This window comes from Gordonia namibiensis NBRC 108229 (assembly GCF_000298235.1).
GTDB classification, from domain to species: Bacteria; Actinomycetota; Actinomycetes; order Mycobacteriales; family Mycobacteriaceae; genus Gordonia; species Gordonia namibiensis.
The window spans coordinates 1-86,888 of the sequence record NZ_BAHE01000012.1 but is presented as its reverse complement, the minus strand read 5'-3'; the positions used below and the strand labels follow the sequence as shown (position 1 = coordinate 86,888).

At 67.6% G+C, this 86,888-nt stretch carries 82 protein-coding genes and 1 riboswitch; of the genes, 60 read left to right on the top strand and 22 right to left on the bottom strand.

The features are described from left to right. The 6 genes from mltG to aroB all read left to right on the top strand — a co-directional run. Window positions 1–1,436, top strand: a 1,436-nt coding sequence (mltG, locus tag GONAM_RS08495; RefSeq protein WP_006866347.1) for an endolytic transglycosylase MltG, incomplete at its 5' end; no start/stop codon positions are given. After that, complete coding sequence (locus GONAM_RS08490; RefSeq protein ID WP_006866346.1) at window positions 1,433–2,287, top strand: shikimate dehydrogenase; 855 nt, start codon at window positions 1,433–1,435, stop codon at window positions 2,285–2,287. The genes mltG and GONAM_RS08490, both read left to right, overlap by 4 nt. A 52-nt stretch (window positions 2,288–2,339) precedes the next feature. Further along, window positions 2,340–2,735: an A24 family peptidase gene (locus GONAM_RS08485; RefSeq protein ID WP_040535821.1), complete on the top strand. Its 396-nt coding sequence runs from the start codon at window positions 2,340–2,342 to the stop codon at window positions 2,733–2,735. Window positions 2,736–2,776: 41 nt separating this feature from the next. Next, complete coding sequence (gene aroC, locus GONAM_RS08480; protein ID WP_006866344.1) at window positions 2,777–3,985, top strand: chorismate synthase; 1,209 nt, start codon at window positions 2,777–2,779, stop codon at window positions 3,983–3,985. Next, window positions 3,982–4,545 (top strand): shikimate kinase, encoded by a 564-nt coding sequence (locus tag GONAM_RS08475; protein WP_006866343.1) that lies wholly within the window; start codon window positions 3,982–3,984, stop codon window positions 4,543–4,545. The genes aroC and GONAM_RS08475 overlap by 4 nt, the downstream gene beginning before the upstream one ends. After that, window positions 4,542–5,654 (top strand): 3-dehydroquinate synthase, encoded by a 1,113-nt coding sequence (gene aroB, locus GONAM_RS08470; RefSeq protein WP_006866342.1) that lies wholly within the window; start codon window positions 4,542–4,544, stop codon window positions 5,652–5,654. Before GONAM_RS08475 ends, aroB begins: the two co-directional genes overlap by 4 nt. Window positions 5,655–5,723: 69 nt before the next feature. Here the strand turns inward: aroB and GONAM_RS08465 are convergent, their stop codons facing one another. Beyond that, window positions 5,724–6,215 (bottom strand): B-4DMT family transporter, encoded by a 492-nt coding sequence (locus tag GONAM_RS08465; protein WP_006866341.1) that lies wholly within the window; start codon window positions 6,213–6,215, stop codon window positions 5,724–5,726. Between the two features lie 109 nt (window positions 6,216–6,324). On the opposite strand from GONAM_RS08465, the gene GONAM_RS08460 reads away from it, so the two are divergent. The 18 genes from GONAM_RS08460 (at window position 6,325) to GONAM_RS08375 (ending at window position 26,312) form a co-directional block, all read left to right on the top strand. Then, entirely contained in the window at window positions 6,325–7,440 is a 1,116-nt protein-coding gene (locus GONAM_RS08460; protein WP_006866339.1) for a M24 family metallopeptidase, read from the top strand. Window positions 7,441–7,461: 21 nt separating this feature from the next. Continuing rightward, the gene (efp, locus tag GONAM_RS08455) at window positions 7,462–8,025 is read left to right on the top strand and encodes an elongation factor P (protein WP_006357194.1); all 564 of its coding nucleotides are present in this window, start codon (window positions 7,462–7,464) and stop codon (window positions 8,023–8,025) included. 3 nt (window positions 8,026–8,028) lie between these two features. Further along, window positions 8,029–8,502 (top strand): transcription antitermination factor NusB, encoded by a 474-nt coding sequence (gene nusB, locus GONAM_RS08450; protein WP_006357195.1) that lies wholly within the window; start codon window positions 8,029–8,031, stop codon window positions 8,500–8,502. A 162-nt stretch (window positions 8,503–8,664) separates the two neighbouring features. Continuing rightward, complete coding sequence (gene pyrR / locus GONAM_RS08445; protein ID WP_005197120.1) at window positions 8,665–9,249, top strand: bifunctional pyr operon transcriptional regulator/uracil phosphoribosyltransferase PyrR; 585 nt, start codon at window positions 8,665–8,667, stop codon at window positions 9,247–9,249. Further along, window positions 9,249–10,199, top strand: a complete 951-nt coding sequence (locus GONAM_RS08440) for an aspartate carbamoyltransferase catalytic subunit (protein ID WP_006866336.1) — start codon at window positions 9,249–9,251, stop codon at window positions 10,197–10,199. Before pyrR ends, GONAM_RS08440 begins: the two co-directional genes overlap by 1 nt. A gap of 40 nt (window positions 10,200–10,239) precedes the next feature. Then, complete coding sequence (locus GONAM_RS08435) at window positions 10,240–11,550, top strand: dihydroorotase (RefSeq protein WP_006866335.1); 1,311 nt, start codon at window positions 10,240–10,242, stop codon at window positions 11,548–11,550. After that, a complete protein-coding gene (locus tag GONAM_RS08430; protein ID WP_006866334.1) occupies window positions 11,547–12,167 on the top strand; it encodes a PH-like domain-containing protein in 621 nt (206 codons plus the stop codon). Before GONAM_RS08435 ends, GONAM_RS08430 begins: the two co-directional genes overlap by 4 nt. Continuing rightward, window positions 12,164–13,333 carry a glutamine-hydrolyzing carbamoyl-phosphate synthase small subunit gene (gene carA / locus GONAM_RS08425; RefSeq protein WP_006866333.1) on the top strand — a complete coding sequence of 390 codons (1,170 nt, stop codon included), beginning with the start codon at window positions 12,164–12,166 and terminating at the stop codon, window positions 13,331–13,333. Before GONAM_RS08430 ends, carA begins: the two co-directional genes overlap by 4 nt. Then, on the top strand, window positions 13,333–16,668 hold the full coding sequence (gene carB, locus GONAM_RS08420) for a carbamoyl-phosphate synthase large subunit (protein WP_006866332.1): 3,336 nt from the start codon (window positions 13,333–13,335) through the stop codon (window positions 16,666–16,668). The genes carA and carB overlap by 1 nt, the downstream gene beginning before the upstream one ends. Then, entirely contained in the window at window positions 16,665–17,510 is an 846-nt protein-coding gene (pyrF, locus tag GONAM_RS08415) for an orotidine-5'-phosphate decarboxylase (protein WP_006866331.1), read from the top strand. Before carB ends, pyrF begins: the two co-directional genes overlap by 4 nt. 471 nt (window positions 17,511–17,981) lie before the next feature. Beyond that, window positions 17,982–18,296, top strand: coding sequence for an integration host factor, actinobacterial type (mihF, locus tag GONAM_RS08410; RefSeq protein ID WP_004021989.1), 315 nt, complete (start codon window positions 17,982–17,984; stop codon window positions 18,294–18,296). 40 nt (window positions 18,297–18,336) lie between these two features. Beyond that, window positions 18,337–18,966: a guanylate kinase gene (gene gmk, locus GONAM_RS08405; protein ID WP_006866330.1), complete on the top strand. Its 630-nt coding sequence runs from the start codon at window positions 18,337–18,339 to the stop codon at window positions 18,964–18,966. A gap of 41 nt (window positions 18,967–19,007) precedes the next feature. After that, window positions 19,008–19,307 (top strand): DNA-directed RNA polymerase subunit omega, encoded by a 300-nt coding sequence (gene rpoZ / locus GONAM_RS08400; protein WP_006357204.1) that lies wholly within the window; start codon window positions 19,008–19,010, stop codon window positions 19,305–19,307. 13 nt (window positions 19,308–19,320) lie between these two features. Beyond that, window positions 19,321–20,580: a bifunctional phosphopantothenoylcysteine decarboxylase/phosphopantothenate--cysteine ligase CoaBC gene (gene coaBC / locus GONAM_RS08395; protein ID WP_006866329.1), complete on the top strand. Its 1,260-nt coding sequence runs from the start codon at window positions 19,321–19,323 to the stop codon at window positions 20,578–20,580. Between the two features lie 123 nt (window positions 20,581–20,703). Next, the gene (metK, locus tag GONAM_RS08390; RefSeq protein ID WP_006866328.1) at window positions 20,704–21,912 is read left to right on the top strand and encodes a methionine adenosyltransferase; all 1,209 of its coding nucleotides are present in this window, start codon (window positions 20,704–20,706) and stop codon (window positions 21,910–21,912) included. A gap of 69 nt (window positions 21,913–21,981) precedes the next feature. Beyond that, a complete protein-coding gene (locus GONAM_RS08385; RefSeq protein ID WP_006866327.1) occupies window positions 21,982–23,940 on the top strand; it encodes a primosomal protein N' in 1,959 nt (652 codons plus the stop codon). Then, the gene (gene fmt, locus GONAM_RS08380) at window positions 23,941–24,900 is read left to right on the top strand and encodes a methionyl-tRNA formyltransferase (protein WP_006866326.1); all 960 of its coding nucleotides are present in this window, start codon (window positions 23,941–23,943) and stop codon (window positions 24,898–24,900) included. Further along, window positions 24,897–26,312: an RsmB/NOP family class I SAM-dependent RNA methyltransferase gene (locus tag GONAM_RS08375; protein ID WP_006866325.1), complete on the top strand. Its 1,416-nt coding sequence runs from the start codon at window positions 24,897–24,899 to the stop codon at window positions 26,310–26,312. Before fmt ends, GONAM_RS08375 begins: the two co-directional genes overlap by 4 nt. Before the next feature lie 4 nt (window positions 26,313–26,316). On the opposite strand, the gene GONAM_RS08370 is transcribed toward GONAM_RS08375, so the two are convergent. Genes GONAM_RS08370 through GONAM_RS08360 form a run of 3 tightly spaced genes read right to left on the bottom strand, consistent with a single transcriptional unit; the run spans window position 26,317 to window position 27,769 of the window. Then, entirely contained in the window at window positions 26,317–26,961 is a 645-nt protein-coding gene (locus tag GONAM_RS08370; RefSeq protein ID WP_006866324.1) for a dihydrofolate reductase family protein, read from the bottom strand. Beyond that, window positions 26,958–27,437: an SRPBCC domain-containing protein gene (locus tag GONAM_RS08365; protein ID WP_006866323.1), complete on the bottom strand. Its 480-nt coding sequence runs from the start codon at window positions 27,435–27,437 to the stop codon at window positions 26,958–26,960. Before GONAM_RS08365 ends, GONAM_RS08370 begins: the two co-directional genes overlap by 4 nt. Further along, the gene (locus tag GONAM_RS08360; RefSeq protein ID WP_006866322.1) at window positions 27,434–27,769 is read right to left on the bottom strand and encodes an ArsR/SmtB family transcription factor; all 336 of its coding nucleotides are present in this window, start codon (window positions 27,767–27,769) and stop codon (window positions 27,434–27,436) included. Before GONAM_RS08360 ends, GONAM_RS08365 begins: the two co-directional genes overlap by 4 nt. 112 nt (window positions 27,770–27,881) lie before the next feature. On the opposite strand from GONAM_RS08360, the gene GONAM_RS08355 reads away from it, so the two are divergent. From GONAM_RS08355 to ppc, 19 genes are all read left to right on the top strand, one after another. After that, window positions 27,882–29,219, top strand: a complete 1,338-nt coding sequence (locus tag GONAM_RS08355) for a 13E12 repeat family protein (protein WP_006866321.1) — start codon at window positions 27,882–27,884, stop codon at window positions 29,217–29,219. Between the two features lie 32 nt (window positions 29,220–29,251). Then, the gene (locus tag GONAM_RS08350) at window positions 29,252–29,845 is read left to right on the top strand and encodes a GNAT family N-acetyltransferase (RefSeq protein WP_006866320.1); all 594 of its coding nucleotides are present in this window, start codon (window positions 29,252–29,254) and stop codon (window positions 29,843–29,845) included. A 97-nt stretch (window positions 29,846–29,942) separates the two neighbouring features. Continuing rightward, window positions 29,943–30,248 carry a hypothetical protein gene (locus GONAM_RS08345; RefSeq protein ID WP_040535798.1) on the top strand — a complete coding sequence of 102 codons (306 nt, stop codon included), beginning with the start codon at window positions 29,943–29,945 and terminating at the stop codon, window positions 30,246–30,248. Next, a complete protein-coding gene (locus GONAM_RS08340; protein ID WP_006866318.1) occupies window positions 30,248–32,755 on the top strand; it encodes a TPR repeat domain-containing protein in 2,508 nt (835 codons plus the stop codon). The genes GONAM_RS08345 and GONAM_RS08340 overlap by 1 nt, the downstream gene beginning before the upstream one ends. Before the next feature lie 849 nt (window positions 32,756–33,604). After that, the gene (gene rpe, locus GONAM_RS08335) at window positions 33,605–34,309 is read left to right on the top strand and encodes a ribulose-phosphate 3-epimerase (protein WP_040535795.1); all 705 of its coding nucleotides are present in this window, start codon (window positions 33,605–33,607) and stop codon (window positions 34,307–34,309) included. Between the two features lie 8 nt (window positions 34,310–34,317). Next, window positions 34,318–35,343 (top strand): bifunctional diaminohydroxyphosphoribosylaminopyrimidine deaminase/5-amino-6-(5-phosphoribosylamino)uracil reductase RibD, encoded by a 1,026-nt coding sequence (gene ribD, locus GONAM_RS08330; RefSeq protein WP_006866315.1) that lies wholly within the window; start codon window positions 34,318–34,320, stop codon window positions 35,341–35,343. 94 nt (window positions 35,344–35,437) lie between these two features. After that, window positions 35,438–35,594: riboswitch (FMN riboswitch) on the top strand. 44 nt (window positions 35,595–35,638) lie between these two features. After that, complete coding sequence (locus GONAM_RS08325) at window positions 35,639–36,280, top strand: riboflavin synthase (protein ID WP_006866314.1); 642 nt, start codon at window positions 35,639–35,641, stop codon at window positions 36,278–36,280. Window positions 36,281–36,318: 38 nt separating this feature from the next. Continuing rightward, on the top strand, window positions 36,319–37,632 hold the full coding sequence (locus tag GONAM_RS08320) for a bifunctional 3,4-dihydroxy-2-butanone-4-phosphate synthase/GTP cyclohydrolase II (protein ID WP_006866313.1): 1,314 nt from the start codon (window positions 36,319–36,321) through the stop codon (window positions 37,630–37,632). Then, window positions 37,629–38,141, top strand: a complete 513-nt coding sequence (gene ribH, locus GONAM_RS08315) for a 6,7-dimethyl-8-ribityllumazine synthase (protein WP_006866312.1) — start codon at window positions 37,629–37,631, stop codon at window positions 38,139–38,141. The genes GONAM_RS08320 and ribH overlap by 4 nt, the downstream gene beginning before the upstream one ends. Further along, complete coding sequence (locus GONAM_RS08310; protein WP_006866311.1) at window positions 38,138–38,602, top strand: PH domain-containing protein; 465 nt, start codon at window positions 38,138–38,140, stop codon at window positions 38,600–38,602. Before ribH ends, GONAM_RS08310 begins: the two co-directional genes overlap by 4 nt. Window positions 38,603–38,612: 10 nt before the next feature. Next, window positions 38,613–40,703 carry an excinuclease ABC subunit UvrC gene (gene uvrC / locus GONAM_RS08305; RefSeq protein WP_006866310.1) on the top strand — a complete coding sequence of 697 codons (2,091 nt, stop codon included), beginning with the start codon at window positions 38,613–38,615 and terminating at the stop codon, window positions 40,701–40,703. Beyond that, complete coding sequence (gene rapZ, locus GONAM_RS08300) at window positions 40,696–41,646, top strand: RNase adapter RapZ (RefSeq protein ID WP_006866309.1); 951 nt, start codon at window positions 40,696–40,698, stop codon at window positions 41,644–41,646. The genes uvrC and rapZ overlap by 8 nt, the downstream gene beginning before the upstream one ends. Beyond that, a complete protein-coding gene (locus tag GONAM_RS08295) occupies window positions 41,643–42,662 on the top strand; it encodes a gluconeogenesis factor YvcK family protein (protein ID WP_006866308.1) in 1,020 nt (339 codons plus the stop codon). Before rapZ ends, GONAM_RS08295 begins: the two co-directional genes overlap by 4 nt. Before the next feature lie 70 nt (window positions 42,663–42,732). Next, the gene (gene whiA, locus GONAM_RS08290) at window positions 42,733–43,710 is read left to right on the top strand and encodes a DNA-binding protein WhiA (RefSeq protein ID WP_174310871.1); all 978 of its coding nucleotides are present in this window, start codon (window positions 42,733–42,735) and stop codon (window positions 43,708–43,710) included. A 180-nt stretch (window positions 43,711–43,890) separates the two neighbouring features. Beyond that, a complete protein-coding gene (gene gap, locus GONAM_RS08285; RefSeq protein ID WP_006866307.1) occupies window positions 43,891–44,910 on the top strand; it encodes a type I glyceraldehyde-3-phosphate dehydrogenase in 1,020 nt (339 codons plus the stop codon). A gap of 37 nt (window positions 44,911–44,947) precedes the next feature. Then, on the top strand, window positions 44,948–46,159 hold the full coding sequence (locus tag GONAM_RS08280) for a phosphoglycerate kinase (protein ID WP_006866306.1): 1,212 nt from the start codon (window positions 44,948–44,950) through the stop codon (window positions 46,157–46,159). 3 nt (window positions 46,160–46,162) lie between these two features. After that, a complete protein-coding gene (tpiA, locus tag GONAM_RS08275; RefSeq protein ID WP_006866305.1) occupies window positions 46,163–46,951 on the top strand; it encodes a triose-phosphate isomerase in 789 nt (262 codons plus the stop codon). A 110-nt stretch (window positions 46,952–47,061) separates the two neighbouring features. Beyond that, window positions 47,062–47,295 (top strand): preprotein translocase subunit SecG, encoded by a 234-nt coding sequence (gene secG / locus GONAM_RS08270; protein ID WP_006357231.1) that lies wholly within the window; start codon window positions 47,062–47,064, stop codon window positions 47,293–47,295. 98 nt (window positions 47,296–47,393) lie between these two features. Further along, window positions 47,394–50,234, top strand: coding sequence for a phosphoenolpyruvate carboxylase (ppc, locus tag GONAM_RS08265; RefSeq protein ID WP_006866304.1), 2,841 nt, complete (start codon window positions 47,394–47,396; stop codon window positions 50,232–50,234). Here the strand turns inward: ppc and GONAM_RS08260 are convergent. From GONAM_RS08260 to GONAM_RS08250, 3 genes are all read right to left on the bottom strand, one after another. After that, a complete protein-coding gene (locus GONAM_RS08260) occupies window positions 50,231–50,944 on the bottom strand; it encodes an NAD(P)H-dependent oxidoreductase (protein ID WP_006866303.1) in 714 nt (237 codons plus the stop codon). The two genes, ppc and GONAM_RS08260, sit on opposite strands and share 4 nt — an antisense overlap. Window positions 50,945–50,979: 35 nt before the next feature. Further along, complete coding sequence (ppnP, locus tag GONAM_RS08255) at window positions 50,980–51,306, bottom strand: pyrimidine/purine nucleoside phosphorylase (protein ID WP_006866302.1); 327 nt, start codon at window positions 51,304–51,306, stop codon at window positions 50,980–50,982. Window positions 51,307–51,413: 107 nt separating this feature from the next. Further along, entirely contained in the window at window positions 51,414–52,568 is a 1,155-nt protein-coding gene (locus GONAM_RS08250; RefSeq protein ID WP_280985354.1) for a substrate-binding domain-containing protein, read from the bottom strand. A 45-nt stretch (window positions 52,569–52,613) separates the two neighbouring features. Here GONAM_RS08250 and GONAM_RS08240 point away from each other — a divergent pair, with 45 nt between their 5' ends. From GONAM_RS08240 to GONAM_RS22630, 5 genes are all read left to right on the top strand, one after another. Then, window positions 52,614–52,988 (top strand): MarR family winged helix-turn-helix transcriptional regulator, encoded by a 375-nt coding sequence (locus tag GONAM_RS08240; protein WP_006866300.1) that lies wholly within the window; start codon window positions 52,614–52,616, stop codon window positions 52,986–52,988. A 181-nt stretch (window positions 52,989–53,169) separates the two neighbouring features. Further along, a complete protein-coding gene (locus GONAM_RS23085) occupies window positions 53,170–53,481 on the top strand; it encodes a zinc ribbon domain-containing protein (RefSeq protein WP_083876390.1) in 312 nt (103 codons plus the stop codon). A gap of 43 nt (window positions 53,482–53,524) precedes the next feature. Next, window positions 53,525–54,769, top strand: a complete 1,245-nt coding sequence (gene fmdA, locus GONAM_RS08235) for a formamidase (RefSeq protein WP_006866298.1) — start codon at window positions 53,525–53,527, stop codon at window positions 54,767–54,769. A gap of 49 nt (window positions 54,770–54,818) precedes the next feature. Further along, complete coding sequence (locus tag GONAM_RS08230) at window positions 54,819–55,868, top strand: alpha/beta fold hydrolase (protein ID WP_006866297.1); 1,050 nt, start codon at window positions 54,819–54,821, stop codon at window positions 55,866–55,868. Further along, window positions 55,783–56,088: a DUF1097 family protein gene (locus tag GONAM_RS22630; RefSeq protein ID WP_245548591.1), complete on the top strand. Its 306-nt coding sequence runs from the start codon at window positions 55,783–55,785 to the stop codon at window positions 56,086–56,088. The genes GONAM_RS08230 and GONAM_RS22630 overlap by 86 nt, the downstream gene beginning before the upstream one ends. Before the next feature lie 12 nt (window positions 56,089–56,100). Here GONAM_RS22630 and pgl read toward each other — a convergent pair whose 3' ends face one another. Genes pgl through tkt form a run of 5 tightly spaced genes read right to left on the bottom strand, consistent with a single transcriptional unit; the run spans window position 56,101 to window position 62,619 of the window. Next, window positions 56,101–56,835 carry a 6-phosphogluconolactonase gene (pgl, locus tag GONAM_RS08225; RefSeq protein ID WP_040535806.1) on the bottom strand — a complete coding sequence of 245 codons (735 nt, stop codon included), beginning with the start codon at window positions 56,833–56,835 and terminating at the stop codon, window positions 56,101–56,103. Window positions 56,836–56,840: 5 nt separating this feature from the next. After that, window positions 56,841–57,842, bottom strand: a complete 1,002-nt coding sequence (locus tag GONAM_RS08220) for a glucose-6-phosphate dehydrogenase assembly protein OpcA (RefSeq protein ID WP_006866295.1) — start codon at window positions 57,840–57,842, stop codon at window positions 56,841–56,843. After that, entirely contained in the window at window positions 57,839–59,392 is a 1,554-nt protein-coding gene (gene zwf / locus GONAM_RS08215) for a glucose-6-phosphate dehydrogenase (RefSeq protein ID WP_006866294.1), read from the bottom strand. The genes GONAM_RS08220 and zwf overlap by 4 nt, the downstream gene beginning before the upstream one ends. A gap of 6 nt (window positions 59,393–59,398) precedes the next feature. Continuing rightward, the gene (gene tal, locus GONAM_RS08210) at window positions 59,399–60,520 is read right to left on the bottom strand and encodes a transaldolase (RefSeq protein WP_006866293.1); all 1,122 of its coding nucleotides are present in this window, start codon (window positions 60,518–60,520) and stop codon (window positions 59,399–59,401) included. 20 nt (window positions 60,521–60,540) lie between these two features. Beyond that, entirely contained in the window at window positions 60,541–62,619 is a 2,079-nt protein-coding gene (tkt, locus tag GONAM_RS08205) for a transketolase (RefSeq protein WP_006866292.1), read from the bottom strand. A 240-nt stretch (window positions 62,620–62,859) separates the two neighbouring features. On the opposite strand from tkt, the gene GONAM_RS08200 reads away from it, so the two are divergent. Further along, complete coding sequence (locus GONAM_RS08200; protein WP_006866291.1) at window positions 62,860–63,852, top strand: heme o synthase; 993 nt, start codon at window positions 62,860–62,862, stop codon at window positions 63,850–63,852. Between the two features lie 16 nt (window positions 63,853–63,868). On the opposite strand, the gene GONAM_RS08195 is transcribed toward GONAM_RS08200, so the two are convergent. Next, the gene (locus GONAM_RS08195; RefSeq protein WP_006866290.1) at window positions 63,869–64,843 is read right to left on the bottom strand and encodes a quinone oxidoreductase family protein; all 975 of its coding nucleotides are present in this window, start codon (window positions 64,841–64,843) and stop codon (window positions 63,869–63,871) included. 75 nt (window positions 64,844–64,918) lie between these two features. On the opposite strand from GONAM_RS08195, the gene GONAM_RS08190 reads away from it, so the two are divergent. Beyond that, window positions 64,919–65,302 carry a hypothetical protein gene (locus GONAM_RS08190; RefSeq protein WP_040535790.1) on the top strand — a complete coding sequence of 128 codons (384 nt, stop codon included), beginning with the start codon at window positions 64,919–64,921 and terminating at the stop codon, window positions 65,300–65,302. Between the two features lie 77 nt (window positions 65,303–65,379). Here the strand turns inward: GONAM_RS08190 and GONAM_RS08185 are convergent, their stop codons facing one another. The 4 genes from GONAM_RS08185 to mptB form a co-directional block, all read right to left on the bottom strand. Beyond that, complete coding sequence (locus GONAM_RS08185; protein WP_006866288.1) at window positions 65,380–66,411, bottom strand: COX15/CtaA family protein; 1,032 nt, start codon at window positions 66,409–66,411, stop codon at window positions 65,380–65,382. Continuing rightward, window positions 66,408–67,211: an ABC transporter permease gene (locus tag GONAM_RS08180; RefSeq protein WP_006866287.1), complete on the bottom strand. Its 804-nt coding sequence runs from the start codon at window positions 67,209–67,211 to the stop codon at window positions 66,408–66,410. Before GONAM_RS08180 ends, GONAM_RS08185 begins: the two co-directional genes overlap by 4 nt. 11 nt (window positions 67,212–67,222) lie before the next feature. Continuing rightward, the gene (locus tag GONAM_RS08175; protein ID WP_006866286.1) at window positions 67,223–68,173 is read right to left on the bottom strand and encodes an ABC transporter ATP-binding protein; all 951 of its coding nucleotides are present in this window, start codon (window positions 68,171–68,173) and stop codon (window positions 67,223–67,225) included. Window positions 68,174–68,282: 109 nt separating this feature from the next. Continuing rightward, on the bottom strand, window positions 68,283–70,115 hold the full coding sequence (gene mptB / locus GONAM_RS08170) for a polyprenol phosphomannose-dependent alpha 1,6 mannosyltransferase MptB (protein ID WP_006866285.1): 1,833 nt from the start codon (window positions 70,113–70,115) through the stop codon (window positions 68,283–68,285). A 175-nt stretch (window positions 70,116–70,290) separates the two neighbouring features. On the opposite strand from mptB, the gene GONAM_RS08165 reads away from it, so the two are divergent. The 8 genes from GONAM_RS08165 to GONAM_RS08130 are packed head-to-tail and all read left to right on the top strand — an operon-like array spanning window position 70,291 to window position 77,173. Next, on the top strand, window positions 70,291–71,094 hold the full coding sequence (locus tag GONAM_RS08165; protein WP_006866284.1) for a helix-turn-helix transcriptional regulator: 804 nt from the start codon (window positions 70,291–70,293) through the stop codon (window positions 71,092–71,094). After that, window positions 71,091–72,545, top strand: a complete 1,455-nt coding sequence (gene sufB / locus GONAM_RS08160) for a Fe-S cluster assembly protein SufB (RefSeq protein ID WP_006866283.1) — start codon at window positions 71,091–71,093, stop codon at window positions 72,543–72,545. Before GONAM_RS08165 ends, sufB begins: the two co-directional genes overlap by 4 nt. Further along, window positions 72,545–73,732 (top strand): Fe-S cluster assembly protein SufD, encoded by a 1,188-nt coding sequence (gene sufD / locus GONAM_RS08155; protein WP_006866282.1) that lies wholly within the window; start codon window positions 72,545–72,547, stop codon window positions 73,730–73,732. The genes sufB and sufD overlap by 1 nt, the downstream gene beginning before the upstream one ends. 57 nt (window positions 73,733–73,789) lie before the next feature. Continuing rightward, window positions 73,790–74,563, top strand: coding sequence for a Fe-S cluster assembly ATPase SufC (gene sufC / locus GONAM_RS08150; RefSeq protein ID WP_006866281.1), 774 nt, complete (start codon window positions 73,790–73,792; stop codon window positions 74,561–74,563). Window positions 74,564–74,588: 25 nt separating this feature from the next. Further along, window positions 74,589–75,875, top strand: coding sequence for a cysteine desulfurase (locus GONAM_RS08145; RefSeq protein WP_006866280.1), 1,287 nt, complete (start codon window positions 74,589–74,591; stop codon window positions 75,873–75,875). A 2-nt stretch (window positions 75,876–75,877) separates the two neighbouring features. Beyond that, on the top strand, window positions 75,878–76,360 hold the full coding sequence (sufU, locus tag GONAM_RS08140) for a Fe-S cluster assembly sulfur transfer protein SufU (RefSeq protein ID WP_040535786.1): 483 nt from the start codon (window positions 75,878–75,880) through the stop codon (window positions 76,358–76,360). Further along, window positions 76,357–76,758 carry a metal-sulfur cluster assembly factor gene (locus GONAM_RS08135; protein ID WP_006866278.1) on the top strand — a complete coding sequence of 134 codons (402 nt, stop codon included), beginning with the start codon at window positions 76,357–76,359 and terminating at the stop codon, window positions 76,756–76,758. Before sufU ends, GONAM_RS08135 begins: the two co-directional genes overlap by 4 nt. Window positions 76,759–76,777: 19 nt before the next feature. Continuing rightward, window positions 76,778–77,173: a DnaJ family domain-containing protein gene (locus tag GONAM_RS08130; protein WP_006866277.1), complete on the top strand. Its 396-nt coding sequence runs from the start codon at window positions 76,778–76,780 to the stop codon at window positions 77,171–77,173. A gap of 3 nt (window positions 77,174–77,176) precedes the next feature. Here the strand turns inward: GONAM_RS08130 and GONAM_RS08125 are convergent, their stop codons facing one another. Further along, window positions 77,177–78,313, bottom strand: a complete 1,137-nt coding sequence (locus GONAM_RS08125) for a lycopene cyclase family protein (protein WP_006866276.1) — start codon at window positions 78,311–78,313, stop codon at window positions 77,177–77,179. A 41-nt stretch (window positions 78,314–78,354) separates the two neighbouring features. After that, entirely contained in the window at window positions 78,355–79,170 is an 816-nt protein-coding gene (locus tag GONAM_RS08120; RefSeq protein WP_006866275.1) for an SDR family oxidoreductase, read from the bottom strand. Window positions 79,171–79,269: 99 nt separating this feature from the next. Here GONAM_RS08120 and GONAM_RS08115 point away from each other — a divergent pair, with 99 nt between their 5' ends. Beyond that, window positions 79,270–80,898, top strand: a complete 1,629-nt coding sequence (locus GONAM_RS08115) for an ABC-F family ATP-binding cassette domain-containing protein (protein WP_006866274.1) — start codon at window positions 79,270–79,272, stop codon at window positions 80,896–80,898. Between the two features lie 18 nt (window positions 80,899–80,916). Here GONAM_RS08115 and GONAM_RS08110 read toward each other — a convergent pair whose 3' ends face one another. The 3 genes from GONAM_RS08110 to GONAM_RS08100 form a co-directional block, all read right to left on the bottom strand. Further along, window positions 80,917–82,461: an AMP-binding protein gene (locus tag GONAM_RS08110; RefSeq protein ID WP_006866273.1), complete on the bottom strand. Its 1,545-nt coding sequence runs from the start codon at window positions 82,459–82,461 to the stop codon at window positions 80,917–80,919. A 206-nt stretch (window positions 82,462–82,667) separates the two neighbouring features. Continuing rightward, complete coding sequence (locus GONAM_RS08105) at window positions 82,668–83,234, bottom strand: TetR/AcrR family transcriptional regulator (RefSeq protein WP_006866272.1); 567 nt, start codon at window positions 83,232–83,234, stop codon at window positions 82,668–82,670. A 15-nt stretch (window positions 83,235–83,249) separates the two neighbouring features. Then, entirely contained in the window at window positions 83,250–86,051 is a 2,802-nt protein-coding gene (locus tag GONAM_RS08100; RefSeq protein WP_006866271.1) for an aconitate hydratase, read from the bottom strand. A 301-nt stretch (window positions 86,052–86,352) separates the two neighbouring features. On the opposite strand from GONAM_RS08100, the gene GONAM_RS08095 reads away from it, so the two are divergent. Beyond that, the coding region (locus GONAM_RS08095; RefSeq protein WP_006866270.1) for an Rv1476 family membrane protein at window positions 86,353–86,888 on the top strand (536 nt) is incomplete at its 3' end.

Here is an 86,888-nt window from a genome sequence, read left to right as displayed (position 1 = left end):
CCCCGCGTCGGCCCGCGCCGCCGCCACCGCCGGTGGCCCCGCCTCAGGAAGCCGCCGAGCGCTTCGACGACGCGGAGTTCACCGACGTCGACGCCCAACCCGTCTACGACGAACAGACCTACGACGAACCGGCCTTCGACGAGGCTGCCTATGCCGAGCCCGCACACACCGAGCCCGTGACGACGACGCCGCGCGGCGTGCGTGGTCGCGACGAGGACGACTGGTGGCCGGGTGCCGACGAGGCGGAACCGACGGCGGCTCCGCGACGTCCGCGCCAGCGCAGCCGGGAGAACCAGAAGAAGCGCCGCGCGGTGCTGGCGCTGGCGATCGTGTTCATGCTCGCGCTCGTCGGCGGCGTCGGCTACTACGGTCTGCGCTCCATGGGAGTCCTGGAGTCGCGCAAGGACTACACCAACACCGCAGGCGCCAGCGACGTGATCGTCGACATCCCGGAGAACTCGACCCTGTCCGACTTCGGCCAGATCCTTCTCGACGCCGATGTCGTCGGCAGCATGCGTGCTTTCCTCGACGCCGCGGACGGCCAGCCCATGTCCGGCGGCCTCTACAAGATGCGGACCCAGATCCCGGCGTCGACCGCCGTGGAGATGCTCACCGACGACAGTGCCCAGCACCGCGTCGGACGCGTGGTGATCCCGCCGGGTCTGCAACTCGATTCCAAGACCGGTATCGACGACAAGGTCACGCCGGGCATCTTCCAGTTGATCGAGGACGCCACGACGACCGAGATCAACGGTCAGCCCGAGGGTGTCACGGTGGCGCAGCTCGAAGAGGCGGCCGCCACCTCGACCCCCGAGGCGCTCGGGGTGCCGGATTGGGCGAAGGAGAACGTCGCGTCGATGACCGGCGACCATCGCCGCATCGAGGGCCTGATCGCGCCCACCACCTGGGAACGCGTCGAACCCGATCACAGCGCGGTGCAGATCCTCAACGAGATGATCACCAAGAGCGCGGCGATGTTCGACCAGTGGGGTCTGGTGGACGACAACAAATCCGGACTCTCGCCCTACGAGACGCTGATCGCCGCGTCGATCGTCGAACGCGAGGTGCGCCACGTCGAGGATGCCCCGAAGGTCGCCCGCGTCATCCGCAACCGGCTCGACGAGGATCAGCGGCTCGAGATGGACTCGACGCAGAACTACACCGCCGCCGTCACCAACATCGACGTGCACGGTGAGGCCTACAAGGCCGACAACGAGTGGAACACGTACCGCTACAAGGGTCTTCCGCCGACCCCGATCGCGGCCGTGGGTGTCCCCGCACTCGAGGCGATGCTCGACCCGGCACCGGGTTCGTGGCTGTACTTCGTCACCGTCGACACCGCGGGTACCACGCTGTTCGCCGACACCTTCGAGGAGCACAAGCGCAACCGCAACGTCGCCTGCAAGAACAAGCTCGTGTCGACGGGATGCCAGTGACCCGTTCGCCCTACGGTGACCGTCGCCGGGCGGCGGTGCTCGGTTCGCCGATCGCACACTCCAAGTCGCCCGCCGTCCACCTGGCCGCCTACCGGGCGCTGGGTCTCGACGACTGGACCTACGACCGGATCGAGTGCACGGCCGACCGGTTGCCCGAGATCGTCTCCGACGCGGCACCGGAGTTCATCGGGTTCTCGGTGACCATGCCGAACAAGCTGGCCGCCCTGGACTTCGCGACCGAGCGGACCGAACGGGCGGAACTGGTCGGATCGGCGAACACCCTCGTCCGCATCGACGGCGGGTGGCGGGCCGACTGCACCGACATCGACGGCATGACCGGCGCGCTGGCCGAACTGGGCGTCGACGCCGACCTCGCCGCGGGGGCCGCGCCCGACGCGGTCGTGGTCGGTGCCGGCGGCACGGCGCTGCCGACCGTCATGGCGCTCGCCGAGGTGGGCGTCTCGACGCTCTCGGTTGTCGCGCGCGACGCCGGCCGGGCCGGGTCGGTCCTGGAGCTGTGCGAGCGCCTCGGCATCGCCGGTGAGGTCGTTCCCTTCGACGCCGGGACAGCGCTCGAAAATCGTTGCCGGGCAGCGTCTGTCGTGGTGTCGACGGTGCCCGCACCGGCGGCCGAGACGCTTGCGCCCGTAATCGCCCACGCACGCAAGGTCGTCGACGTGATCTACGATCCCTGGCCGACGCCGCTCGCCGCCACCGTCGAGGCGGCCGGTGGCGTGGTCGTCGGGGGACTGGTCATGTTGCTGAACCAGGCCTTCCGTCAGGTCGAGCTGTTCACCGGACTGCCGGCACCCCGCGAGGCCATGACGAAGGTGCTCATCCCCAACGCCTGAGGCTGTGGAGACCGTCGACGACGCTGTCGGCGATACGCGCGAGGCTCGGCACATGGTCGAACCCGCGATCCTGTTCTGGTTGCTCGCGATCGCGGTCACCGACGCACGCACCCGGCGCATCCCCAATGCGATGGTGTGGCCTGGACTCTGTGCGGTGGCCGCCGTCGCGATCGCCCAACCCGCCGTGGGGCTCGCTGCTGCGGTGGCCGCGGCGCCGTACCTCCTGACGTTCACGGTCGGATGGTGCGGCGGCGGTGACGTGAAGCTCGCCTTCGTCTGCGGCGGTCTCGCGCTGCGCTGGGACACCGCGGTGGCGATGGTGGCGTGTGCGTCGCTCGTGTCGCTGGTGATCGCCCTGATGGACGTCGGGCGACGGGCACCGCTACGGGGACATGCGCACGCCCCGGCGCTCGTCGGTGCGCTGATCGCCGTGTTCGATCTGGCCTGACGACGCCCGCCCACGACCGCTGTCGGGGAGTTGTGGGGCACATGGAACAATTGATCACTGTGCTGCGCTGGATAACTGCCGGAGAATCCCACGGACCCGCCTTGGTCGCCCTCGTCGAGGGCATGGTCGCCGGGGTCGAGGTCACCTCGTCGGACATCGCCGAACAGCTCGCCCGCCGTCGCCTCGGCTACGGTCGCGGCGCGCGGATGAAGTTCGAGGCCGACAAGGTCACCGTGATCGGTGGCGTACGCCACGGACGCACGATGGGCGGCCCGGTCGCCATCGAGATCGGCAACACCGAATGGCCCAAATGGGAGACCGTCATGGCTGCCGACCCGGTCGATCCCGCCGAACTCGAGGGCAGCGCCCGCAACGCGCCGCTGACCCGTCCGCGTCCCGGCCACGCCGACTACTCGGGCATGCTCAAGTACGGCTTCGACGACGCCCGTCCGGTCCTCGAACGCGCCAGCGCCCGCGAGACCGCGGCACGCGTCGCCGCCGGCACCGTCGCCCGCAACTTCCTGCGTCAGGTCTTCGGCATCGAGGTCGTCTCGCACGTCATCTCGATCGGCGCCAGTGATCCCTACGTCGGCCCGCCGCCCCGCTACAGCGACCTCGAGGCCATCGACGCCAGCCCGGTCCGCGCTTTCGACGCCGCCGCCGAGAAGTCGATGATCGACGAGATCGAAGCCGCCAAGAAGGACGGCGACACCCTCGGCGGCGTCGTGGAGATCGTCGCCACCGGTGTGCCCGTCGGCCTCGGCTCGCATGTCAGCGGTGAGACCCGCCTCGACGCACGTCTGGCTGCCGCACTCATGGGCATCCAGGCAATCAAGGGCGTCGAGGTCGGCGACGGCTTCACCACCGCCCGCCGCCGCGGCAGCGAGGCCCACGACGAGATGGTCCCCGGACCCGACGGCGTGCTGCGCTCCACCAACCGTGCAGGCGGCCTCGAAGGCGGCATGACCAACGGCGAGGATCTGCGCGTCCGCATCGCGATGAAGCCGATCTCGACGGTGCCGCGCGCCCTGTCGACGGTCGACATGGAGACGGGGGAGACCGCCAGCGCGATCCACCAGCGCTCCGACGTGTGCGCCGTGCCCGCGGCCGGCGTGGTCGCCGAGGCCATGGTGGCGCTCGTCGTCGCCCAGGCGGCACTGGACAAGTTCGGCGGCGATTCGGTCGCCGAGACCGCCACCAACCTCGGCGCCTACCTGACTGCCGTCCACGCGCGCCCGCCGCGCCCATGACCCAGGTGCCGACCCCCACACGGGCGACCACAGGGCGCCGACCCAGCGCCGTGCTGATCGGCTTCATGGGCGCCGGCAAGTCGACCGTCGGGCGACTGCTCGCCGACCGGCTCGGGGTCGACTTCGTCGACACCGACATCGAACTGGTCCGGCGTACGGGGCGCTCCATCCCGGAGATCTTCGAATCCGACGGGGTCGACGGCTTCCGCACGATCGAGGAGAACGTCGTCTGCGACGTCCTCGACAATCACGGCGGGGTGGTCTCGCTCGGCGGGGGCGCGGTCACCACGGCGGGTGTCCGCGACGCATTGGCCGACCAGCGGGTGGTCTACCTGCGCGTCAGCCCCGAACGCGGCTATGAGCGGGTGTCCGGCACCGACCGCCCGCTGCTCGCCACCGAGGACCCGGCCGCCCGCTACGCGGAACTGCTCGCCGAGCGAACCGACATCTACTCGTCGGTGTGCACCTTCGAGGTCGACGCCGACGCCGCCCCGGACGCCGTCGCCGACGCCATCGTCTCCGAACTCGCCCGCGAACTCGACGTGAGGACACCAGAATGACCGACACCGAACCCGTTGCGATCCGCGTCAACGCGGGTGCGCCCTACGACGTGACGATCGGCCGCGGGCTGCTCGGCGAGGTCGCCGAGGCCGCCGCCGGCGCCGACCGCATCGCGATCCTGTACCAGCCGCCGCTGAACAAGACCGCCGAGCAGATTCGGGAATTCTTGGCCGACAAGGGTTTCGACGCCCACCGCATCGAGATCCCGGACGCCGAGGCGGGTAAGGACCTCTCGGTCGCCGCCTTCTGCTGGGAGGTCTTCGGCCGGATCGGTCTCAAGCGCAACGACAAGGTCATCAGCCTCGGCGGCGGTGCCGCGACCGACGTCTCCGGATTCGTCGCCGCCACCTGGATGCGCGGCATCGGCGTCATCCACGTCCCGACCACGCTGCTCGCGATGGTCGACGCCGCGGTCGGCGGCAAGACCGGCATCAACACCGAGGCGGGCAAGAACCTCGTCGGCTCGTTCCACGAACCCGACGCGGTCCTGATCGACATCGGCACCCTGGAGACCGTGCCCCGCAACGAGATCGTCGCCGGGCTCGCCGAGGTCATCAAGACCGGTTTCATCGCCGATCCGACGATCCTCGACATCATCGAGGCCGACCCGGAGGCCGCGCTCGACCCCACCAGCCCGGTCCTCCCGGATCTGATCCGCCGCTCGGTGCAGGTGAAGGCCGACGTCGTCTCGGCCGATCTCAAGGAGTCCTCGCTGCGCGAGATCCTCAACTACGGCCACACCCTGGGCCACGCGATCGAGCGCCGCGAGCGGTACCGCTGGCGTCACGGCGCCGCGGTGTCGGTGGGCCTGGTGTTCGCCGCCGAGTTGGCCCGCCTCGCCGGACGTCTCGACGACGCGACCGCCGACCGCCACAAGTCGGTGCTGGAGCTCGTCGGCCTGCCGACGACCTACGATCCCGACGCCTTCCCCGACCTGCTCGAGGGGATGGCGGGGGACAAGAAGAACCGCTCCGGTGTGCTGCGGTTCGTCGTGCTCGACGGCCTGGCCAAGCCGGGCCGTCTCGAGGGACCCGATCCGGGACTCCTCGCCGCCGCATACTCGGCCGTCGCGGGCGGGGCGGGCAAGAGCACGTCGGTCCTGCTCTAGGCGCACGCGCCCAGAAACGAACGAACCCCACGACCTCGAGGCCGTGGGGTTCGTTGTTTGTCGGAGTGGCTACTGGGCGGTCGCGTCGGCGTGACGGTCCTCGTGGACCGACCAGTCGTCCTCGGGGGCGCCCTTGTTCTGGTCGCGGCGGATCAGCCAGCGGCCGATGGCCGCACCGACGAACGCCGGGACGAACACCAGCAGCGCGGTGAACGAGGCGCCGGCGATCAGCTCGACGAACAGGCCGGCCTGGCCGATGCCGGCGAGGACCGTGTTGCCGAGGATCCAGGAGATCAGTCCGGCGATCACACCGGCCATGACACCCGCCTTCAGCCAGCGGACGGTGAGGTCCTCGTAGTCGTCCGGATCGGGGTTGGCGCGGGCATCACGGATGCCGTCGAAACCGCCCCAGACCAGGGCGATGAGGACGACCGCCGCGATGGTGACGGTGCGCCACACGGTGGAGTTCAGCGGGGCCTCGACCACCGCGACACCGAGCAGGATCCGGGCGAGGACGTGAACGGCGGTCATCGTCAGACCGCGTACCAACCACGAAGACATGCGCGTCATACTACGCATCTGTGCCGTGATCGCCGACACACCCGGTCGATCCGGCCGGTCCAGCGTGCCGGGTTCGCACTGTGCGTCGTCCCGCCGTAGCGTTGCTCGGGTGCCGATCATCCACGACACAGCAGCCCGGCGAGACCGGCTGCGGAGCCAGTTACGTGAGCGTCCCGACGCCGAGCAGGTGTCGGCGTTCGTGGTCTCCGACCTCGTCAACGTCCGCTATCTGACCGGCTTCACGGGGTCCAACGCGGCGGTTCTCATCGACGTGTCCGATCCCGCGGGGGACCGGATCGCCACCGACGGCCGCTACCTCACCCAGGTCGCCGCGCAGGTGCCGGACGTCGAGTCCGTCATCGAACGGGCCTGCGTGCCGGCGCTGGTCGTCCACGCGCGGACCGCGGGTGCGTCGCGGATCGGCTTCGAGGCCGACGCCGAGACCGTCGCAGGCCACCGTGCCCTGACCGCATCGATCGAGGACTCCGGTGTCGGACTGGTCGGCCTCACCGGCGTCGTGCAGGCGCTGCGTTCGGTCAAGGACGCGGGGGAGATCGCGCTGCTGCGTGCCGCCTGCGCGATCGGAGACGCCGCACTCGCCCAGATCATCGCCGACGGCGTCCTGCGTGCCGGCACCACCGAACGCCAGGCCGCCCGTGCGCTGGAGTTCGAGATGTACCGCCTCGGCGCCGACGGCATCGCCTTCGAGACCATCGTGGCCGCTGGTGCGCATTCGGCGATCCCGCATCACCGGCCCACGCACACCGCACTGGCCGACGGCGATCTCGTGAAGATCGACTTCGGTGCAGTCGTCGGCGGGTACCACTCCGACATGACCCGCACCTTCGTGTTGCGTCGCGCTGCGGACTGGCAACGCGACATCTACGACCTCGTCGCCGCCGCGCAGGCCGCCGGACGGGCGGCTCTGCGCCCGGGTGCGGATCTACGGCAGGTGGACGCCGCCGCGCGCGACGTCATCGACGAGGCGGGGCACGGCGACCACTACGTGCACGGCCTCGGCCACGGCGTGGGCCTCGAGATCCACGAAGCGCCGGGAATCGGCAAACTCGCGGCGGGTACACTGCCATGCGGTGCTGCGGTCACCGTGGAGCCCGGTGTGTACCTACCCGGATGGGGTGGGGTCAGGATCGAGGACACCCTGGTCGTCACACAAGGCGACCCGGAACTGTTGACCACCACCGACAAGACATTCACCGTCATCTGACTGCAAGGGAAGAAACACCACATGGCGACCACCGCCGATTTCAAGAACGGCCTCGTGCTGCGCATGGACGACCAGCTCTGGCAGATCCAGGAGTTCCAGCACGTCAAGCCGGGCAAGGGCCCCGCGTTCGTGCGCACCAAGATCAAGAACGTGCTGAGCGGCAAGACCGTCGACAAGACCTTCAACGCCGGCGTCAAGGTCGAGACCGCCACCGTCGACCGTCGGGACATGACCTTCCTGTACAACGACGGCACCGACTACGTCTTCATGGACGCACAGGACTACGAGCAGTTCTCGCTGCCGCCGGCCGTCGTCGGCGACGGCGCACGCTTCCTGCTCGAGAACATGACCGTCCAGGTCTCGCTCAACGAGGGCAACCCGCTGTTCGTCGAACTCCCGGTCACCGTCGAGCTCGTCGTCGCCCAGACCGACCCGGGTCTGCAGGGTGACCGCTCCACCGGCGGCACCAAGCCCGCCACGCTGGAGACCGGTGCCGAGATCCAGGTGCCCCTGTTCATCAACACCGGTGACAAGCTCAAGGTCGACTCGCGTGACGGCAGCTACCTCGGCCGCGTCAACTCCTGACCTGTGAAACAACCCGGAACCCGACACAAGGCGCGGCGGCGCGCGGTCGACCTTCTCTTCGAGGCCGAGGCCAAGAAGGTCAGCCCCGCGCAGCTCGTCGCCGAACGCCGTGAGTACGTCCGCAGTGACGAGAGCGTCGGCTCGATCCACGACTACACCGCCACGGTGATCAACGGTCTCGCCGACGATCAGGACCAGATCGACGCGGTCATCTCCTCCCATCTGCGGGAGTGGACGCTGGAGCGTCTGCCCGCCGTCGACCGCGCCATCATGCGCCTGGCGACCTGGGAGCTGTTCAACTCGCTCGACGTCGACACCATCGTGGTGGTCGACGAGGCGGTGGAGCTCGCCAAGGAGCTGTCCACCGACGACTCGCCGGCCTTCGTCAACGGAGTGCTCGCCAAGATCGCCGAGCTCGCGCCGCAGGTCCGAGCCGCCGCGTCCGCCGAGCCGCGGCCGTCGGGTGACGCCGAGTAGTACGGAAGATCTCATGCCATCGGTCCCGGTCGTGTTCGCGACCGGGACCGATTGCTGTGGCGCAGGTCGCTGGAATTCGTCTGTCTCGCGACGCGGTGTAAAGTGTCGCAAGACAGACATCCTTTAACGATCCGTCCTGCGAGGCGGAGAAGGAGGTCGGCTTTGGCCAGCCCCGCCCCCAGGGTGCTGCTCGATGCCGCTGACGTGTCGCGCACGATTGCCCGTGTCGCACACCAGGTGATCGAGAAGACAGCTCTGGACTCGCCTGACGCCCCGCGCGTCGTTCTCATCGGAATCCCCACTCGCGGAACATCTCTCGCGACCCGATTGGGTTCCAAGATCGGCGAGTTCGCCAACGTCGAGGTGCCGGTCGGCTACCTCGACATCACTCTCTACCGCGACGATCTGCGCGGTAAGCCCCATCGCCCGCTCGAACGGACCATGGTCCCGGCCGGCGGCGTCGACGGCGCGATCGTGATCCTCGTCGACGACGTGCTCTACTCCGGACGCACGGTCCGCGCCGCGCTCGACGCTCTGCGTGACCTCGGCCGCCCCGCCGCGGTTCAGCTCGCGGTGCTGGTGGATCGCGGTCACCGCGAATTGCCGTTGCGCGCAGACTATGTCGGCAAGAACATTCCCACCGCTCGCGACGAGCAGGTGTCGGTACACCTTACCGAACACGACGGGATCGACCAGGTCGTCTTGAGTTCGGCCGCGAACACCGTTGCCGCCGAGGGTGATTCCTGATGCGGCATTTGCTTTCCACGCAGGATCTCACCCGCGAGGAGGCCACCGCGCTGCTCGACGACGCCGAGCGTTTCGAGCAGGCGCTGACCGGTCGCGAGGTCCGCAAGCTGCCGACGCTGCGCGGCCGCACCGTCATGACGGTGTTCTACGAGAACTCGACCCGCACCCGCGTCTCCTTCGAGGTCGCCGGAAAGTGGATGAGCGCCGACGTCATCAACGTCAGCGCCTCGAGTTCCTCTGTGGGTAAAGGCGAATCGCTGCGCGACACGGTCAAGACCCTGCACGCCGCAGGTGCCGACGCACTGATCGTCCGGCACCCCGCATCGGGCGCACCCGCCCAGATCGCCGACTGGACCACCGATTCCGACGGTGAGGGCCCGGCGATCATCAACGCCGGCGACGGCACACACGAGCACCCGACGCAGGCACTGCTCGACGCGCTCACCCTGCGCCAGCGGCTCGGTTCGCTGGACGGGCGTCGCATCGCGATCGTCGGCGACGTGGTGCACTCGCGGGTCGCCCGGTCCAACGCGCACCTGCTGTCGACCCTCGGTGCCGAGGTCGTCCTCGTCGCCCCGCCGACCCTGCTCCCGGCGGGAGTGGGCGAGTGGCCGGTCACCGTCTCGGGCAACCTCGACGCCGAACTGCCGGCGGTCGACGCGGTCATGATGCTGCGCGTGCAGGCCGAGCGTATGAACGGCGGGTTCTTCCCGAGCGCCCGCGAGTACTCGGTTCGCTTCGGTCTCAACGACCGTCGCCTCGCGATGCTCTCCGACGACGCGGTCGTGCTGCACCCCGGCCCGATGCTGCGTGGCATGGAGATCGGCTGGTCGGTCGCCGACTCGCCCAAGGCCACCGTCCTCGAACAGGTCCGCAACGGCGTGCACGTCCGCATGGCGGTGCTCTTCCGCCTTCTCGTCGGTTCCGATTCGGCGGGAGCCCAGCTGTGACGCTGAATACGCACACCCCCAGCACGTCAGGAGTTCGCAAGTGACCGCCCCGGCAACCGGAACCGTCCTGCTCGGTGATGTTCGCCCCTACGGCGAAGGCGAGCCGGTCGATGTTCTCGTCGTCGACGGTGTGATCACCGAGATCGGTGCAGGACTGTCTGCACCCGCGGGCGCCGAGCGCATCGAGGGCAAGGGCGGCGTCCTGCTGCCCGGTTTCGTCGACCTCCACACACATCTGCGCGAACCCGGCCGCGAGGACACCGAGACCATCCGGTCCGGCTCCGAGGCCGCCGCCCTGGGCGGCTACACCGCGGTCTTCGCGATGGCCAACACCAGCCCGGTCGCCGACAACTCGACCGTCACCGACAATGTGTGGCGCTCTGGCCGCGAGGTCGGCCTCGTCGACGTGTACCCGGTGGGTGCCGTCACCGTCGGTCTCGAGGGCAAGCAACTCGCCGAGATGGGCATGATGAACGCCGGAGCCGCGGGCGTCCGGATGTTCAGCGACGACGGCAAGTGCGTCTACGACCCGCTGGTCATGCGCCGCGCCCTGGAGTACGCGACCGGTCTGGGCGTGCTCATCGCCCAGCATGCCGAGGAGCCGCGCCTGACCGTAGGTGCCGTCGCCAACGAGGGCCCGACCGCATCCCGGCTGGGCCTGGCCGGCTGGCCGCGTGCCGCCGAGGAGTCGATCGTCATCCGCGACGCACTGCTCGCCCGGGATGCCGGCGCCCGCATCCACATCTGCCACGCCTCGACCGAGGGCACCGTCGAACTGCTGCGGTGGGCCAAGGACCAGGGGATCGCGATCACCGCCGAGGTGACCCCGCACCACCTGCTCCTCGACGACTCGCGTCTCGAAACATATGACCCGGTCAACAAGGTCAATCCACCGCTGCGCGAGGTCCGTGACAAGGAAGCCCTGCGGCAGGCCCTCGCGGATGGGATCGTCGACTGTGTGGCCACCGACCACGCACCGCACGCCGCGCAGGAGAAGTGCTGCGAGTTCGCCCAGGCCAAGCCGGGCATGCTCGGGCTGCAGACCGCGCTGCCGATTGTCGTCGAGACCCTGGTTAAGCCGGGACTCCTCGACTGGCGCGGCGTCGCACGGGTGATGAGCGAGCGGCCCGCACAGATCGTCGAACTGACCGATCAGGGCCGCCCGATCGAGGTCGGTGAGCCGGCCAACCTCACCGTCGTCGACCCGGACACCTCGTGGGTGGTCCGCGGCGACGAACTGGCCAGCCTGTCGCGCAACACTCCGTACGAGGAGATGACGATGCCGGCGACCATCACCGCCACGGTCCTGCGCGGCGTGATCACCACCCGCGAGGGCCGGGTGACCCGATGAGCCCCGAGTCCCGGCGCGGACTGGTCCCGGGCGTCATCCTCATCCTCGTGGCCGCGTCGCTCTTCACCACGTGGCTCGGCTACGGCAGGTTCGTGTTCAACGCGTGGTTCATCGGCGTGTGCGTGCTGATCGTGATCGGCCTGCTGTCGATGTTCTACCTGCTGATCACCGGCAACAAGAAGAAGCAGGCGGCACAAGCCGAGCTCATCGGCGAACTGCCGCCCACCCCGGCCGATCTCGGGGCGGAGCAGCGCGGCCCCGACACCGGCCTCTACCTCGGCAGTACCATGGCGCCGAGCTGGCAGAACCGCGTGGTCGTGGGAGACATCTCCGACCGCGCGTCGGCGACGATCACCGAGTTCGCGGAGGGAATCCTCATCTCCCGACAGGGTGCGAGCGACATCTGGATTCCCCGCGCGGCGATCACGGCGGTACGCACCGAACGCGGCATCGCGGGCAAGGTGATGAGCGCCGACGGTGTCCTGGTGATCCGATGGGTCCTGCCCAGCGGCACCGAGATCGACACGGGTATCCGCGCCGACGACAAATCGATCTATCCCGGCTGGGTGAACGCCTTTGCCGGGCAGCATGACAGTGGACAGGGGACACAGGAATGAACACAGCGGTCTTGGTGCTGGAGAACGGCCAGGTGTTCACCGGCCGGAGCTTCGGCGCAGTGGGCGAGACCCTCGGTGAAGCGGTGTTCTGCACCGCGATGACCGGCTACCAGGAGACCCTGACCGACCCGAGTTACCACCGGCAGATCGTCGTGGCCACCGCGCCGCAGATCGGCAACACCGGCTGGAACACCGAGGACGGCGAGAGCACCGGCAGCGCGGGCAGCACCGGGGTCGAGGGCGACTCCGGCAAGATCTGGGTGGCCGGATATGCGGTGCGAAATCCCACGCGTCGCGTCTCCAACTGGCGTGCCACCACCTCGCTCGAGGACGAACTCGTCAAGCAGGGGATCGTCGGCATCGGCGGGATCGACACCCGCACCGTGGTCCGCATCCTCCGTGACCACGGCTCGATGAAGGCCGGCATCTTCTCCGGGCCGGCACTGGCCGGCACCGACGAACTCGTCGGCCGCGTCCGCAACCAGCCGGACATGAAGGGCGCCAAGCTCGCCGACGAGGTCACCACCTCCGACGGGTACGTCGTGGAGCCGGTCGACCAGCACCGGTTCACCGTCGCGGCCATCGACCTCGGGATCAAGACCAACACCCCGCGGATGTTCGCCGAGCGCGGCGTCCGCACGCACGTGCTGCCGTCGAACATCGCGCTCGACGCGATCGCCGACATCAAACCCGACGGTGTGTTCCTGTCGAACGGCCCGGGTGACCCGGCGACCGCCGACGACGTCGTCGAGCTCACCCGCGGCGTCCTCGGTCAGGACCTGCCGCTGTTCGGTATCTGCTTCGGCAACCAGATCCTGGGCCGGGCCCTCGGCCGGTCCACCTACAAGATGAAGTTCGGGCACCGGGGCATCAACATCCCGGTTGTCGACCATGCCACCGGCAAGGTCTCGATCACCTCGCAGAACCACGGCTTCGCACTCGAGGGTGAGGCGGGGGAGGAGTTCGACTCCGACTTCGGCCGCGCGCGGGTCAGCCATGTCTGCGCCAACGACGGAACCGTGGAGGGCCTCGAGCTGCTCTCCGGCCGCGCCTTCTCCGTGCAGTACCACCCGGAGGCGGCCGCCGGGCCCCACGACGCCGCGTATCTGTTCGACAAATTCGTCACCCTGCTCGAGGGTGACCGTGCGCAAGGAGCGAGTGCCTGATGCCGCGCCGCGAAGACATCAACCACGTCCTGGTCATCGGCTCCGGCCCGATCGTCATCGGCCAGGCCTGTGAATTCGACTACTCGGGCACCCAGGCCTGCCGCGTGCTCAAGGCCGAGGGCCTGCGCGTCAGCCTGGTGAACTCCAACCCGGCGACGATCATGACCGACCCGGAGTTCGCCGATGCCACCTACATCGAGCCGATCACGGCCGAGTTCGTGGAGAAGGTGATCGAGGCCGAGCGCGACGCCGGTCATCCCATCGACGCCGTGCTCGCCACCCTCGGCGGGCAGACCGCGCTGAACACCGCGGTCGCACTGCACGATCGCGGCTCGCTGGAGAAGTACGGCATCGAGCTGATCGGTGCCGACTTCGACGCCATCCAGCGCGGCGAGGACCGTCAGATGTTCAAGGACATCGTGGAGAAGGTCGGCGGCGAGAGCGCCCGCTCCCGCGTCTGCCACACGATGGACGAGGTCCGCGAGACCGTCGCCGAACTCGGCTTCCCGGTCGTCGTGCGGCCGTCGTTCACCATGGGCGGTCTCGGCTCGGGCATGGCCTACGACGACGCCGACCTCGAGCGGATCGCCGGTGGCGGTCTCGCCGCCTCACCGACGGCCAACGTCCTCATCGAGGAGTCGATCCTCGGGTGGAAGGAATACGAGCTCGAGCTCATGCGCGACAACCGCGACAACGTGGTGGTCGTCTGCTCGATCGAGAACCTCGACCCGGTCGGCGTGCACACCGGCGACTCGGTGACCGTCGCCCCGGCGATGACCCTCACCGACCGCGAATACCAGATCATGCGTGATCTCTCGATCGACATCCTGCGCGAGGTCGGCGTCGACACCGGCGGCTGCAACATCCAGTTCGCCCAGGACCCGCGCGACGGCCGCCTCGTCGTCATCGAGATGAACCCGCGTGTGTCGCGGTCGTCGGCCCTGGCGTCGAAGGCCACCGGCTTTCCGATCGCCAAGATCGCCGCGAAGCTGGCCATCGGTTACAGCCTCGACGAGATCGTCAACGACATCACCAAGGAGACCCCGGCCTGCTTCGAGCCCACGCTCGACTACGTCGTGGTCAAGGCTCCGCGGTTCGCGTTCGAGAAGTTCCCCGGCGCCGACGACACCCTGACCACCACGATGAAGTCGGTGGGCGAGGCGATGAGCCTCGGCCGCAGCTTCGCCGAGGCGCTCGGCAAGGTCATGCGTTCGCTGGAGACCAAGGCCGGCGGTTTCTGGGTGGAGGCCAACCGGCCCGACCCGAAGACCGTCGACCTGCCCGCGTTGCTCGAGGAGATCAAGACGCCGAAGGACGGGCGTCTGTACAAGCTGATGCTGGCCTTCGACGCCGGCGCCACCATCGAGCAGCTCTACGAGGCCACCGCGATCGACCCGTGGTTCCTGGCCGAGATCGGCGGCATCGCCGCACTCGGTGCCGAGATCCGCGACGCCGACACCCTCGACGAGGCGCTGCTGCGCGAGGCGAAGTCGAACGGCTTCTCCGATCGTCAGATCGCCGCGCTCCGTTCGGAATTCGAGGACGAGGCCGCGGTGCGCGCGCATCGTCTGTCGCTCGGTGTGCGCCCGGTCTACAAGACCGTCGACACCTGTGCGGCCGAGTTCGAGGCGAAGACGCCGTATCACTACTCGACCTACGAGCTCGATCCCGCGGCGACCAGCGAGATCGCGCCGCAGCCGGATCGTCCGAAGGTGCTGATCCTCGGTTCGGGCCCCAACCGCATCGGTCAGGGCATCGAATTCGACTACTCGTGTGTCCACGCCGCGCTCACCCTCAGCGAGGCCGGGTACGAGACCGTGATGGTCAACTGCAACCCGGAGACGGTCTCGACCGACTACGACACCGCCGATCGTCTGTACTTCGAGCCGCTGACCTTCGAGGACGTGCTCGAGGTCTACTACGCCGAATCCCAGTCGGGCACCGTCGCCGGTGTCATCGTGCAGCTCGGCGGCCAGACCCCGCTGGGTCTCGCACGGCGGCTCGAGGAGGCGGGTGTCCCGATCGTCGGCACCAGCCCGGCCGCCATCGACCTCGCAGAGGATCGCGGCGAGTTCGGCAAGGTCCTCACCGAGGCCGGCCTGCCCGCCCCGGCGTTCGGCACCGCGACCAGCTTCGCCGAGGCGCGCGACACCGCCGCCCGCATCGGGTACCCGGTGCTGGTGCGTCCGTCGTACGTGCTCGGTGGGCGCGGCATGGAGATCGTGTACGACGAGAAGTCCCTGGAGGACTACATCTCTCGTGCCACCGAGCTCACCCCCGACCACCCGGTGCTCGTCGACCGTTTCCTCGAGGACGCGGTGGAGATCGACGTCGACGCCCTGTGCGACGGCGACGAGGTCTACATCGGCGGCGTCATGGAGCACATCGAGGAGGCCGGTATCCACTCCGGTGACTCCGCGTGTGCGCTGCCGCCGGTCACCCTCGGTCGCGCCGACCTCGAGATGGTCCGCACCTCCACCGAGGCGCTCGCCAAGGGCATCGGGGTGCAGGGTCTGCTCAACGTCCAGTACGCACTCAAGGACGACGTCCTCTACGTGCTCGAGGCGAATCCGCGTGCGAGCCGCACGGTTCCGTTCGTCTCCAAGGCGACCGCGGTGCCGCTGGCCAAGGCCTGTGCCCGCGTCATGCTCGGCGCGTCGATCGCCGACCTGCGCAAGCAGGGCATCCTGCCCGAGACCGGCGACGGCGGCGAGTCCCCCTCGACCGCGCCGATCTCGGTGAAGGAAGCGGTCCTGCCGTTCAACCGGTTCCGGCGCGAGGACGGCAGCGGTGTCGACAACCTGCTCAGCCCGGAGATGAAGTCCACCGGTGAGGTCATGGGCATCGACGCCGACTTCGGTCGCGCGTTCGCCAAGTCGCAGACCGCCGCCTACGGATCGCTGCCCACCAGCGGCAAGATCTTCGTCTCGGTCGCCAACAAGGACAAGCGGGCGCTGATCTTCCCGGTCAAGCACCTCGCCGACCTCGGCTTCGAGATCCTGGCCACCGAGGGCACCGCGGATGTGCTGCGCCGCAACGGAATCAAGTGCGAGACCGTGCTCAAGCACTTCGAGGCCGCCGAGGGACAGCGCACGGTCGTCGACATCATCCGCGCCGGTGAGGTCACCATGGTGATCAACACCCCGTACGGCAACTCGGGCCCGCGTGTCGACGGTTACGAGATTCGCAGCGCGGCGGTCTCGGTCAACATCCCGTGCATCACCACGGTGCAGGGCGCCAGTGCCGCGGTGCAGGGCATCGAGGCCGCCATCAACGGTGACGTCGCGGTGCGCTCGATCCAGCGACGCCACGCGGACATGGCCGGCCGGTCGTGACGGAAGCGTCCGGTTTCGGCGCCCGCTACCGGCAGGTGACGGCCGAACGCGGACGCCTGTGCGCAGGCATCGACCCGCACGCGGCGCTGCTGACCGACTGGGGCCTGGACGTGTCCGTCGACGGGTTGTCCCGTTTCGCCGACATCTGCGTCGAGGCGCTGGCCCCGTCGGCGGCGGTGATCAAGCCGCAGGTCGCCTTCTTCGAGCCGTTCGGTGCCGCGGGTTTCGCGGTACTCGAACGGGTCATCGCGGGTTGCCGCGAGGCCGGTGCCCTGGTGATCGCCGACGCCAAACGCGGTGACATCGGCTCGACCATGTCTGCCTACGCGCGGGCTTGGTTGGCCGATGCCTCACCGTTGTGCAGCGACTCGGTGACCGCCTCGCCCTACCTCGGATACGAATCGCTGCGTCCTGCGCTGGATCTGGCCCGTGAGGGCCGGCGTGGTGTGTTCGTGCTGGCCCGAACGTCGAACCCGGAGGGTGCCGACGTACAGAAGGCCCTGACCGAGAAGACCTCGGCGGGGGAGCGGACGGTCGCGCAGTCCATCGTCGACGCCGCGGCGGCCGAGAACGCCGACGGCACGGCCACGGTCGGTCTCGTCGTGGGTGCCACCCGCGAGCACGGACTCGACCTCGCCGACCTGAACGGTCCGATCCTGGCGCCGGGTCTGGGCGCCCAGGGCGCCACCGCGGAGGACCTGAAGGTGGTCTTCGACGGTGCGGACCCGGCCTGGGTGCTCCCGGCGAGTTCGCGTGGCGTGCTCCGCGCAGGTCCCGACGTCGCTTCGCTGCGGAACGCGTTCGTACAGGCGCGGGACGAGGTCGAGTACGCCCTCGGCTGACGCCGACGTGGCCGGGGGAGCCCGCGACACGCTCGAACCGCGATCGAATTCCGCGCGGATCTGGTCACATCACTCCAGTCACATCTGTCTCAGGGTGTGAACCGCGCGATCGCATGTATTTCGCATGGCTATCGACCTCCGTCGCCAGCGTCACTGCTGTGACCTGCAGGTTCGGTACAAAAGCCGTAGTCAGAGCGTTGCAACGATGAGTGAAGCGTCGATGTGGCGGAGCGAACCACCGCGGTGCACTACAACATGAGAAAACACCGCGAAAACGGGGGGTCGCGCTCGCAAATGCCTGATCACGTGGGTACGGTCGCATTCGCCGCCAACAATCGGTGATGCCGGACGGGTCCCCACCCGACCGCATCGTTGCGAAGACGACGCAGCGTCACCAGTGTGGCAACAGCCGTCGGACGCCCCCGGGCGGACGATGACAGTCCCAATCAAGAACGAAAGACGGAGGAACCCGTGGCCCTTCCCCAGTTGACTGACGAGCAGCGCGCCGCTGCGTTGGAGAAGGCAGCTGCCGCTCGTCGCGTCCGCGCGGAGCTCAAGGAGCGCCTCAAGCGCGGTGGCACCGATCTCCAGCAGGTGCTCAAGGATGCCGAGAACGACGAGATCCTGGGCAAGATGAAGGTCTCGGCACTGCTCGAGGCCCTGCCCAAGGTCGGCAAGGTCAAGGCTCAGGAGATCATGACCGAGCTGGAGATCGCCCCGACCCGCCGCCTGCGCGGTCTCGGCGACCGTCAGCGCAAGGCTCTGCTCGAGAAGTTCAGCTCCTGAGCGTGAGCATCGCAACCGAACACGGCAGCGTGACGAGCACGTGGGACCGGCGGTGACCAACCGGCCGGATACCGCGGGAGCCGCACGCACGAGGGGTCGACTGATTGTCTTGGTCGGCCCCTCGGCCGTCGGCAAGTCCACCGTGGTCGCCAAGGTGCGCGCCGCGTTGCCCGACCTGTACTTCAGCGTCTCGGCGACCACCCGTGCACCGCGTCCCGGTGAGGTCGACGGCCGCGACTACTACTTCGTGTCCGCCGAGGACTTCGACAAGATGATCGCCGGTGAAGAGCTCCTGGAGTGGGCGGAAATCCATGGTGGCCTGCAGCGATCGGGCACCCCGCTCGCGCCCGTCCTCGCGGCTCTGGAGGCCGGTAAACCCGTTCTGGTGGAGGTCGACCTGGTCGGGGCGCGCAATGTCGTCGCCCGGTTGCCCGAGGCGACCACCGTCTTCCTCGCGCCGCCGAGCTGGGACGAACTGGTGGCCCGGCTGACCGGTCGCGGCACCGAGAGCCCCGAGGCGATCGAGCGCCGGCTGGCCACCGCGAAGGTCGAGATGGCCGCCCGAGACGAGTTCGACCACGTCATCGTGAACAGCGAAGTCGACCGAGCGGCCTCCGACTTGGTATCCTTGCTGGTCGGACCTGAGCAGCCCACCGCGCCCGCGACCTGACCAGCCTCTCTGACATCCCAGACCTCGACGCAGGAGTTTGTGTGACCACCCCGACCAATTTCGACATCACCGAGATCGCCGACGCACCGGCATACGACACGCCGCTGGGTATCACCAATCCGCCGATCGACGATCTCCTCGAGCGCGCCTCGTCGAAGTACGCTCTCGTCATCTACGCGGCCAAGCGTGCCCGCCAGATCAACGACTACTACAACCAGCTCGGCGACGGCATCCTCGAGTACGTCGGCCCGCTGGTCGAGCCGGGCCTGCAGGAGAAGCCGCTGTCGATCGCGATGCGCGAGATCCACTCCGACCTGCTCGAGCACACCGAGGGCGAATAGTCTCGGCGTCGGGATGACCAAACCGACCAAGACACGACGCCGGATCCTCATCGGCGTCGGTGGAGGCATCGCCGCATACAAGGTGTGTTCGGTGATCCGCCACTTCACCGAGTCCGGGCACGAGGTCCGCGTGGTGCCGACCCCCGCCGCTCTCAAGTTCGTCGGCAAGGCGACCTTCGAGGCACTGAGCGGTAATCCGGTCAGCACCACCGTTTTCGACGACGTCGACGAGGTCGCGCATGTGCGTCTGGGCCAGGGCGCCGACCTCGTCATCATCGCGCCGGCGACCGCGGACCTCATGGCCCGCGCCGCTCAGGGACGCGCCGACGACCTGCTTACCGCTTCGCTGCTCACCGTGCGGTGCCCGGTGCTCTTCGTGCCGGCCATGCACACCGAGATGTGGGAGCACCCGGCCACCCAGGCCAACATCGCGACGCTGCGCGAACAGGGCTCGACGGTCATGACCCCGGCGTCCGGTCGGCTCACCGGCACGGATTCCGGCCGCGGCCGTCTCCCTGACCCGCAGGAGATCGCGCTCATCGGCGAGCTGCTCCTCGACCGCGCCGACGCCCTGCCGTACGACCTCGACGGTGTCCGCGTACTGATCAGCGCCGGCGGCACCCGCGAACCCCTCGATCCCGTGCGCTACCTGGGCAATCACAGCTCGGGCAAGCAGGGATTCGCGCTGGCCCGCGCGGCCGCACAGCGCGGCGCGAGCGTCACCGTCGTCGCCGGTTCGACCGCCGACCCCGGCGATCCCGCCGGTGTCCACATCGTGCGGATCTCCAACGCGCAGGAACTCGCCGAGGAGATGACCAAGCGGGCGGCCGACGCCGATGTCGTCATCATGGCCGCCGCCGTCGCCGACTTCCGGCCCATCGCGGTGGCCGACGCCAAGATCAAGAAGGGCGATCAGGGTCCGGCCCCGATCGAACTCACCACCAACCCCGACATCCTCCGCGGGCTGGTCGAGGCGCGGGACGACGGTCGGATTCCGTCCGAGACAGTGATCGTCGGCTTCGCGGCGGAGACCGGCGACGAGACCGGCGGGGTCCTCGAACACGGTCGGGCCAAACTCGCCCGCAAGGGATGCGACCTGCTCGTGGTGAACGCGGTCGGCGACGGCAAGGCGTTCGGCACCGAGGACAACACCGGTTGGCTGCTGTCGGCCAAGGGTGACGAGACCGCTCTGCCCTTCGGATCTAAAACACTCATGTCGAGTCGGATACTTGACGAAGTGCGTCAACTGGTGCCTGATGGTCGGGGGGCCTGAGCGGCGCCGCGACAGCAACTGCCTGCTGTGTAGTTTTGAAAGTGACTCCACCGGCCACAACGACGGCCGATACCTGCCAAACGGCGCCGGAACCATCCGCGCGCGAGATCTCGAGAGGATCTGATGACCACCTCGTCACGCCTGTTCACGAGCGAATCCGTCACCGAGGGACATCCCGACAAGATCTGTGACGCGATCAGCGACTCGATCCTCGACGCCATCCTCACCGACGACCCGAAGGCCCGGGTCGCGGTCGAGACCCTGGTGACCACCGGCCAGGTCCACGTCGCGGGCGAGGTCACCACCACGGCCTACGCCGACATCCCCGGCATCGTCCGCGCCAAGATCCTCGAGATCGGCTACGACTCCTCGACCAAGGGCTTCGACGGCGCGTCGTGCGGTGTCAACGTCGCCATCGGCGCGCAGTCCCCGGACATCGCGGGCGGCGTCTTCAACTCCCACGAGAGCCGCAGCGGGATCTCCGAGGACGAGATCGACAGCCAGGGCGCCGGCGACCAGGGCCTGATGTTCGGTTACGCCACCAACGAGACCCCCGAGCTGATGCCGGTGCCGATCGCACTCGCGCACCGTCTGTCGCGTCGTCTCACCGAGGTCCGCAAGGACGGCACGCTGCCGTACCTGCGTCCCGACGGCAAGACCCAGGTCACCATCGAATACGACGGTGACATCCCGGTCCGTCTCGACACCGTCGTCCTGTCGACCCAGCACGCCGCCGACATCGACCTCGACAACCTGCTGGCTCCCGACATCAAGAAGCAGGTCGTCGACGCCGTTCTCGCCGACATCGACCTGCCGAACCTCGACACCTCCGACTACCGCCTGCTGGTCAACCCGACCGGCAAGTTCGTCCTCGGCGGTCCGATGGGCGACGCCGGCCTGACCGGCCGCAAGATCATCGTCGACACCTACGGTGGCATGGCCCGCCACGGTGGCGGCGCCTTCTCCGGCAAGGACCCGTCGAAGGTCGACCGCAGCGCCGCCTACGCGATGCGCTGGGTCGCCAAGAACGCGGTCGCCGCGGGCCTGGCCAACCGCATCGAGGTCCAGGTCGCCTACGCCATCGGCAAGGCCGCTCCGGTCGGTCTGTTCGTCGAGACCTTCGGCACCGAGCACGTCGACCCGGCGGTCATCGAGCGCGTCATCAAGGAGAACTTCGACCTGCGTCCGCTCGCGATCATCCGCGACCTGGACCTGCTGCGTCCGATCTACGGTCCGACCGCCGCGTACGGCCACTTCGGTCGCACCGACGTCGATCTGCCGTGGGAGCGGACCGACCGCGCGGACAAGCTGCGCGCGGCCGCCGGACTCTGACCCCGAAGGGCGCAGTCCCTGCCCCCGAAAGGCGCACGGGTCCCGGCTGATTCGCTGCCGGTTGCCCGTGTGCTGCCCATACTCGGACTCGCACACCTCGACCGACCGTTCGACTACCTGATCGACTCCGATCAGGATGCGACGGCGGTTCCGGGGGTGCGGGTCCGCGTTCGGTTCGCCGGTCGTCTGATCGACGGATTCCTGCTCGATCGGATCGAGAAGAGCGATCACCCCGGCAAGCTGGGCTGGCTCGACCGTGTCGTCTCCGCCGAGCCTGTCCTGTCACCGGAACTGGCCTCGCTGTGCCGCGCCGTCGCCGACCGCTATGCGGGCACCATGGGAGATGTTGTCCGGCTGGCGATTCCGCCACGTCACGCACGCACCGAAAAGGAGATGACGCCGGAACCGACGACCGTCGTCGAGGCGCCCGACCCGGAGGCGTGGCGACGCTACCCGCTGGCAGAGTCGTTCTTCGAGGCGATTGCCGACGGTGGGCACCCGCGTGCGGCGTGGCAGGCGCTGCCGGGGGAGGACTGGCCCCGCAGACTCGCCGAACTCGCCGCGACGACCCTGGCGGCCGGGCGCGGCTGCATCATCATCGTGCCCGACCAGCGGGACCTCGACCGGGTGTGGGCGGAATGTGAACCGCTCATCGGCGATCGGGGAGTCGCGCTGGCCGCCGGTCTCGGTCCCACCGCGCGGTACCGCCGCTGGCTCGCCGCACGACGCGGTGCGGCGAAACTCGTGATCGGCACGCGCAGTGCGGTGTTCGCACCCGTCACCGACCTCGGTCTCGTCGTCGTCTGGGATGACGGCGACGACAGCATGGCCGATCCCCGCGCGCCGTACCCGCACCCGCGTGAAGTCGCGGTCCTGCGGTCGCATCAGGAACGGTGCGGACTGGTGCTCGGCGGCTTCGCCCGGACCGCGGAGGCGCAGGCGCTCGTCGCATCGGGGTGGGCACACGACCTCGTCGCCGACCGACCGCTCGTCCGCCACCGCAGTCCGCGTGTGCAGGCAATCTCCGACGACGACCGCCAGATCGCCCGGGATCCGATGGCGAGGTCCGCGCGGATCCCCGAGGTCGCCTTCGACGCGGCCCGCTCAGCGTTCGCCGCCGACCAGCCGGTTGTCTTCAGCGTCCCGCGCCGCGGCTACGTGCCGTCGCTGGCGTGTACGCGGTGTCGCGAGCACGCTCGATGCCGCGCGTGCAACGGACCCCTGCAGATGGATGGCAACCAGCGTCTGAGTTGCCGCTGGTGCGGCCGCCCGGAGCCGGTCTTCCGCTGTCCCGAGTGCGGCAACACGAAGGTGCGCGCGACGGTCACCGGCGCTCGACGCACCGCCGAGGAACTGGGACGTGCCTTCGCAGGTGTGCCGGTCCACACGAGCGGCGGCGACACCATCCTCGACGAGATCGAACCGGGCGCACGACTCGTCGTCGCGACGCCGGGCGCCGAACCGGTCGCACCAGACGGTTACGGCGCGGCGATCGTCGTCGACACCTGGGCACAACTCGACCGTGCCGATCTACGCGCGGAGGAACACGCCGTCCGACGCTGGATGGCGTTGGCCGGCATGGTCCGGCCGCATGGCGAGGGCGGCCGCGTGGTCATCGTCGCCGACTCGACCCTGGCCCCTGTCCAGGCGCTGATCCGTTGGGACCCTGTCGGATTCGCGTCGCTCCAACTGAACGAGCGCGTCGAACTGGGATTCCCGCCGGCGGTCACGATGGCCTCGGTCGACGGGCCCACGCAGGTCATCACCGACTTCGTCGAACACCTCGAACTGCCCGAGGGTGCGGACGTTCTCGGGCCGGTACCGCTCCCGCCCGGGGTGCGACCGCCGGCTGGGAGCGCTGAGTGGGAGGCCGCCGCGGACGACGAGATGGACCGCATCCTGGTGCGGCTGCCGCGCAAGCACGGACGGCTTCTGGCAGAGGCTCTCGCCGCCGGGCAGGCACGACGCAACACGCACCGGCAGACCGGGCCGATCCGGGTCCAGGTGGACCCGCCTACGATCGGATGAATGCGCATCGTTTTCGCCGGCACCCCCGAGGTGGCCGTGCCGTCGTTGCAGGCCCTTCTCGACTCGCCGTCGCATGAGGTCGTCGGTGTCATCACCCGGCCCGACGCGGTGTCGGGTCGCGGCCGCAAGGTCGTGCGGTCACCGATCGGCGTCCTCGCCGACGAGCACGGCCTGGAAGTGATCACCCCGCGTCGGATGTCCGAACCCGATGTCGCCGAGACGTTGCGACGCTGGGCGCCGGACTGCGCGGCAGTGGTCGCCTACGGTGGCCTCGTGCCCGAGGATCTGCTCGCGCTGCCGACCCACGGCTGGATCAACCTGCACTTCTCGGTGTTGCCCGCGTGGCGCGGAGCGGCGCCGGTGCAGGCCGCGATCGCCGCGGGTGACGAGGTGACCGGTGCCAGCACCTTCCGGCTGGAGAAGGGCCTGGACACCGGGCCGGTGTACGGCATCCTGACCGAGACCATCCGGCCGACCGACACCAGCGGCGACCTGCTCGCCCGTCTCGCCGACGCCGGGGCCGGCCTGCTCGTCAACACGCTCGACGGCATCGAGGCCGGGGGACTCATCCCCGAACCGCAACCCGCGGCCGGCGTCAGCCACGCGCCCAAGGTCGAGGTCGAGGATGCGCGTATCCGCTGGGATCTGCCCGCGCACATCATCGATCGCCTCATCCGCGCCTACACGCCGGCGCCCGGGGCGTGGACGAGTCTCGACGACGCCCGGATCAAGGTGGGCCCGGTGCGTCCCGTCGCGGAGGACGATGCGTCGCTACCGGAATCGGTTCGTGCCGAGCCGTTGCCCGCGGGTGCGATCGCGGTGACGAAGAAGGCGGTGTTCGTCGGAACCGGTTCGACACCGGTGAAACTCGGCACGGTACAACCGCCGGGTAAGAAGCCGATGCCGGCCGCCGACTGGGCGCGCGGCGCCCGACTGACCGATGGGACGGTACTGGGATGAGTGCGGATCGCCGACCGAGCCGGGGCAAGCGGGACAACAACTCCGCGAAGTTCCGGCAGAAGGACCTCGACCCGGCCCGCGTCGCGGCGCGGGACACGCTACGCGCGGTTCGTGAGCGGGACGCCTACGCGAACCTGGTCCTCCCGAAGATGCTGCGGGACCGCAAGATCGAGGGCCGGGACGCCGCGTTCGCGACCGAACTCGCCTACGGCACCGCACGTGCACAGGGCCTGCTGGATGCGGTGATCGCCGCGGCGGCCAAGCGGCCCGTCGAGGAGATCGACGGCCCGGTGCTCGACGTGCTGCGGCTGGGCGCCTATCAGCTGCTGCGGACGCGCGTGGGTTCCCATGCGGCGGTGTCGACGTCGGTGGATCTCGTACGTTCTGAGAACGGCATGGGCCCTTCGGGTTTCGCCAACGCCGTGCTGCGCAAGGTGTCGCAGAAGGACGAGGACATGTGGGTCGAGGAGCTCGCGCCGTCGCCCGCCGAGGACCTCGTCGGCTACCTGGCCTTCCAGTACGCGCATCCGCGCTGGATCGCGGAGGTGTTCCGCGACGCACTCGGCGGTTCGGCCGGCCAGTTGCAGGCGGCGCTCGCCGCCGACGACGAACGGCCGCCCGTGCACCTGGTCGCCCGGCCGGGCTACATCACCGCCGAGGAACTGGCGCTGACCAGCGGGGGAGAGGAAGGCAACTTCTCGCCGTACTGCGTGTACCTGCCCAGCGGTGATCCCGGTGACGTCGACGCTATCCGCGAAGGCTACGCCGGTGTCCAGGACGAGGGCAGCCAGCTGATCGCGCGTGCGGTCACGGTCGCCGAGGTCGCCGACGACTCCGGCCGCTGGCTCGACATGTGCGCCGGACCCGGCGGCAAGGCCGCGCTGATCGGTGCGCTCGCCGAGATCGATGCCGCCCGACTCGATGCCATCGAGGTGTCGAAGCATCGCGCCGAACTGATTCGCAAGGTGGTCAGCGACCTGCCGGTGACCATCCACGTTGCCGACGCCCGGTCGAGCGGCCTCGAACCCGGATACGACCGCATCCTGCTCGACGCGCCTTGTTCCGGTCTCGGCTCGCTGCGCCGCAGGCCCGAATCCCGTTGGCGCCGAACAGCTGGCGATGTCGATGAACTCGTCGTGCTGCAGAAGGAGTTGCTCACCGAGGCGCTTCGGCTGGTCAAACCCGGTGGCGTGGTGGTCTATTCGACGTGCTCGCCGCACCCGGCCGAGACCACGTCGGTGGTCGCCGATGTTCTGGCATCGGTGCAAGGTGCGCGTCAACTCGACGCCCGCCCGCTGGTGACCGTCGGCAAGCTCGGGCCGGAGCTTCTCGGCGATGGGCCGCACGTTCAGCTGTGGCCGCATATCCACGGCACGGATGCGATGTTCCTGGCGGCGCTGACCCGGGACTGATCGTTCACTTGCCGTGCGAGGCAGTGACCGCGGCGACGACGCCCTCGTGGTCTGCTACCGCCGCCTGGCCGGTCGGTTCGTATTCGAGGATCAGGAGTCCTGCGGGAGTCGCGGTGTGCTGCGTCAGCCGAAATCCCAGGCTGATTGCGTTGCGTCCGAACAGCTCTCTCCCGGCGCCGAGTGCGGTCGGGGCGACGACCAGCCGCAATGCGTCGACGAGACCGGCTTCGAGGAGCGACGCGGCGAGGGTGTTGCTGCCGTGGACCTGCAGTTCACCGCTAGGTCTCGAGCGCAGGGAAGACACCGCCTCGATCGCGGCGCCACCGAGGAGAGTCGCAGGCTGCCACGGGAGTTCGGTGAGCGTGCTGCTCACCACGTACTTGGGGAGGGCGTTCATCCGCTCGGTGAACGGGTCGCCGGGGTCGGTGATCTGCGGCCAGTCGCTGGCGAAGGCCTCGTAGGTTCGACGCCCCAGGAGCAGTCCGTCGGCGAGATCGAGCCACTGCGACGCCTGCTGAATGAAGGTCTCGTCCATGTGTGGGACCAACCAACCGCCGGCAGTGAAGCCGTCGGAGGTGTCCTCGTCGGCCGAACCGGGTCCCTGGGTGACGCCATCGAGGGTCATGAACTCGGTGACGGTGACTCTCATCGCGACACCTCGCTTTCGACGAGTCCGGCGAGCGCTGCGGTGACCGAGCCCCAGCCGTCGTAGAAGCCGAGATCGTGATGCTGTTCGCGATCGGATGGATTGCCGTGTCGCACGACGACGCTGTACTCGGTCCCGTCGGGATGCTCGCCGAGGGTGATCTCGGCGGTCATGGGGACGGGTGCGGGTTCCGCAGGCCGCCACGAGCTGTCGACGGCGTTGGTGAACACCAGGCGTTCGTGGTCGTCGACGACCAGGAACACGGCGTCCATGTGGGGCACGAAGGTCTCGCCGTCGTCGCTCATCTGCGTGACTAGTGCACCACCGGGACGCGGTTCGAGACGCTCGACCCGGGTGACGGTCGGGGAGGGCGTCCACCACTTCGCGAGCTGATCGGGTTTCGTCCAGGCGTCCCAGATCCGTTGCCGCGGTGCGCGGATGATGCGTTGTAGGGTCAGGTCGAGTTCGGGGTCGATCATGATGTCTCCTCGGTTTCGGTGACGAAGGCTTCGAGTCGGTCGGTGCGTTCGGTCCAGACGATGCGCTGGTGTTCGAGCCAGGTCTGTAGGCGTCGCAGGCGTCGACGGTCGAGCGTGCACATTCGGGTGCGCCCGGTCTTCTTGGTCATGACCAGGCCGCTCTCCTCGAGAACCCTCAGGTGCTTCATGAAGGACGGGAGGGACATGGGGAAGGGGTCGGCGAGTTCGCCGACGCTCGCAGACCCGCGCCCGAGACGTTCGACGACGGCGCGTCGAGTCGGGTCCGATAATGCACCGAATATCTCGTCGAGGGCGACCGAACTGTTTGCCATGTGGCTAAGTGTTGCACGGTGGGTCGATGAACTCAATGGCTAAGTGATTGGAGCTTCGTATGATTGTGGAAAACGACGTCGAAGCAGCGGGAAAGTAAGTATCATCGAATGTATGTACGAAACACGCGCAGGCGGAACCCCGGGCCTGTCGACGGAAGATCTTCGCGCTTTTCAACACCTCCTCGCCGGGATGGCTGCGGGCGTCGACGAGGTCGAGTCGGTGCATCGACTGACGCTGCTCGAGGAGGTGAAGTCCGCCTGTTCCGCGGCGCAGGTGCGTGAGACCGCGAACCTCGATCAGCTTCGTGCAGCCGATGAGGCCGCGAGGAATGTCCCGCCGCAGCGAAGGGGCCGGGGGCTTGCCGCCGAAATAGGGTTGGCGCGTAAGGCCTCACCGCAGAAGGGGAGCCAGTACCTCGGGTTCGCTCGTGCCCTGGCACATGAGATGCCGCATACGATGGCGGCTCTCGCGGACGGAGTCCTCACCGAGTGGCGTGCCACGATCCTCGTCCGCGAAACCGCTTATCTGACTCGCGAATCGCGGGAGGAGATCGACCGCCGAGTGTGCCGCGACCATCGGGCGCTGGTGGGTGCTTCCGATCGAGAGGTCGAAGCCCGGGCAAAGCGTCATGCCTACGAACTCGAACCGGCCGCGGTGGTTGCGCGAAAGGCCAAGGCCGAGAAGGATCGGCGGGTCAGCGTGCGGCCGGCGCCGGATCTGATGACCCAGCTTTCGGCGTTGTTGCCGATGACGCAGGGGATCTCCGTATATGCCTCGCTCAAGCAGCACGCCGACTCGGTGCTCGGCACCGACGATCGCACGCACGCGCAGATCATGGCCGACACGCTGGTCGAACGTGTCACCGGTCGATCCGCAGCGTCGCCGGTGCCGGTGGCAGTGAACATGATCATGTCCGACGAGTGTCTGCTCGGGTTGAACGATTCGGCGGCTGAAGTGCAGGGGTACGGACCGATCCCGGCAGCGGTGGCACGGGAACTCGTCGCCGCATCGGTGTCGCCCGATGGCGAGACCGCCTCGACGCTGCGTCGTATCTATGCACGTCCGTCGGATGGTGCACTGGTGTCGATGGAGTCGAGATCGCGAACCTTCCCGGCCGCACTCGCGCACTTCGTTCGACTCCGAGACCAGCGCTGTCGAACTCCGTACTGCGGCGCGCCGATCGCAGAGATCGACCACGCGAAACCGCATCGACACGACGGCCCGACCAGCGAAGCCAACGCCGACGGCATCTGTGTCACCCACAATCGGGCGAAAGAGGCTGACGGCTGGGGATATTCGGTTCGTATGGCCGGAGACATCCGGGTCATCGACGTCATCACCCCGACCGGCGACCGGCATCGGAGTGCCCCGCCGCCGGCGATCGGGCACCGAAGTCCTGACCGCAGCAAGATCGAGACGAAGCTGCTGCAGCTGCTCGCGGTCGCTTGAGTGCTGCGAGGCGCCGGGTAACCTCGCTTCGCGTGACGATCCGCCCTTCCATTCGACCGGCGACTCCGGAAGACGTCGACGCTGCCGCAGAAACGCTCGGCCAGGCCTTCGCCGACTACCCGTTCACCAGACACACGGTCGATGCGCGTGACCATGGCGCTCGCGTCGATTCCCTGCAGCGGTTGTATCTCGCCGAGATCGGCATGAGGTGCGGCCGCGTCTGGGTCTCGGACGACCTTGCTGCCGTGGCGGTGTGGATCACTCCGTCCTCGTCGGGTCTCGACGAGGCGTTCGGCGACATCGCATCCCGAGTCGTCGACCTGTACGGAGACCGAGCAAACGTCGCTGCGCGGGCCGACGAGGCAACCGCCGGTCTCCGGCCGGCCGAACCCGTCTGGAATCTGGCCACGGTCGGGGTCGCGCCACATTCGCAGGCACGAGGGCTCGGCAGAGCTGTGCTCGAGCCAGGGCTCGAGGCGGCCCGGACAGAGGGGTATGCCGCATACCTCGAGACCTCATCCCCGGAGAACGTCAGATTCTACGAACGACTCGGGTTCGAGGTGACCGGGAAGGTTTCTCTGCCCGACGACGGCCCGGACGTGTGGGCCATGGTCCGGGTTCCGTGATTGTGGATGTCGAATCCCCACTTCGTACTGTCTCGTACTAGGTTGTCTGAGTGGAGGGGTGTCAAGAGGTGTTGATGCCGGGGACGGGGGACTCACAGTGACTTATCGCCTGGAAGCCGAGAAGGGTGCAATAGAGGGCGTCGGCAAGACGCTGGCCGAGTGCTCGAATGCCACCCGGGCGCTCTGGTCGGGCAGTACCGGATTCGCTGACGCAGCTGCGGCGATGCCGGGTTCGGCATTCAATGGCGCCTGCGCCGGCAAAGATGACCTCGTTCGAACTCTTCTCGGTCGCGCAGCTGCTCGCATGGACGCGGTTTCGCAGACCTGCTACCAGGTTGCGACCGAGTTCGCAGACACCGATGAAGAGTTGGCGAGCGGTTTCCGAGCCATTTCCGTGTTCTGATGAACCGTCCGACACGGTCGACCGTCAACAGCTGGGACGTGATGGTCCTGCTCCAGGCTGCGGACTCTCTGGAGACGACAGCCGAACACCTGCGAACCCAGACCAAGACGATGGCCGATGCTCCCATGAACGTGGAGGGCTGGTCGGGCGAATCCAAGCGTGCGTGCGAAGACCGTACGACGTCCGACCGAGACGAGATCAACAGGCTCGGCACCGAACTCAGCGCGGCCGCGAGGGTGCTGCACGACACGGCCGCCGCGATCAGCCCCAACCGAAGCACTGCTCTGACGAAGGCGCTCGGCCTGGAACTCGACAAGTTCGGCGTCTCGGATGACTGGACCGTGCGCGACGCTCGGGACTACGCCTCGGAGTTGAACGGTGTGGAGGCCGGAAGCGCGGCCGAACAGTCGATTCGGAACGACCAGGCCAGGCGCGCCGAGGAGGCGAAGACAGCGACGCTGTCGCTGCAGTCGCTGGCAGACCAGATCGGGGAGGACGACCGTAACGGTGCCCGCGCACTGAACGTGGTCTTCGGCAACGCCGAGATCAACGCTCCGCTCAGCTCGAGCTTCTCCGCCGGGCAAGCAAGTCGCGACGTCCAGGCGATCATGAGCGGGACTGCGACACCGGAGCAGAAGGAACGCTTCTACCGAGCGACCAGTCTGACGCCCGAACAGCGCGCGGCGCTGACACGCGGTGAAGAAGCGGTCATCTCGAAAGAGCAGTTCGATTATCTGAAGGCCATCTACACGCCCAATTGGGGTCAGAGCTCAGAGGGTTCGGCGCCTTACTCGCTCGACGCTCTGAAGCGTTTCGGTGACGAATATTCCGGGGATGAGCGCGATGCCCTCAAACGAGGGCTCGCCGATGGCGTGTTCTTGCTTGGGAATCCACAGCTCAGGTCTGACCAGACGCAGTCGAACCCCTTCATGGAAATCTATGGGGGCGGCCAGCGGGTATTTGTAACAGGTGGTATCAGCCAGGTCCCGCCGCCGATCCGGGACGTCTTGACGAGTCCCGCTGCCACCAAAAGTCATATTGCAGCGCCCGATGGCGGAACCCACTCCGGCGGGCACAGGTCGGTGGCCGACCTGAAGACCTTCGACGGGCTCAAGACTGCTGTGGGCATCCTTGAGCATCGCTCGGTTGATCCGAACGGGAGCGTCTACGGGAGCGAGTCGGTACAGCTCGGTAGCGACGTCGACCGGGCCCTGGTCGCGCGAGCGGGAGAAATTGCGGCCGCAGGACGAGGCGAGTACGTCTCGAACCCTGGGTATTTCGACCATAACGACGTATCGAAGGCGGACGCAGAGGGTCTCCTGACCCGGATGCTGGACGTCGCCGGCGGTGACCATATCGCCGTGCATGATGCTGTGATGTCAGCTACCGGCGGCACATCGGCCGGTTCCATGCCGCCCGTTTACGACCTGGACGGCAACGAGCGCTCCTTCAAGGATGCTGAGATGTTGAAGCATCTGTTCACCTACGACTGGACAGACGGTGCGGGGAACGAAAATTCCGGGGTGAACAAGCTGTTCAACTGGATGCCCGGTTCCGCGTATGCCTCGGACGGGAGTTCGTTCGAGTTGCTGGCCGATAGTAAGCGTGCTGGAGAAATCGCTACTTCGCTCACGCAATATTTCGGCGACCATAAGGATGCTTTCATCGACATCGGGGACGATAAGCGTGCTCTCGGAGAGCTGAATGGCGAGTTGGCTCGAACGCTCGCTGCGGCGATAGGCCCGCACACTGCCGTGATGGGCGGAGCAGATCCACAACTGTTCAACTCGCATGGGGCCTCGGAAGTGGACCTAGTGGATCTGAAGGCGACCTTTCAGATATTGAACTCTGACGCTGATGCAGGGAAAATCGTCAATTCTCTAAGTGCGCTGCAAATCGACACTCTGCAGGAAGAGCTCGGTCGCAATCCACACAACTACGGCCTCGGCGAGATCACTGGTCGCTTGGAGGGGGCGATGGCGAGCGGTCTCGACTCTCACATTGAAGAGACCAAGATCGACGGTCGTCACTCGGCGGCACGCGAGGCTGCTGTCAGGGGCGCCTTGTTCGAGAGCGCGGCTGGTCTGCTTTCCGCAGTGCCGGGTTTGGATCCTGCTGTGAACCTTCTGCTCGCCGGCGCAGCTCCGCAGGCACAACTGCATTTCTCGGGACTGCCCACCGACCCGGACACAATAATCGCGGACCCTGAACTACAAGAGTTGCGAACAGAGATGTACACGTCGCAGATTGATCCCAACGCCAAATACACGCAGATTCTGGAAGGTTACTTCAGTTCGCATCCCGAAATAGCTGATGATCCAGAATTTCGGAAGCTGTTTTCGTCGAACGGCGACATCGATTTTGAGGAGATGAAACAAACCAAAACGATGCCTGCGGTGGCCGATGATAGTAGGGCAGCGTCCTATGCTCAGCGCTTGCTGAATTCCGACATGAACTCATTTGCGCTCCGACATAACGAGAACTTCGAACATGCTTACAAGAGGTGAACGCGTGCAGGCGAGAGTTTCAAGGAAAGCGCAAGTCGTCGGACGCTTACTCGTTGCGGCTATCGCCGTCGTAGTTGCCGGTTGTGGTGTGCCTCGAGACTCATCGACATTTTCAGACGTGTCGCGTGCTGCGACTCCGTCGGCAGACGCCGGCCTGCCGCCTAACCTGGATATCTCCTTTCGTTGGGCACCCGCAGAGTCCCTCGATCTCATGAGTGCGGAGGGAACGTTCGTTCGTGCTTACACCGAGTCCTTTGAACTCGCTTTCGAAGGGCAGTCCACTGAGTGGGGGTACCCCGGGTTCGTCGACGCATCCCCGGAGGGCATTGACGAACAGGTCACGAAAGTTATGAGCAACAGCGCCACTCGCAAGGTCGTCAATACCGTCTTCTATCGTCCGCTACGACGCGTAGACAATGGCGCCACGAGCCGCCTGATTCTATGTCGGAGTGAGAGCCAGTCGATCAATCAACGGTCTCCGTCCCGCGATTCTGTGTGGAAGAAAATCGGGGAGCCGTGGGGATATCCGGTCACGATCGAATTCACGCGGTCGGAGGGCGGAAGCCCGCCAGCGAAACAAGAAGGCACCAGGAGAGCTCCTTCGCATTCCGTGTTCGGAGATTGGCGGGTCATCTTCTACGACCGACTCGGCGTCGGACCCGAGAACCGGGCCGATATCGTGGCGTGCGATGCCCTCCCCCCGAATCCGGATCTACCCGTGGTGGGCGTCGAGGAGGGATCGCAGCCCTGGCCGACTCTGCCTCCATCCCCAGGGTGGCCGGCCAACGGAGTCTGAGACACCCGGACGCCTTCGTTCGCACCAACCCACTCGCCCTACACTTGTCCACCATGTGCACCGCTGGTAACGCGCCCATGATCGCTCCGTCCATTCTGTCCGCGGACTTCGCGAATCTCGCCGACGAGGCGGCTGCTGTTGCCAAGCCCGGTGCCACCCGTGCCGATTGGCTGCACGTCGACGTGATGGACAACCACTTCGTGCCGAACCTGACGCTGGGTCTGCCGATCGTCGAGAGCCTGCTGAAGGCCACCGACATCCCGCTCGACTGCCATCTGATGATCGAGAACCCGGAGCGCTGGGCGCCGCCGTATGCCGAGGCCGGCGCCTACAACGTCACCTTCCATGCGGAGGCCACCGAGAATCCGATCGGCGTCGCCCGTGACATCCGCGCCGCCGGTGCGAAGGCGGGTCTGTCGATCAAGCCGGGCACCGCGCTCGAGCCGTATCTGGAGATCCTCCGCGACTTCGACACCCTGCTCATCATGAGCGTCGAACCCGGTTTCGGTGGGCAGAAGTTCATCCCGGAGGTTCTCGAGAAGGCCCGCGCCATCCGGAAGTTCATCGATTCCGAGGATCTGAGGCTGCTCGTCGAGATCGACGGCGGCATCAACGCCGACACCATCGAAGAGGCGGCCGAGGCCGGAATCAACTGCTTCGTCGCCGGATCGGCGGTCTACGGTGCCGCCGACCCCGGCCAGGCCGTCGCCGCCCTCCGCGAGTCCGCCGCGACCGCACGCGCCCACAGCGACATCTGACCTGACACATGGACATCGCCGCCGCCATGGTCCGCGCAGTCGAGGCGTCGTATGCGGCCATGGGTGTCAGCTCACCCAATCCGCCTGTCGGAGCGGTGATCCTGGCCGCTGACGGCACTGTAGCCGGCGTCGGCGCGACCCAACCGCCGGGCGGCCCGCATGCCGAGGTCATGGCCTTGCGTGCGGCGGGTGACGCCGCACGGGGCGGCACCGCGATCGTCACGCTCGAACCCTGCAACCACACCGGACGCACCGGTCCGTGTTCGCAGGCACTCATCGAGGCCGGCGTCGCCGAGGTCCACTACGCGGTCAGCGATCCCAACCCCGTCGCCGCGGGTGGCGCCGACACCCTCCGGGCCGCCGGCATCCGCGTGACCGGGGGAGTCGCGGCCGACGTCGTGGAGAACGGTCCACTGCGTCCGTGGCTCACCCGACAGCGGCTCGGGCGGCCGATGGTCACCGCCAAGATCGCGGCCGGCATCGACGGCCGGATCGCTGCTCCCGACGGCACCAGCCAGTGGATCACCGGTCCCGCCGCCCGCGACCACGCCCACGAGCAGCGATCACGCCTCGACGCCATCGTCATCGGCACCGGCACGGCCCGTGCCGACAACCCGACTCTCACCGCCCGCACCGCCGACGGTGGGCTCTATCCGCACCAGCCGGCGCGCGTGGTGCTCGGACACCGCGACCTACCGGCCGACGCCAACCTCCGCGGGGACACCGGGGGACCGCTGGTCCAGGTCGACTCCCACGACCCGGCTGACGTCCTCGCCGCACTGCCCGACGCACTCTGGGTCCTGGTGGAGGGCGGGCCGCACATCCTCGGCGCCTTCTTCGCCGCCGACCTCGTCGACGAGGTGCACGCCTACGTGGCGCCGATGGTCCTGGGCGCGGGACGCAGTTCCGTCGAGATCCCGGGAGTCACCACTCTGGGCGACGCCAGACGGTTCGAGACCCGCGAGGTCACGACGCTCGGGAATGACGTGTTGGTCACACTGGCCCGCTCTGTGCGGCCATCGGCGCAGGTCTGAGCAGGGCGAGATGCGCGACACACCGGGGCCAGACTGTTTCGCTCAGCGAAATTCCAATGCGACTCCGTTCGTGCATCGTGCTAGCGTCGATATCACCAGTTCTCGGGGCGGGGTGAGATTCCCCACCGGCGGTGATGAGGGTGCTATGGATATGCACCTTCCAGCCCGCGAGCGCCTGTCGGAAGACAGGGACAGCAGATTCGGTGCGATTCCGAAGCCGACGGTCATAGTCCGGATGCGAGAGAACAGGCGACACAGTGCCGCCCTGTCTGCTCCGAGCGAGCAGGAGGAGTGCGTGTTCACCGGAATCGTGGAGGAACTCGGCGTCATCGCCGACCGCGAGGATCTCTCTGACGCAGCCCGCTTCACCGTGCGGGGACCCATCGTCACCGCCGATGCCGGCCACGGCGACTCCATCGCGGTCAACGGTGTGTGTCTGACCGTCGTCGACCTCCGACCGGGCGAGTTCACCGTCGACGTGATGGGCGAGACGCTTAGTCGCAGCTCGCTGTCCGACCTCGACGCGGGCAGCACCGTCAACCTCGAACGCGCCATGCCCGCCAACGGGCGTTTCGGCGGCCACATCGTGCAGGGCCACGTCGACGGGACCGGTCGCGTCCTGTCCGTGAGCCCCTCGGAGAACTGGACCGTCGTGCGCATCGGCGTGCCGGAGAAGCTCACCCGCTACCTCGTGGAGAAGGGCTCGATCACCGTCGACGGTGTGTCGCTGACCGTCTCGTCCGTCGGCGGATCGGGTGACGACTCGTGGTTCGAGATCTGCCTGATCCCCACCACCCTCAACGAGACCAACCTCGGTGCAACCAAGCCCGGCACCGTGGTCAACCTCGAGGTCGACGTGATCGCCAAGTACGTCGAACGTCTGCACCTCGGAAATACCCCAGCTGTCCCTGCGCTTGAAGTCACCGAGACGAAATGAGCACAGCGGCCGAAATGAGCACAACGAGTGAGGTTCTGATGAGCGAATCGCCGCGTGATGGTGAAGACGCGACCACCGACGAACGAGTCCAGCTCGACTCGATCGAACGGGCCATCGCCGACATCGCCGCCGGCAAGGCGGTCGTCGTGGTCGACGACGAGGACCGGGAGAACGAGGGCGACCTGATCTTCGCGGCCGAGAAGGCCACCCCGGAGCTCGTCGCCTTCATGGTCCGCTACACCTCGGGCTACCTGTGCGTGCCGCTCGACGGCGACGCCTGCGACCGTCTCGGTCTGCCCCCGATGTACTCGATGAACCAGGACAAGCACGGCACCGCCTACACCGTGACCGTCGACGCCCGTGAGGGCATCGGCACCGGCATCAGCGCCTCGGACCGCGCCACCACCATGCGTCTGCTCGCCGACCCGGAGGCCACCGCGGGTGACTTCACCCGTCCCGGCCACGTGGTCCCGCTACGCGCCAAGGAGGGCGGCGTGCTGCGTCGTCCCGGCCACACCGAGGCCGCCGTCGACCTGGCCCGCCTCGCCGACCTGGCACCGGCCGGTGTCATCTGCGAGATCGTCAGCCAGAAGGACGTGGGCTCGATGGCCCGCTCCGACGAGCTGCGCGTCTTCGCCGACGAGCACGACCTCGCCATGATCTCGATCGCCGACCTCATCGCATGGCGTCGTCGTCACGAGAAGCACGTCGTGCGCGTCGCCGACGCCCGGATCCCCACCCGTCACGGCGACTTCCGCGCCGTCGGCTACTCCAGCGTCTACGACGACGTCGAGCACGTCGCCCTGGTGAAGGGCGACATCTCCAGCGACGACGGACACGACGTCCTCGTCCGCGTGCACTCGGAGTGCCTGACCGGCGACGTCTTCGGCTCGTTGCGCTGCGACTGCGGTCCGCAGCTCGACGCCGCGATGGAGATGGTGGCCGAGGAAGGCCGCGGCATCATCCTGTACATGCGTGGCCACGAGGGCCGCGGCATCGGTCTGCTGCACAAGCTGCAGGCCTACCAGCTGCAGGACGCCGGCGCCGACACCGTCGACGCCAACCTGGAACTGGGTCTGCCCGCCGACTCCCGTGACTACGGTCTCGGCGCCCAGATCCTCGTCGATCTCGGTGTGTCGTCGATGCGTCTGCTCACCAACAACCCGGCCAAGCGCGTCGGCCTCGACGGCTACGGCCTGCACATCGTCGACCGTGTGCCGATGCCGGTGCGCGCCAACGCCGAGAACCTGCGCTACCTTCGCACCAAGCGCGACCGGATGGGACACGACCTCGTGGGCCTCGACGACCTTGCGCACACCGGTGACGATGCATCTGAAGGAGCCCCTGCATGAGCGGCCACGGAGAACCGACCCTCGAACTCGCCGACGCCGGCAAGCTCCGGCTGGCGATCGTGTCGTCGCAGTGGCACGAGAAGATCTGTGGCGCACTGCTCGACGGCGCGGTCCGCGCGGCCAACGAGAACGGTGTCACCGAGCCGACCATCGTGCAGGTGGCAGGTGCGATCGAGTTGCCGGTCATCGTGCAGGCGCTGGCCCGCACCCACGACGCCGTCGTCGCGCTCGGCGTCGTGATCAAGGGTGAGACACCGCATTTCGAGTACGTGTGCGACGCGGTGACCGCGGGTCTGACCCGCGTCTCGCTCGACGAGTCGACCCCGGTCGGCAACGGCGTGCTGACCACGCTCACCGAGGAGCAGGCCATCGCCCGCGCGGGCCTGCCCGGTTCGACCGAGGACAAGGGCGCCCAGGCGACCGTCGCCGCACTGGCGTCGGCACTGACCCTGCGTGCACTGGCACGCGGTGAGGCCCTGCCGAACGCGGTCGGAGGAGCATCGGCGTGACCTCCCCGCGATGGGACCTGGTCTATCGGCCGCGTAAGTTGCCCCGCTGGGCGATCATCGCGGCCGTGATCGTGATGGCCATCCACATCACCTTCGGGCTGCTGCTGACGGTCGAGGACGTCGGGGTCCGCAACCTCGGCGGCTCCGACCAGGTCGCGATCATCCTGATCGGCGTCCTCGTCTCCGGCGCCATCCTCCTGCTGACCCGTCCGCGGCTGCGCGTCGGGGCCGAGGGCGTCGAGGTGCGCAACCTCGTACCGGTCCGGCTGTTCGGTTGGGACCAGGTGCTCGGACTGACCTACCCGGAGAAGGGCTACGGCGCCTGGCTGCTGTTCCCGTCCGACGAACACATCACCGTCCTGGCCGTTCAGGGCAACGACGGCCCGCGGGCCGTCGAGGCGATGGCCCGGTTCCGCGAGCTCGAAGAGCGCTATCGCGGGACCGTCCGACCCGCCAACTAGCCTGGAACACGTGGCCGACCCGACTACCTACCGTCCTGCTCACGGAACCATCCCGACCGATCCCGGGGTGTACAAGTTCCGTGACGAACACGGTCGTGTCATCTACGTGGGCAAGGCCAAGAACCTCCGGTCGCGTCTGACCTCGTACTTCGCCGACATCGCCTCGCTGCACCCGCGCACCCGCCAGATGGTGACGACGGCGGCGTCGGTCGAGTGGACCGTCGTGGGCACCGAGGTCGAGGCGCTCCAGCTCGAATACAACTGGATCAAGGAGTTCGATCCGCGGTTCAACGTCCGCTACCGCGACGACAAGAGCTATCCGATGCTCGCCGTGACCCTCAACGAGGAATACCCGCGGCTGTTCGTCTACCGCGGGCCGCGCCGCCGCGGCGTGCGTTACTTCGGTCCGTACGCACATGCCTGGGCGATCCGCGAGACCGTCGACCTGCTGACGCGGGTGTTCCCGGCGCGCACCTGCTCGGCGGGCGTGTTCAAACGGCACCGCCAGATCGACCGCCCGTGCCTGCTCGGCTACATCGACAAGTGCTCCGCCCCCTGCATCGGCCGCGTCGACGCCGAGGAGCACCGTGAGATCGTCGAGGACTTCTGCGACTTCCTGGCCGGCCGCACCGACCTGCTGATCCGCAAGCTCGAACGCGACATGACCGCTGCGGCCGAAGATCTCGACTTCGAACGCGCAGCCCGTCTACGCGACGACATCGGTGCCCTCCGACGCGCCATGGAGAAGCAGGCCGTGGTCCTCGGCGACGGCACCACCGCCGATGTCGTGGCGATCGCCGGCGACGAACTCGAGGTGTCGGTACAGGTCTTCCACGTGCGCGACGGACGCGTCCGCGGTCAGCGTGGCTGGGTCGTCGAACGCAGCGACAACGGCACCGACGGTGACGTCATCGGCGAGTTCATCACCCAGTTCTACGGTGCGCAGGTCGATTTCGACGCCACCGTCGACGTCGGCGAGAACCGCGCACACGGCGAGTCCGTTCCGCGTGAGGTCCTGGTCCCTGAATTGCCCGCCAACGCAACCGAACTCGAGGAGTGGCTGTGCGGACTGCGGGGGAGCAGGGTCAAACTGCGGGTGCCGCAGCGTGGAGACAAGAAGGCGCTGTTCGAGACCGTCGCCCGCAACGCCGGCGAAGCGCTCACCCAGCACAAGCTCCGCCGCGCCGGTGACCTCACCACCCGCTCGGCAGCCCTCACCGAGCTGCAGGAGAACCTGATGCTCGATCAGGCGCCGCTGCGTATCGAGTGTGTGGACATCTCGCACGTTCAGGGCACCGACGTCGTCGCCTCTCTCGTCGTCTTCGAGGACGGGCTGCCGCGCAAGTCCGACTACCGGCACTACGCGATCCGTCATGCCGCCGGCGACGGCCACTCCGACGACGTCGCGTCGATCGCCGAGGTGACCCGCCGCCGATTCCTCCGGCACCGTGCCGACCGCGATGCGCCGCCGCCCGAGTCGGGGGAGGTCGACGCCGTGCCCGAGACCCCTGCGCAGCCAAGGAAATTCGCGTACCCGCCCAACCTGTTCGTCGTCGACGGCGGTGCACCGCAGGTGCATGCGGCCGCGGCGGTCCTCGATGAGCTCGGCGTCACCGACGTCGCGGTCATCGGGCTCGCCAAACGACTCGAGGAGGTGTGGGTGCCCGGCGAGGACGACCCGATGATCCTGCCGCGCAGCAGCCAGGCGCTGTTCCTGTTGCAGCGCGTTCGCGACGAGGCGCACCGGTTCGCCATCACCTTTCACCGCAGCAAGCGCAGCAAGCGGATGACCGCCTCGGCGCTCGACGGTATCCCGGGTCTCGGGAAGACACGGCGCACCGCGCTGGTGACCCACTTCGGGTCGGTTGCGCGTCTGCGTGAGGCATCCTTGGAGGAGATCGCCCAGGTCCCGGGGATCGGACTGACCACCGCACGTGCGGTGCAGAGCGCGCTCGTCGGTGACACCGTCGTCGAGGCGGTGCCCGAGTCCGAACCGGTGGCTTCCGAGGCGGTGCCGGTGGAGACGGTGGTGTCCGACGCGGTGAACGAGGCAGAGATGACGGTGGTGACCGGTGACGCGGGACGAGGTGTCGATGAGTGAGCAGGCCGAGGCCGAACACGACCAGCAGCTGAACGGAGGGGTCCGGAACGGCGAGGTGCCCGACGGACTCACCGTTCTGTTCGTCACCGGCATGTCCGGTGCAGGCCGATCCACGGCGGCCAACGTGCTCGAGGACGACGGCTGGTACGTCGCGGACAACGTTCCGCCGTCGCTGATCTCGACGATGGTCGGGATGGTGCGGGAGAACGATCCGACGATCACCCGGCTGGCGATGGTGTTGCGCGCCTCCCACCCCAACCTCGCGCATGAACTCGAGCAGCTGCGGGACAGCCTCGAGGAGTCGGGGATTCGTACCCGGTTGCTCTACCTCGACGCGAGCGAGGAGGCGCTGGTGCGCCGCTTCGAGCAGGTGCGTCGCCGACACCCCCTGCAGGGCAAGGAAACCCTCATCGAGGGGATCGCCCGTGAACGCGCGATCCTGGCGCCGATCAAGAACGTCGCCGACCTGGTCGTGGAGACCTCGGCGCTGACCGCGGCCAAGCTCCGCTCCGTGGTGGAGGGGGTGTCCCCGGGCGACACCGAACCGCGGTTGAGCATCGCGGTGCAGTCCTTCGGATTCAAGTACGGTTTGCCCATCGACTCCGATCTCGTCGCCGACGTGCGGTTCCTGCCCAACCCGCACTGGATCGACGACCTGCGCGACCACAACGGGCAGGAGGCGCCGGTCCGTGACTACGTCCTCGGCCAGCCCGACGCCGGTGACTTCCTCGACCTCTACACCGGCCTGGTGTCCATCGTCGGTCGCGGATACCTGCGAGAAGGCAAGCGGTACATGACGATCAGCGTCGGCTGCACCGGTGGCAAACACCGCAGCGTCGCCATCTCCGAGGAACTCGCCCGACGACTCCGCAAGACCGTCGACGACTCCGGCGTGGCCTCCTACGACGTGCGCGTGATGCACCGCGATCTGGGGCGCGAATGACCCAGAAGATCGTCGCACTCGGCGGCGGCCACGGCCTGTACGCGACGCTGACCGCCATGCGCTACCTCAGCACCGACATCACCGCGGTGGTGACGGTCGCCGACGACGGCGGGTCGTCGGGCCGACTCCGTGCCGAACTCGGGCTCATCCCGCCGGGGGACCTGCGGATGGCGCTGGCCGCGTTGATGTCTGCACCCAAGGCGCTCGAGGACTTCCAAACCGCGGGCGATCCCGACACCCGTCGGCGCCACGAACTGTGGGCCGAGGTGCTGCAGCACCGCTTCGGCGGTCGCGGAGCCCTCGCCGGACACCCCATCGGCAACCTGATGCTGGCCGGACTCACGGAGGTCCTCGGCGACACGGTGGCCGCGCTGCAGGAGCTCCGGTCGATGTTCGGGATCGTCGGTCAGGTGCTGCCCATGTCAACCGTCCCGCTCGACATCGAGGCCGACGTCTCCGGACTCGAGGCGGACCCCCGCATCAGCCGGGAGATCCGCGGACAGGTGGCGGTCGCGACGACGCCCGGCAAGGTGCGCCGCGTGCGATTGATCCCAGAGGATCCGCCCGCCTGCGAGAGTGCCGTCGAGGCAATCGAATCCGCCGATCTCGTGATGCTCGGGCCCGGCTCCTGGTTCTCCAGCGTGATCCCGCACGTGCTGGTGCCCGAACAGCTCAAGGCGCTGCAGCGCACCGCCGCCCGCAAGGTGCTGGTGGTCAACCTCGCGCCCGAACCGGGGGAGACCCCGGGGTTCTCGGTGGAGCGGCATCTGCACGTCCTGCACGCGCACGCCGACACCTTCCGTGTCGACAACGTCCTTGTCGATGCGTCGTCGGTGCCCGCCGGACGTGAACGAGAGCATCTCGTGCGTGCGGCGGGGCTCTTCGGCGCCGAACTGAACGTCGGCGATGTCGCCGTACCCGGTCGTCGGGTCCATGACCCGGCGAAAGTCGCCGCCGTGGTGAACGAACTGTGCGAAGGTGAATCGAACCGTTACGCTGACCGGGCGGACGCCTGACACAGGCGATGATTCGGCGTTTTCTTCAGGGACGTGTGGGCTGTTGACAGGAGGACAGGGACCGGTGGCGATGACGGCGGCGGTGAAAGACGAGCTGAGTCGCCTGACGGTGACCCAGGTGAGTTGCCGGAGAGCCGAGGTGTCGGCTCTGCTGCGATTCGCCGGCGGCTTGCACATCGTGGCCGGCCGCGTGGTGGTCGAGGCCGAGGTCGACATGGGCAATGTCGCGCGGCGCCTACGACGCGAGATCCACGACCTGTTCGGCTACGGCTCCGACGTCCACGTCCTGCGTGGCGGCGGACTGCGTAAGTCGGCCCGTTACATCGTGCGCATCACCAAGGACGGCGAGGGCCTCGCCCGGCAGACCGGCCTGCTCGACCTGCGTGGCCGTCCGGTGCGCGGGCTCCCCGCCCAGGTCGTCGGCGGAAGTGTCGCCGACGCCGAAGCCGCCTGGCGCGGTGCGTTTCTCGCACACGGCTCGTTGACCGAACCCGGACGTTCGTCGGCCCTCGAGGTCAGCTGCCCCGGACCGGAGGCCGCGCTTGCCCTCGTCGGAGCGGCCCGTCGCCTCGGCGTGACCGCCAAGGCCCGCGAGGTCCGCGGCGCCGACCGGGTCGTCATCCGCGACGGCGAGGCCATCGGCGCCCTGCTCACCCGGATGGGGGCCCACGACACCCGCCTGGTGTGGGAGGAACGCCGCATGCGCCGTGAGGTGCGTGCGACCGCGAACCGTCTCGCCAACTTCGACGACGCCAACCTGCGACGCTCGGCCCGCGCGGCGGTGGCCGCGGCGGCCCGCGTCGAACGCGCCCTGGAGATCCTCGGCGACGAGGTCCCTGATCATCTCGTCGCGGCCGGACAGCTGCGCATCACCCATCGGCAGGCCTCCCTGGAGGAGCTCGGCCAGCTCGCCGATCCGCCGATGACCAAGGACGCCGTCGCCGGACGCATCCGTCGTCTGCTGTCGATGGCCGACAAGAAAGCTCGCCAGGACGGCATCCCGGACACCGAGTCGGCGGTCACCTCAGAGCTGCTCGACGAGGCCTGATCACTGCGGGGAAGCCAACAGTCGGACCTGCGGTGTGCCGGACCGAACCCGGCCTACTAGGCTGAGGTCGACGTGTGCGGACCGGGGGTCGCCCCTGTGTGCCATCGGTGACCGCTCACGGCGCGGCCAGCAGGGCTTGACCCACAGGCCTGACCATGAATACCGCTAAGGAGCACAACTGTGACTGTTCGGGTAGGCGTCAACGGATTCGGCCGGATCGGCCGCAACTTCTTCCGTGCCGTCGAAGCGCAAAAGGCTTTGGGCACCACTGACATCGAGATCGTCGCGGTCAACGACCTCACCGACAACGCGACTCTCGCGCACCTGCTGAAGTTCGACTCGATCCTCGGCCGTCTGCCCGAAGAGGTCAGCCTCGAAGGCGACGACACCATCGTGGTGGGCGACAAGAAGATCAAGGCGCTCGAGGTCAAGGAAGGCCCCGCCTCGATCCCGTGGGGCGATCTGGGCGTCGACGTCGTCGTCGAGTCGACCGGCATCTTCACCGCACGCGCCAAGGCCCAGGGTCACCTGGATGCCGGCGCCAAGAAGGTCATCATCTCGGCCCCCGCGTCGGATGAGGACATCACCATCGTCATGGGCGTCAACGACGACAAGTACGACGGCAGCCAGAACATCATCTCGAACGCCTCGTGCACCACGAACTGCCTCGGCCCGCTGGCCAAGGTCCTCAACGACGAGTTCGGCATCGTCAAGGGCCTCATGACCACGATCCACGCCTACACCCAGGATCAGAACCTGCAGGACGGCCCGCACAAGGACCTGCGTCGCGCCCGCGCCGCCGCCCTGAACATCGTGCCGACCTCGACCGGTGCCGCCAAGGCCATCGGCCTGGTCCTCCCGGAGCTGAAGGGCAAGCTCGACGGCTACGCACTGCGTGTGCCGATCCCCACCGGCTCGGTCACCGACCTCACCGCGCAGCTGGCCAAGCAGGCCACCGCCGAGGAGATCAACGCCGCGCTCAAGGCCGCTGCCGAGGGTCCGCTCAAGGGCATCCTGAAGTACTACGACGCCCCGATCGTCTCTTCCGACATCGTCACCGACCCGCACAGCTCGCTGTTCGACGCCGGCCTGACCAAGGTCATCGACGATCAGGCCAAGGTCGTGTCCTGGTACGACAACGAGTGGGGCTACTCGAACCGCCTCGTCGACCTCATCGGACTCGTCAGCAAGTCTCTCTAGTCCACTCGTCGTACAACGAAAGAGGAGTCAACGCCTCATGGGTGTTCCCACTCTGAAGAACCTTCTGGAAGAGGGTGTTTCGGGTCGCGGAGTGCTGGTCCGTTCGGATTTCAACGTCCCGCTCGACGGGTCGACGATCACCGATCCGGGTCGCATCCTCGCATCCCTGCCCACCCTCAACGCGCTCATCGACGCCGGTGCCAAGGTGATCATCACCGCGCACCTGGGTCGGCCGAAGGGCGAGCCGGATCCGAAGTTCTCGCTCGCGCCCGTCGCTGCGCGTCTCGGCGAGGAGCTCGGTCGCAACGTGCAGCTCGCCGGTGACGTCGTCGGCACCGACGCGCTCGCCCGCGCCGAGGGTCTCACCGACGGTGACGTCCTACTCCTGGAGAACATCCGCTTCGACCCGCGGGAGACCTCCAAGGACGACGCCGAGCGCGAGAAGCTCGCCAAGGCCCTCGTCGAACTCGTCGGCGACGACGGCGCGTTCGTGTCGGACGGCTTCGGAGTGGTCCACCGCAAGCAGGCCTCGGTCTACGACGTCGCCAAGCTCCTCCCGCACTACGCGGGAGAGCTGGTGGCGGCCGAGGTCGACGTCCTGTCGAAGCTCACCGAAGACGTGACCCGCCCGTACGCGGTCGTCCTCGGTGGCTCGAAGGTCTCCGACAAGCTCGGGGTCATCGAGGCGTTGGCTCCCAAGGTCGACACGCTGGTCATCGGCGGCGGCATGGCCTTCACCTTTCTGGCCGCACAGGGCCATTCGGTGGGCACCTCGCTGCTGCAGGAAGACCAGATCGAGGTCTGCAAGAGCCTGCTCGAGCGCTTCGGCGACGTCATCCACCTGCCGGTCGACGTCGTGGTGGCCGACAAGTTCGCCGCCGACGCGGAGGCGAAGACCGTCGCTGCCGATGCCATTCCGGACGGCTGGATGGGCCTCGACATCGGACCGGAGTCGGTGAAGCGATTCGCCGCGGTCCTCTCGGGCGCCAAGACGATCTTCTGGAACGGTCCGTCGGGCGTCTTCGAGTTCGAGAAGTTCTCGGCCGGCACGCGCGGTGTCGCCGAGGCCATCGCCGGGGCGACCGGCAACGGTGCGTTCACCGTGGTCGGTGGCGGCGACTCGGCCGCCGCGGTGCGGACCCTGGGTCTGCCCGACTCGGACTTCTCGCACATCTCCACCGGAGGTGGCGCATCGCTGGAGTACCTCGAGGGCAAGGAACTCCCCGGACTGAAGGTGCTGGAGAGCTGAGCCATGGCAACTCGTAAACCGCTCATCGCGGGCAACTGGAAGATGAACCTGAACCACCTCGAGGCCATCGCGCTGGTTCAGAAGATCGCCTTCGCCCTGCCGGCGAAGTACTTCGACAAGGTCGACGTGACGGTCATCCCGCCGTTCACCGACATCCGCAGCGTGCAGACCGTCGTCGACGGGGACAAGCTCCTGCTCACCTACGGTGCGCAGGACCTGTCGCAGCACGACTCGGGCGCCTACACCGGCGAGATCAGCGGTGCCTTCCTCGCGAAGCTCGGCTGCACCTTCGTCGTCGTCGGGCACTCGGAGCGTCGCACCCTGCACGGCGAGACCGACGAGGTCGTGCTGGCCAAGACGAAGGCCGCGCTGCGGCACGAGCTCACCCCGATCGTCTGCATCGGCGAGGGGCTCGAGATCCGCGAGGCCGGCGAGCACGTCGCGTACAACGTCGCGCAGCTCAAGGGTTCGCTGGCGGGCCTCTCGGCCGACGAGATCGCCAAGACCGTCATCGCCTACGAGCCGGTCTGGGCCATCGGCACCGGTCGCGTGGCCAGTGCCGCCGACGCCCAGGAGGTCTGCAAGGCGATCCGCGAGACCCTCGCGGAGATCGCCGACGCAGAGACCGCGGCCTCGGTCCGCATCCTCTACGGCGGCTCGGTGAACGCCAAGAACGTCGGCGACATCGTCGGCCAGACCGACGTCGACGGGGCTCTCGTCGGCGGCGCGTCGCTGAAATCCGACGAGTTCGCGACGCTGTCGGCGATCGCCGCGGGTGGCCCCTTGCCCTGACGGGTCACACCCACGCGTACACTGTGGCAGGTTGGTGTCGATTTGCGTCGGCACCACCTGCCACAGCTGTTTCTCCAGGTGTTTACGGAAGGGCGTTTCGACTCGTGACTGTGCAAGGTGCACTCGACATCGGATTGATCGTGACCAGCGTGCTGCTGATCGTGCTCGTCCTGCTGCACCGCGGCAAGGGTGGCGGTCTGTCGTCCCTGTTCGGCGGCGGTGTCCAGTCCAGCCTGTCGGGTTCGAGCGTCGTCGAACGCAACCTCGACCGGCTGACCATCTTCGTCGGCCTCATCTGGGTGATCTTCATCGTCGGCGTGGGCGTCGACATCAAACTTTCCTGAGCTGATTTCTGCTCTCGACCTCGGGCGACGCGTCTGACGCGTCGCCCGTCGCTTTCCCCGGGATGCCGGATGCCCCTGATCTCGGGATACTTGAGGGCATGAGTGAAACCGCCCCCACACAGGGAGCCCCGGCATCGCGTCCGTCCATCTCGATCGTCGACCACATCGTCGTCGACGACGAGGGCCGTGCACTCACCGAACCATTACGCGAGGACATCCGACTGCTCGGCGGCATCCTCGGCGAGGTCGTCGCCGAGCACTCCGGCACCGAGGTCTTCGATCTCGTCGAATCGGCTCGGGTGGCCGCATTCGGCGTGCGTCGCAACGAGATCGATCGCAGCGAACTCGCGGACATGTTCGTCGATCTCGACGTGGCCACCGCGGTGCCCGTCATCCGCGCCTTCAGCCATTTCGCGCTGCTGGCCAACCTGGCCGAGGACATCCACCGCGAACGTCGCCGTGCCATTCACGTGCGGGCCGGTGACCCGCCGCAGAAGTCCAGCCTGGCCGCGACCTACCGTCAGCTCGCCGACGCCGGACTCGGTGACGAGGAGGTCGGCAAGGCGCTCGCCGACGCCAACGTCGTGCCGGTCATCACCGCCCACCCGACCGAGACGCGGCGTCGCACGGTGTTCGAGGCGCAGAACCGCATCACCGAGCTGATGCGCTTCCGCGGCCGCACCGAACTGACCCCCGACGAGGACGCCGAGGTCACCGAGGCGATCCGCCGCCAGATCCTCACGCTGTGGCAGACCGCGCTCATCCGCCTCGAACGACTCACCATCCAGGACGAGATCCGTTCCGGTCTGCGCTATTACGATGCCTCGTTCTTCGACGTGGTGCCGGCGATCAACACCTCGGTGCGTGCCGCACTGCGGTCGGCGTACCCGGAGGCGGATCTCGCCGACGAGCCGATGATCCGCATGGGGTCCTGGATCGGCGGCGACCGGGACGGCAACCCGTTCGTGACCGCCGAGGTCGTCACCCTCGCCACCACGCTGGCCGCCGCGACCGCGGTCGGGCACCATCTCGCCGAACTCGAGAACCTCGCGCAGGAACTGAGCATGTCGGCGCGACTGATCACCGGCACCGAGCCGCTGCTGGAACTCGCCGGTGCCGATGCCGACGACCCGGGCGTCGACGAACCATTCCGGCTCGCGTTGCGGCACATCCGATCCCGTCTCGCGGCGACGGCGCGGGGGATGTTCGACGACGACTTCCTCTCCTCGAGCGACCTCTTCCTCGTCGACGGCAAGCCACCCTACGACGACGCATCGGAACTGCTCGCCGACCTGGACGTCATCGACGCCGCGCTTCGGGTCAACAACGACGCCACCATCGCCGACGATCGCCTCCTGTCGCTTCGGGAGTCGGTGCGTACGTTCGGTTTCCATCTGTCCGGTCTCGACATGCGTCAGAACTCCGACATGCACGAGGAGGTCGTCGCCGAACTCCTGGCCTGGGCGGGGGTCCACGCCGACTACGCCTCGCTGGGGGAGGACGAGCGGGTCGAGATCCTGTCCGCCGAGCTGCAGCGGCGCCGGCCCCTCACCAGTCCCGACGCGGAACTCAGCGAGCTGGCGACCAAGGAACTCGGGATCGTGCGTGCGGCGGCGAAGGCGGTAGCGACGTTCGGTCCGGAAGCGGTGCCCAACTACATCATCAGCATGTGCACCTCGGTGAGTGACATGCTCGAGGCCCTGATCCTGCTGAAGGAGGCCGGTCTCTACGACCCCGGTGCCGCGGGGGAGAACACGCCGCGCTCCACTGTCCGGGTCGTGCCGCTGTTCGAGACGATCGAGGACCTGCAGCAGGGCGCCACCACGTTGCTCGCCGTGCTCGACGTGCCGTTCTACCGGGCGCTCGTGGAGTCCCAGAACGGCATGCAGGAGATCATGCTCGGCTACTCCGACTCCAACAAGGACGGCGGCTACATGGCCGCCAACTGGGCGCTGTACCGCGCCGAACTCGACCTCGTCGAGGCGGCGTCGAAGTCGGGAATCCGGTTGCGGCTCTTCCACGGTCGCGGTGGCACCGTCGGCCGCGGCGGCGGACCCAGCTACGACGCGATCCTCGCGCAGCCGCCGGGCGCGGTGCAGGGATCGCTGCGCATCACCGAGCAGGGCGAGATCATCGCCGCCAAGTACGCCGAACCGGTGACCGCACGCCGCAACCTGGAGACGCTGCTGGCCGCGACCATCGAGTCGTCGCTGCTCGACGTCGAGGGTCTCGGCGACGAATCGGAGTCGGCCTACGAGATCATGGACGACATCGCCGCCAAGGCGCGCGCGGCGTACAGCCGCCTCGTGCACGAGACACCTGGATTCGTCGAGTACTTCACCACGTCGACGCCGCTGTCGGAGATCGGCGCCCTCAACATCGGCAGCCGCCCGGCGTCGCGTAAGCAGACCGAGAAGATCTCGGATCTCCGCGCGATCCCATGGGTGTTGTCGTGGACACAGTCACGAGTGATGCTCCCGGGCTGGTACGGCACCGGGTCCGCATTCGAGGAATGGGTCGGCGACGATCCCACCCGTCTCGAGGATTTGCAGCGCTACTACGAGAAGTGGCCGTTCTTCCGCACGGTCATGTCGAACATGGCGCAGGTGCTGGCGAAGTCCGACATGGGTCTCGCCGAACGCTACGCACAGCTGGTTCCCGACGAGGAACTACGCGACAAGGTGTTCGGCATGATCGTCGACGAACACGAGCGCACGATCGCCATGTGCGCCAAGATCACCGGCACCGACGACCTGCTGCACGACAACGCGGCCCTGAAACGCTCTGTCTACAACCGCTTCCCGTACCTCGAGCCGCTCAACCTGCTGCAGGTGGAACTGCTGCGCCGATTCCGTGCGGGGGAGGACACCCCGTTGGTGCGGCGCGGTATCCAGCTCACCATGAACGGCCTGGCGACGGCACTGCGCAACTCGGGCTAGACCGCGCAGTGCTGGTGCGCGGCGTTGCCCTCGACGCCCGGTGAGATGTGGTCGTGCAGGCGGATCGAGTGATCGTAGAACTCGTCCTCCATCGGCAGATACGAGATCGGTTCTTCCTCCGCGACGTGGTCGAGGCGATCGATCAGCGACCGCTCCACCGAACCGACCGTTTGCTGGTCGACGTCGTCGGCCTCGGTGATGAGGTGCGGTCGGAGCGGCTGCATGCCGGTGTACCAGAGGGTTCCATGCAGGATCGGCCACAGCACGTCGTCGATGTGGCCGCTTATCCCGCGGGGCCCGAGGCTCGCGTGCCGGTCCCCGGCGGTCACGACGACGAGCGCCCGCTTCCCGATGAGTCCGCCGCGACCGTACTTGAGGAACCGTCCGGTCTCGGGGTCGGGGACGTCGTAGGCGAACCCGCTCTCGAAGACCCGGTCGAACCAGCCCTTGAGGATGGCAGGCACGCCGTACCACCACAGAGGGAACTGCAGGATCACCAGATCGGCATCGGCGAGTTTCCGTTGCTCGGCGCGGACATCGGCCGATCCGTCGTCGGTGACGAGGAGCGGATCCCATCTCATCCGGTAGAGGTCGGATTCGACGACGCGCCAACCTTTTTCGCGTAACGCCGCGATACCGACATTCCGCAGATGGCTACTCAGGGAGGACTGATCGGGGTGGGCGAGCACCCACAGTGCATTGCCGCGCATGTGGCGTGCAACACGATGCCTCCCCGAATGATTCCTCAGCCGTAGTGGCAGACGTAACTGACGGCGTCGGTGACCTCGATGTCGAACGAGGAATCGCCGGGTACCGAGAACGAGTCGCCCGCGCCGTAAGTGGTCCAGTCCTCGCTACCGGCGAGCCGCACCCGGCAGGCACCGCTGTGCAGTTCCATGATCTCGGGTGCGCCGGTACCGAAATTCAGCGTCGCGGGCAGGATCACGCCGGCCGACTTGCGGGTGCCGTCAGCGAGATGGAACGTGTGGCTCACGCACTTGCCGTCGAAGTAGACGTTGGCGGCCGGGTCGAGGGTCACGTTCGCGTAGGTCGAGGTCTCGGTCACGAGCACTGAGCCTAGCGAGCCGGCCACCGGATGATCGCGGGAGGTCCGTGGTCAGGAGCGGCAGGCCGGGTCGTAGAACCTCGGTCCGCGAGGCGTCCCGATCGCTGGCGACCTCAGTTCACACGTGCGATGACATCGAGTCCGACGCCGTCGGCCGCCGCGAGGTGAACTCGGTGCCGGGCACTTCCGTCTCGCATATCCACCGGTCCGTGCGGTGAGTCCCAGCCCCATGACTCGAGTACCCGTCGAGCGTCATCGACACTCGGCATGCCGTCGCGGGCCATCCCGGCGAGCACTTTCAGCCCAGAATAGGTGGTTTCGGCCATCGTCCCCGGCGGTGGTGCTGCGCCGACTCCGATGGGACCGGTCCCATGGATCAGGTCGAAAGCGCGTGTGAATCCGGTGGTGAAATCCGTTGCCGACGCCGAGCCCAGGCCGGCGAACCATCCCGCGGAGATGTACAGATCGCCGGTGGCCTCGGCGCCACTGGCGAGGACCACGGTTTCGTCGGTGAACGGACTGAATCGGGCGATGGAGACGTCAAGCTGATGCCGCGCGAACGCGCGGTTGAAGCGGACGGCGTCGGACCCGACGAGGAGCGAGAGAACGCCGTCCGGTTCGGCTCGGGCCACGGCAGTACACGTCGCATCCCACTGTGAGTCGTCCTCGGTACCGAGCGGCAGATAGCATTCGGCGACAACGCCGACATCGCTGCCCTCCAAACCTTTCCGTGTAGCTGCCGCCGTGCCTCGGGGCCAGATGTAGTCGTTGCCGACGATGTACCAGCGCTTCAGAGCGCGCTCTCGCCGAAACCACTGCAAGGAGGCGAGGATCTGGTCGATCGGGACCTCACCGCTGCACACCACGCCATCACTGTTCTCGCCGCCCTCGTATGCGGCGGCGTACACGTAGGGAATCGAGCCACGCACCACACGGGCGATGGCCTGTCGGGTGTTCGACAGGTGCCATCCGGATATCGCGTCGATGGCGCCGTCGTGCAGGAGCAACCCCACGTCGCGTGCAACCTGTGCCGGCGGCCGTCCAGCGTCGAGATGAACGAATTCGACTGCCCGTCCGCCGATTCCGCCCGTCGCCTCGATCTCGGTTGCCGCCAGTTCGGCGGCGGCCAGACATTGCGGCCCGAAGATCCCGGCCGGCCCCGTTCGAGGGAGGACGAGTGCAACTCGGCAAGAAGTATCGGTTCGAGTTCGTCGGTCACCGGCCCCGCGAACAAGTGGCGATGAGTTGGTATGTTGCAGGTTGTGCACGCCGTCGGAGTCGAGCGCGGGCGACAACGCGAAAGGGGACCAATCATGACCGAAGTCCTCGCCGCCCTTTCTCTCTTGCGTCAGGCTGCGTTCGTTTCCGCCCGTCTCGACGCAGCGCTTCGCGAACACGGACTGACGGCCGACCGGTGGCGAGCCCTGGCCGCCGTCGAGGCCAACCCCGGGTCGTCGATGGCCGACCTCATCGATGCCCTGGTGATCCCGCCGACCTCGGCGACTCGTGCGATCGATTCCCTGGTCGAAAGCGGAGCCGTGTACCGGAGCCCGGCGCCCGATGACCGTCGTCGGGTGACGCTTCAGATCTCTGCTCAAGGTGCCCTGCTCCTACGGGAGGTCGAACCGATCATCTCCCTGGTGTACGAGGAGTCGGCTGTGTCGTCGGTTCGCGGGTCGCAAGGATGAAACCCGCTCGTTTGTCACTCTGACACCGCTCGACCCTGCACGAGGTTTCTGCTGTGTAACGCCTTTCGTGAATGGTACGAGGTCTGTTGCACCGGCGTTAACAGTTCCGGAATCGCAACATCCACCGCCGTTCTGGCATTGACACCCTAGCGGCGCTGAGTAGTGTCCTCATTACTCCCAAATGGGAGTAATGAGGCCGATGGAGGGTTCAGTGACCGTTTACGACTACCGGTGCCCCGCCCACGGTGACTTCGAACAGCGCTTTCCGATGGGGGAGGCTCCGGCTGCGGCGCGCTGTGGCACCTGCGGCGGGAAGGCGTCCCGCGTCTACGGGCCGACGGCGGTGTTGTCACACGATCCATTGGCAACGAAATTGCTTGCCCTGCAGCAGTCTTCCGCGGAGAGTCCGTCCGTTGTCACCCGGTCGCGTACCGCGGCAGGTCGCCGCGCGCCCACGCAGGATCCGCGCTGGCGGCAGCTGCCACGGCCCTGACAGGTCGATTCTCGACTACCCAACTCTCCTAGGAGGAATCCATATGCCTGACGTCATCTTTCCCGTCGATCATGCCAAACCTTTTCGCGCACAGGAGCTCGTCGGCCACAACCGGTGGCACCCCGAGATCCCACCAGTGGCGACCGTTCGATCGGGACAGTCCTTCCGGGTCGAGTCCAAGGAGTGGTTCGACGGTACGATTCTCAACTCCGATGACGCAGATGACATCCGTGACTGTGACCTGTCGATGGTGCATCAGCTGTCCGGGCCCTTCGGAGTGGAAGGCGCCGAGGCGGGCGATCTGCTGATGGTCGACATCCTCGACGTGGGCCCGGTGCCGCAGCAGCAGGGCCCGGTCGCCGGACAGGGATGGGGGTACACCGGCATCTTCGCTCGCGAGAACGGCGGTGGATTTCTCACCGACTTCTTCCCCCAGGCCTACAAGGCGGTCTGGGACTTCGCCGGACAGCAGGCGACGAGCCGCCATATCCCGGGCGTCGAGTTCACCGGGCTGATCCATCCGGGACTCATGGGCACCGCACCGAGCAAGAGCCTGCTGGCGACCTGGAACTCGCGCGAGCAGGCGCTGATCGACACCGACCCCGATTGCGTACCACCGCTCGCCCTGCCGCCGCTACCGCACAATGCGGTGCTCGGTGGTGTCGACCCCGCCGACCACGAGCGGATCGCAGGCGAGGCCGCCCGCACCGCGCCGCCTCGCGAGAACGGCGGAAATCAGGACATCAAAAATCTGTCGAAGGGCAGTCGGATCTTCTACCCGGTCTTCGTCGACGGCGCGAATCTCTCGCTCGGCGACCTCCACTTCTCGCAGGGCGACGGGGAGATCACCTTCTGTGGGGCGATCGAGATGGGCGGCTATATCGATCTCCGGGTCGAGGTGATCAAGGGGGGAATGGAGACCTACGGGGTCACCACGAACCCGGTCTTCATCCCGGGGATCGTCGAGCCGCGTTACTCGGAGTTCCTCACCTTTGTCGGATTCTCTGTGGACAAGCAGGGAAATCAGCACTATCTCGACTCGACGCTGGCGTACCAGAACGCCTGCCTCAATGCGATCGAGTATCTGTCCAAGTTCGGCTGGACGAAGGAGCAGGTGTATCTCCTGCTCGGTGCCGCACCGGTGGAGGCCAGATTCTCCGGCGTCGTCGACGTGCCGAACTCCTGTGCCACCCTCTACGTCCCGACGGCGATCTTCGACATCGACGTCCGTCCTTCGGCTCAGGGGCCGGTACAGGTCGATCGCGGCCAATGTGCAGTCAGCAGTTGATCCCGTCATCATCCGATTCGTTTCACGCCCAACCACGAGGAGACCGACCATGCCGGCACCAACGGACGCCGAGTATTTCGAACTGGGAGACTTCACCCTGCAATCCGGCTCCACCCTTCGCGGAGCCCGCCTCGCTTACAAGACCTATGGTGCGCTCAACGACGACAAGTCAAACGTCATCGTCTACCCGACGTGGTACTCGGGGTGGCACACCGACAACGAGTGGCTGATCGGAGACGACAAGGCCCTCAATCCCAACGACTGGTTCATCATCGCGCCGAACATGCTCGGCAACGGCCTGTCCTCGTCGCCGTCGAACACCCCGCCGCCGTATGACCGTGCCCGATTCCCAGCTGTGACGTTCTATGTCCAGGTCGAGGCCCAATACAGGCTGGTCACCGAGAAGTTCGGAGTCTCACGGATCGCGTTGGTCACCGGCTGGTCGATGGGTGCCGGGCAGACTTATCAGTGGGCGGTCAGCCATCCTGAGATGGTGGAACGTGCGGCTCCGTTCTGCGGTTCGAGCATCACCTCTCCGCACAACAAGGTGTTCTTGGAGTCGCTCGAGTTCGCCCTCAAGGCCGACGCGGCCTACGCCGATGGTGATTACACGCCAGAAGCATTGCCGATCAAAGGACTCCGCGCCTTCGCGCGCGTGTACTCGGGCTGGGGTTACTCGCAGGCCTTCTACTGGGAGGAGGAGTGGCGTGCCTTGGGATTCACTTCGTTCGACGATTTTCTCTACGGGTTCTGGGAGAACTTCTTTCGTGACGGCCGTGACCCGAACAACCTGCTCGCGATGCTGAGGACCTGGCATGCGGGCGACGTCGGCAACACCCCGGGATTCGACGGGGACACCGAAAAGGCGTTGCGCTCCATCGTATGTCCGCTGCTCGCGATGCCGGCGGAGAAGGATCTCTATTTCCCGCCGGAGGACGAGCAGTGGGCGACGCAGTTCATCGCCAACGGCGAGGTGCGGGTCATACCGGGGATCTGGGGGCACTTCGCGGGAGGTGGTGCCAACGACGTCGACACCGCGTTCATCGACGCCGGGATCCGGGACCTGCTGTCCAAGCCCGGCGCCGTCGCGAGCGATTGAGAATCGGCCGGGGGGCGGCACGCCTGCAGGCTTTCTCGGCTTCGCCTCGACCGCAGGCACGGTAGCGGCCACCGGGTCAGCGGTGAACGATCCGGTCAGCTGGCAGCACCCGAGTGTGCCCGTTGCGGGTGCGTTCGTGGTCGGCGTCGCATTCGGGATGGCGTCGGAGTACCTTCTGACTCTGCTCACCGGCTCCGCCGGCGCACCGGCGACGGCCTGAGGGCCGCATCGGTCAGAGGTTCTTGGCGGCGTCCTCGTCGAGGAACCAGATGGTTTCGTCGGTGCCATGGGCACCCGCGCAGGGCCAGTCCGCCGGATCGGCCCCGTTGTGGGCGGCGGCGACGGCCTCGGCCTTGTCGGCGCCCGCGACGAGGAACCACACGTTGCGCGACCGGTTGACCACGGGCAGCGTCAGAGTGATCCGACGCGGCGGCGGCTTGGGCGAGTCCTCCACGGCGACAACGGATTTCTCGGTCTCCGCGGTGGCGGCGGTGTGCGGGAAGAGGGAGTTGATGTGGCCTTCGCCGCCCATGCCCAACAGATGCAGGTCGAACTCGGGGGCGATGCCGTCGACCGAGCGGCCGGCCAGGATCGCCGCGTAGTCGGCTGCGGCGGCGGAGATGTCGTCGCCGAACGGACCGTCGGACGGGGCCATCGGGAACACCCGCGACGGGTCAACCGGCACCTTGTCGAGCAGGGCCTCGCGGGCCTGGCCGGAGTTCCGTTCCGGGTCGTCGGCCGGCACGAAACGGTCGTCGCCCCAGTAGAGATCGACCCGCGACCAGTCGATCGTGCCGCTGTCGGCGGCCAGCGCCGACAGGATGCCGATCCCGTTGCTGCCGCCGGTCAGGACGATGCTCGCGACGCCGCGTTCGGACTGTGCGCGGGTCACCAGGTCGACGAAACGGGCGGCCGCGGTGTCGACCAGTTCCTGCTTGGAATCGAAGACCAGCGTCTCGATGGCCACGTCGTTCACTCCTCTTCGTCGGATGCTGCTGAATCACTCTGCTGCGCAGCGTGGTTCACCGCGGCTCGCATATCGGCGCGGAGGAGCGCCTCCTGCTCCGGCGAGATCCGCTCCACGTCGGCGACACCAGCCAGCGCTGAGGCGTACACCTCGTCGATGTCGAGACGTCGCAATTCCTCGGCGATGCACACAGGCAGCGATCGCGGCGTCATCGCGATCTTCCCGTCCGGCTTACCCGGAGCGGTCAGCACCGCGTTGTTTGCCTCGTCGACGGCCAGCACGGTGTCGCCGTCGGTCCGGACCAGTCGGACCTCGAAGCTGCCGGTGAACCTGCGCGTCGGCACACCCAGCGCCGACCGCAGCCAACCGGCGAGCAGATCGATGGCCGGGCTGCGATCGGGTCCGGTCACGTCGACCTCGAGGACCCGGGTGAACGGAGGGCGATCGAGTGCCGATGCCAGGATCGCCCGCCACGGGGTGAGCTGCGTCCAGGCGATGTCGGTGTCACCGGGGGAGTACCCGGCCAGACGCCGTTTGAGGACGGTGTTCAGACCGGGGTCACGGTTGGCGTCCATGATCCGGCGGCGGCCCAGCGTCCCGAGCGGATCGGAGGCCGGCTTCGAGGGACCGATACTCGGCCACCAGGTGACCACCGGGGTGTCCGGCAGTAAGAAGGGGATCACCACCGCATGCGCGTGGTCGGCCATGTCGCCCGCCAGCGACAGCACGATGACCTCCGACGCGCCGGCGTCGCCGCCGACGCGGATCTCGGCATCCATCCGCGAACGGGCATGGCGCACACCGCGGGAGACGACAATGACGCGGCTGGGATGCTCGCGACTCGCGGCGATCGCGGCCTCGATGGCGCCTTCGGTCGGTTCGTCGTGTTCGGCGCAGACGACCAGCGTCAGCACACGGCCGTTGTTGACCGAACCCTCGGTCTCGTGCAGGTTGACCAGTCGCTTGGCGACTTCCCGGCTCGTCGTGTCCGGCAGGTTGACGATCATGGACGCCTCCACTGTCGGCCATGGCGCGCGAGCATCTCATCGGCGGACGCCGGCCCCCACGTTCCCGCCTCATATGCGTCTGGCCGACCGTTCTGGGCCCAGTAATCGAGCACCGGATCGAGGATCTTCCAGGACAATTCGACTTCCTCGTTGACGGGGAAGAGGGACGGTTCGCCGAGCAGCACGTCGAGGATCAGCCGCTCGTAGGCCTCCGGAGACGCCTCGGTGAACGCGGTGCCGTAGCTGAAGTCCATGTTCACATCGCGGACCTCCATACTCGTCGCGGGGACCTTGGAGCCGAACCGGAGCGTCATGCCCTCATCGGGCTGGACTCGGATCACCAGCACGTTCTGGCTGAGTTCCTCGGTCATCGTCTGGTCGAAGGGCAGATGCGGTGCCCGTTTGAAGACCAGCGCGATCTCGGTGACGCGCCGACCGAGGCGCTTGCCGGTGCGCAGGTAGAAGGGCACCCCCGCCCAGCGTCGGGAATCGACCTCGAGAGCGATCGCGGCGAAGGTCTCGGTGGTGGAGTCCTTCGCGAAACCCGATTCCTCTTTGAGGCCGCGGACCTTCTCGCTGCCCTGCCAGCCCGCGGTGTACTGGCCTCGGGCCGTGTTCTCCGACAGCGGCTCGATGTTGCGGGTGGCCGCGAGGACCTTGGCCTTCTCCGCCTGTAGTTGTTTGGGCTCGAAGGAGATCGGCTCCTCCATCGCCACCAGCGCCATCAGCTGCAGCAGATGGTTCTGGATGACGTCGCGCGCCGCGCCGATGCCGTCGTAGTATCCGGCCCGGCCGCCGAGACCGATGTCCTCGGCCATGGTGATCTGGACATGGTCGACGTAGTGCGCACTCCACAGCGGATCGAACAGCTGGTTGGCGAAGCGCAGCGCCAGGATGTTCTGCACCGTCTCCTTGCCCAGGTAGTGGTCGATGCGGAACACCGACGACTCCGGGAAGACGTTGTTGACGATGGCGTTGAGCTCACGGGCCGACTCGAGGTCGTGACCGAAGGGCTTCTCGATGACGACCCGACGCCAGCTGTCGCCGGTCGGTGCCGCCAACCCGCTTCGCTCGAGCTGTTCACACACTGTCGGGAAGGCACCGGGCGGGATCGACAGGTAGAAGGCGTGATTGCCGTCGGTACCGCGTTCGTTGTCGAGCGACTTGAGGGTGTCGCGCAACTTGTCGAAGGCGGCGTCGTCGTCGAAGTTGCCCTGCACGAAGCGGAAGCCCTCGGCGAGGCGCTCCCACACCTCCTCGCGGAAGCCCGTGCGGGCGTGTTCCCGCACGGCGTCGTGCACGACCGCCCCGAAGTCCTCGTCGCTCCAGTCGCGCCGGGCGAACCCGACGAGCGCGAACGACGGGGGGAGCAGCCCGCGGTTGGCGAGGTCGTAGACCGCAGGCATCAACTTCTTGCGTGCCAGGTCTCCGGTGACGCCGAAGATGACCAGACTGCACGGGCCCGCGATGCGGGGGAGCCGCTTGTCCTGTGGGTCACGGAGCGGATTGATCCAGGAATCGGGTCCTACTGCGTCCTCGCCGTCGGCCACGTGGGTTCAGCCCTTGTTCGCCGCGGACAACTGCTCGGCGGTCGCGTCGAGCAAATCGTTCCACGCATCCTCGAACTTGCTGACGCCCTCCTCCTCGAGGACCTTGAAGACGTCGACCGTGTCCACGCCGAGTGCCGCGATCTTGTCGAAGATCTCCTGCGACTCCTGCGCGAGGCCGATGATCGAGCCGGTGTTGACCCAACCGTGGTCGGCGAAGGCGTCCATCGTCTTGCCCGGCATGGTGTTGACCGTGTTGGGCGCGACGAGCTCGCTGACGTACAGGGTGTCGGGGTAGTCCGGGTTCTTCACGCCGGTCGACGCCCAGAGCGCGCGCTGCGGGCGGGCGCCATGGGCGAGCAGGTCGGGGAAGCGCGACTCGACCTCGAAGACCTGCTGGTAGGCCGAGTAGGCCAGGCGGGCGTTGGCCAGTGCGGCCTTGCCCTTGAGCTCCACCGCTTCCGGGGTGCCGATGGCGTCGAGGCGCTTGTCGATCTCGGTGTCGACGCGCGACACGAAGAACGACGCCACCGAGTGGATGTTCGACAGGTCGTGACCGGCTTCCGCGGCGGCGTCGAGGCCGTCGAGGTAGGCGTCCATGACCTCCTTGTAGCGCTCCACCGAGAAGATCAGCGTCACGTTCACGCTGATGCCCTCGGCGATGACCTTGGTGATCGCGGGGAGCCCGGCCTTGGTGGCGGGGATCTTGATCAGCAGGTTCGGCCGGTCGACGATCTTCCACAGCTCGATCGCCTGGGCGACCGTGCCGTCGGTGTCGTGGGCCAGGCGCGGATCGACCTCGATCGACACCCGGCCGTCGACGCCGTCGGACTCCTCGTACACCGGTGCGAGGACGTCGCAGGCGTTGCGGACGTCGTCGGTGGTCACCGTGCGAATGGTGCCGTCGACGTCGGCGCCACGAGCGGCGAGTTCGTTGACCTGGGCGTTGTAGGCGGTGCCCTTCGACAGTGCAGCCTGGAAGATCGACGGGTTGGTGGTCACGCCGACCACCGACTTGGTCGCGATCAGTTCGGCCAGGTCGCCGGAGCTGATCAGGTCACGGGACAAATCGTCCAGCCACACCGAGACACCGGCGGCGGACAGTTCGGCGAGCTTCTCGTTCTGGGTCACGATCTCTCTCCTTGGGTTGGTCAGCCGGCGACGACGCGTTCGGCGGCCGAGGTGACGGCCTCTGCGGTGATCCCGAACTTGGTGAAGAGCACCTTGTAGTCGGCCGATGCACCGAAGTGCTCGATGCTGACGATCTCGCCACCGGCGCCGACGATGCGATACCACGGCATCGCGATGCCGGCCTCGACGGCGACACGCGGAACCGACGGCGGGAGGACGTGGTCCTGGTACCCCTTGGGCTGCTCGTCGAACCACTCGACACACGGCATCGACACGACGCGGGCCTTGATTCCCTTGTCGGCCAACGCCTTCTGCGCCTCGGCGGCCAGGTATACCTCGGAACCGGTACCGATGAGCACCACCTGCGGGTCGCCCTCGGAATCGCTGAGGATGTAGCCGCCGTTGGCGACGCCCTGCGCCGAGGTTCCCTCGAGGATCGGGAGGTTCTGGCGGGTGAGTGCCAGGCCGACCGGGTGGTTGCGCCGGGTCAGCAGGTGCGCCCAGGCGTAGGCGGTCTCGTTCGCGTCGGCAGGACGCACGACGTCGAGGTTCGGGATGGCCCGCAGTGCGGCCAGGTGCTCGATCGGCTGATGGGTCGGGCCGTCCTCGCCGAGACCGATCGAGTCATGGGTCCAGACGTAGATCGGGTCGATCTCCATCAGCGCGGCCAGGCGGACGGCCGGACGCATGTAGTCGGCGAACTGCAGGAATGTGCCGCCGTAGGCGCGGGTCGGTCCGTGCAGGGCGATGCCCGACAGGATCGAACCCATCGCGTGCTCGCGGACACCGAAGTGCAGGGTGCGGCCGTAAGGGTTGGCCGACCACTTCTTGGTGCTGATCGACGTCGGGCCGAACGAGGGCTCGCCGTCCATCGTGGTGTTGTTCGAGCCGGCGAGGTCGGCGGAACCGCCCCACAGCTCGGGCAGCACCGGCGCGAGGGCGCCGAGCACCTTGCCCGAGGCGCTGCGCGTGGCCACGTCCTTGTCGCCGACGTTCCAGCTCGGCAGGCTGTCGGTCCAGCCCTCCGGGAGCTCATGAGCGGTCAGGCGGTCGAACAGCGCCTTCTGCTCGGGGTTCTTCTCGGCCCACGCATCGAAGGAGGCGGTCCACGCCTTGCGCTGCTCGGCACCGCGCTCGACGAGCTTGCGGGTGTGCGCGATGACCTCGTCGGTGACCTCGAAGTTCTTCTCGGGGTCGAAGCCGAGGACCTTCTTGGTGGCCGCGACCTCGTCCTCGCCGAGAGCGGCGCCGTGGGCCATGCCGGTGTTCATCATGTTCGGCGCCGGGTAGCCGATGATGGTGCGCAGGCAGATGATCGACGGACGGTCGACGACCTCCTGGGCCGCCTTGATCGCGGCCTCGATGGCCACGACGTCCTCGCCGCCCTCGACGGTCTGCACGTGCCAGCCGTAGGCCTCGTAGCGCTTGGCGACGTCCTCGGACAGGGCGATGTCGGTGTCGTCCTCGATCGAGATCTGGTTCTGGTCGTAGAACACGATCAGGTTGCCGAGCTGCTGGGTGCCGGCGAGCGAGCTGGCCTCGGAGGTCACGCCCTCCTCGATGTCACCGTCGGAGGCGACCACGTAGATGTAGTGGTCGAACGGGCTCTCACCGACGCCGGCGTCCGGGTCGAACAGGCCGCGCTCGCGGCGGGCGGCCATCGCCATGCCGACCGACGAGGCGAGACCCTGCCCCAGCGGGCCGGTGGTGATCTCCACACCGCGGGTGTGGCGGAACTCCGGATGGCCCGGGGTCAGCGAATCCCAGGTGCGCAGCGCCTCGATGTCGGACAGCTCGAGGCCGAAGCCGCCCAGGTAGAGCTGGATGTAAAGGGTCAGGCTCGAATGTCCGCAGGACAGCACGAAGCGGTCGCGGCCGGCCCAGTCGGTGTCGGTGGGGTCGTGCCGCATCACACGCTGGAACAGCGTGTAGGCCAGCGGCGCGAGGCTCATCGCGGTACCGGGATGGCCGCTGCCGCACTTCTGCACCGCGTCGGCGGCCAGCAGGCGGGCCGTGTCGACTGCCCGGGTGTCGAGGTCGGTCCAGTCGTCCGGATGGCGGGGGGTGGTCAGTGCGCGGATCTCATCTGTGTCGGCCACGATGGTGATTGTCTCCTGTGCCTGCTCGGTTTTCGGCGCGTTCGAGTCCAGAGTAATCGGCTGCGACGGCGACCTGCGCGCCGACCGAAAGTTACCCGCCGGTTCGCCGATCGTCGCCGGTCACGGCTTCCGCCACGACGCGATTCACGGTTCGCAAAGGCAAACGTCTACCATGCTCTGTAGTAGCCCGCGGCGATCTGTGCGGGCGGACGAGGAGTGTTCGTGAGGATAGGGGAGCGTGTGAGCGGAGACCATCCCGCCGCATCCCACTCGACCGACACCGCATCACAGCAGGTTTCGACCGAGCCGGTCATGCCGGCGGATCTGACGTGGGCCGGACGTGTGCGCGCGACGGTGCTTGCGTATGTCGCGCTGACGAAGCCGCGGGTCATCGAGCTGCTGCTGGTTGCGACCATCCCGGTGATGCTGCAGGCCGATCGCGGTCACGTCGACATCGCCGTCATCGCCTTCACCCTGATCGGTGGATGGCTCGGTGCCGGCAGCGCCAACACCCTCAACATGGTGGTCGACGCCGACATCGACAAGAAGATGAAGCGCACCGAACGGCGCCCACTGGCACGTCGGGCGGTCGCCACGCGCAGTGCGCTGATCTTCGGTCTGGTGCTCTGGGCCGCGTCGTTCGCGGTTCTGTACTTCGCCGCGAACCTGCTGTCGTCCCTGCTCGTCTCGGCGACGATCATCTTCTACGTCGGCGTCTACACGATGATCCTCAAGCGCCGCACCTGGCAGAACGTGGTGTGGGGCGGTGCCGCCGGTTGCATGCCGACGCTCGTCGGCTGGGCCGCCGTCACCGGCTCCATCAGCTGGCAGCCGATCGTGCTGTTCCTGGTCATCTTCTTCTGGACTCCGCCGCACACCTGGGCGCTCGCGATGCGCTACAAGGAGGACTACAAGGCAGCGGGCGTGCCGATGCTCCCGGTCATCGCGACCGAGGAACGCGTCACGCGTCAGATGCTGGTCTACACCTGGCTGACCGTCATCAGCTCGCTCGCCCTCATCCCGGCCACGAGCTGGATCTACACCGTGATCGCCCTTCTCGCGGGCGCCTGGTTCCTCGAGCGGGTCACCAAGCTCTACCGCGACACCAAGCGCGGTGCCGAGGTGAAGCCGCTCAAGGTGTTCCTGCAGTCCAACGAGTACCTGGCGATCGTCTTCTGCGGCCTCGCGATCGACGCGGTCGTCGGCATGCAGACGATCTCCTCGTACTTCTGATCCCGTCCGACCGGCCTCAGGAGTCGGCCGGCAGCAACACGGTCGCACCCGTGGTCTTGCGGGCCTCGAGGTCCGCGTGGGCCTGTGCGGCGTCGGCCAACCGGTATCGCTGACCCACCCGCACGTCCACATCGCCGTCTTCGATGGCCTCGAAATACTCGCTCGCGCGCCAGTTGAGTTCCTCCGGCGTCGCGGTGAAATGCGCCAGCGTGGGCCGGGTCACCGACAACGAACCGGCCGGGTTGAGGCGTTGGAGATCGAACGGCGGCACCGGTCCGCTGGAGGCGCCGAACAGGACGATGATGCCGCGGACGGCCGTGGCGGCCAGCGACTGCTCGAAGGTGTCCGCGCCGACTCCGTCGTAGACCACCGGGACACCGCGGCCGTCGGTCAGTTCCCGGACCCGCGCGGCGAGGTCGTCGGTGTACCGCAGCACGTGGTCGGCTCCGGCCTCCCGGGACAGCTCCTCCTTCTCGTCGGACGACACCGTCGTGATGACCCGCAACCCGTGGCGCTTGGCCATCTGGGTGAGGATCAGCCCGACCCCGCCCGCCCCGGCGTGGATCAGCACCGTGTCCTCCGGATGCGGATGTGCGCTCCCGTCCAGGAGGTAGTGGGCGGTGAGCCCGCGGAGCAGCGACGATCCTGCGACGGCGTCGTCGATCCCGTCGGGGACGACGACCGCCTGCGCTGCGGGCACCGCCACGAGTTCGGCGTACGACGCGGGTGCGGCGCACCACGCGACCCGTTGGCCGACTTCGAGGCCGGACACTTCGGAGCCCAGGGAGACGATCTCACCCGCGCCCTCGGTGCCCGGGATGTACGGCGGGGTCGACGGGTAGAGCCCGCGCCGGAGATAGGTGTCGATGTAGTTGACGCCGACTGCCGAGGTCCGGACGATCACCTCGTCGGCGGCCGGGATCGGGTCGTCGACGGTTCCGAAGGCCAGTACGTCCGGGCCGCCGTGGCGGGTCACCTGTATCGCGCGCACGACACCCGTTGTACACGGGGAACACGCCGGATGTGATGCCGATCCCGCTATCGGAACCGGCCCGGGCCCACCGGTATGCTGAGCGTCATGACTGACAGTGCCGCCACCGACACCACAGCCACGCCTACCGTCCAGGCCCCGGGCGATGTCGTCGCCTCGGTGAAGAAGTTCGTCGCCCGCGAGGGCGGCAGCGCGAAGGTCGTTCTCCAGGGCATCGGTGCGGCCGGCGTTCGGATCACGCTCGTCGGTGATGCCGGGGGCGTGCTCGGTGACCGCGTCGTCGCCGACCTCGCGACCGCGCAGGCCGTCGTCGATGCCGTCGATGGACTCGAGATCGCCGAGTGGGACCGCGATCTCACCTCGGAGACCACCGTCAAGCCGTCGCACTACCGCAAGATGGCCGGCTGGGTGGCCCGACAGAAGCGCTTCCCGAAGGCGCGCAACCGCGCGATCCTCTGACCCGACGGTCCGACCTGCAGAACAGAGAACGACCCCCGGCGTGATCGCCGGGGGTCGTTCTCGTTCGTGGCTCGTGGTCAGGCAGCGTCGACGCGCGGCTGATCGGTCGCCCGGGCGACCAGCACCTGCCAGGTGGCGCCGATGAGCAGTAGCGCACTGCCGAACATGTGCGCGATGACCAGTGCGACGGGCAGATCGGTGAAGAACTGCACGAAGCCGATCACGCCCTGCAGAGCGAGCAGCCCCACGAAGACCAGCGCCGAGCGCTGCTGGGGGCGCGCGAAGACGCGGGCGTAGACGAGTGCCGCCAGACCCAGTCCGACGAGGACGAACACCGCGTCGGCGTGGAGCTGGGTGGCGTTGTCGGGGTCGAGTCCGTTGCGGGGAGCATCGACGTCGCCGGCGTGCGGGCCGGAGCCGGTGACCACCGTGCCGAGGTAGATCGTCACCCAGGTGACCGCGTAGAGCAGACCTGCCAGGTAGATGCCCAGTCGCCGGGTCGCCATCCCCGGGGTGTCGGTGTCGGCAGGGGCGGGCTCGGTCGGAGTCGGGTACGGACGCATCCGGAAGACCAGTACGGTTGCCGCCGACACCAAGATCATCGACAGGATGAAGTGCAGCGCCACGACCCACGGATTGAGGTCGGTCAGGACGGTGATGCCGCCGATCACGCCCTGGAACGGGATGCCGAGCGCGATCAGGGTGACGAGCCACTTGTCGCGACGTGCCGATCCGGCGTACCGGAGCACGGCGATCCAGGTGGCGATCGCGATGACGATCAGGACCCAGGTCAGCATCCGATTGCCGAACTCGATGGCACCGTGGATGCCGAGTTCGCCGTGCGGGACGAAGGAGTCGTCGGTGCAGCGCGGCCAGGTAGGGCAACCGAGTCCCGAACCCGTGACGCGCACGGCGCCGCCGGTGGCGACGATCCCCACGTTGGAGACGAGCAGCGCGATCGCCCAACGGTGCACGAAGCGGATCGTCGGCCGGCCGAATCCCGGGATGGACCGCCAGAACCCGCTCATCCGCCCGTCACCGCGCTCGTCGGGAGTCGCCCGGTCGGGGTCCGCCCCGTCGGGTCGTGTCGAAGTCTGCGACGTCGTCATCGGAATCGGAACCACCTCACCGCCAAGGTGCCGGCCACTGCGGCCCACACCAGCAAGACGCCCACCCCGAAAGCGTCGAACGAACCGCGTGAGGCCATTTCGAGGGCCTCACTGAGCGCACCCGAGGGGATGCACCGTGCCAGAGTGTGCACGGCGCCGGGAACGTTGGAGTCGACGACCACGAGGCTGCCGAGACCGATGAAGGCGAACCAGAGCAGGTTTGCCAGGGCCAGGACGACCTCCGCCTTGAGCGTGCCGCCGAGGAGCAGTCCGAGCGCTGCGAAGCAGGCGGTGCCGATGATGATCACCACCGCGCCGATGAGCAGTCCGACCGGGTCGGGCCGCCACCCGAAGGCGAATCCGATGGCGCCGATGATGACCGACTGCAGGGCCACCACGATCAGCACCGCCACCGACTTGCCGACGATGATGCCCCAGCGCGGAATCGGCGTGGCGCCCAATCGTTTCAGGGCCCCGTACCGACGGTCGAAGCCGACGGCGATGGCCTGGCCGGTGAACGCGGTCGACATCACGGCGACCGTGAGGATCGCGGGAACGAAGAGCGTGGCCCGCTCGGCCGGGCCGTCGCCGAACGTCGTGTTGATCGGCAGCAGGCACAGACCGACGAGCAGGGTGATCGGGATGAACATCGTGAGCAGCAGCTGCTCACCGTTGCGCAACAGGAGCTTGAGCTCGAGCGTCGACTGTGCGGTGATCATCGCCGGTAGGGATGCCGGACGCGGCGCCGGACGGAACATGCCGTCGGCGAAGAGTCCGGTGCCGGGCGCGGGGGAGTTCACTGCGGGGGAGTTCACGGTCGTAGGGCCCGTCCGGTCAGGTCGAGGAAGACGTCTTCGAGACTGCGGGTCTCGACACGGAGATCGGTGGCGAGGACGTTGATCTTCGCGCACCAGGCGGTCACCGTCGCGAGGACCTGCGGGGTCATCGGGCCGATGACGAGGTATGAGCCGGGGTTCGCCTCGGTGCAGTGGTAACCCTCGGGCAGCGCGAGCGTCAGCATCGACAGATCGAGCCCGCGGGGTGCGGTGAACCGCAACTCGTTCTCGGCGCCGGTGCTGGTGAGATCGGCGGGCGTCCCGGCGGCGACCGCGCGGCCGTGATCGATGATCACGACCTGGTCGGCGAGTTCCTCCGCCTCGTCCATCAGATGGGTGGTGAGCAGGATGGAGACCCCGTCGGCGCGGAGTCGGTCGACGAGTTCCCAGACGACGAGACGCGCGTGGGCGTCGAGGCCGGCGGTCGGTTCGTCGAGGAACACGAGTTCGGGACGGCCGACGATCGCGCAGGCGAGCGCGAGGCGCTGCTGTTGTCCTCCGGAGAGGCGTCGGTACGACGTGCGTCGGACGTCGCCGAGACCGAGTGCGTCGAGGAGGAATTCGGGGTCGATCGGGTCGGCCGAGTAGGCGGCGACGAGACGCAGCATCTCCTCGGCGCGGGCGCCGGGGTAGGCACCGCCGCCCTGGAGCATCACGCCGATACGGCGGCGGAGGGCGTCGTTGTCGACGATCGGGTCGAGCCCGAGAACCCGGACGGTGCCGGCGTCGGGGGTGGTGAAGCCCTCGCAGATCTCGACGGTGGTGGTCTTGCCCGCACCGTTCGGTCCGAGGAGGGCGAGGATCTGTCCGCGCTCCACGGTCAGGTCGAGTCGGTCGACGGCGGTTCGGTCGCCGAAGGCCTTGACCAACCCGCGGACCTCGACCGCTGGGGACGCGACGGGGTCGCTCGGCGGACGATCGTTCATCCGATCGTCATCGCTGATCTGCCGAGGAGTCGTGCTGCGCACACAGGTCAGACTAGGCGCTCGGGCCCCGCGGACGAAAAACGCCGTTCGCGGGTGCGGTGGGGGATCGTCATGGCGTCGGGGCGTTCTCCGCCGGTTCCGGGGACTTCTCCGGTGCCCCGGTTCTGCGACGACGCCATCGGCGCGGCGAACGGTCCTCGAAGAAGAGTGCGGTGAGTGCTGCGACCATGATCACACCGGCCAGAAGTCCCTGTGCGAGAACGACTCCGCTGGTGTTGGAGCTCGTGGGCATCACGACGATGGCGATGATCGCCGATGCCGAGATCGTCGAGATCCGGAACCAGGGGCCGGTGGCCCAGGCGGCCAGCGGGATGACCGCCCACAGCAGATACCAGGCCTGGACGAACGGGAAGAACAGCACGACTGTGGCCATTGACACACCGAGTGCGCCCAGTGGATGCAGGCGTCCGCCGAGGGTCGCGAGCATCCACCGGATGATGAAGAGGCCGGCGACGAGCTGACCGATCGGCCGTGCGACCTCGAGGATCGCCTGGGTCTGTTCGCCCAGTCCGAGGGTCACCCCGATGCGTCCGGTCGTCACGCCCAGCAGGGTCGGCATCGACATCCACGACCGGACGATCTCGCCGGTCGACAGCGTGCCCGTCCAGCCGAATCCGAGCCCGGTTCCCAGCGAGATGGTGCCCATCACGATGCCGAGCACGACCACGTAGAACCCGGCGGAGAGACCGAGGGCGTACACCGACCATTTCGACCGCGTCCACCATTCGCGGATCGGCGCGTGCCGCAGCGCGGGCAGGGTCGCACCCCATCGCATGGCGAGGGCGATCCCGACGAAGCCGAGCGCGAGCATCGAGGTCACCTTGATCATCGCCGACGCGGCGAGCACGGCACCGCCGGCGATCAGGATCCAGCCGGCTCTCGTGGGTATCAGTGTCCCCGGTTTGCGAAGCCGGTCCACGCCGTAGATGGCACGGAAGCCCAGCTCGAGGCCGACGAGCATCAGGCCGAGCATGAGGGCCTCGTTGTGGATGCCACCCACCAGATGGAGGATCACGAGAGGGTTCATCGCACCGAGCCACAGTGCCGCGACCGAGGACACCCCGCAGCGTTTCGCCAGACGGGGCAGAGCCCACACGATGAGTGCGACACCGAGCAGCGCGACGATGCGGTGCAGGAAGATCGCGGCCGTGATGTTCGCGCCGGTCACCTTGGTGATGCCCTCGCCGATCCAGAGGAACAGCGGTCCGTAGGGCGCGGGGGTGTCCCGCCACAGATTGGGCACCGACCTGGTGAGGATGTGGTCGACGCCCAGACCTCTCACCGGGCTGACCGAGTAGGGATCCATGCCGCGGAAGGCGATGGCGCTCTGGGCCAGATAGGAGTAGATGTCCTTGCTCAGCAGCGGGGGAGCCAGCACGATCGGCGTGATCCACAGCATGAGGGTCCGGTCGGCCTGACGCCGGCTCATCCGGCGTTCGGGACTGCGTCCGTGCAGTACCTCGACGCTGAACCGGCCCACCGCGAAACGGCCGAGCAGCAGCCACGCGACCACCAGCGTGATCGTGCCGCCGATCGAGAGGGCGAGGGCGGTGCCGAACATCCGGGACGGCAGCGACAGCACGCGCATGCCGGCCACCGGGTTCTGCAACACGGGGACCGCGCCGGTGCCGAGTGCGCCGATGAGGATCAGGACGGAGCCGGTGGCGCCGAAGAGCTTGATGCGGCGGAGGCGTCGGGTCTCCGCGGCGTTGAGGGGGCCGACCTCGCGTTCGTCGTCGTGTAGGCGGGCGACGGTCTTCCCGTAGTCGCCGCGCTGTTCGGTGGCGTCGGCGTCGGGTTCGACCGGACGCTGTTTACGCAGTCCGAGGTAGTTCAGCACGGTGAGCAGGTGATTCCACACGAGTCCGAAGAAGTCCGGCACGCGGCGGCCAGCTGTGGTTTCGGGCACACGACGACTGTAATCGTCGGTGGCCGATACCTCGCGACCACCCTTTATCCGGACAATCGAGACACCGTGGCAGAATTCCATCGCTTCGCTAAGGGCACCCTTGCTGGCAGCGTGGAATCAATTACGTCACACTCGTGTTGTGAAAACCATGCGGAACGATGTTGTGCTGCCCTCGGGCAGCGGCAATGCCGTGCCCTCCGCTGGTACGGCAAGCCCCCAGACGACCGCCGGTGCCGAACAGCACGACGGTCAGACACGTGATGCCGTGTTGAACCTGCTCGTCGAGGACGGCCCGCTGACCGCGGGCGAGATCGGCGAGCGTCTCGGCATCTCCGCCGCCGGCGTGCGCCGTCACCTCGACGCGCTCACCAGCGCCGGAGACATCGAGGTCGCCTCCACCGGGTTCGGTCAGCGTCGCGGTCGTGGACGCGGTCGTCCGGCGAAGTGGTTCCAGCTCACGCCGGAGGGGCGCGGCAAGATGCGCCACGCCTACGATGACCTCGCCGGTGCCGCGATGCGCAAGCTCCGCGACCTCGGTGGCCACGACGCCGTCGCCGAATTCGCGCGGGAACGAGTCGAGCGGATCGTCGCCGACGTGTCGCCCAGCACCGACCCGGTCACGGTCGCGGACACGGTCGAGGAGATCGCCGACGCGCTGACCGGCGCGGGATACGCGACCAACACCCGGCAGGTCGGCAACGGCATGCAGATCTGCCAGCACCACTGCCCGGTGGCGCATGTCGCCACCGAGTTCCCCGAACTCTGTGAGGCCGAGACCGCGGTCTTCACCGAGCTGCTCGGTACGCACGTGCAGCGCCTGGCCACCATCGCCAACGGTGACTGCGCCTGCACCACCCACGTACCGATCCATCCGCCGCCGGAGTCTCCACCGTCTCCTCAGCACGGAACCTCACAGGCACTGCCCACGACAACCCGAAAGGCCACGCGATGACCGTCACCGATCCGGCCGCCACCACGCCGACCGCCCCGGCTCCCCTCACGCAGGAAGAGACGATTGCCGCCCTCGGCAAGTACGGCTACGGCTGGGCCGACTCCGACGTCGCCGGTGCCAGCGCCAAGCGCGGACTGTCCCCGGCGGTCGTCGCCGACATCTCGGCCAAGAAGAGCGAGCCCGAGTGGATGCTGGAGCAGCGCCTCAAGGCACTGAAGATCTTCGACAAGAAGCCCATGCCGCACTGGGGCGCAGGGCTCGAGGGCATCGACTTCGACAACATCAAGTACTTCGTGCGGTCCAGTGAGAAGCAGGCCGCCACGTGGGACGACCTGCCCCAGGACATCAAGAACACCTACGACAAGCTCGGCATCCCGGAGGCGGAGAAGCAGCGCCTGGTCTCCGGTGTCGCCGCGCAGTACGAGTCCGAGGTCGTCTACCACTCGATCCGTGAGGACCTCGAGAAGCAGGGCGTGATCTTCCTCGACACCGACACCGCGCTCAAGGAGCACCCGGAGATCTTCCAGGAGTACTTCGGCTCGGTCATCCCGGCCGGTGACAACAAGTTCTCCGCGCTGAACACCGCGGTCTGGTCCGGTGGCTCGTTCATCTACGTCCCGCCGGGTGTCCACGTCGACATCCCGCTGCAGGCCTACTTCCGGATCAACACCGAGAACATGGGCCAGTTCGAGCGCACGCTGATCATCGTCGACGAGGGTGCCTACGTGCACTACGTCGAGGGTTGCACCGCGCCGATCTACAAGACCGACTCGCTGCACTCCGCGGTCGTCGAGATCATCGTGAAGAAGGGCGGCCGCTGCCGCTACACGACCATCCAGAACTGGTCGAACAACGTCTACAACCTGGTGACCAAGCGCGCCAAGGCCGAGGCCGGCGCCACCATGGAGTGGGTCGACGGCAACATCGGCTCGAAGGTCACCATGAAGTACCCGGCGGTCTGGCTGACCGGTGAGCACGCGAAGGGCGAGGTCCTCTCCGTCGCCTTCGCCGGCCCCGGACAGCACCAGGACACCGGTTCCAAGATGGTCCACCTTGCGCCGAACACCTCGAGCAACATCATCTCGAAGTCGGTGGCCCGCGGTGGTGGCCGCGCTTCCTACCGCGGCCTGATCAAGGTCAACAACGGAGCGCACGGCAGCCGCTCGACGGTGAAATGCGATGCGCTGCTGGTCGACACCATCTCCCGCAGTGATACCTACCCCTACGTCGACATCCGCGAGGACGACGTGACGATGGGGCACGAGGCGACCGTCTCGAAGGTCAGCGACGATCAGCTCTTCTACCTGATGAGCCGTGGCCTGACCGAGGACGAGGCGATGGCCATGGTGGTCCGCGGCTTCGTCGAGCCGATCGCCAAGGAACTCCCGATGGAATACGCGCTCGAGCTCAACCGCCTGATCGAGCTTCAGATGGAAGGAGCCGTCGGCTGATGGCCGATCCGACACTCCCGGTTTCGACACCGGGCTCGCATTCGCCTGTCGTCAACAAGGGTGAACTGTTCACCTCGTTCGACGTCAACGCCTTCGAGGTGCCCAGCCCTCGCGAAGAGGCCTGGCGCTTCACCCCGTTCCGCCGCCTGCGCGGTCTGCACGACGGTTCCGCACAGCGGACCGCCGAGGCGACCGTCGAGGTGTCCGGAGCGTCCGAGGGCGTCACGGTCGAGACGGTGGGTCGCGACGACGAGCGTCTCGGCCAGGGCGGCGTGCCCTTCGACCGGGTTGCCGCGCAGGCATATTCGTCGTTCACGCAGGCCACGGTCGTCACCGTCGGCCGCGAGGTCGAGCTGTCCGAACCGGTCACCATCACGGTCACCGGTCCCGGTGAGGGCGAGACCGCCTTCGGTCACACCCAGGTCCGGCTCGAGCCCTTCGCCCGCGCCGTCGTGGTGCTGGACCAGAAGGGCGGCGGAACCTTCGCCGAGAACGTCGAGTTCGTCGTCGGCGACAGTGCCGCCCTCACCGTCGTCAACGTGCACGACTGGGACGACGACGCGGTTCACGTCGTCGCCCATCACGTGCGCACCGGCCGCGATGCCGTGGTCCGCCACTTCGCGGTCAGCTTCGGCGGCAACCTCGTCCGGCTCTCGCCGATCGTCCACTACGACGCGCCGGGTGGCGACGTCGAGATGTGGGGTCTGTACTTCGCCGACGCGGGACAGCATCTCGAGCAGCGCCTGCTCGTCGACCACAGCCAGCCCAACTGCCGCTCGAACGTGGTGTACAAGGGTGCGCTGCAGGGTGACACGAGCGGCGACCGGTCGCGTGAGGCGCACACGGTCTGGATCGGCGACGTGCTGATCCGCGCCGAGGCCGAGGGCACCGACACCTTCGAGCTCAACCGCAACCTGGTGCTCACCGACAACGCCCGTGCCGACTCGGTGCCCAACCTCGAGATCGAGACCGGCGAGATCGTCGGCGCCGGGCACGCCAGCGCCACCGGACGTTTCGACGACGAGCAGCTGTTCTACCTGCAGGCTCGCGGCATCCCCGAGGATCAGGCACGCCGTCTGGTCATCCGCGGATTCTTCGGCGAGGTGATCGCCAAGATCGGCGTGCCCGAGCTGCGCGAGCGCCTGTCCGCCGCCGTCGAGCGCGAGCTCGAACTCTCCGGCGCCTGACCAGCGACCGCGCCCGACTCAGTACTTCCCACAGCCTGTTAGAGAGAACTCAGAAACATGACCACACTGGAAATCCGTGACCTGCACGTCGATGTCGCCCAGACCGACTCCGACGCCGAGCCCATTCACATCCTCAAGGGTGTCGACCTGACCGTGAAGTCCGGTGAGACGCACGCGATCATGGGGCCCAACGGTTCGGGCAAGTCCACGCTGTCCTACGCCATCGCGGGTCATCCCAAGTACCAGGTGACCTCGGGCTCGATCACCCTCGACGGTGAAGACGTCCTGGAGATGAGCGTCGACGAGCGTGCGCGCGCCGGCCTGTTCCTGGCCATGCAGTACCCCGTCGAGGTGCCCGGTGTCTCGATGTCGAACTTCCTGCGTACTGCCGCCACCGCCGTCCGCGGCGAGGCGCCGAAGCTGCGTCACTGGGTCAAGGAGACCAAGGAGGCGATGACCGCTCTCGAGATCGATCCGTCGTTCTCCGAGCGCAGCGTCAACGAGGGCTTCTCCGGCGGTGAGAAGAAGCGCCACGAGATCCTTCAGCTCGACCTGCTCAAGCCGAAGATCGCCATCCTCGACGAGACCGACTCGGGTCTCGACGTCGACGCGCTGCGCGTCGTCAGCGAGGGCGTCAACCGCTACAAGGAGCGCGACAACGGCGGCGTCCTGCTGATCACGCACTACACGCGCATCCTCCGCTACATCAAGCCCGAGTTCGTCCACGTCTTCGTCAACGGACGTGTCGTCGAGTCCGGTGGCCCGGAGCTGGCCGACGTGCTCGAGGAGAACGGCTACGAGCGTTTCACCTCGGCGGCCAAGGCCGGCTGAACCAACACCCTGGAGGTGCACGTACGTGACACTCTCGCCTGAGACCACAACTGCGGCAGCCGCTTTCGACGTGGAGGCGCTGCGCGCGGACTTCCCGATCCTGTCGCGCACCGTTCGTGACGAGAAGCCGTTGGTGTACCTCGACTCCGGGGCTACCTCGCAGCGTCCCGTTCAGGTGCTCGACGCCGAGCGGTACTTCCTGACGCACCACAATGCGGCGGTGCACCGGGGAGCCCACCAGCTCGCCGAAGAGGCCACCGACGCCTACGAGGATGCGCGCGAGGTCATCGCGCGGTTCGTCGGTGCGTCGTCGGACCAGCTGGTGTTCACCAAGAACGCCACCGAGGCGCTCAACCTGGTGACCTACACGCTCGGCGATCCGCGTTCGGCCTCGGTCCTCGGCGGATCGGCTCTGGGCCCGGGTGACACCGTGGTCATCACCGAACTCGAGCATCACGCGAATCTGGTGCCGTGGCAGGAACTCTGCCGTCGGACCGGTGCGACGCTGCGCTGGTACGGAGTGACCGACGACGGTCGCATCGACCTGGACTCGCTGACCCTCGACGAGTCGGTGAAGGTCATCGCGTTCACCCACCAGTCGAACGTCACCGGTGCCGTCGCCGATGTCGGAGAACTCGTCTCGCGTGCGCGGGCCGTCGGTGCGCTCGTCGTCCTCGACGCGTGCCAGTCGGTGCCGCACATGCCGGTCGACCTCACCGCGCTGGACGTCGACTTCGCCGCGTTCTCCGGACACAAGATGTTCGGTCCGAGCGGCGTCGGCGCGCTGTACGGCAAGAGCGAACTCCTCGATGCGTTGCCGCCGTTCATCACCGGCGGCTCGATGATCGAGACGGTCACGATGGAGGTGTCGACCTACGCGCCGCCACCGCAGCGTTTCGAGGCCGGTGTGCCGATGACCTCGCAGGTCGTGGGCCTCGGTGCCGCCGTGCGCTACCTCCAGACCATCGGCATGGAAGCCGTTGCCGCCCATGAGCATGCTCTCGTCGAGCACGCGCTCTCGCAGCTCGGCGAGATCGACGGCCTGCGCATCATCGGCCCGACCACCACCGAGGACCGCGGGGGAGCGGTGTCCTTCCTCGTCGACGGCATCCACGCCCACGACCTCGGACAGATCCTCGACGACGAGGGCGTCGCCATCCGTGTCGGCCACCACTGCGCATGGCCGCTGCACCGCCGGTTCGGTGTGGCCGCGACCGCGCGTGCGTCGTTCGCCGCCTACAACACGCTTGCCGAGGTCGACGCGCTGGCCGCGGCGATCGTCAAGGCGCAGAACTTCTTCGGGGTGAAGTAGGCATGCGTATGGAGCAGATGTACCAGGAAGTGATCCTGGACCACTACAAACATCCGCACGGTCGGGGTCTCCGCGAGCCGTTCGGCGCGGAGGTCCACCACGTCAATCCGACGTGTGGCGACGAGGTGACCCTGCGCGTCGCCGTCTCGCCCGACGGCAGCACGATCGACGACGTGTCCTACGACGGCCAGGGATGCTCGATCTCCCAGGCCTCGACGTCGGTGCTGCACGACCTGATCGTCGGACAATCGGTCGGCGAGGCCCTCGCCACCGTGGAGTCGTTCAACACGATGATGACCTCCCGCGGCAAGGACCCGGGCGACGAGGACATCATCGGCGACGGCATCGCGTTCACCGGTGTCAGCAAGTACCCCGCGCGCGTGAAGTGCGCACTCCTCGGCTGGATGGCGTTCAAGGACGCGCTTTCCCAGACGATGGACCGCCACGACACCGACAGCCATGAGAAAGAAGCGGAGTCAGCATGAGTGACGACACAGCCACCGAGAACCCGACCCCCACGGCAACCGACACGACGGCGGCGGGTACCCCCGCAGCCCCCTCGACCTCGCTGCCGGCCGTCGAGGACGTCGAAGAGGCCATGCGCGATGTCGTCGATCCCGAACTCGGGATCAACGTCGTCGACCTCGGACTCGTCTACGGCATCGAGGTCACCGATGAGGCCGTCGCCAAGATCGACATGACCCTGACCTCGGCCGCGTGCCCGTTGACCGACGTCATCGAGGACCAGTCCCGGGGTGCGCTCGTCAGCAGCGGTCTGTGCACCGACCTCGAGATCAACTGGGTCTGGCTTCCGCCGTGGGGCCCGGACAAGATCACCGACGACGGCCGCGAGCAGTTGCGAGCCCTCGGCTTCACCGTCTAGGTCAACCCTCTCGACGGCCATGACGTCGTGGTTCGAGTCCCGAGTCGAGCGGATGATCCGCGAGGCGGCCGAACGCGGCGAGTTCGACGACCTGCCCGGTGCCGGCAAACCGCTCGACCTGTCGGACAGCGACGACCCCGACTGGTGGGTCAAGCGCAAGATCCGCGACGAGAACCTGGACTCCTCGGCCCTCCTCCCGGCGCCGCTCCAATTGCGCCGGGAGGCACAGGATTTCCCGCAGTCGTTGCGCGACATCGCCGATGAGGCCGCGGTTCGTGACATCCTGATCGACTTCAACCGTCGAGTGCGCGAAGCCCATCTGGCGTCACGTCAGATCGCCATGCCGCACAGCGTCGTCGCGCACACCATCGATGTCGACGACATGGTCGCGCAGTGGCGCGCCCTGCGCCGCTGACGGTCATCCTTCTCGGTGGGCGTCCCCGGTCCATCCCGGCGTGGACATGGCACCGCGCGCCACCACCGCCCGGGTCCGCATGTCGACGCTCCGGATGACCCGGGTCATCGCAACCATCGTCCCGGTCAGGTCGTCGCGCCGGCTGAGGTAGCTACGCTGCGATTCGATCGGCATCGCGAAGAACGCCTCGAAGAACGCGATCGTCTGGGTGGGGTTGAGCTGCAACAGAACGCTGAGTCCGCGCAGACGGAGATTGTGGACGGCGCGCGCCGAGGCGGGCCACAACTCGGGCATCGGATCTCGCCCCGCGGCCAGTGCGTCGACGACGTCGTCGACGCACTTCAATGAGTAGGCGACGCTGTAACCGGTCGTCGGATTCTTGAAACCGCCCGCGGCGCCGAAGCGGAACGTCGGTTCCCGCCACGGCTGCGGCGACGACCCCGTCATCGGGAACGCCACCCGCTCGATCCGGCGGACACCCGTTGGCAGCCCGCCGAGCCGGACGTCGAGCCGACGCTTCAGCTCGTCGAGACCCAGCGCGGGCCGACCGACCAGACAGGTCTCCTCCAGCAGGTACTCGTCGTCCCCGAGCGGCACCACATAGAGGAACGACGGTAGCGCCCGGCGGTCCACGATCCCGCCGCGCCAGTCCATCAGCAGTGCGTCCTGCCCGTCGAGAAATGGTGCGGCAGTGGCCTTGTCGACGACGATCCCGTAGGCGGTCTGCCGCGGCGCCTCGTGGGGGAGCGCGCCGCGGCAGTCGACCACCACGTCACCGGTGAGGACCTGACCGGATTTGAGATGCACGCGCGCACCGTCGATCCCGGTGACCCGGTCGGTCACGATCTCCGCGCCGTCGAGCGTCAGCGAGCGTTGCAGACCGGGGGTGTCGAACACCGTGTAACCGCGGTCCACCTCGTCGAGAGCGGTGCCGGCGACGCCGACGCGGTCGAGTCGGGCGGCGAAGGCCGCCGGGTCGAGCCAGTCGGGGAGCTCGTCGGACCAGCAGGCGAAGGTGGACTGCCAGACGCGCTCGGGGTGGGTGTCGACGATGGTCACCGGCACCGCGGCGGCGAGCAGCCGATGTGCCAGGGCACGCCCGGCCGGTCCCGCACCCAGAACGATCACTCCGCCGGCCATGCCCTCGATCCTGCCACGAACCGGCGGGACGCGGCTTCGGCCTACGCGCCGCCCGTGGCCAGGGTCCCGCCGTCCACGGCCAGGGTCTCGCCGGTGATCCAGGCCGCCTCGTCACTGGCCAGGAAGGCGACCGCACGGGCCACGTCCTCGGGTTCGCCGATGCGTTTCATCGGATATGCGGCGGCGGCGCGTGCCTCGTTCTCACCCTCGATGAGTCCGGAGGCGAACTTCGTGCGCACGATCGCGGGTGCGATCGCGTTCACCCGGATGTTCGGGCCCAGTTCCCACGCCAGTTCCGCGGTGAGACGGATCAACGCCGCCTTCGAGGTTCCGTAGGCCGCGATGACCCCGGTCGATCGCAGGCCCGCGACTGAGGAGATGTTGACGACCGCGCCACCGGTGTCCTTCATGCCCGCCCGGTAGGCCTCCTGGACGAACCCGAGGGCGGCGACCACATTGGTGTCGAAGGTCTTGCGGTAGGCATCCAGATCGGCGTCCATCAGGGGTCCGGCGAGGGGAGCGATGCCGGTGTTGTTCACCAGGATGTGGATTCCGCCGCCCTGGGCGACAGTGGCCGCGACCGCGCCCGCCCGGTCCTCGGGATCGCCGGTGTTGGCCGCGAACGCCGTGACCGACGCCGACGGCACCGCCTGCCGGATGCGCTCGGCGGCCTCCTCGAGGGGCTCGGCCTTGCGGCTGGTGATGACGACCGAGGCGCCGCGTCGGGCGAGCTCGGTGGCGATGGCCTCACCGATGCCCCGGCTGGCGCCGGTGACCAGAGCGGAACGCCCGGTCAGGTCGGACGTCTGGGGGAAGGAAGACTGGGGAAACGTTGTGGATTGCGTCACGTCCCACACCGTATCGGTCCACCGTGTCGCCGCGGGGCGACTCCGCGAGGCGGTCCGCGACGGTTTCGTGGACAAACCATTGGACGCGCCCCGGTAGACTTGTCCGTCGTGATCACCGCGACCGACCTGGAGGTACGAGCGGGCGCTCGGACCCTGTTGTCGGCGCCCGGCGACGCCCTCCGCATCCAGCCCGGCGACCGGATCGGCCTCGTGGGCCGCAACGGCGCCGGAAAGACCACGACCCTGCGCATCCTGGCGGGTGAGACCGAGCCCTATGCCGGCACCGTACGCCGGTCGGGCGAGCTCGGCTATCTACCCCAGGACCCCAAGGAGGGCGACCTCGACGTCCTCGCCAAGGACCGGGTGCTCTCTGCCCGCGGACTCGACGAGATCCTGCGCGACATGGAGAAGCAGCAGGCGCGGATGGCCGAGGCCGCCGACGACAAGCTGCGCGACAAGGCCGTCGCCCGCTACGGACGTCTCGAAGAGCGCTTCGCCGCCCTCGGCGGTTACGTCGCGGAATCCGAGGCCGCCCGAATCTGCAACAGCCTGGGTCTGCCGGATCGCGTTCTGAACCAGCCGCTGCGCACCCTCTCCGGTGGTCAGCGTCGCCGCATCGAGCTCGCGCGCATCCTGTTCGCCGCCTCCGACGGCTCCGGGAAGTCCGACACGACGCTGCTGCTCGACGAGCCGACAAACCACCTCGACGCCGATTCCATCGCGTGGCTGCGCAGCTTCCTGATGAACCATGAAGGTGGGCTGGTCGTGATCAGCCACGACGTCGACCTGCTCGCCGACGTCGTGAACCGGGTGTGGTTCCTCGACGCCGTGCGCGGCGAGGCCGACATCTACAACATGAGCTGGAAGCGCTACCTCGACGCGCGCGCCACCGACGAGCAGCGTCGTCGCCGCGAACGGGCCAACGCCGAGAAGAAGGCGTCCGCGCTGCGCGCCCAGGCCGCGAAGCTCGGCGCCAAGGCCACCAAGGCGACGGCTGCCCAGAACATGCTCAAGCGCGCCGAGCGCATGATCGACTCGCTCGACGAGGAGCGGGTGGCCGACCGCACCGCCCGGATTCGGTTCCCGGAACCGGCGACCTGCGGCAAGACGCCGCTCATGGCCTCGGGCCTGTCGAAGAGCTACGGCTCACTGGAGATCTTCACCGGCGTCGACCTCGCCATCGACAAGGGCAGTCGCGTCGTCGTCCTCGGACTCAACGGCGCGGGTAAGACCACCCTTCTGAAAATGCTTGCGGGCGTGGAGAAGCCGGACACGGGGCAGCTCGAGCCCGGCTACGGCCTGAAGATCGGCTACTTCGCGCAGGAGCACGACACCCTCGACGACCAGGCCACGGTGTGGGAGAACATTCGCCACGCCGCGCCGGACGCGGGTGAACAGGACCTGCGAGGACTGCTGGGCGCCTTCATGTTCAGCGGCGCGCAACTCGACCAGCCCGCCGGCACCCTATCCGGCGGTGAGAAGACCCGCCTGACCCTGGCCGGTCTGGTGTCGTCGGCCGCCAACGTCCTGCTCCTCGACGAGCCGACCAACAACCTCGACCCGGTGTCACGCGAACAGGTCCTCGACGCGCTGCGCAGCTACACAGGGGCCGTGGTCCTCGTGACCCACGACCCCGGCGCCGCCGCCGCACTCGACCCGCAGCGGGTGATCCTCCTGCCCGACGGCACCGAGGACCACTGGAGCGACGAGTACCAGGAGATCATCGAACTCGCCTGACGCTCGCCGCTTCGGTGATCAGCTCGCGGGCCAGTACTTCTTGCGCAGTTCACCCTTGACCAGCTTGCCGGTGGGTGTACGCGGCAGCTCGTCGACGAAGTCCACCGACCGCGGTGCCTTGTAGGCGGCGATGCTCTCCTTGGTGAACGCGATGAGTTCGTCGGCCAGTTCGTCGGAGGGCTCACGACCGTCGGCGAGCTGAACACAGGCCTTGACGACCTCACCGAGATCCGAGTCGGGAACACCGATCACGGCGACGTCGAAGACCGCCGGATGGTTGATGAGGACGTTCTCGGCCTCCTGCGGGTAGATGTTCACTCCGCCGGAGATGATCATGAAGGCCTTGCGGTCGGTGAGGTAGAGGTACCCCTCCTCGTCGACGTAGCCGACATCGCCTGTCGTGGACCAGTTCTCGTGTTCCGGATGCTGGGCCTTGCGGGTCTTCTCCGGATCGTTGTGGTACTGGAAAGCGACGTCCTCGCGCTCGAAGAAGACCTGACCGACCTCGCCGACCGGGAGTTCCTTGCCGTCCTCGTCGCAGATGTGGACGACTCCGAGTAGTGGCCTGCCGACCGAACCGGGGTGGTCGAGCGCCTCCTGCGGACCGATGAACGTCGCGCCCGCCGCCTCGGTGGACGCGTAGTACTCGTGGACGACCGGTCCCCACCACTCGATCATCGCCCGCTTCACCTCGACCGGGCACGGTGCCGCGGCGTGAATGGCGATCTTGAGACTGCTGACGTCGTAGGAGTTGCGGACCTCCTCGGGCAGTTTGAGCATCCGGATGAACATGGTGGGCACCCACTGGCTGTGCGTCACCTTGTGGTTCTGGATCGCTGCGAGGGCGGCCTCGGGCTCGAACCGGTCGAGCATGATCACGGTGCCGCCGACCGAATTGGTCACGCCGCAGTAGCGCAGCGGCGCAGCGTGATACAGCGGCGCGGGGGAGAGGTAGACGGTGTTCTCGTCGAAGCCGTACATGGGTGCGAAGATCGCGGTGTAGGCGTCGGGGATCTGGTCGACCTGGCCGTCGGGCATCGGGGTCTTGATGCCCTTCGGGCGACCGGTGGTGCCCGACGAGTAGAGCATGTCGGTGCCGCGCGGCTGGTCGGTGCGTGGTTCGGCCGAGGCGTTGGCGAGCACCTTGTCGTAGCTGTCGAAGCCCTCGAGGTCCCCGCCCCACACCACCCGGCGGCCGGTGCCGGTGAGAGCCTCGATCTCGCCGGACCGCGACACGGCGTCGGCGACCGACGCGCCGGCGAACAGGACCCGGGCGTTGCAGTCGGAGAGGATGTAGTTGGTCTCGGCCGCGGTCAGATGGTGATTGACCGCCGTCACGTACAGGCCGCTGCGCAGTGCCGCCCAGTACACCTCGAAGACATGGAGATCGTTGGCGGACACCACCGCGATGCTGTCTCCGCGCTTGAGGCCCAGCGACTCCAGGTAGTTCGCGAGCCGGGTCGAGTTCTCGTCGAGCTGACGGTAGGTCAACTGCTCGCCGGTGGCGGCGCGGATGACGGCGGGCTTGTCCGGAGTGGACTTGGCGAAGACTCCAGGGAACAAGGGTGCTCTCCTCTGACGAAGGGGACGGTCACCCGGAACGTCCGTTATCTAACGATCGTTCGGGGTGTTGCATGTCACAGTACCCTAGCGTTTACGGACGATCTCACTGCCTTCTAACGGGACGGCCCACAAACACCACCGGCGAGCCGCCGAACGACAGTTCGGGCGACTCGCCGGTGGTGTGGTCGAGCGGTGGTGGTGGGGGGTCAGTCCCTGGCCCGCACCGATTCCTCGACGAGGTCGAGGACCGCATGCAGATCGTCGGTGGGCTGGCCCGACGCCAACCGCGTGATCAGCCCGTCGAGAACGAGGTCGAGGTATTTCACCAGGACCTCGGTCGGGACGTCGTCACGGAGCCGGCCGGCCTGGCGGCCGCGTTCGAGACGGCTGAGGGTGGCCTGTTCGAGCTCGGCCGAGCGGGCCATCCACTCCGCACGAAAGCTGTTGTCGGTCCGTAGCTTTCGCGCGATCTCGAGCCGGGTGCCGAGCCAGTCGAAGTCCTCCGGTCGCGTGAGCATGTCGCGCATGACCTGCACGAGGCCCTCTTCGGCGGCGACGTCGGCCATGCGCTCGGCGTCCTCGTGCGCGAGCGCGAGGAAGAGCGCTTCCTTGTCCCGGTAATGGTGGAAGATCGCGCCCCGGGACAGGCCTGTGGACTCCTCGATCCTCTTGACGGTCGCACCGTCGTATCCGTACTCCGCGAAGCAATGCCGCGCGCCGTCGAGAATCTCCCGACGACGCGCGGCAAGGCGGTCATCACTGACCTTGGGCACGTCGCGTGCTCCTTGTCAGCCGTTGATCATGTTCCGCAGCACGTACTGCAGGATGCCTCCGTTGCGGTAGTAATCGGCTTCGCCGGGGGTGTCGATGCGAACCTTGGCATCGAACTCCACCTTCGAGCCGTCCTCCTTGGTGGCGGTGACGTGCACGGTCTTCGGGGTCTTGCCCTCGTTGAGCTCCTCGATACCGGAGATGTCGAAGGTCTCCGTGCCGTCGAGGCCCAGTGACTTGTGCGACTCGCCCTCGGGGAACTGCAGCGGGATGACGCCCATACCGATCAGGTTCGAGCGGTGGATGCGCTCGAAGCTCTCGGTGATGACCGCCTTGACGCCCAGCAGGCTGGTGCCCTTGGCCGCCCAGTCACGCGACGAACCGGTGCCGTACTCCTTGCCGCCGAGGACGACGAGCGGGATGTTCTGCGCGGCGTAGTTCTGCGCGGCGTCGTAGATGAACGACTGCGGCGCACCCTCCTGGGTGAAGTCGCGGGTGTAACCACCGGTCACACCGTCGAGCAGCTGGTTCTGCAGGCGGATGTTGCCGAAGGTCGAGCGGATCATCACCTCGTGGTTGCCACGACGGGCACCCAGCGAGTTGTAGTCCTTGCGGGCCACACCATTGGCGTCGAGGTACTGCGCGGCGGGGGTGCCGGGCTTGATCGTCGACGCGGGGGAGATGTGGTCGGTGGTCACCGAGTCGCCGAGCTTCGCGAGGACGCGGGCGCCCTTGATGTCGGAGACGGGGGTCGGCTCGAGCTGCATGCCCTCGAAGTACGGAGGCTTCCGCACGTAGGTGGACTTCTCGTCCCACTCGAAGGTCTTGCCCGACGGGGTGGGCAGGTTCTGCCAGCGCTCGTCGCCCTTGAACACGTCGGCGTAGTCGGCGGCGTACTGCTCCGGCGAGATCGACGACGCGATGGTCGCCTCGATCTCCTCGTTGGTCGGCCAGATGTCCTTGAGGAAGACGTCGTTGCCGTCGGTGTCCTTGCCCAGCGGGTCGGACTCGAAGTCGAAGTCCATGGTGCCGGCGAGGGCGTAGGCGATGACCAGCGGCGGCGAGGCCAGGTAGTTCATCTTCACGTCGGGGTTGATCCGACCCTCGAAGTTACGGTTGCCCGAGAGCACCGCGGTGGCGGTCAGATCGTTGTCGTTGATCGCCTTCGAGATCTCCTCGGGCAGCGGGCCCGAGTTGCCGATGCAGGTGGTGCAGCCGTAGCCGACCAGGTAGAAGCCGAGCTTCTCCAGGTACGGCCACAGGCCGGCCTTCTCGTAGTAGCCGGTGACGACCTGCGAACCGGGAGCCATCGAGGTCTTGACCCACGGCTTGGAGGTCAGGCCCTTCTCGACCGCCTTCTTGGCGAGCAGTGCTGCGCCGAGCATGACCGACGGGTTGGAGGTGTTGGTGCAGCTGGTGATCGACGCGATGGTGACGATGCCGTGGTCGAGGATCATCGAGCCGCGCTCTTCGGAGTCCACGCGCACCGGGTTGGTCGGGCGGCCCTCGGCGCCGTTGGCGGCCGAGTGCAGGGGCTCTGCGTCATCGTCGGCGAAGGTCAGCGTGGCCGGGTCGGAGGCCGGGAAGGTCTCCTCGACGGCCTCGTCGAGCTTGGTGTGAGCCGGGCTGTTGCCGTTCTCGACGTAGTTGTGGATGTCCTTGCGGAACGCGTTCTTGGCGTCCCACAGCTCGATGCGGTCCTGCGGGCGCTTCGGGCCGGCGATCGACGGGACGACGTCGGCGAGATCGAGTTCGAGGTACTCCGAGTACACGGCCTCCTCGGCGTCCTTCTCCAGCCACATGCCCTGTTCCTTGGCGTAGGCCTCGACGAGGGCGAGCGTCTCTTCGCTGCGGCCGGTGAGGCGCAGGTACTTCACGGTCTCCTCGTCGATGGGGAACATCGCACAGGTCGAACCGAACTCGGGGCTCATGTTGCCGATGGTGGCGCGGTTGGCCAGCGGCACCTCGGCGACGCCGTTGCCGTAGAACTCGACGAACTTGCCGACCACACCATGCTTGCGGAGCATCTCGGTGATGGTGAGCACGACGTCGGTGGCGGTCACGCCCGGCTTGGTGGAACCGGTCAGCTTGAAGCCGACCACGCGGGGGATGAGCATCGAGACCGGCTGGCCGAGCATCGCGGCCTCGGCCTCGATACCGCCGACGCCCCAGCCCAGGACGCCGAGGCCGTTCTCCATCGTGGTGTGCGAGTCGGTGCCGATGCAGGTGTCGGGGTAGGCGACGCCGTCACGGACCATGACCGAGCGCGCGAGGTGCTCGATGTTGACCTGGTGGACGATGCCGGTGCCCGGCGGGACGACGCGGAAGTCGTCGAAGGCGCCCTGGCCCCAGCGGAGGAACTTGTAGCGCTCTTCGTTGCGCTGGTACTCGATCTCGACGTTGCGCTCGAAGGCCTGGGCGTTGCCGAAGGCCTCGATGATGACGGAGTGGTCGATGACCATCTCGGCGGGAGCGAGGGGGTTGACCTTGTCCGGATCGCCGCCGAGTTCCTTGACGGCGTCGCGCATGGTGGTGAGGTCGACGATGCAGGGCACACCGGTGAAGTCCTGCATGATCACGCGGGCCGGCGTGAACTGGATCTCGATGCTCGGCTCGGCACTCGGATCCCAGTTCGCCAGGGCCTCGATGTGTTCGGAGGTGATGTTGGCGCCGTCCTCGGTGCGGAGGAGGTTCTCGGTCAGCACCTTGAGGGCGTAGGGGAGCTTCTCGGCGCCCTTGACGGCGTTCAGGCGGTAGATCTCGTAGCTGTTGTCGCCGACGTCCAGCGTGCCGCGGGCGCCGAAGGAATTGATACTCACGTCTAAATCCACTCTCCTCGTTTACCGACGGGCTGCGTCGGCGATGCTCGATGAAATTCTGAACCCGGCGGGGCTGCACCGGTGCCATCGGATGTCCGCGAGACAACCCGCGACAACATCGTCCAGTCTAACAGTACGAGCGTACTGTTACCAAGCGGGGTACCGGCGACACGCCGCCGACGACTCACGCTGTGGGCGAATACCCGGACGGGTCCATTGTGTCGTACCGTGCAGGGCGAAGTCCGGCGAGCGTCACCTTTGCTCGCCGCGGGGTGTTACCGACAGACAGGGGTGAGGACAGATGGGTCCCGAGCCGACGATGCTGATGCTGGCCGCGCCCGCGGAGAACAACGAACTCACCGGGCTCGTCGGTGTCGACATGGCCGAACTGTCGCGCGACATCGCCGACGACGGGGTCGCCGGCGCCACCCCGGACCAGGTCCCGGCGATGCTCGAGGTCATCGAGTACGCGAAGGACAAGGGTCAGGACTTCAGCTTCGTGGTCGTCGACCAGGTGCAGCCGCGGTTCAGCCTCTACCGCGACATCGCCAACCAGCTGCAGGAGCAGGTCGGCGGCACCGTGATCGTCCTCGGCCCCAACTCGGTGGGCAGCTCCTCCCCGGAGTTCAGCCGGGTCATCCAGGAGCAGGCGACACAGAACCTGACCCTCACCGACCCGCCCGGCGCGGCCCGGCAGATGGTCGACTCGATGACGGATTCACACATCGACTGGACCGTGGTCGGTCTGCTCCTCATCCTCGTCGTCGTCCTCGGTGCGGTCGGCGCGCGATTCCGCACCCGGCGCGCCCGCGCGGCGGCGTCGAACGGTCCGCTGGG

Excerpts from the sequence above, each read along its gene's own strand:
- whiA (WP_174310871.1), top strand. The coding sequence starts at position 42,733 with ATGACGGCGGCGGTGAAAGACGAGCTGAGTCGCCTGACGGTGACCCAG.
- GONAM_RS08320 (WP_006866313.1), top strand. The coding sequence starts at position 36,319 with ATGAGCGAATCGCCGCGTGATGGTGAAGACGCGACCACCGACGAACGA.
- GONAM_RS08475 (WP_006866343.1), top strand. The coding sequence starts at position 3,982 with ATGACCCAGGTGCCGACCCCCACACGGGCGACCACAGGGCGCCGACCC.
- GONAM_RS08340 (WP_006866318.1), top strand. The coding sequence starts at position 30,248 with ATGAACCGTCCGACACGGTCGACCGTCAACAGCTGGGACGTGATGGTC.
- GONAM_RS08360 (WP_006866322.1), bottom strand. The coding sequence starts at position 27,769 with ATGGCAAACAGTTCGGTCGCCCTCGACGAGATATTCGGTGCATTATCG.
- metK (WP_006866328.1), top strand. The coding sequence starts at position 20,704 with ATGACCACCTCGTCACGCCTGTTCACGAGCGAATCCGTCACCGAGGGA.
- aroB (WP_006866342.1), top strand. The coding sequence starts at position 4,542 with ATGACCGACACCGAACCCGTTGCGATCCGCGTCAACGCGGGTGCGCCC.
- GONAM_RS08125 (WP_006866276.1), bottom strand. The coding sequence starts at position 78,313 with ATGGCCGGCGGAGTGATCGTTCTGGGTGCGGGACCGGCCGGGCGTGCC.
- GONAM_RS08175 (WP_006866286.1), bottom strand. The coding sequence starts at position 68,173 with ATGAACGATCGTCCGCCGAGCGACCCCGTCGCGTCCCCAGCGGTCGAG.
- efp (WP_006357194.1), top strand. The coding sequence starts at position 7,462 with ATGGCGACCACCGCCGATTTCAAGAACGGCCTCGTGCTGCGCATGGAC.
- GONAM_RS08220 (WP_006866295.1), bottom strand. The coding sequence starts at position 57,842 with ATGATCGTCAACCTGCCGGACACGACGAGCCGGGAAGTCGCCAAGCGA.
- GONAM_RS08165 (WP_006866284.1), top strand. The coding sequence starts at position 70,291 with ATGCGGAACGATGTTGTGCTGCCCTCGGGCAGCGGCAATGCCGTGCCC.
- GONAM_RS08130 (WP_006866277.1), top strand. The coding sequence starts at position 76,778 with ATGACGTCGTGGTTCGAGTCCCGAGTCGAGCGGATGATCCGCGAGGCG.
- GONAM_RS08280 (WP_006866306.1), top strand. The coding sequence starts at position 44,948 with ATGGGTGTTCCCACTCTGAAGAACCTTCTGGAAGAGGGTGTTTCGGGT.
- GONAM_RS08135 (WP_006866278.1), top strand. The coding sequence starts at position 76,357 with ATGAGTGACGACACAGCCACCGAGAACCCGACCCCCACGGCAACCGAC.
- GONAM_RS08430 (WP_006866334.1), top strand. The coding sequence starts at position 11,547 with ATGAGCCCCGAGTCCCGGCGCGGACTGGTCCCGGGCGTCATCCTCATC.
- rapZ (WP_006866309.1), top strand. The coding sequence starts at position 40,696 with ATGAGTGAGCAGGCCGAGGCCGAACACGACCAGCAGCTGAACGGAGGG.
- sufC (WP_006866281.1), top strand. The coding sequence starts at position 73,790 with ATGACCACACTGGAAATCCGTGACCTGCACGTCGATGTCGCCCAGACC.
- aroC (WP_006866344.1), top strand. The coding sequence starts at position 2,777 with ATGGAACAATTGATCACTGTGCTGCGCTGGATAACTGCCGGAGAATCC.
- GONAM_RS08185 (WP_006866288.1), bottom strand. The coding sequence starts at position 66,411 with ATGACGACGTCGCAGACTTCGACACGACCCGACGGGGCGGACCCCGAC.
- GONAM_RS08240 (WP_006866300.1), top strand. The coding sequence starts at position 52,614 with ATGACCGAAGTCCTCGCCGCCCTTTCTCTCTTGCGTCAGGCTGCGTTC.
- carB (WP_006866332.1), top strand. The coding sequence starts at position 13,333 with ATGCCGCGCCGCGAAGACATCAACCACGTCCTGGTCATCGGCTCCGGC.
- sufD (WP_006866282.1), top strand. The coding sequence starts at position 72,545 with ATGGCCGATCCGACACTCCCGGTTTCGACACCGGGCTCGCATTCGCCT.
- GONAM_RS08230 (WP_006866297.1), top strand. The coding sequence starts at position 54,819 with ATGCCGGCACCAACGGACGCCGAGTATTTCGAACTGGGAGACTTCACC.
- GONAM_RS08295 (WP_006866308.1), top strand. The coding sequence starts at position 41,643 with ATGACCCAGAAGATCGTCGCACTCGGCGGCGGCCACGGCCTGTACGCG.
- fmt (WP_006866326.1), top strand. The coding sequence starts at position 23,941 with ATGCGCATCGTTTTCGCCGGCACCCCCGAGGTGGCCGTGCCGTCGTTG.
- tpiA (WP_006866305.1), top strand. The coding sequence starts at position 46,163 with ATGGCAACTCGTAAACCGCTCATCGCGGGCAACTGGAAGATGAACCTG.
- GONAM_RS08190 (WP_040535790.1), top strand. The coding sequence starts at position 64,919 with ATGCTGAGCGTCATGACTGACAGTGCCGCCACCGACACCACAGCCACG.
- GONAM_RS08375 (WP_006866325.1), top strand. The coding sequence starts at position 24,897 with ATGAGTGCGGATCGCCGACCGAGCCGGGGCAAGCGGGACAACAACTCC.
- GONAM_RS08355 (WP_006866321.1), top strand. The coding sequence starts at position 27,882 with ATGTACGAAACACGCGCAGGCGGAACCCCGGGCCTGTCGACGGAAGAT.
- ppc (WP_006866304.1), top strand. The coding sequence starts at position 47,394 with ATGAGTGAAACCGCCCCCACACAGGGAGCCCCGGCATCGCGTCCGTCC.
- GONAM_RS08465 (WP_006866341.1), bottom strand. The coding sequence starts at position 6,215 with ATGTCTTCGTGGTTGGTACGCGGTCTGACGATGACCGCCGTTCACGTC.
- sufB (WP_006866283.1), top strand. The coding sequence starts at position 71,091 with ATGACCGTCACCGATCCGGCCGCCACCACGCCGACCGCCCCGGCTCCC.
- ribH (WP_006866312.1), top strand. The coding sequence starts at position 37,629 with ATGAGCGGCCACGGAGAACCGACCCTCGAACTCGCCGACGCCGGCAAG.
- GONAM_RS08485 (WP_040535821.1), top strand. The coding sequence starts at position 2,340 with ATGGTCGAACCCGCGATCCTGTTCTGGTTGCTCGCGATCGCGGTCACC.
- GONAM_RS08440 (WP_006866336.1), top strand. The coding sequence starts at position 9,249 with ATGCGGCATTTGCTTTCCACGCAGGATCTCACCCGCGAGGAGGCCACC.
- carA (WP_006866333.1), top strand. The coding sequence starts at position 12,164 with ATGAACACAGCGGTCTTGGTGCTGGAGAACGGCCAGGTGTTCACCGGC.
- sufU (WP_040535786.1), top strand. The coding sequence starts at position 75,878 with ATGCGTATGGAGCAGATGTACCAGGAAGTGATCCTGGACCACTACAAA.
- GONAM_RS23085 (WP_083876390.1), top strand. The coding sequence starts at position 53,170 with ATGGGAGTAATGAGGCCGATGGAGGGTTCAGTGACCGTTTACGACTAC.
- rpe (WP_040535795.1), top strand. The coding sequence starts at position 33,605 with ATGTGCACCGCTGGTAACGCGCCCATGATCGCTCCGTCCATTCTGTCC.
- ribD (WP_006866315.1), top strand. The coding sequence starts at position 34,318 with ATGGACATCGCCGCCGCCATGGTCCGCGCAGTCGAGGCGTCGTATGCG.
- GONAM_RS08370 (WP_006866324.1), bottom strand. The coding sequence starts at position 26,961 with ATGAGAGTCACCGTCACCGAGTTCATGACCCTCGATGGCGTCACCCAG.
- GONAM_RS08365 (WP_006866323.1), bottom strand. The coding sequence starts at position 27,437 with ATGATCGACCCCGAACTCGACCTGACCCTACAACGCATCATCCGCGCA.
- coaBC (WP_006866329.1), top strand. The coding sequence starts at position 19,321 with ATGACCAAACCGACCAAGACACGACGCCGGATCCTCATCGGCGTCGGT.
- fmdA (WP_006866298.1), top strand. The coding sequence starts at position 53,525 with ATGCCTGACGTCATCTTTCCCGTCGATCATGCCAAACCTTTTCGCGCA.
- GONAM_RS08260 (WP_006866303.1), bottom strand. The coding sequence starts at position 50,944 with ATGCGCGGCAATGCACTGTGGGTGCTCGCCCACCCCGATCAGTCCTCC.